Consider the following 87,158-nt stretch of genomic DNA (forward strand, 5'->3'; position numbering starts at 1 on the left):
CTTGCTTATCAAATTGCCTATATATCTCCTCATACAATTCTACATCAGTAAGCGATTGATTAAATAAACTTGTTGGCAGAATAAACAGATCTAGCATATTATCTCCTAACTTTGTGTAGTACTTTAAAATTAATTCACGATAGAATGTTGCTACTCGATTCTAGTTCTAGTGACCTTTTTGTTGCTGTACGTTTCATTTCTAATCTTTTTCGCCTTCTCAACCTCAGATTGAATCACTTTAATTGTGCTATCCTTTGCATTTTCACACTCTTCAAGAGTTGCACCAATATCGTTAGCCCAAAAACCGTGAGAACCTAATAACAGTTGAATTTCATTAAATAATTCAGTCGTTAATTCTTTATGTGCTTCCTCCATCTCAAAGGCCTTTATATTTTCTTCAACAACAGTGGCTAAATTAATTACTATTTTTCCTGAATAGATTTTCATTGTGTTAGTAGTCCCCCTAAGTTATTTAAGAATTATTTCTTTATTGGGTGATCAATCATAAACGTCATTGAGTCAATAAATCCTTGTCGGTATGCTTGTTTTGTTTGAAAAAAGACCTGCTCGAATATATTTGATCTAATATCTTCAATTAGCGAGAATCTCTCCTCTTCATTAAGCACTTTTGTTGCTTCATATAATTTCTCTTCTGTATCTCTATAGATTAAATCAATTCGCAATTGGTTTTCTTCACTTACTAATAAAGCTTCTATTCTTTGTTCAATAAAATGTTCAGTTGCTCCTTTCAAACCATCAATCATAGTATCCCTCCTCAGCTTGATTTTTCCGTTTAAACCAAATTTCCGTTTAACGAAAATTATACGACATAATTATTTGATTGTAAAACTGAAAAAATGTACGATAGTTGAAAAGATATATTTATAAATATAAATATAAATAGGCATATAAGAGGGAATAAAATGGATAACATAGCTGCTGGGAAGTTAATTAAGGAGTTACGATTGAGTAAAAAAATAACCTTGAACAAATTTGCAAGTAAGGTGAAGATATCGACCTCGTCCTTGTCTCGTATTGAAAATGGCAACCAAGAAATGTCTTTTACTCAATTAATAATCATATGTGAGGAACTAGGAATTTCAGTGAGTGAGTTTATTAAAAAACTTGAAAAGACTAATCACTTATTTTATGACTTGCTATCAATGGATAATATATCTAACGAATCCGTTTTAGATATAGATAGTAGATTACAAAAAATGATTGATGAACTACAAGCTGAACAAAAAAAAGCGTTATTTCTCTTCTTACTTTCTATAAAGAAATAACGATTATTAAATAATATTCAGTTACAGATCTAACAAATATATTTTGATACTTAAAAATAAAAATGCTGTAAAAACAAAATTTACTATCTTGTTTTACAGCATTCCAATCATTTACTTTTTGTTAATTCTCTTCGCAATTCTTCCGGCAAACAATCGTTAAGAAAGTTAAATAATACTCTGCCATCCACTTTGTCAGCTAAATAGTTGAAATAAACCTTTTCTTCATTTTCAATTTCAATTCCTTCAAAGTGTTCTTTATACAAATCCCATAAGCACGGATGCTGCTCTTTTATATACTTAAAATTGAAACAAACCCCTGTTTTTAGATAATTCATCCAAACACAACCTTTCTCTGGATATTAAAAAAGAATAGCTTTCGATAAGAAGTAAATACAAAATAATGTAAGTGTTACCGTAATAAAAATCCCAAAAACTCTAGTCTTCTTTTTAAACTGCATTATAAAGCTAATTATCTAAATTGCAAATAGAGACATGAAGTACCACCTATTTGTTGCTGCATCCGTTTCAGCTATACCCGGACTCGCCATCCACAAAGAAACCAGTAATACAAAGAGGTATGAGAGCAAATTCCAACTATACCAAACTATTTTTCTTGGCATTTTCTTGGTCCCCCATTTCATTTAACTGAACATTCATCGTTTTCCATTTTACTGTAATTCAAAAGGTGTTATGTTGTTATTGGGAAATTCAATGTGGTCAATATTTATAAGGATACCACTTTACAAATATATGGTAAATATTGTGAAATTTATATTCGCAATAGGAATATAATAAATTCCTTATTTGATATTAATTTAGTTTTTACTATTGCAGTCAATTGTTAAAGATTATCTCCCTTATTATTTTTTAGATTAAAGCTCTTCAATCCTGTCTCTAGTAATACATGAATGAACCCATTAATTTTAAAGGAGTTTTTCTTACATATACTTTTTATTAACTCATAGTTTTCTTCCGTTAGAAATAGAGATTTCTTCTCTGTTAACTCTGAATGGTCAACATCCCGATAAGAAAGAAATAATTCATATTCTTTATCCTCTGTTTTTATTTCAGAATGAACCTCTGCAGATTGATTTTGGTTTATTTCTTTATCTACTTTCAGCACTTTTATTGTTTTAGTTATGTCCCGATTCAATGCTGTGTACTTGTCGTTGCTACTGCAGAGCCACTCGTTGGTTTCATTATCAAATTCTACACAAGAGTTTTTAAGCTTTTTCAACAATGATCCTACGGGTTTATTTAGTTTCTTCGCTAAATCGGATATAGAATTACCTTCATTTAAGAAATCTAATACCTCAGATATTAACAACCGTGTTGCCCTCCCTCCATTTATTTTTATTCATTGTATCTTCAATTTTTTATATTTTAATAACAATAAATAAAAAATTGATTCTGAATTTATTCAGAATCTGAAAATAGTTACATTTTTTTTTTCATATTTTCCTTGAATACTCAGACCTCATCACTAATCCAAATATTGTTTAACTCTTTGTTTGTTACTCTTAATAGAAACTATGAATGGTAACTACAAAAAGTATCGACGAAAAAAAGATAACACTAGACGCTAAAGCAACTAAAAAGTACAGCAACATATAGATTTTGAGATTATTAAACTTTACAATTGGGTAGGTCTTAATATGCCCCAATTGTATCTATGGGTAGACCCATATGTTTTAATAAGTAAAACCTATTGTCACCAACGGTTTATCGACCCTCAAAACCCCGTAAAAGACCGACTATTATATGTTTTCAGAGTAGTTTTAACACCATTAATTATGCGCAAGAATCATAGATAAACACATCAAACCCTTCCTACTAAACACTTTACCCAAAGTACCCTTATCTAGTAACTATTATCAGTTACCAACAACAACTTTTATAATTTTTTAACCCCATATTTTAAATAAAAAACCTTAATAGATACTATTAATAGTTACTATATATAGTACCCATTCGTCTAAAATAATCACCTAATCAATATGTTGTATTCGGCATTTAATTAATGCTATAGCATTATCGAGACCACTACCAATAAACACATTTGTTGTCCCCTTTATTCTCGCTAGATTTCATAGAAGGGGGTAAAAGACATTTATAAGAGTTTTCAGTTGTTGCTTTAAAGGCCTTATCAACTGCACCTTTATATGTTTTATCTACAAAAAGTTGTGGTGCGAGTTGAAGTAACGGTTCCACGTGCTTAACCTCGTCTATGGACATTTTTCTATATCCTTGATTTTCTAAATCTGCAGGCAATAACTCATTAACGCAAAACTCAATACCAAAGGCATCTTTCAATCGCTCTTGAGGCTCGCCATTATTTACATTCTGACTTTGCTCTGTATTTTTTCATTATCCGTTAAGATTCCTCCTGAAATTTTGTCAACAAAACAGCCCACCCTAATCTTTAGACATTACACAAGAGTTAATGATTATAAAAATTTAAATTAACTCTTTTCCTTTTCATCTCATTGGAACTACATCTAGCAGTAACCCCTTATGCTAATCTGAAACTGCTTCCTAAACTTCATCAGGTATAGGAAAGGACACCTCAGTTGAGATGCCCTCTTGAACCCTATCTATAAAGATTAATCATTATCAATTTCATTATTTGTTAAGTAGTAAACATCATTAACTAGCCTCTCACCTCGAACTTTTCGATTGAATGTTATTTTATCCTTCATCATAATAAAAATTACATCTTTTCTGAGAGAACTGTCATTAGATTCTTGTTCTTTTTCCCCTAAAGAAATAACTCCTTTAAAAACACTTCTTCCAGAAAAAAAGAGTAGAGGACAAACACTTATTGCATCTGTTTTCACATAGATTGCGATAACAAAGAATATTATTATTAATGATACGGCCAAGTTAATCACTGATGAGTGGTCAAGAGACACCAAGGGAATAAGTAACGTTAGCAAAAAGAAAGAATAATCATTTGCACTTAACCTCTCTGCCTTTCTTATATACATGTCCTGACCATCTTCCCCTGTCCTTATTCTCTCTTCAAACCCAGACATAAACCATTTAATGGTGTACTTATAACTAAAATAAGTATAAATTATTGTGGCAATAACAAAATAAACTTCTGCACTCAAATTACTCACAAAGATACTATCCTTATTTACCCAAGTTTGATTTACCAACCACTCGTCAAGCCCGAAATATTTATTACCTGCAATAAATCTAAAGACCATCACAATGACTAGTGGAGAATAAGTTATAATCCATAATATGGCTTGCTGAAATTTACTCCACATAGTCTAAATACCCCTTTTTTTAATAAATTTGAGATTTGAATTTTTTTGTAAGAAACGACTCTACGATCTTATCAGAGAAAAAATGAAGTAATGGTGTTACTTCATGATCTGGATTAAATCTTACCTTCTGATTTTCGACATCAATGTGTTCATAAAGTGGCCATAGTGAACTGTACCTCTCAAGATATTCTTCTCTATCTGGCTCATTTTCAGGTATATCACTTTTAATCATATTTAATTCTTCACACCTTTCTTCAAAACTTTCCTCTAAGGCGTCTAACGTTTCTTTTTTAATTGAAGCTAACCCTCTGGAGAGAATATACTGGCTAGAAGTTTCTTTAAACTTGGTTGTATTTGACTCTTCATCAAAAAAGCTCATATTAGTAATAGTTTCTAAGTTATTATCCCGCTGTCTTTTGATATGATCATCATAATTAAAAGTATATTCTAATGTTCTTGGATTCAGAATGTACATTATTTCTTCGTGAATAAAGAGTTCAATCTTACCTCCAAACTCGATGACATTTTTGTCTTGAATAACCAACTGCTCTCTGTCTCTTACGGTCGGGAGTTTACTGACATTTCTTCGTTCCATTGCAGAAATTTTCACACCTCTATAAAAAATAAAATAGGCGTGTTCGGTATCTTTTGAGATTTTCACCACTTGAAACTTTGCATCTTTATCTAAAAATGTGCTGTTATTATGATTTAAGGCTTGAAATAATTTTGCAAGTTTATCCTTTAAATCTTCATCATCCTCTATAACTAATTTAGCTATATAATCGGCCTTTGTTAATTCATGATTATATTCTGCGGTATAAAATTTTTTGCCTTCTGCGCTGTCAATCTTTATGTTATTCAATTCTTTCTTTATTCTCTTTTTTAACCATATTCTCAAGTCAGGATCTAATATCTCTTTTTTTGCAAAATATAGAGCATCACTTTGGTTTGCCTTAGAAACTAGATATACTTGCAAATCTAAAGTATCAAGCTCGTCATCTGTCATCATACTTATTCTATGAATAAAATTCCCGTTGCTATTCAAACCCAAAAAAACTCACTGCCCTTCAATAGTATATAAAAGACTCATTTCGACAAAAATATCCGATTTCCTTTTTTGGGCGTATATTTGTTCAATTGTTGCTAATTCGGTAATTAACATTTAAATAACTACAACTTCTTTTGCGATATGAACTATTTGCCGAGCTTATAAAACACTATTTCTTATTTCTTCCTAATTAGTGTGCTACTCAACGCAGCGGGAGACTTTCGAAGCGTTACCTACTCATTCAACTCTTTGATGTAACCCTTTTGAGGACTGAAACTCCCTTATTTTTACCGAAGTTGGGTAATCACAATTCACTTAAACCAAGAACATTACGCACCAGTATAAATGTATAGTTTCTTGAAAATTATTCATATAACACTGCTTTCTTCAGTACACATTCTTCCATATTAGAAGTTATTTATTGCGCCGTATCAGTCTACTCCGTAATAAAAGAACTCTCCCAATTCAAAAAGAGGGCTATATTTTTTATTTTGCACTCTACATTATTAATTCTATTGTTCCCATAATCTTTTAAACTCTACTAAGTTGAAATGATCATCTAGTGTTAATTTATATACATCTGGTTTTGTAGTATTGCTCCAAAAATGATAATCAAATTCCTTATCATAATAATTCAATGTACATGTCATGATACTCCCATGTATGCCTACTGCTACCCTTTTTCCACGATATTTAGAAACAATATGTTTCAAACCGCTTATTCCACGTTCTTGAACTTCTCGACTAGATTCACCACCCGGATACTTATAGATGGGGTTATCAAACACATATTTAATGGCTTCAAGTGGTTTATCAAAATGATAATCTCTTGATGCTAAGTCTCTCTCCTTGAAGCGGGAATCCAATTCAATTTCCTTATCTAAATACCTTGCTAGTCCTTCAACTGTTTGTATTGCTCTTACATATGGACTAGATATTATATGTTGAATATCCTCTTTTATCATTCTGTCGGTAATCTTTTGTGCGTCAGCCCAACCTTGTGCAGATAACTCTCTAGTTTCTTCGTTTTCTAAAGAAAAATCAGAATGAGCGTGTCTAATTAAATATATTTCTGTTTTCATTAACTCCCCATCCTTCACCTTTTACTACATAGCAATCAATCCATTTTACTCTATGACTTTATTGTGACGAATCTCTAACAACTAGTCTCCTAGTTCTTTCAATAAATCATCTGCTTCTTTTTCAATCTGTTTAATTTTATCTTCCCTTTTCTTCTTTCTTTCTTCTGTTAATTGAAGCATTGAGCGTTTTTGATTAATAGTCCTTGCCCATTTATTAATCTCCACAACTTTATTTTGTTTTTTCAATTTAATCACTATCCTTTGGTATAATTATATTTTCTTCAATTTCTATTTTTCTATTTATTTGCATACTTTCTGACTTTAGCGCCGTTGTCATTTATATAAACGATATAAGTGCCTTATACCTCTATGTGCCCTATCACTCATCAACTTAATGCTTTAATTGCCCTATCACGCTCTATCTTCGTACCTTTCGCTCCTTTCCTATTGTATCTAATATATAATCCCTAAACAGGCAAAACACAAAATTCTGCGTAGATTTTCACCTTCGTTGATTACTTTATAAATAAGGTTAAATTAACTCAAATCAATCCTCACATAGGGTCCCCTTTTTATTTGATACAAATTACTGTAAGATATAAACTATAAAATAAGAAGTACTCAATTATGTTTTTCATTCATAACCTTTGTTGGAAACGGTGGTATTAAGATGATTTGTACTTGTGGTGGTGTATTATCAGTTACCCATATAGAGGAACCTCCCAGTAACTTAAAAAAACATGAGAAACTCTTATATGATAGAGTTTGTGATGTTGAGTGCCTGAAATGTGGAAAAGTACTTTATTCACAACCATATGACTTTGGTAGAAAACTGAATACTGTAAAATCAACAAAGCCATAGAAATAGAATAGAGGTTATTTATGGAGTTAGAATTAAAGAAGAGCCTAGAGCAATTATATTTAGATTACTACGACGGATTATACACAGAACACCAATTAAAATTCATGTTATTAAAGGTATATAAACAATCTAATCTTTCTGATACGAGATGGTCTGAATTGATTCTTGATGCACAGTGGAAGCACGCGACTGAAGAGGATTATGAAAATAAACGGAGACAATTACGTGAAGAAAATAAAGAAGATGGCGAAAAACTATAGCCATCTTCTTTATTATTATTTTTTATTCTTAATGAATTGGGTTACCTTATAGATTTCGTTACTTGATATAAAAGGTACTTGTGCATAAATCAAATTAGGTTCTCCTGACAATCTAGCTGCTAAATGGCCTTTCCCTAATAAATTCTCAGCACCTTTTTCCCCTAATGCAATCTCAGATGTACCTGAACTTCCAACTTTCAATATAAGTCTATTACCTAAATTATCTCTTAGTTGCATTGGTAACGCATCTTTATCTGGTCTTTGTGCAGCGAATATTAGATGAATTCCTGCTGCCCTTGCTTTTACCCCTAACCTTTGAACTGTGGAAGATACAGTACTCTTATATTCATCTATTAACATCCAATCTGCAAACTCATCATGAATAAGAAAAATAAAAGGTAATTTTAATTCTTCAGGGACTTTTTCGTTGTATTCTTTCAGATTTGGTACTTTATATTCTCTAAACCTTAAATACCTATTTTCCATCTCATTTACAAGCTCTTCTAAAATCTCTGATGCTCGCTGTTGATCTATAACTATTCCTTCACTTAAATGAGGTAGTTCTTCAAGATTCTGATAATCAACTCCGTATTTCGGGTCAATCAAGTATATCTTAGCTGTTTCAACTGAGTTAGTGGCGCATATATCAAGTATCAACGTTTGGATTAATACGGATTTACCACTACCTGTTTCACCTGCAATTAGCGTGTGAGGGGCGTGTTGTTCGAGTCCACCAAAAGGTCCACCTAGATTTAAATAGAGCAACTCTCCATCAACTTCTTTTACACCCATAACAAAATTTAAATTGGTATCGTGTACGTCATTTTTCAAGCTTCTTTTATTCCAAACATTCGCTAATGATATAGTTTCTCTTTCTGGTCTCTCTACAAAAACAACTATTTCACCGGGCTGAGGTAGTACATTAATAATATTTAAAGCGTGTGTGGTTAAAAGTTGTGATTTCTTTTTTTCAATATCCTCTACTCTTAAACGATCAGAGCCTTTTAACTTAATTATAGCAGCATTTGGTGTTAATCTAGATTCTAAAACCTTCCCTTGAAGGTTATAGGTTGCCAATGCTGATTTTAAAGAATTAACTACGCTAGTTAACCATTCTTGATCCGATAAACTATGACTTTCTTCATTGATATTATTAATTATCCATCCCTGAAGGCTGTTGCTACTTTCTTCAGTAAGCTTAGTCTTTGTGACAATAGGTTGTTGTTCTTCTTCTGTGTTACTAGAATTACGTTCTTCTATATCTTCATTCGTATCATTATTCTTACTGCTGTTAATATGGTCTCTTACTTCTTGTGTTCCACTAAACTGACTTTGTTCAGAATTCTGATTGTCCGTAGGTAATGAAGGACTGAATTTCTTCCATGTTACTTCAGTTGAAAATTGAGATCTTACTGTAAATAACGGTTTCTTTTCTAGGAGCGATAAAATTAATCCCCTTACAGACTCCCTTGAGTATACTTCTTGGTAACAGTTTTCTATATCAGTTATTTTTACTTGCTCACTCTCTATAGTGTCTGTTCCATCACTTGTTGGCACAAAAACATGTGAATACCCTTTTATTTCTATTTCTACCTTACCTGTTCTAATTAATTCTCTCCATTTTTCAATTGAAATTGTAGAGTTTTGCATAAAAATTGTGCCTTCTACAAGTAAGTCACTAATTTTGGACAACCATAAGTCTCTATCAAGACGACTAGGTACACCGAATAATGCCTCATTTATTCTTAAAACAGTATCTATAAGTTGTTTTTTTGAGGTTTTTTTGGAATTCGAAAGATTTTTAATATCTACAAACTTAGCCTCCGTAACCAACAGTTTTAAGTAGTATTTTCCATCCTTCTCAAATGGACTAAGAGCAAGTATGTCTGCAATCTGCTCTTCTTTTTTGCCTAACCAGCTTGCATAGTCATCAAGGAAATACCAGCCGATGCTTCCCTCTTCTTCAACCTCTTCTTTGGTAATTAACTTACTAAGGACCACTCCCATTAACTCACTGGCATATCGTCCTATTTTTGCCGCTCTTAAAACAATATCTCCTGATAACTCATTAGCTTCATTTATAAAATAGTCTGTTAACCAATCGATATCTTCATCATTGATACCTAAGTTTAGTGCCTTAAATTTTCTTTTTAATATTATTTTTAAGAGTTTAAGAGATGTTGTTGTAGAAACAACTAGGTTTGGACCATTAGTTTTATTATGTTGGTATTTTATCACATTGACACCTTGGCTTTTTAAAAGTCTTCTATCTAGTAGCTCATCATAATTTGCTACCCACTCGCCAAGCTTATGAGACTCTTCAAACACATTTTTAGTTTCACTGTTTTGAAAGGTAATTTGCCTTGCTGGTAAAAAGTACCCCTCTGTTTCTTCATCCACACTTTCAGATATGCTTCTAATAAAGCTTAAATACTGCCATCCCTCGGCTAGCTGACTAGGGCATACTAGATAAGTAGTAGATTTTAATTCATCTTTTGCTGATGGACGACGTCGTGACCATCTAGCTGGAAATAACTCTAAATTACTCGGATTATAAGTTGTCTCTACTTTGGTCCACTCAAAATTAGATTGTCTGGATATTACATCCTGTAAAAACACTATATCGTAAGGTTTACCTTCCTCTTTTTCTGAAACAGAAGATTGATGTGCCATTACTCCTATACGAAGCTTTGCCATAAAGTCGTTTGTTACTTCACTTGCAACAAACATATCAGGATCAGAATCAGATCCTTCTACCATCTTTGAATATATCTGATTTAATTTATTTGTATCTCTATGTCTTAATACCACTTGACACCTTATATTGTCATTTTTACTATTTAATTTCGAGATAGAGTCCACAATTGACAGTGGTAATCTTGTAGAATCGGAATTGTATAATACGACGCCTAAGTTTGCACCTTCATGGGGTTGCAACTCAAGATATCGCTCTAATAATCCAGTTAACTTTTCACTTGCATCTCTTGGATCTTCATTTGTTTCTTGATCAGTTACCTTAACAATTGGCATTTCCATTAGACTGTAATCATAAAGAGAATCTGTAATTGATAATAATTCAGGGATGTCTTCCCCATTAAATCCTAAGCAAATCTCTGGATAATATGAATGCTCAATATCATTTATAAGTTCATTGAAGAATAGCTTTGAATCTCCAAAGTCTATTTCTTTTGATGATAATAAGTAAATTATTATATTATTAATTTGTTGCATTTTCGTCGCAAGAGCAGACATCCTGAAAGGGTTCCAAGGAGGTATAATTGCTAAAGGTTTTGTGTCTCTTACCTCTACCACTCCTAATTTAATAATTGGATACCAAAGATTAATCCGGTTAATGTCACCTTTTGCATATTTGGCAATTTTACTTAATAATTCTCCATATAGTATTGACTGTTGAGTGTGTGACTCATTTATTAAGCCTTCTTCTACCCAGTGATTGAGAGCATTAGTGTACTCTTTAGAAAACCTCTCCCAAGAGTTAAGTATTTCTTGATAACCCGCTTCATTAACTCTCCCCTCAACTCTAGAACTTTCTAATTCCTGAAGGAATTGCTTTGATATATCTTTATCTAACTCATATACTCCTACAAGAGAACCTCTATCTTGCCTATATACCGCCTGCAAGGTATAGATATCGTTTAGCGATATTCCTTGTAATTTTCCTTTTTTACTTATTGGGTTTTTCGCTACACTTGTGTGTTGAAAAGGATTTTCCTTTAATCTTCTCAAATCATTAAATAGCTCCATCCCAATTGCATTTGTTGCACCTTCCCAAACCAATTGAACTTTACAGTCTTGTTCTATGCCGTGTTCATCTTGATAGAATAGTTCAAAGTAAAATTTAATTTGTCTTGAACCTTTTGATATGGAGTTATTTGGCTTAAAAGGGTTTCCCTTCGCTTTTGCCCTTTTCTTTTCCTCTTCTATAAAGCTATCGTATTCGAAAAGATAACAAGTATCCCATTCTATTAAAGGTTTTGTTAATTTCTCTAACCCCTTATATCTAGTACAAAAATACAAGCCTAAATCGGTATTTAAATTTAGCCAAGCACTTCTTGAATCTCTCTTTTGAGTTTTAATTTTAATTACCTTTTTCCCACTTGAAGCTTCTGATTGTGCAAAAAGCCTTTCTATTGCTTGCATAAATCCAACTAAGAAGTCATTACACTCAATAGGCTTCCCATAAATAAACTTATCCCACTTGGCCTTTAATTTTTTATTGTTTTCAATTTGATATCTCTGCTTTTCATAGAATGCTATATCTTCCTCATTTGGTTCCCTTGCTTTTCTCTTATCCAATAGCTCTAGGTAGCTCTCATCTTCTTCCGTAATTAAATCTGAATACTCATCCTCTAGGAATTCCTTAGTTTCCTCAGCTAGTGTTGTTTTTTTGGAGATTTTTATACCTGAGAAAAAAGTACCAATATGGTCTTGTTCCCATTCATAGTTTGCTAACACCTCAGATTCTTCATTCCATCCGGGCTTAGATTCTATGAACTTTAATATAGCAGGATGTATATCTTCAGGAATGTATTCTTTAGCATCTTCAAACGAATTTTTAAGTTGATCATTTTCTATTACATCTCTAGAAGGGGTTAACTTATGAAGAAAATAACTTCTCTTTTCTTTTAATTCTTTAAATGCTGCTGCCCACTTATTTTTATAGGTTAACCGATTGTCAGGGATACTATAGAAACAACCAGAATCTCTAGGAATTTTTAGGGCGGGTAATGCCCAGCCTAACCCCTCGATAAGAGAAGTTCCATCTTCATCTATACTTTTTCTAGTACTTACAATAAACTTACTAAACATTTCTAAGCTACAATCGTTAATACTAAGTAATCCTGTTAAGGCTTTTCCCCATATATTTAGTAGTCTATCACTTCCATTTATAGAGGGTAAATCGTTCGATACCACTTTTATCCAAAGATTAGTATTTACTTTTAGATCATTAGCTCCTATAGTATAAATATTCCTTAACGATTGGCCTTGGTCGTCGTTATTATTTGCCAACAGTAGTACTGGTTTATCAGTATGGGTATGTCGTAACCTAGTCGTTCTTTCTCTAGTAATAATACTATCAGGTAAATCGTTACCAACAGCTAGTTCTAGCGGTATTTTTATATCAATTATGTCTTTAAGGTAATTATCATTTAAGATTTCTTTACATATCACGGATACCTGCGGACCGGACAATCTATCCAATAAAAATCTAGCAGTTCCATCCGAAGATTCATTCTCTATATTAGACTTTAAATATTCAACCGCTACTTTTCCAATTAACTCTAAATGATTCATCATACACCATCCTTTGCAAAAGGATTCTCTACATATGCACAAGCATCAGACAACCTTCTTAGTAATCCCATACTAGAAAGCCTTTGTTCTAGCCTTTGTGAATTATCCGAGAAAGCTTCTTGATCAGCTTGACCTGAATTAATAACCTCTGTTGCCTCTTTATCGCCAATGATAAAACCATACTTTTCAAAAAGCTTCTTCAGAAAGTCTTGGAACTCCATTCTTTCAGGTACATTTGCTAATACTAACGTCTTTAAGAGACTGTCTGTTGGTGCATATCTAATTCGTTGACTATTTCTACTTGAGGAGAATCCTATTTCTCTTCCCCATACCCTATGGAAGTTGTTAACGTGCTGTTTATGTCTTGCAATTGCTTTGTCCACTAACTCTTCTACCAATGAGTCAATATTTTCTGATAATAAATCATCGTTATTTGATGGCCATAAGAATTGTCTATTTAATAACTTTTGCGCTTCAAAAAATGGATCAGGAAAGCTTTGTAAGCTTTTCCACTCCTCTGTTTCTTTGATGCTTCTTATATAATGCTCTAAAGCTTGTCTAGAAAGGTTATTATTGTTAATATATGAATCTGATGCGAGATCCCTGATAATTGTTTTTTTAGGCGCCAATATTTCTAAAATAAACTGGGTTTTATTACTCTGTTTAAGAACATCTTTTGACCTATTAAGAAAATAGATAATCATGTGTAGGCCCGTAATATTTACTATATGTGGTATAGTATCGTATGCCGGTATCTTATTATTAAATATATTTATCCAATCTTCAGCCATATTAGTGTACTCTGGTAAATATTCATAAGGCAGGTAGGATCCTGTTGAATCTCTTGCCACTTCTGCCTTTCCATAATTCGGCTGCAATAATTGGGCTAATCTGTTATATATTGACTTTGAATTGATGATATTTGGTTCAAGAAAGCTCAAAAGCTCTTCCCCTTTTGTTGAACGGGAAAGCATTAAGTATAACAGCTCACCAGTTCTTCCAAAGAACCTTCTATCATTTTGAACTTTATTCCCATTCACCCTCAAATCTTCATATAAGCACTCTTTGCCATAGGGAAAGATAAATTGGGAACTCCATCTTTTATTATTTTCTCCTTCAATAGTATTACTTTGAAGAAATTTAACTGTTTCGTAGAACTTGTCGAAGGTGTCAAAGTTTTCCTTTAAATAGGACAGATTCGGGTAATCACTTCCTCCGAAATTCTGCTCAGCTAATTTTATCCAATCGCTCCAAGCTTTTTGTTCATCATTGGTTGCTTGATAGTCCCGATATACAATTTCCATAAAAGGATTATTAAAAAGTATATTCCTTAAATAAATTCTAGTATATGGACTATATGCCAACGTATTATACTCTTGTTCCATAAATGCTCTTGCTCTTTCGCACTCTGAGTTTAATACTCCCATGAATTCCATTAAACAAAGCCACGGTGTTTGTTCATCGTATAATCTATGACCCCAAATTGCCTCATCTACCCAAAAATCCGACTTTATATTGTTAGATGTTCGTGGAAGAGTATTTAGCATTAGAACACCTCCAAAGTCTTATGCTCGACTATTCCTTTATCATTTACTTTTAATAGTTTAAGGGAAATTTGCGCCTCTTCAAGTTCACCATCCGCTAGTCTTCTATCATCTAGTTTTTTTAACAATCTACTCTTAAATGCTAGAATATCCTCGTAGCATTCTCTTGAAAAACTACCGGGTAATGCACCTTCTGCCACTCTAGAAATAAACTCATACCTTACTAATTGTAAGTTAAGTCTCACTGGTTCTAGGTCACTTGCAAAACTCACAGTTAAATTTAATCTTTGCTTGTCTTCTCCCATATCAAACTTGATATATTCACCTCTTTTTGGAGAAACAGAAACCATTTCCTCCAAAACCCTACTAATTTTGGCTTGAGAGTAATTGCCGGAAGTAGATAAGATTAATTGATCATTATTTTGCACTAATAAACCAGTGGTAATTCTGTTTAAACCTCTTACTAATCGGGTAAGGTATTGAGGCTTCACCCTTTGATTTTCTTTTAAGACTCTATAAACTTGGTCTAGGAATTCTCCTGCATATTGAAATGTTGTTAAATTCCACAAGTTTAATCTATCTACTAGTTTCTCAGGAATTACAAAAAATAATCTTTGCCGTTGAGATTTTAACATTTCTAGAAAATTATCTTTGTCTTCAACATCGCCTTCTAAGTAGGCTTTTTTCTCAGAAATAAAGACCTTATCAGCTCCGTATTGTTGATCTAATAGAACAAGTTGTTCATAAAGTTCATAATACTCCTGATCATCTTCTCCAAATATCAGTATATTATCTACGAGCGTATTCGTTTCTGATCCTATACCGAATTTATTTAGTGTTACAAATATATCTGTCGAGTTTCTCTTTCTCTCAGACAGGTTTTCTCCGAATATATTACGGTAAATACTTGCTAAGTAAGTTGTATTGTTTTCATTTATTTTTGAGATATCGCTACACTTTAATAATTTATCCCTAACATCCGGATGACCTAGTAACATATTTGAAACTAAGAGTAGTAATTGCCTTAGTGGCATATGTATCTCATTTATTTCACATAAAGTTAATAAGTCTACTAACCTCTTCGTTATTAAGCTATTTTCTTCTTCTAATCTCTTCTTATTTTCAATTATTGGGCAAAGGGTTTCATTTGAATTATTAAGTGGACAATTGTTACACTCTTCCCAGCCGGGATTATTTAATACTTCTTTAATTATCTTTGGAAGAAGGTTTGCTGAATTAGTTTTACTTAGATTGTATAATTTTATTAAATAGCCTATTTGCTCCTTTTTCCCCTCTACTAAAAGGTCCTCAATACACTTTTTTGTATCTATAACATTATATGTTTGATTAACCATCTTCCACGTTTCAAGCAACTGTCCATCGTTAGCAGCTACTAAAAATACTGTTCTATTTTCCACACCCATAATCGAGTCAGCCATTGTAGAAAGGATTTCTCTTTCATCTTCCAATAACTCACTTAAATCTTTAATAAATATTACTTTGTAATCATTAACCACTAACTCTTCTATCTTATTATTTTCCGCCCACTTAACTTCAGATCCACCAAGTCTTTTCCAAATTTCACGACAGTAATAGGTTTTGCCATCTCCCGCTGTACCAGTCAATATCACTGAATAAGGATTTACACTTTTAAAGTTTTCAACTAGTTCATCAAGATATTCCATATCAATTCTGATTGGTGTAACTTTCTTTTTCCTCAAAATTGACTGTATAGTTTCATCATACATATTGTCATTTTGAGGAATAGGACCATATTGTCTTAAAAAGTTAACCCAACTCGACTTTATTGCGCTCATCTTTTTAATCCCCTCCTTTTTACGTTACAAATTTTCCCTAATTTAATTATACTTTAATAATTGGGTCTATTACACCATGAATTAAATACTAATAGCACAATTAAATATTTTTAAGGAGTAAATACTTTCAAATATTTTTTTAACTAAAATTAATTTATAAAAAAAGGTATGAGTTTCTAATTAAAAGAAAGAATTTAGAAGCTAATCATATAGTATTTATAGGAAGTACTTATAAAAAACGGCCAATTTTGAGGTTTTACAATCTTTACATACCGAATTATGATTGCCTTAACTTTAAAATAGAGGGTGATAATATGTTATATGAACCACTTTATCAAGAATGGGGTTTTAAGCTAATTCCATCAAGTTATGGTGAATTAAAAGGTCAAAAAAGATATTATCGTGTATTTTATTGTACTGTGCATTGGCACTCAGCTGATCCGGATAATATCCATAAAGCTAGTATTATTTTTGTTCAATATGGTACTAATCCTAGTTTTGATATTGCAAGAAAAAAAGGAGAAATCAGAGAAAATTATCCCTGCCACATCCTAGACGATGATTTACCTTCTGTATTTGAAGCAATTAAGGAACTTAAAGAGCAATTCAACTAATTTAAAAGCCAAATATAAGAGAGCTTGGAATTTTACATCCAAGCTCTCTAGATTAATGTTAGGCATAGTGACAAACGCAGGGTACATCATTTTCTTCAACTAACTTTTTTGCAATTTCAGAGTCTTTATCCAACTCTTTGCGATATTCCTCTAAGGTAAATGGCTTTCCATTTCTTTTAAGGATGGTAACATCGCCTAGTTGCTCTCTTAGTCTATTTTCCATTTCTTCTTGTTCAATATAAACACTTGGCCAAGTTTCATATAAATGCTTATAATGATTGAATCCACCTCTAACACATCTACCACCACAGTTAGCATGAGAAAATCCTAAATGATACATTTCCGGAAGTTGAATATCCCAGTCTTTTGTAATAATATTTTTTATTTCATCATCTGATATATTACTTTCATAAAGTGGAAATACCGTTTTTACTGGTTGCTCCTCTCCATTACGAGGAAGTAGGAAATGATTATATAATGCCTCAATCCCTTCACGTCTCCGTTTCTCATGTTTACCGATTCCAAAGTAAAGTATTGGTTCAAATCCATTATCTCGCAGTTCTTCAAGGTAGATCATTGTTTGGTGCACTTTTAAATCAGATGAGCATTTTGCAAGTCTTGAGTTTCCAAGAAAACGTGTTTCCTCAAATACCTCCTCTGGTGTTCTCCCATCTCTAACAGTCTTTATATCTATCCCAATTTTTTCTGCTACTTCCACCATGAAACGTTTATTATCTTTATGTTCCCATAGAGTATCAGTAAAAAATAACTGTGATTTTTCCTCACCGTGTTTTTGTACCATTAAATACGCAACATAAGCACTTGCAGCACCACCGCTAAACATGGCAATATATATCGGTTCTCTACCATACATCCTAATCATCCTTTTTATTTGTTTTCTTCATAGTAATCTACCAATAACTTATATAGCAGTGCAGTAATTTCTTCTTTTGGTAGTTTTCTTGCCATTAACTCAAGATCTGTTTTTACATTAGAATAAATAATATTCCCCTTTGGAGATAGTTCTCGTTTAGGAATTGCTAAAGTCTTTGAATCAACTTTTACTTCATGATATTCATCTTTAAGGCTTTCAATATTTATTTCTAAGAGTGATTTGACTGTTTTGAAGAATACTTCACTAGTTGCATCAGACCAGTCTTCTCTGCTTACACCTACTAATTCGCTTGACAATTCATTTATCCAATTATTTTTATCAGTTGATAAAATCAAGTTAAATAACTTATTATCAACTTTTAATATCTCATTTTGGTTTTGGATGTAATCAAATAATTCTTCAAAGGAATTGGTATTGGTTAATTCAAAAACAGTTTTTTCAATTTGTTTTTTATGCTTTTGCGAGTACTCTTCACACTCTTGCTTAATTTTATTTACCATTTCTACATCAAGTTTTAAATTTAATAGTTCCTTTAATGCAGTATCTGGTTCAAACTCGCCCTTTGTAATGAGCTTTTTAAAAATAATTGCATTTGTTGATACACTGTTTGTCTTTTGAGCTATCTTTGGGAGGCTATTTAGCCACCTTAATAGCATTCTGTTTAATCGTACACTAGGATGGTAAGAGGAATCTAACTCCGTTCTATATGACTCAAAACATTCATCTATTACATCTATTATATTTTTATACTTATTATCTAATTTTTGATGACTAAAAGTATAATTTTCTGGTTTATCTAACATTCTGTCATATAAAATGTCACCATTTACATCATTAATATATGAACCGTCTTTATGGTAAAACATTATATATTTCCATTCATTTTTTAAAATAGCTGTCAGTAATACAGGAATATTTGGTTCTCTAATACCAAAATCTTTGCCTTTAAAGATCTTTATTAAGGTTGAGAAATTCCCGCTTTCTGATTTTATCTCATTCATTATTTTTTGACGTAATAATGTTATTTCTTCACTTTCATTCTGACCATTAATATTATTATTTTTTACAACAGAGGCATATATTAACTTGGCAGGACCCTTAAATTTGTAATTACTCTCACCACTAATAATAGCGTCTATGACTTCTTTAGCGGCATTTAACTGTTGCTTTGAAATATTCCTTCTATTAAAGGACTCATTATTTATTATTGGAGTACTCCCATAATACTTAAATGCAATCTGTGATAACTGTTCACTTAGAGCTATTCTACTTCTGACGCTTATGTTGATTCCTTCGTGAATCCAGAAAGACCCTTTATAATGTGATATTGGCTCAAGAAGCTGCCTTAATCTATGAATTTTATTTTCTCTAATCTTTAGCAACTCTTCTTCAACAATTGGATCCTCATTCAATAAATATTTATCCTCTAATAGTTTCTCCACTGAAGATAATTCTAAAATTTCCTCATCAAAATTATTGAGAGGCTTCTTGGGTAAAGCAAATATTATCCGAGAATGTTCATTGCTTAATTTAACTATGAGACTTCTTATTTCTTCAATATCTGAATCCTTTTCAGGTATAACATACAAAATTTTAAGATCTGAATTAGAATCTTGATTGATAGATTGTAATTCTGTATCAGATAGTTCATTTGCATATATAGGCTTTATAGCTGCAAACCTAATCATATTTTTTTTATCATTATACCTTTTGGGATAAGCATATTTTGTATCTAAGACCTTACTAATAATGTTTATGCTATCAAGTTTATTTATACCTAAGAGTTTTTTTTCATTGATTTTCGCATTTAAATCAATAGAACTGCCTTCAAATACTTCCCAATTCTCATCAAATAGTCTGTACCTTAGAAGTTTTTTATTCTCAAGTATTTTAATTATTTTATTAACTTTATTTAACTCCCAATTAAGCGCAAACGATATAAAATCATTTGTTAATTTTCTTTTGCTACTTAGGTTTGCAATATCCCACAGTGTGAATAGCTTTAGTAGCTGTAACTCACTGTGTGCAGTAACTGTATTCTCTACTCTTTTTTTCACTCTCAAATATTTAAGGTATGCATTTCCGATTAAGGAATCACTCATAAATTCTTGAAATGCTGGTTCAAAGTAATCGAATAAACTACTAACAAGATACCATGCTTTTTCTGTGTGAAAGTAATTTGCTAGTCCACCTTTTTCGTTACTTTCTAAGAACGTAAATAATGTTCTCTCATTTTGAGCTACAGCATTTGCTAGACGCGGAAGGGTATAAAGTGTAACTGGATGTAAAGGAAAGGAATTCTCGACTACTATTGTCTTCTTTTCTCGTCCATTTAATTCTGGAAATAAATCATATTTTATTATTTCATTTTCAAAACTATATTCTTGATTCCAATTATTCCTATAACCCGACGTAACCTGACTAGCAAGTCTAATAAATGTTGCTGGATCACTATGAGTATGATAGATCTTAAAACGTCCCTGAATTCTTTTAAATTCATTTTGTAAATCTTCCCCATAACTAAGGAAATACTGATTTAAGTTTCTATGAGTTATTAACAGAATATTAAAGTTTGCACTTTGATGATGGTCAGCTACTTCGGCTATATCTTGAATGTCTTGCATGGCTTCAACTGTTTCATATTTATCTAAACTTTGAAGAAACCTTCCGAATTCATCATATACTAAATATATTCCTAAGTTCTCTTTATCAAGCTCATCTAAGATATTTGTTAAATGCTCAGTTAAGTCAAGATTATAAGAGAGGCTTAACTCGGCACCTGCTGTTAATATAGGATAAAGCTTTTTAAACCAATCCACTGTCTCAGGTTCATGTTCATTAATATCTCGAATAAAGCTTTCTATAGTCCAATTGTTTGTATTTAAATAATCCTTAAACTGAACATAAGTGTCGTGATAATGTTCTTCCCATAAGGAGATTTTATTTTTAATTTCATCAACATAAGAAGGTATAGAGAAATCAAATCCATATTTAATAATTGTCTTGTGTATTGATGAAATTATTGCTTCACGGAAGTTTCCTTGATTTCCATTTATCACTACAGGTATATATCTTTTTTCTAAATTCCTTACTTGATTAAGTAAATGGCCAACAGCTGCCTCTTTAGTAGTTACTTTATCAAATTTACTAACTAATTCATTAAAGGTATCCTGTTCAATATTTTTAGATACTACATTTGCTATTAAAGTTCCAACCATAGACTTTCCTGAACCATATGAACCTATTAATATATGAGACTTGTTTCCTTTATCTAAAAAGCCTTCTAGAACTCCGGAGAGACTCTCTGAATGAGTAGGAGTTGGAATATACCTTTCCGCTATCCATTCACTACCTAAATCGAGCTTTATATTAACACTTGATTTGAATTTACTCTGTGTAATTATCATCTTAATGCCCTTTCTTTCCTAACATACTCTTCTTTTAAAAATTCAATAGGATCAACTAGAGTAACTCTAACTAAATCCAATCTATTCGTCCTATCAAATACAAGTGGATACTTACTAGCATTTACAAGTTGTTCAATTGCCCTTACAATTTCACTTCTTTGTAAATTAAATACCTTCCCCCATAGATTTTTACTCGCTTCAATCTCATCTATCGATATTTCTGATTGACCATATTTCAACAACACGTACATTAATGCTGTTAAACCGATATCTTCAAATTTAGGATTTTTTTTGTAAATCCTACCGTCTACTTCTTCTATTAGATTTAATGCTGCAAGAGGACTTTGAATCACTTCCTCCGGATCATCGGATTTGTTTTTGGAATAATACTGTTTAATTAGACAATCAATATCACGTTCTAATGTATCCGTTGAATTCTTCGAATCGTAATTCTTATTTATCCATGTAATAAGATCCTTGATAGCCTCTTCCTTTACAAAAGAATTTTTTTCATATTCATTAAAGAACCAATACCAAGTAGTTGATGGCTCTTTACTGTCCACAATGTGATAGTGAATGATACTAATAGTATCATTCATCTCTATATAAGGATCATACTCATTAAAGATTTGCCCAAATGGTGAGATGGTGTGAATTACTTTATTATCACTATCCCTTTTATCAGTTTCACAAATATCAGTTGCCTCAATCCAATGTTTCAACGATTTAACCATATTTGTCCCTAACCCAATCAATTCTGATGCATCTTTCTCATAAAAAAATCTATTATTATCTAATTGCTGTATAGCTTTTCTTAACCAATATGTTCTGAGATAAAAGCTTTGATGTTGTCCAAAACCCAATTTAGTTCGCTCCTTTGTTTCTGGAGAATTGTCTCCAGAATAACTACTAATTCATTCTATCATACTTCTTCTTGCATTTCAGTTATGAAATTAGAAGAAATAACCATATACATTGTGTCAGGAAGTATAATCAGAATATTCTTGCTTTAATATTTATAAAAAAATTTTATTAAACTCTTAAAATATTAAGATTCTCAAAGTACTATGTCTTACAACCAAATGTAGCCGGCAACTTTTTGGATTAAGTACTTAGAGGATGATTAATATGAAAAAAGAAAAATTCACTGACTATAACACTCATTACGCTTCAATATTAGCTATCGAGAAAGATCACGGGAAGATTAATGCTTCTGACTTTTTAAGTTATATTTCCGAACTAATCGTCAAACATTCAGAAACCATTGAAATGAAAGTTATAAGTGGGAGAGTGATTATTAATGAGTAGAAATAAAAAAAAGAAGAGAAATAAGATTCGCAATAAAAGAAAAAGAGCTTATGGTTATGTAAGAAAAAGTCCTAACAAATACATTGATAACACATCAATTGAAAAACAAATTGAAGAAATAGAGAAATACTGTGAATTAAATGATATTGAGTTAGTTGAAATATATACTGATGACCTAAAATCAGCAAAATCATTTGAAGGTAGAGATGGATTTAAGGAAATGTATAATAATGTACTTAGATCAAAAGATGATGTAGACTACATTATTGTTTTTAAACAAGACAGAATTTCTCGTGATACCCTAGATACTTTGTATATAATGAAACGACTAAACTCATTGGACAAACACCTTATATCTATCGCTGACAATGTTAATACAGAAGACCCTTCTGCAAAAATTCTTGTACATGTGTTAGCTTTAGTCGCAGAACTCGAACGGGAATTTATCAATATGAGAACAGCTTCTGGTATGGAGAAAAAAGCAAATGAAGGTCACTTTTTAGGTGGAATAGTCTTTGGTTATAAGACACATAATAAAGAATTAATTATTGTTCCTGAAGAAGCCAAGGTCGTAAAATATATCTTTGAAAAGTATGCAGTTGAACAGTGGGGTTATAAAAAAATAGCTTCTAATCTAAATCTTCAAGGTGTTAGAACTAAAAATAATAAATATTGGTCAATTAATGCAGTTAAAACTGTCCTAGAAAACCAGTTATATATTGGGAATACAAAATGGAAAGGGAAATATCAGAAAGGTATTCATACACCGATTATTGACTTACCCCTTTGGGAAAAAGCCCAAGATGTAATGAAAACAAGGAGCTATATACAAGAAAAAATTCATCCGGGATCTTTCCCTTTATCTGGACTGTTGAAATGCCCAGAATGTGGCTCTTCAATGGTACAAGGCAATAGCAGTGTAAAGTATAAGTATTATCAATGTAGTAAAAATAAAAATAGTGGTAAAGTAGCCTGTTCATCCAATCTTGTAAAAAAAGAATATGCAGAAGAGTTCGTTTTAAATGAACTCATTAGCTTTTTACAAGGCTTCAACCTTTCGCCTTATATTGAATCTGCAACTAAATCATTATTATCTTTTGAACTTGAACCAGTTTATAATGAGATAGAAAGAATAGAAAATCAAATAAAACTTGTCAAAAAAAGGATGAATACAGTTATTGATTTAATGGATGATCCAACAGCCTGTTTAGACAAGGAATTATTAAAAAGTAAACTTTTGTCTCATCAAGAAGAATTAAATAAAAATAATATAGTCTTAGAAGAACTTACAAAACAGATAAATTTTAAAGAAAGTCATACATCCAAGGATGTTATTACTTTTTGTGTCAAAAGATTTAGTGATTTTTATGAAATACTTACTAACGAAGAGAGAAAATTACTGTTAAATTATATCATTAAGGAAGTTCATGTTCTTAAAGGTGATAGCACCAAGGATCGTAAAATAAAAGACATAATTTATAACTTCAACCAAAATGACTTATCATTAGATTAGGAGAAAGGCAAACTGTCCTTTCTCCTTTTTTATTTTCCATTGTATGATTAATTCAAAGGAGGTAATTAGATGGAGATAAAGAAAGTTGCTATTTATGCACGTGTAAGTACTGAAGAACAAGCATCAGAAGGTTACAGTATATCAGCTCAACTCCAAACCCTTCGTCAATACGCAAATCTTTATGGTTGGGAGATTTCAAATGAATATGTAGATGAGGGGATAAGTGGAAAATCTATTAAAGGTCGCCCTGCAATGCAAAGACTTGTAGCTGATATAGATAAGGGAAAATTCCAAGCAGTATTAGTTTGGAAGATATCACGCCTTTCCCGTAATATGTTAGACACCCTCGTTTTACTAGATCAATTTGAAGAAAACGACGTGAAGTTTATTTCTTACTCAGAGAACTTTGACACTGGTAGTCCTATAGGCCGTTTAGTCGTTCAACTTATGGCTTCTATCGCCGAAATGGAACGTAACACCCTATCAGAAAACGTAAAGCTTGGAATGACACAAAGAGCAAAAGAAGGTTCATGGAATGGAGGTCTTGTATTTGGCTATGATTCAGTAGAGAAAGAACTAATGATAAACCAGAAAGAAGCAGCAATTGTAACTTTAATCTTCGAAAAGTATTCAGAAGGTAAAGGCTTAAAGGCAATAGCTAATTTTCTTAACAAAGCCGGTTATAAGACAAAGCACGATAGACACTTTTCAATCAACGGTATAGCAACAATATTAGACAATCCAGTTTATATAGGTAAGATAAGATGGTTACAAGTAGAAAATTGGGATAAACGACGTAGGAAAGGAAAAAATCCTAACCCAATAATTGTAGACGGAAAACACGATCCCATTATTACGACTGAGCTTTGGAGTATTGTCCAAGCACGTAGACAAAGTAAATCCTTTAAGCAACGTCAATCAAACGAACCTTTTCTATTAAGTAGTATTCTTCGATGTCCTGATTGTGGCCAAGGAATGGTACCTTCAATTACTACTTCTGTTCGCAAAAATGGGTCAAAACATAAACATCGTTACTATGTCTGTGGTAATTTTCACAATAAAGGCTCTTCTGCCTGTAAGGCTAATTCAATTAGAGCTTATGAAGCAGAAGAATCTGTAATTAACCGCTTAGAGAATTTCTTAGCCGATTCCAAACTCTATATCGATACAATAGAGTCTCTAAATAAACAAACAGTTCAATCGACTATACAAAACCAACACGAATTAGAAAAAATTGAAGAGCAGCTAAACAAAGTTAATACCATGCAAGAAAAGTACATGGAAGCATTTGAACAGAATCTATTCCCAATTGCAATTTTACAAGAACGCTTACAAAAGCTTACCATAGAAAAAAAAGGTTTAGAGCAAAAGAAAAATGAACTTAGCGTTCAACTAAGTTCATCAGACTCAAAGATAATTCCTCCAGATATTATTAGTCATCTATTAAAAAAGTACTTAGGAATTTTCAAACAGTCTTCGCGAGAAAAAAAGAAGCAACTCTATCAGCTCTTACTAAATAACATAACGATTAAGCATTCTAATGGTCGTTTTAGAACTGTGGATAAAATTGAACTAGATTTTGACTTTTCCGAGGTCAATCTGTCCAAGACCTTTACACTCATCCACATACTGTCTCTTGATTCAGAGAAAAATTCGACTTTAAATCCTGATCTTAACGACAAAATGCCACCTTATTTACAACTTTTTTTGCCTCTATTTATGGTACGGTTCACCGCACCTAATATTAAACTCTTTGCTTTTATTTATCTATATTGTCATAAAAAAATCGTTCGTAAAAGTTAAAATAATCAAAGAACATATAATATTAATTTTATAAACTTAACGAACGTTAATTACAAATGTCATTTTAAAAATATAGCACGTTCAAAAAAGTATACTATTGTGGAAAAATTTCAAAACACACTAATTAATTAGCGTGCTTAAAAAATGCATTTATTTTTTTGAGGAAAAAATTATTACCTTTTCTAAAGTTGAACTAGTTTGTTCCTCATTTGTTTCAAAACTTGCTCTTCAGCAAGTAAACAATTATCACAAATCGGTAACATTGCCATTTCTTTTAAAATAATCCAATCTGTATAATGGATTTGGACACCACATTTTAAACATTTTTTGTTTTTGATAAAATCACCTACTTATTATTTGTTTCCTTTCAAAATGTACATGTAACCTATAGTCAATAATTTCAGCTGTCCATTTAAATATATGTTCATTAACATTGCTAGCAAAAACTTTATGAATTAGAAATGAATTATTTTCAAAAGTCACCATAGCATTGGAACTTCCACCCCATTTAGTCATAGGCATCTTCGCAATTAATCTGGCAACCTTCTTTTCATCATACTCCCACATTTGTTTAGCTGCTTTATCTGAAAAATCTATCCGTCTTCTATACTCTTTTTCAGTTAAATATTTGTGGAAGAACGGAGCTACTTCTTCCCGCGTCACTGGATCTAACCAGTCATCTACACCTCTTGAGAGCATGTATTTTAGAACCACCATTTTATAACTTTTAGCCATTCCTGTTTTCTCTACTTCTATGAGCCAGTCTTCCGCTTCTTTAAAAGCTTCTTTTTCAGGATCAGAGAGTTCATCTGCCCAATAAAGAAAACCTACAAGGGACTTAAACTCCTGTCTATATTCCTGACTTGGAGCATTTCCTTTTAAATGTAATTCTAAGTAGGTCGGTCTTCTCCCCAGTTCTTTCTTTAGTTCAAGGTAAGCATTTAATAACTTTTCTTTACGTGGCTGTTTCTTGGTTTGCAGTTCTTTTAATAAGTCTATTACTTGTATATCTAAGTCTATTGCACATCCAGTCGGGACAGATGGAACCACATCCGTTCTGCTTTTTTCTTTTGTTGATTCTGTATTAAACAACTGCATTTTGACATCTGCATTTCTATAGTTACCAATCAAATCAATAATAACACAATGTGATTTTCCATTATGAAGACGCAACCCACGTCCAACTTGCTGAGTGAATACAGTTAATGATTCAGTAGGTCTTACAAATAAAAGAGTATCAACAGAAGGAATATCTACTCCTTCGTTAAACAGATCTACGGTGAAGATAATATCTAATTGACCATCATTTACCTGCTGTATGGCATCTTCTCTAGAAATATCAATTGTTTTAGAATTAAGACTAACCGCTCTTACACCTTTTGTTATAAAATATTTAGCTAATGTGTTAGCTTGCCTTATTGATGAACAAAATGAAATTGTTCTCGTTTGTTTATGCTCGATCCATGCTGCGTACACTTTCTCCAGCATTTCTTCTGTTAATTGAACAGCTAACAATTCTTCTTCATCATATTTGGTACCAAGCCAAGTTATCTGCCGGTAATCAGTATCATCATATACACCATAATAATGGAAAGGAGCTAACCACTGCTTCTGTATAGCTTCAATAAAATGAATCTGATAAGCTACGTTTCCATCACATATCGCATAAACATCTTTTCCGTCCATTCGGTCTGGAGTTGCAGTAATTCCCAGTAAACACTTTGGTTTAAAGTAATCTATAACACGTTGATATGACTGTGCTGCAGCATGATGAAATTCATCCACTACAATCAGATCAAAGTCATCGGGAGAAAAGACCTCTAAATGTCTATTCATTCCGAGTGTATATATAGAAGCAAATATCACATCCGCTTCTGGTTGCTTTTTTGGTCCATAGTAAAGGCCATAAGTTTTATTAGGCGTGATATGCCGGAATGATTGCATAGCCTGTTTTAATATTTCTTCCCTATGAGCAATAAATAAGATTCTACTAAAATTTTGTGCAAAAAATCCAGTTAAATAGGTTTTACCAAGTCCCGTAGCCATAACAACCATTGCTTTGTCATAGCCTTCTTCAAAGGTATTTTGAAGCATCTCTAAAGCTTCTTGTTGTGAAGGTCTTGGAGTTATTATGTATGGTGCTGTAGGATCAACTAACATCTCGGGTTCTTGAACAGGTTCAACTGTTAGCAATGTCATTTCTTGCTCTTCTATTTCTGTCCAAGTTCTAACTAAGTCAGGATGTTTTTGGTGGTATCTTTTATATTGCAATTGATATTCTTCCAATGTTTCTTTATTAACGGGTATTGTTTGGTCATGAAGGAATGTTTTTTGAAATTGATCTAATGCATCTAAATATGTTTCTGGACTAACACTTTCAGCTAAAGAAAGATTCCATTCTGTTCCCATTTTAAGTGCGGATCTAGATAAATTTGATGAGCCTACTATGAAATATCCATTTTCATCTGGAATATCAAAAAGATACGCTTTCGGATGAAACGACTTCCCATTACTCTTGAACAGTCGGACAGAAATATTAGGATGGATTGCAATTAGCCTTTCAAGTGCTTCTGGTTGTGTGACAAATAGATAATCACCAGTGCAGACTTGTATTTCAGCACCCCGTTCTACAGCTCCTTTTAGATGTGGTGCAAGAACATCAACACCTGACTTCATTATGAAGGATGTCAGTATGTGAATGGATCTTGCATTCTGTAATCCTTTAAGAAGTTCTTCATAGAGGTTGTTTGTTACGAGTTTAATAGACTTCATTCTGTATCAATCAAGAAGATACGTTCCTGAAATCCTCCGCGCTTTTCTGCTTTTTTCCTGCCTTACTTTTTCAATTTCATAGAATCTACTCCATGAACCTTCGCAAGTGCATTACATTAATTCTAGCAAATCAGCCAGTTCTTCAACAGCATCCCTGTCATTTTTTGCTGCTACATATTCATGTTCTTCATAACATTTCTTTTTAACTCTTTTATATAGTCGGTTTCAGATAGAATAGTAGTGTTAAAGGAAGCTCCAGTTCGTTCAATAATTTCTGGAATACGGTCACGAACAAGTTTATTGTATGTAGGCATGGTTATTACCCCTTTATATTTTTGTGTATGATAATAGTACCAATAATCCAATACCAGAAAAAGGATTTAAATGATTTATTAAGTTGACTAAAAAATTAAAATAAAAGCCCGAGTTATCTAACCTCGGACTCTAATCTTCATAATTATAAATTATTGCTCTTCCTTCTATTACAATATCTATGTGTTAGTTGCGCGTTATTTAATTCCGTTCTACCACCTTCAGAATAAGCAATAACATGATCAACTTCCGCATCGTCAATAGCTAAAATTTGTTGGTGACAAATCTGACATGTTGGATTAATTTGAAAGAGTTGCTTTTTGATCGAATAATCAAAAATCCTTGCATTTACTACAGTTTCTCCGACAATCTCATCTAAAACATCCAGCCAAATTCTAAATCTTTTTGTAAGAACATTTTTGTCACTTGTCTTAATTTCAATAGAATTTATAAATTCTTCGTTTTGACTCATTAACTTAATTAGTCTTTCTCTTATTTGATCAGCTTTAGAAATAATTTGGTGCTTATCATAATTAACAAAACCACACATTTGAATATCAAATAATGCCATATTAATTTTACTTGTTGACCATTTTCCATTAACATTTTCTGAATCACCTGGTATAAATCTTCTAAAGGCTTTATCTCCAAATACTAATTTTACCAAATCATTTACCTTAAAGAATCTCTTTTTATATTCTTCATACTTTTCTTTACTCATATATCTGTTATCCCGAAGTTCTTTATTACTAAATTGTTTCATACTAGGTTTATAATTTAAGTAAGTCTTTTCTGATAGTGCGAAAAACCTTAATATCATTCCCCTATAGATCATTCTATTTTTAAAATTATCCTTTCTTACAAGCATGTGGAATGTTTCATTACTTTCTAATTCTGATAATAATTTTATGTAAGGTCCCCGATAAATAGTGTTTCTAATCTCATCTTCATTTAATTTAATAGAACCTGTATTTAGCCTCTCAAAAATTTCAAATTTAATATTTTCGTGAGATTCATTTTTAATAATAATAGTGTGTATAGTAGTTTTTTTAATTTTCATTTGCATTTCTTTAGGCAGGTCAATATATTGTTTTCTATTATATTCTTTTAAAACTTTTAACCCAGTTAAATTAAAATCCTTGCCATCAGGTAATTTACCTTCTAAAAATGAGATAAAAGTAGTAAGTCTCTGTTGACCATCAATTACACTATACACACTATCGTTTTCCTCGGCTAAATAAATAACTGGAATTGGTACATCTAATAATACTGATTCAATTAATTTACTAGCACGGGCAGAGTCCATTACAAAATTTCTTTGGTACTCTGGCTGTAATTCAAGTTCACCATCTTGTTTCATTGCCTGAAATTCTCTAATACTAAAATCCTTGGCTTGCCAAATTAATTTTCTTTCATCAGAATTATTGGAGCTATTTGCCTCTGTTTCATTGCCTTCTTCATTTTCATAGAATTCTTCAACTGATTGATTTTCTTCTTCAACTATAGTTTCTGTTGACATTTTTATACACCTCTGTAATTAAGAATAAATTTTCTTATATATTTTACTTTTTTTCCTGTTCTTCCCCTTCTAAAACTTTTAGGAATTTCAATAGAATTAAATATTCCTAAATCTAAAACCCTGTATTTATTTATCATCAAATCTATTTACATTTACCCCATCAAGCCACTCATTTATATGAACTTTTAATAGATTCCTCTGCTCAATATGCAAATTATGCCCAGCAGCATCCAACACAGAAAAAGTAGCTCTCGGATATTTATCAAGTATGTCAAACGTGTCCTTAAAACCTGTAATGTGGTCTTGTCTTCCTGTCAGAAACAAACAGGGCTTCGGAAACTCTTCTTGGTCAATCTTAAACGTGAAACCATAAGATCCTGAGATTTTTTCTAAGAACACTGGATCTGCTATCTGCATTCCTGCTACGACTTCTTCGTTATACCTCTTCCACGTGTATTCATCTAACTTCACATGAATCCCTTTGAAGTCTTCTCTTTCTTCTTCTGTTAACGTAGCGAGGAAATCGTGATCAACCTGTAAGTTAGCATGCTCCGGTAGTGTTCTTGCATTCCTATCCGGAATGATCATCGGACAGATAAACGCCGCACCCATTACTCGCTCAGGCATTTTCGCGATGATTCCTCTTATAATGTAACCTCCATAGGATTGCCCAGCGAGCAAGAATGACTCATTTGGCAACTTTGTTTCGATGAACTGAATAACCGCCTCCAGCATCTCTTCAGAGTTCTGAATAGATTCATAGTCTTTCGTCTGTCCCATTCCAGGCAGGTCGATATAGATGCGTCTGTATCCATTCCTCTCTTGAAAGACCGGTTCCATGCAGCCTTTCATCAAACGATGATCTGGTCCGAATCCGTGAATCATGAGTATCGGTGTTCCAGAACCGATTTCTTCATAATAGATCGTTGCTTTCTCTACTTCCCAATATGACATGTCTACCACTCCTTTTTCTCAGCTACTCTTTCTGTAAAACAAATGTCGAATCCTGCTCTTTTGTGAATTATGGTACGATAAAACAAATAGAGTTATAAGGAGCGTTAACAGTGAAAGACTATTTTATCCGACTCACATTCAGCATGATGACGATGATCATCATTTACGGGATTTTCTACATGCTTGGTTTGCACGCCAAATCATGGGCACCTTTTATTATCCTGCCATTAGGTCTCGCCGGAGGTTATGGTTCTCTTTATTTTTATAAAATCATTCTGGAACAAAGAAAACAATACATTAAATAACACTTAGCATAATTAAGGAGTAGATTCCTTTGAAGACTTATTTAATCCGATTATTCTTTGGCATGATGACGTAGTTTATTGGTTATGGAGTACTCTATCTCCTAAGATTGCACAAACATCCTAATGCGTTTTTATGTCTTTTCCCTATAGTCGTTGCTGGAGGATGGAGTGGATGGTATCTATACAAGAAAACTGTGGAAACAAGGTACAAACAAAAAGCTTCTTAGTACCACGAAAGACCTCTCCTATTTTCAAGAGAGGTCTTTTTTGTTATGATCATTCGATCTCTTTCTAAGAAGTAGATAAAATTGATAGACTCCAAATAAAAGAGATAAACCAATTAAGGGATATAACATGTATTCATGTTGAACTGTAAAATACATAACTATAAGAGCTATTAGAAAAACTAGGTATCAATATAAAATTGTTTTTTAGTCATTTTAGTGACCTCCCCTTTATAAACGAGTGTACAACTTAAAAGAATTAAGATCTTTTTAAAGTTTGTAATACTACATTACGCTGCCATATAGGAGAGGATCTTTTCTCTCATACCACCAATGCTTGTGAAAAGAATATAAGTCCTTTTCTTGCTTTTGATAACGACTCGATCGGTATGTCCATACGGTGAACCAATTCGAAAAGCAGCCTTTTCTTCTCCGCCATATGTATCATCATCTAAAACATCCGTAATATCTGATAATGGGATTTCAATAGCAGAAAGTTGGTATTTGATAAGAAGGTTGTCACCCTTTTTTGATACTTTTACCTCGAAAATTGCCATTTCATTCTCCACTCCACTCTTTATAAAATTATTCGTTTCTCGCCAATTCCCATGGCGAGCAATAAGAAGAATGCAAAGGTTAAAACAAGTCCATTTAGGAGTACACCTAATATCCCTGACAGCCATTTCTTCGAAAGTAATGCGGGCACATACCAATTAATGAAAATGAGCCTAAAACAATAATTATTGTCTTTAAATTGGCATCAGGTCCTCTTCATAAGAAAAGCGCCATAAAGCTAGCGACCACCATGAGGAATGAAAAGATACCGAATTTATTCACTTTAGCTCCCCTTTCACCTGAAGCTTTTTTATGTATTACCATTTAACCATATCCCTAATTACCATAACATAACAATTCATGTAATAGTAACCATACATATTTACTCATACAGGAGTGTGGAAAATTTTTCTATAATAAGAAAAGAGCCAGATCAAATTGATCTAGGCTCTTCTTTGTATGACTTCTATTTCGGATTCAATGATGTTAGTTCGAATTCTGGCTTTTGCTTTTCTTGCTCGGATATTGGCTTTTCGCTGAGTACGTATCTTGGGACTGGCAAATCTAAAGGCTTGGTAGTTAGCTGTTCATGGTTAGTGATTGTAAGCATAACTCATCCCTCCTTACCAGGTTTTATTCCTATTTTACCCTAAATTATTATATTATGAAACTTTTTCTGACAAAAACAGTCAATTCGACCCAATGGTTTGTACATAACGTGACGAAAGGAGTAGAATACATTATATGTTGAAGGCAAAACTTTTGCCCACCTATTTTTGAAAGGAATGAATGTCTTTGAAATTTGGTGTAATCGGAACAAACTGGATTACGGAACGATTTATACAGGCAGCGCGTGAAGCTGAAGGGTTTACGTTATCCGCAGTCTACTCCCGCACAGAAGAAAAAGCGAAAGAGTTTGCCGAGAAAAATGGTGCTGCATACACATTTACTGATCTTGAGGAAATGGCTCAAAGTGATGTGATTGACGCCGTCTATATCGCGAGCCCAAATTCGTTGCATGCTGAATATGCTATTACATTGATGAATCACGGAAAGCATGTGATCTGTGAGAAGCCGATTGCTTCCAACGTGAAGGAACTCGAAAGTATGATTGCTGCTGCAAAAGAGAATAACGTGCTATTAATGGAAGCGATGCGTTCGACTGTGATGCCGAACTTTAAGAGCATCCAGGAACACATACATAAGATCGGCCCTGTCCGCCGTTATTTTGCGAGCTCGTGTCAGTACTCTTCCCGCTATGATAAGTACAAAGAAGGAACGGTGCTGAACGCGTTCAACCCTAAGTTCTCAAACGGATCGTTGATGGACATCGGCATCTACTGCTTGTACCCGATGGTTGTTCTTTTCGGAAAGCCGGATTCGGTAAAAGCGAACGGACTTCTCTTGGAGTCCGGTGTAGACGGTGAAGGCAGCATCCTCTTGAACTATGAAGATAAAGACGCGGTTGTGATGTACTCGAAGATCTCGAACTCCTACGTTCCCTCTGAGATCCAAGGGGAGAACGGAAGTATCCTGATCGACCACATCCAGGACATGAGTAAGATCGAGATCCGCTATAAAGACGGTTCCACTGAGGATATCACGGTAGAGCAAGACAAGCCGAAGATGTACTATGAAGCGAAAGAGTTTATGGATCTTGTGAAGAATGGTGAATTAGAGTCGAAAGTGAACTCACATGCGAACTCACTTGCGGTGATGGAGATCATGGATGAAGCTCGTAAGCAGATTGGACTCGTGTTTCCAGCTGATGAAAAGTAAAACTTAAGACGAGATATTAAACACTCTTTAAACAAATTAGCAACGACCCCGATTTTTTGTGGTCGTTGCTTTTTACTATTATTAATTAACTTCAACTAGTTGCTACCCATTCATACAGAATATCCGGAAGATTCTCCTCATTCTCGTGTCCTCTGCCTATAATCTTAAAGCCATTTTTCTCATAAAAACGTTGAGCTTTTTTGTTTCTCTCGAATGTATATAGGGTTAATCGTCCTGATGATTGATCTTTCGCTTTTTGAAGTAAGCTTTTCCCGATCCCCTTACCTTGATGATCGTTATGAATATAGAGCTGGTTGATTTCTGATTCGTTATAGGCGATGATCCCGACTACTTCTTCACCCCAAAGGGCTAGTTCGACTTGATAGTCTTTAGGTAAGATATGATTTAAAAAGTAGACATGGCTTTCAAAACTGTGAATTTCTTCTTGCCTAATCGCCTGGTACTTACTATCTCTCCACATCTTCACAGCTTGATCGGCATACTTTTCTTCATAGGGAATAATTATTAACTCATGTTCCAACTGGTTACATCCTTTCGTCAGGCTGCATTACAGAGTGTTTATTTTTTGTGTACAAGCGTTTTCTTATCAACTAAACGGCAAGTCTGAATATCGAGTGACCATAACCCGGCGTTCAAAATGACTTCCGATTGTTTAATCTCTAATTTCTTTTGGAATAGTGGACCGTCTAACACAAAGGTATGATATTCTCCGAGTTCTCCCATCGCACAGCATTCCGTCTTAAGGATGTCTTCATAAAAACGTTCATCCAACATTCGTCCGGCCCATGTTTGGTCGAAGTGTTCGGAAGAGGCTCGGCAAACAACTGCCTCATATCCGGATGAAATGAACTCATGTAATAACTCTGAAGCTTGATCCTGCTTAATCCATACTGGAAACAATGGTTCCAACCCTGCCTGCACGGCCACTTGCTCATTCCATTCGCGGTCCGATTCCATATATAAACTGCCAAAACCGATGGCTTCCACTCCATAATTTTCTTTCAACTCAACGAGTGACTTTTTTAATGATGTTTCATAGTCTCCTGCAGAATTTACTAAAACCAATGGCAAGCCTAATGCTTCAGCTTGTAATCTTAAAATCTCTAATTGAATGCCATGCGCATGATTGCGGGCATGTTCCTTGGATACCATCGATAACAAACAGACCATTTCATGCTTTTCTTTTAGTAACTGATCAAGAGCTAGGCAGCAATCTTTTCCGCCACTCCAGCAAACCGCTGTTTTTTTCATCTCATTCTCCTAAACTTGTTATTTAAGACTATTATACAGTCCAGCTTCCTACTTCCATAAAAAAGCGCACTTCTCAAAAGAGAAATGCACTTAAGGATGAACTCTATTTATTTGCCAATCGCTTCATTAGCCTCTTTATATTTCTGGTTCGCTAGTTTATTCATCTCAGAAATATAGTCTTCGATCTTGATTTCCCCTTTTACAGAGGCTTCGAGTAATTGATGCATGTTTGCATTTGGATGGTCTTTGATCTTCACGCCTGTTGGCGCTTCCCATCTGGATTGGACATACCCGGGAACGGGTTTTACAGGTTCAATGATCGCATTATCTAAATTCTCATAGGCCTTTCTGATCCCTGGAAGATCTTGAATCTCAAAATAGGCATCTAGGACTTCTTTATCGGTCGTAAGCGGTACACCGTTTAAGGCTTTGCCTTCCTTTGCAACAAGGTCAATCTGCTTTAAATATCCTTCTTTGCCGAAGGTCATCCATTTCGTAAATAGAAACGCTTCTTTTGCATGCTTGGTCGTTTTGGAGATTCCGATATAGTCATTTGCCACGACTGTTCTCCCGCCAGGAATCCCGATGAAATCATAATCAAAATCGAGATTTTCAGCGTACGCAGGAATTGCCCATGTGCCATCCCATACTAATCCCAAGCCCCCTGAAGCCCAAACTTCACCAGGATGACTTCCGTTAAAGTTGCCTTTTTGTTCATCGGTTAACGATTCATACGCATGGTTATTCGTCGTGATGCTTTTTGCTAGATTCAGGCCACTGATGAACTCTTTGCTATCTAAGTGATAGCCTTCCTCTGTATAGGTATACCAGCCGAGAGAATCACTCACTGCAGCCGGATACCAGTCAAGAATCGCTAACGGATTATTGGTTCCGATCTGTCCCTTACTAATGTTCGTCATGTTTTTAACCGAATCCACAAACTGATTGATACTTACACCATGTTCAGGTGCGTCTAAGTTCGCTTCGTTGAATAGATCTTTGTTTACAAAATACCCCAAGAACTGCTGTCCTGCTGGTAAGGCATAGATCGCGTCTCCATAGGCGGCCGCGTCTCGGACCACTTCAGGTACTTTCGCATAATCTTCATCATCCTTCGCAAGATCGGCCACATCTAACACCCAATCGTTTGCTACAGCAGTCGGAATATCTGAAAGGTTAAATACATCAGGCATCGCTTTGGCACTTGCCGCAGCAGCTAGCCCGTCGTTCCATTTATCATTTGGGATCGACTCTACGATTTTCACTTTAATGTTAGGGTACTTTTTTTCGAATTCTTTAATCATTTTCCTCTGAATGTTTTGCTCTTTTTCCGTACCTACACCCCAGCTCGCATATGAAATGGTCACTTTATTGGCATTATCTTCATTTGCTTTTCCACCTTCTTTGGATGCGTTGCACCCTAGAAGCATCACGATTGTTAACAGTGATGCCAAAAACTTTAACCGTTTCATGATCTGCCCCTCTTTTCGAAATCGACTTTTATTAGTTAGCCAAACCTTCACGTTCTACGTTGTAATCGTTTACAATTTCTTTTTCAGTAGATTTACTCTTAGGGAGGACAACCTGAGATTTGGAATGCTCAATGACTTCTTCAGCTGTCACTTCTCTTTCTAAGCGGTCTGATAAGTAGATCCCTTCACTGATCAGCATCGTTTGAAGCGCGATTTCAGCAGTCGGCAACAAAGGTACCCTGCCCTGAAGTGCTGCGACCCAATGACTTTGGGAAGAATCGTAAGCACCTGTATTCTCTCGGAGCTGGTGCCATCTGTAGTCCGCTCCTCCGAGGTCAAAGGTTGCGTCCATATCCATATCACCGACGATCGTATGGTAGCTTAACGGCGCGTTCGCCCCATTCACCTTTCCGTTAAAAGTGATTCCCCCTTTGTTTCCAACGATACTGCTTCCTCCCAAGCCGTTCTGATGGATCGCCCATGATTCGATGATATCGAGTGTGAGACCACCTTCAAACCTTACAAAACCAAGACCAAGCTCTTCCACGTTAAAGCCACTGATCTCTCTTCGTTTTTCATCCATCTCCATCTCTTGATACGTTTTACCCGTGATGGTCTTCACTTTTGGCAGGTTCATGAGATACAGAAGCTGAGAGATTCGATAGACACCCATGTCAAAGAGAGCTCCACCTGCAGCGATCTCCTTCTGGTTGAATTCCTTCGTTCCATATCCGTCCACGTACGGTCTTCCGCGCCGTCTGAACCCCGTAGAACGAGCATGATACAACTTCCCGAGCTTCCCTTCATCGATCAAGACTTTTGCCGCTTTCGTCTCCAAACCGTAAAGGAAGCTCAATTGAACATGCAGCATCTTCCCGTATTCTTTTGCCGCATCGATCATCCGTTTTCCGTCCACATAAGATCCCGCGATCGGTTTTTCACAGTATACGTGTTTACCTGCTTTTAAAGCGGCGATTGTGACCGGTGCATGGAGGTTATTGTGCAGACATACATCGACCGCATCAATATCGTCACGCTTCAGCATTTCCCGGAAATCTGTGTACGTATCAGGAATCTTGTAGTTCTCTGCGACCGTCTTCAGTTCTGTTTCATTAAGATCGCATGCCGCTACTACTTCTGCCCCGTCTAATTTTGCATACTCATCCAGATGGTTTTTCCCTATGATTCCAACACCAATGATTCCGATCCGAACTTTTTTCATAGGATTAAACCCCCACTTCTTTCTTCTTGTTCGCCTGCATGTTCAACCACGTGTTACGAGCTGTCGCCAGTTGCCACGCTACCTGGCTGTATTCATTTACACTGGAGTGATGTTCAATTCCGAGGTACCCGTCATACCCGACGTCCTCTAAAATCTGCAGTTTCTCCTCGCAATTCGGAATCACCCATGCTGCGAGATGCGTATGGAACGCATATTTCGCACAAAGGCGGTCCCCGTTTTCTTTGTCAACGTCCCAGTTATCAAAATGCAGGAGGATTCCGAATGATGGATGGTCGACAGCTTCGAACACTTTTCGGATGTTCTCAGGGTCTCTTGAAGCTCCCCAATGGTTTTCAGGACCTACTTTAAATCCGCAATCATGCGCGATCTTCGCATACTCTTGGTAACGTTTCACCGTATATTCAAACTGCTCTTCCGTCATGGTAAGGTCTCTTCCGCCCATATCGATCCTAACGGTACGCGCTCCCAAGATCTCAGCGGCACGTAAATTCTTTAAGGCATTTTGATACCATTTCTCCTTGGCTTCCGGGTTTGGATCCCATACTTCCGCGCAATCCACGCACAGGTTAGCGAGTTCCATCTCCTTCTCGTCCATCGCTTCTCTTACTTTTTTCAAATAATCCTCATCATAGCTCTGCAACATCATGTTCCAAATATCTGCTGTGTTCAGATGATACCGGTATTTTGCGCTTTCAAGATAGCCGAAAACATCCATTTTCCCTTGGTTCATCAATCCGTGAAATGAATACGAAGCAACTGTGTATTTCATCTAACCCCTCCAAATTTTTTGATGGTTATCGCATACATGGTTTGGATAATTCTTTACTTCCTTCGACATATTTCGAGATGAACAATTCAAAGCTATTCGATTAATTTTGGAGAATTCACTACTAAACTCCTAAATCATTTCGCCTCTTTTCTCTAAAATAGTATCTTTCTGATAATTTTGATAATATCAAGAGAAAGGAAATCATGGAATAAACAAAACTGTGTAGATTTGTATAATTTACCACTAAAATTTTAATGGGGATGAATTGGATGAATATTGAAGGCGTTTATCATGATGTCAATCCGAAGTGGCATATAAAAAAAGACCGGGGGTGTGCAACACTCGTTTATGTTACCCAGGGGAAAGTCGTGTACTGGATTCAGGGAAATTACGTGGAATTGGAAAAAGGAGAAATCCTCTATATCCCTCCTAACATCGACCGGGCATGGGAAAATCATGCGGATGAATCGCACCAAAAATATACTGTTGTTTTCACATGGGAGGAACATGTACTAAAGAACACGCTGCATTTTACAAAACAAAACGGTGTCTATCGATATAAGACCTCCAATACGCCCTACTATGAACAACGTTTTTCAACACTCTATACACAAACATTATGGAAGAAACCTTATTTCGAACTGATGTCCGAGTACGTCTTATCTGAACTGTTCACCCAAATCGCGCAAGAATCCTCTGAACAAAGAGCGACTCCTGCCAAAGAACGGATCGCCCGCGAGATCGAGGACTATCTGTTGCGTCATTTCCGAAGAAACGTCACGATCGAAGAACTAGCTGACTTAGCAGGGGTAACACCAAACTACGTATCCGTCTTATTTAAAGAGGTCATGGGCAACACCCCCATCCAGCATCTGCATCAGATCCGGATCAACACGGCACTCAATCTACTAAAGAACACACAGATGACGATCAACGAGATCGCCGAATACCTCGGTTACTGTGACCAATCGTATTTTAATAGAATGTTTAAGAAGTGGATGGGAGTCGCACCGAGTCATATTGTTTAATTGGTATTGTTTACTGGTGAATGGATAGAGCAAATAAATATTGCGCAAGAAAATAGGTGGACATGACAAAATAGTGCCGATATCGTAAGGGTTGGATAAACCGATCCCAAGCGAGCGTTGCATCTGAAAAATAAAAGAGGAGAGCGGCTGTGATGAGAAGCGGATTTCCGGTTAAAAGGGACACCCAAACCATACCGGTAATCAGCATGATGTACAGGAATACCGCTGCACTCAGTGAACCCCTGCCTTTAAACCTTTTTCTTTTTAGAATTAGAATGAAAAATAGAAGTGCAATTACTTGTAAACCAACTGTAAAAAACGAACTGACTGTTTGCTGAAGGTTTATTTGAAGGAAAGCAATGATGTAGCAGACATGTGCGATAAGGAATGAAAACAGACCATATAGAAAGCGATCTTTAGGCAACATCAAGAAGATGTCACCCATTAACGAAAATACCAACCCAACAATCACCCACCAGGCATAAGGAGAAGACGTACCGGTTAAGGCAAAAAGGATGATCAGCAACATGGTTCCTGGTTTTAATAGATAAATAAGCGATTGATTTTTGTGCTTGATTGCCCAAAGGTATGTTAGAGAGGAAAGCAGAATGATTGCGGTAAAGAGGCTAAAGATCATCGTTATACTAACTCCTTCACTACCTATAATCTAGTACTATATTGTTCCTATTTTAAGAGAAATGATTACTTATTTTACCATTAAACGGAATTTCTGTCTTATTCACTTATAAGGTATTTCATGAAATAATCATAAAAATAGGTGCACTTCTTCTTAAAAGAAATGCACCATTTTCATCTCATCCATATAATTTTACAAGATCACTGAAAGTATCAATCGATTCATCGTATTCCTTTACCTGTCCAAATCCATATTTGGCATAAACAAATGGAATTCCTGCGTATCTTGCTGCTTTTAAATCTCCCTCTGTATCGCCTACATAGATGGGATCCGTTAAGTTATTCCTTTCGATTATCAGTTTGATGTTCTCTCCTTTTGAAAGTCCGGTCCTACCTGGATTCTCAAAATCTACGAAATACCTTTCGAGCTTATGAAATTCGTAAAAGGATTCGATGTATCCATCCTGACAGTTGCTCACGATAAAAAGCTTGTATTTTTCTGAAAGCTTCTTCAGTACTTCCTCTACCTGCGGATACAGTTGACCACCTTGCCTCTTAATATATTCCTCTTCGGCATCACAGCACTCTCGACTGACTTGATCCCGAGTCTCCTCATTTACATTAGGGAATAACTTTGCACTGATCTCAGGCATTTGCAATCCCATCACACTTTCAAAGTCAGCACGTGTAAGTTCCCGGTTAATTTGTCCGTGTTTCTTGATACGGTTATTCCACGCCTCTATAACGGTATCGATCGGATCCCAAATGGTCCCATCCAGATCGAAGATGATACTATCCATTGATTCCTTCACCTCTTTGTTTTTTACAGCTTAAGGTCCTGTACCCGATGAAACAACCTCGTAACCTTTATCCTTTTTCTTTTAAACCGTTCTTTCCAGTTTTAACTTAAACTCCGGCTTTGTCACATAATCCTTGTAGTGAACGCTTTCATTTTTTTTTAAGAAATCTTGACACCGAGCTCGGATTGCTTCGTTTTTCACAAAATCTAATACGTGTTCGATCGGCACCCAGCGGCTATCCGTTGTTTCCCCTTCTTGTATGGCCAGTTCTCCACCGACTGGCTTACAGACGAAATCAAACATCACTTTTGTCGGGATATGTGTTACCCCATCATTCCCTATGTACTCACATGTGTTGGAATAAACGCCTGAGAGGTGTGAGACCTCGACCTCGATCCCGCTTTCTTCCTTCGTTTCTCTTACCACCGCATCCATCAGGCTTTCCCCGTTTTCCACCTGCCCGCCTGGAAACTCCCAACTTCCACGTTGTGTTTTTACCAATAGAATATTCCCTTGATCATCTTCTACCCATGCACCTACAGCTACGATATGTGTCGGCATCGCCATGCTTGTTCCCTCCTATCAATCTTGCTTTCTCTTACTAGCATAGTATCAATTTCAATATTTTTACATAACGGGGAGATGACAAATGCATGATAAAAGATAGATGACGACTCACTGATGAAGCATCTTCTTTAATAGATTCGTGATTTCATCTAGAGCTTGTTTAGCCCCCTCTGTTGTTCCGATCATGTTGATGAAGCTATGGACGAGGTCGTTATAGTGCATATGCTCGACTAAAACATTTTCATTTCTTAAACGGTCGCCGTAAGTGAAAGCTTCGTCTCGTAACGGATCAAACTCAGCTGTAACGATCAGCGTTTTTGGTAGACCTTTTACTTGATCTGCTTTTAATGGTGAAGCAAAAATCTCTTCACCTTCTGATGGTTCGTTTAAATAGTGGCCCCAAAACCATTTCATTTTTTCCGTTGTAAGGTTGAACTTGTAATTGGCTTTATAGGACATCGTGTTGAAATTATAGTCCAGTACAGGCGTGATCAAGAACTGATGAGACAGTTTGAACTCACGATGATCTTTTAGATATAGTGCAGCGGCAGCAGCCAAATTTCCGCCTGAGCTCTCCCCGCCAACCGCGATCCGGCTGAGGTCTCCATTTAAATCGTCCACATGGCGAAATGCCCATTTAACAGATTCAACAGCGTCTAAAAACGCTGCCGGATATTTATGTTCAGGAGCGAGGCGATAACCGACAGACACGATTACAGTCTCTGCATGTTTAGCGAAATAACGGCATACGTTATCACAGCTGTCGAGGTCACCAAAGACCCAGCCCCCGCCATGAAAATAGACGAGAACAGGGAACGGTCCCTCTCCACTCGGTGTATAGATGCGAACAGGGAGATCATGTCCGAATGAAGTCGGTATATTTGTATTGGTTACTCGCACCCCATCCACATGAACAGGTGCAAAATATTCTCTCGCGATTTTGTAAAACACTCGTGACTGCTCTGGCGTCAGGATATCAAGAGGCGGGTGTTTGAGTTCGCTCATTTTTTTGTTGATGGTGTTGAGAAGGATCGTGATTTGCAGGTTAACCGCTGATTTTACCGCCATCCGATCAGATCCCTTCTCTTTTCGACCGTTGTGATGGATCGGATCATCTCGACTTCTACATTTCTTTCTTTTAATCGGTTCATAATGGCATCGCGCTCACCTATGATTAATGATGCTTTTTTATGCGGAAGGTCAAATTGGCCGAGTACTTCACCGCCGAGTTCTTTTAGGATCGGAATGATGATCCTGTTCCGAACATCTGGCTCCCCGATGATTCGTTTTGCTCCAAAATATTGGTAGAGAAAGATGATCATTGCTTGGATGATGGAAAGTCCGTCTTCTTTATTGAGAAAAGGACGTGGACCGATCAATAAGTGCATGCCAAGATCGCCTTCTTTATATTCGTAGTGGTTCTGGATTGGATCTGCTTTTATGTCATAGGCGATGAGGTAACACGCTGGGATACCATTAAACGTTCCTAGAAATACTTCTTTATGGTCAGCTTCGATCGAGTTACGCAGCCATTGTTTGAATTCCGGCATCGGAAGGTTCAGTTTCCAAAACGGTGCGATATGGCTCTTATGCATCCATTCATAAAGCGTTTTCAAATCTCGGTCAAAGTCAACAGGTCGAAAATTGAAACGATTAACTTGATCTCCTTGTTTCACTTTAAATTCAGTTTCATTCTGTGTTTTTAGCATAGCTTTTGGCCCCTATCTATAAGTGATAATGATTCTCAATATCATCTATAATGATTATAAGAATAGAGGACAATTACTGTCAACCAACCTTTTGACCTATGTATCTATAAAATTAACTCTCCTAGATTTTATTGGTGATAAAAGTAAAGAAGAAATACCATCATTAGTATCTCCTCTCATTATTTGAATTGAATTTTTTCAATTGCTTTGAATTCCTCAATGTGGATCAGTGGTGGTTCTTCATCGTTCTTTTTTAATTTCCAATTCATGTAACCTATAAGCATTGAAAATATAATAGCACCTTGCCACTCTATCTTCATATTCACCATCAAGGTATCTAATAAAATAATGATGGCTAACGTCAATCCTGCATCCAATAAAAATGAAAACAATCCTTTACTGGATGGAATAATATCAACAGATTTTAATGCTTTTGGTATCGCATTTGCTAGTAACGAGAGTGGTATTTCAAGTAACAAATATAAAACAAAAAAAGACACTAAAGATCCAATCGAATCAAAGTGTAATCCAAGTAATCTCAAAACGATAAACTCAAAAAAGATGATACCTAGTAAAATCATTAATACATAAACGAACAGATAACTATTGTTTTTACTCTGTTTATATGAGGCACTCCCTTTGTTTTAAATTGTGGACTACTATATTTGATGTTAGTACGATTATTGATCTAACGTCCATTCTATAATTAGTTGTTATTAAGTTTTTGATATATTGTAAGGGCCTCGGTTAAAAATTTCTTGTTATAGTTTGATTTTTCATGAATAACTTCGACCCAGTGTTTTATAGAATCTGTCCGATCTCCTTTGCATAAACCTTCATTCGTACTGAGAAAGCTCTCCCAGTTATAAAACTCCCAATGTGCCACTTCCGATTGATAAGCGATTCTGCATTCAAATAGTGGATAAGGATATATGTAGTTCTGTGAAAACTCCGCTGCCTGCATGAAGTCCTTCATCTCGATAGGTTCCAGATTGAACGTTTGTGCAGATTTTTTTCCGTTCGGTCGGTGGTAAAAAATTTCAACATTGACGTTGTTCTTGGGTTGGACTTGGATCTTTGCTCCTGGAAAAAAGCCATTCAGTTTCTCATTGGTGTAATTTGCAGCATCTGTATCCACTAAAATTGGGGTCAACCATTGGTCCCCAAGGTCACACAAGTACCGAGATCCGTTTTCGTCCAGTGCAAGAACGGCCGCATGAGCTTCTTCGGTATGAAATTTCGAACCGATCGGATAAGCTTCAATGCCATCCTTTTTATATTCATCCAGCAGCCAAAGTGCCAAATCAAAACAGTTCCCCGTCATTCCATACTGTTCCCGATGTTCTTTCATCAAGGATACATCCCTTTGTTTCTTCTTAGTCCCTTGATCTAAATGCCAAGCTTTCGTCAGAGTTTCCATCGGAAAACGGTCGAACTTCTTCCACGTATCTAAGAGGCTTTTTGCAGGTTTCACTTAGACACCTCCATCAGCACTAATTAAGCGATATTGTCCGCCTGATGCGGACAATATCGCCTAAAATGTATTTGTCTGGGGTCTGTCCCCCCTAGCGTTCACACGCATAGTTATCTTTATCACGGTCGTGCTTCGGAGCGTACGCTGGATGAGTGGACGGTACTCCGTTCGGGTACACCTTTCGAAGCTCTGTACAGTTTTGAAAGAATTCTGCTTTTGGTGCTGGTGTTGCTGAAGCCGCTGGTTTTGGCGCTGGCTTCGTTGCTGGTTTAACACTTGAAGTAGATGAACTCGGTTTTGAAGGTGTGGTTGAAGCAGTCGTCGTACTCTTCTTTGGATCGAGATCACCTTTCGTCGTGCCGTTGCTACCGTATGCCCATAATCCTGTCTTTTTTGCTCTTGCTTCACGAGCAAACTTCACAAAATAATCGCTATACTTCACATCTGGTGAATACGTTGATGGTTCTGCGTAGCCATTTAACACTAACTTCGCGTTAAACATCTTTTCTCTTATCTCTTTTTCACTCATCACATCGGTTGGAAGACTGAGCCAGATCAGTCTTAGATAACGATTGTAACGATCAGTATCAGATACATCTTTTTGCATCCAAACTTTCTTTCCTGTCAACTGAGCAGATGTATAATTGCTGGCTTCTTTCCCGTATTGTTCGTGTCTTGTTGTTGTCTCTGGTGTATTGACACCTACAAGACGTATTCTTCTGCCGTCTGATAATTCTAATGTGTCTCCATCTACGGCACGGTAAACCGTAACCGCTTCTAGATTGAACTTGTTCGCGATTTCTTTTTGTTGTTTTTCTTTTGCTTCGGCCTTGGCTTTCGCTTCCGCTGCTTCTTTCACTTTCGCCTCTTCTTCAACCTTCGCTTTGGCTGCTGCTTCTTCTTTAGCTTTCGCTTCAGCCGCTTTCTTTTCTTCTGCTTCTTTTTTCACTGCGGCTGCCTTTTTTTCTTCCGCTTCTTCCTGCGCTTTTTCTTTTTCTTCGTTCTTCTCTTCCTTACTTGCTAACTGTGTCTTTGTTGCAGTTTCTTTAGCCGTCTCTTCAACTGGTTCTGCAAAGATTACGGTTAGAATAACAGCTACTATCAATCCGGATGCTGTAATCCACCCTGGTTTTGAAAAGGTCACGTAACCCTTTTGTTTTTGATCACTCAAATAGATTCCCAATCCTGCGATTAACGTTCCGATCAATGCCCATGGCGTCAGAATAGCAAAAAATAATGTAAACAGGATCGCGATAGTAGCGATTATTAATCTTACAATTTTCATTTATCTACCTCTTTTAGTTTATTAGTTTTTTCTTTTCTGTTTGAAACTCTTCTTCTGTTAAAATGCCTTTTTCTTTTAAAGAAGCAATCTGATCAAGTAATTTGTATTTGGAGTTACTTTTAGATTTCTTCCGGAACTCTACGATCTTTTCCTTTACTGCTTTATAAAACTCTCTAAACGGTTCATCATCGATAATGTCATCAAACTTTCTTCTACTGCGTCCGTAGTCTATATATAGTTTCTTAGATTTAAATCCGTCTTTTGCTAATGATATGCCCTTCATTTTGGCATAATCATATTCCTCAATGTACGTATGATTACCTTTGACGACAGCAAAGATCAACTTTTCTTCAGAAGCGATCAATACCCCCTTAATTTCGCGCTTCTGTGTCCTTTTATATTCAGCCTGGATGACGCCTAGTACTCTTTCTTCCTGCTTTAAGAGATGTGCATTCACATACTCGAAGGTGTCACTATACGATGAGTAGGTTAATATTTTTGCCATACTTGGATCTGGTCCAAAAAAACGCTCTATCTTCTGAAGTTTATTAACTTTTTTTCTTTCCTTCTCCAAACGCTTCTCTTCTCGTTTCTTTTCTTTCTCTTCTCTCCAACGTTTTGCTTCTTCCACACGTCTCTTTGCTTTTTCCTGTTGCATTCTTTCTCTTTCCGCTTTTTCTTCAGGTGGTAGTTCTAATAGACCGAGGATTTTTTTCAAAAAGCTCATCATAACCCCTCCTTGTCATATATATGAAAAACTTCTGTAATATTAAAGTAATAAAACAAGAAAATAATAACATAAATCCTCTACCATGAACATAGTTATATTGATATAATTTTAAAATTCTTTTATATAAGACACCAAAATAAAAGCTCGGGCCTTGTGAGCCCGAGCTTACCGTTGACTTGCATTTAAATTGGATTCGTATAAATCGATAATTTCTAAGAAACGTTCTGCTTCTCTGAAGGTATGATCGGCTAACAGAGGATGGATATTACTTTTAATTTTGCACGCTTCTATAAGCTCTGTTGCTGTTTTCTTAAAATCTCTCAATGACGTAACAGATACTTTATTCTGGTCTAAGAATTGGCTCAGAATTGGTTTTGTTTCCGATTGTGGGCGCATCGAATCTAAATCGATCGCTTGAAAGAGCAGTTGGTCAAAATCATGACTAAACTCTCTCGCTAGATCGACTAGCTTTCTCTCAGACGGATCTAAGAGATGTCCGATAAACTTCGCATGATCTGCCATGATTCTTAAAAAGAATACATTCTCTTGAATCACTTCATTGGCTTTAGGAACCAACACGCCTTGATTTAGTTCTTTTAACCGGTTGGCAAAATAAGCCGCTTCCCTGCTAATATGGTCAACCAGTAATGGAAAGTTGTTTGTGCGTATTACACAGCGCAAGGTTAGATCTAATATCTTCCGTTTATAGCTCCAGATCTGAACCGCAGCTTGATAGACCTCTGTGTTAAAAGCTTTAACCTGATTCAGATCGGAGTTTTGATTAAACCTGGCTAACTTCTCTTCAATTCTTTCGAACACCGTGATAAACTGTTTGGCCTCGTTGATCAATTGCTGCTGTTCATAGGTAAATCCTAAGCTTAGAAATAAGGCATGTTCTTTCATAATCCTGGACCAGAATCGAATTTCGTCTAACGATCTAACCACAATCGGATCCGCCATTTTATCCCCTCACTCTTCTCATATCCCTATCCATGTATATTATTCTTTTGGATAACTATTCCCAAAAAGTAAAAAAGCCCGTTCTCTGGCTATAGAGAACAAGCTTTTTTAGGATTAGGTTCCGCAATACGTTCTATATGGTTCTCCTGTTTTAGGAGGTAGTTGGCAATATTCCTTTTGTTCCGGTGAATACGCAAAAGGATTTGATAGTACTTTTACTAGATCCTCCATCACACTGAAATCTCCATCTTCCACCGCTGCTTCTATTGCTTCTTCGACCCGATGGTTTCGTGGAATAATAGCCGGATTGCTTTTTCGCATTAACTCTTCGGAAGACTCTTTGGATTCTTCCTGTCGTTCCAGTCGTTCTTGCCACTTTTTATACCACTTTTCAAATTCAGGGGCAGAAAAAAGTGCTGTGTTTTCCTTTTTCCCTATCGTTAGAAGACGGAAAGTGTTCGTGTAGTCCGCAGAATGTTCATGCATGAGGTTAAGAAGTTCTTTTATTAAGGTTTCATCTTCTTTTTCTTCATTAAATAGACCCAGCTTTGCTCTCATTCCCGCCATCCAGTTGCTGTTGAATTGTTCGCCATAACCGGATAATGCCTCCTGAGCCATTGCCACCGCTTTATCCTTATCTTTATCATAGAACAGTTGGATGAGGGTCTCTGCAAAACGTGCAAGGTTCCATGCTCCGATACCCGGCTGGTTTCCGTAAGCATACCGGCCCTGGACATCGATCGAACTGAACACAGTTTCTGGATCATACGTATCCATGAACGCACATGGGCCATAATCGATGGTTTCCCCGCTGATCGTCATGTTGTCCGTGTTCATTACCCCATGAATGAACCCGTTGAGCTGCCATTTCGCGATCAAGGAGGCCTGACGTTTTATTACTTCTTTATAAAAAGTAAGGTATTTAAATTCATCGTCTTTGATTTTTGGATAATGTCGCTCAATGGCATAGTCAGCAAGAGCTTGAAGTTCTTCAATACTTCCCCATTGACTTGCGAACTCAAATGTACCTACACGCAGGTGACTGGAAGCGACGCGTGTCATAATCGCACCAGGCAGATCTTCTTCACGGATGACGGGTTCACCTGTTGTAACGACAGCAAGGCTGCGTGTAGTCGGTATACCAAGTCCATGCATAGCTTCACTGATGATGTATTCGCGCAGCATCGGTCCAAGAGCAGCACGACCGTCTCCGCCACGGGAGTAAGGCGTCCGTCCGGATCCTTTTAGCTGGATGTCAAATCGCTCTCCCCCCGGTGTGATCTGCTCACCAACCAAGAGTGCACGTCCGTCTCCTAGCATCGTAAAGTTGCCGAACTGATGTCCCGCGTAGGCTTGGGCAAGTGAAGCTCCGCCTTCCGGAACTTTATTGCCCGCGAACACGTTAACCGCTTCTTTTTCTTTAAGAAGATCGGGGTTTAATCCAAGCTCTTTTGCCAGAGATTCATTCAACACCACTAGTTTTGGTGCTTCAACAGGGTTTGGATTGATGATCGAATAAAATTTATCAGGCAGACTTTCATAACTGTTATTAAAATTCCATCCTATTCTCTGTGTCATGATGTCTCCTTTCTTCTACCTATATTTTTAAAACCTATTAAATGTGGATTCGATTTCTATTTTCACAATAACACAACAGGGTTTGAATTGAAGCGCATTCTGCCTCACCATTATTCCCTTATCCTCAAAAAAAATAAACGCCTCAATGAGATGAGGGCGTTTTGATTGATGCTTAAAGATGGGATGTTTTTTTCCCTTTAAACATTCTTTTGGTTTTAGGTAATGACACTTTTTTAAATGAATATACATAAGATTGGAGCTTATTGTTTATATAGAGGGGAGGGCTAAAGATGGCGAATAAACCACGGCAGCTGCAAGAAGGGGACACGATTGGGATTGTTACGTTAGGAAGTCCGCTGGATGCCCAAACGATTAATCAGGGAATCAATATGCTAAAAGATATGGGCTTTCAAGTAATCGTTGGTGATCACGCCTATTCCGTTAGTGGTTTTCTCGCGGGAACCCCCGAACAGCAGTCCGCGGACCTGATGGCCATGTTTCGAAATCCCCAAGTTAAAATGATCCTGCCAACAAGGGGCGGTGTGGGAGTGGCCAGCATCCTTCCTTATCTCGACTATCCCCTGATCAGCAAAAACCCTAAACTCATCTCGGGTTACAGCGACATCACGATCCTGTTGAATGTTCTTTATCAATATGCGAATCTCGTTACCTTCCATAGTTTGATGCTTCTCGATTTTAAACCAGGTACCCCTCCCTATAACTATAACCAGTTCTTTAACGCCATTACTCGACTGACTGCACCTTGGCCGATTACCAACCCTCCCGAAATGCAGCTTGTGAGTAAAGTGCCTGGAAATGTAACGGGACCGATCGTTGGCGGTAACCTCACATCGTTTGTAGGCACGTTAGGAACTCCTTATGAGATTGACACGAAGGGTAAAATTTTATTCCTTGAAGATACACATGAACCGGCCAACACGATATTCCGATACATCAACCACCTGAAGCTAGCGGGTAAATTTGATGATTGCATCGGAATCCTCATCGGGCAATGTTCGAACTGCGAGCCTGCGTACGGGAAAACGTTCGAAGATGTAATCGATGAATTTATCGTTCCGTTGGGCAAACCATTAATGACGAATATCGCGAGCGGACACGGATTATATAAAGCAGCGATTCCTTTCGGAGTAAACGTGAACATGAATGCGACCAATCGTACCCTTACAGTGATGGAACCTACTGTGATTGCTTAGTTTTTTGATGAGGACTAAAAAATGCACTTCTCCTTTTAAAAGGGAAAAGTGCATTTGTTATTAAACGGCTATTTTTGAGGGATATCACAGCCATCGTCATCACAGCTTGCTCCGTCTTGATCGTTGAGTGAAGTAACTTCATCCTCCGCGATAATTTTTTTCAGCGCGTTCACAAACACATCCGTCGGTTGCGCACCAGTAAGGGCGTATTTTTTATTGATCAAAAAGAAAGGGACGCCTGTGATGCCATACTGTTGTCCGGTTTTCTGGTCAGCACGAACCTCGTCAGTCAACTCATCACTTGCTAGCATTCTCTCGACTTCTTCCCGGTCCAATCCCACTTCAGCTGCAAGCTCCACTAAGGTTTCATGATCTCCAATATGTTTGGACTCGGTAAAGTATGCACGCAGGATGCGATCTGTCATCTCATGCATCATGCCGTGTTTCTTGGCAAGCATCGTCACACGGTGGGCATCAAACGTGTTGGTTAAGACCAAGGTATCAAAGTTAAATTCTACCCCTGCTTCTTTTCCCATCTGTACCATGTTCGCTGTGTTCGCTTTGGCTGTTTCAATACTCATGCCGTATTTTTTAGCGAGTTTTTCGTACATGTTGTCTTTGACATCGCGTGCCATCGTTGGATCCAATTCAAAGCATCGATACGTCACTTCGATCGGATGGTCAATCTGCTTAATAGCGTCCTCCAGACGCTTTTTGCCAATATAGCAGAATGGTCAAGCGAAGTCTGTCCACATTTCAATATACATAAACGATTCCTCCAATCGCTGTTCTCATCTTCAACCTTTAGTATAAGAGGAATTGAAGGATATTACACGTGATGTGATTTTTGTATGTTCCCCTAGCTTCTTTTCGAATCAGTAACTAAGGACAGGAAGACTCCATATTTTAATATGAGGAAATCAGGTAAAGATTTTCACGTCATTTTGCAATCGATCTTAACTCTTAATAAAAAAATAGAAACAGTCGAGGAGGTGTTCTCTTTGGATAATAATAAAAATAATAAGCAACCATTGAATCTGGACGGCTTAAGTACGGATGATTTTCATGTCAGTGGCGGAACTCCGCATCATCCGCAAGGTTCGCGTGAACAAGATCCCCGTCTCATCATCGGAACTTGTGTAGGCGTTTGTGTCATCGGGATCTGTTTTAACTTCTGCGGAGGTTGTGGCGGATGTTTCGGTTGCGGCGGATGTGCTCGTTGCGGTGGCTGTGCCCGTTGTGGCGGATGTGGCGGCCGCTGTGGTGGATGCGGCGGACGTTGTGGAGGACACTAAGCCGATCGCGAGACAAAAGATAGCTATTTTCATTAAAAAGGATAGAAGCTGGCTCAAAAAGGTTCCTAAAGTGGCCTTTTGTGACAGCTTTTTTTATTTGTGAGAGGATTTTTGAAGGGTAACCTTGCATTCTAGGGTCCGAATGTAGCAAGTTGAGCGAAAAACGGCATTTTTGAGCGAAACGGGCACTAGTTTGAGCGTAGCAAGGGCATTTTGAGCGCAGCTGGACATGTTTGAGCGAAACGCCAATGATTCTGCGCGAACGTGTAATAAATAAAAGAACACGTACCGTAAAACCACTCCCTCAAGTCTTATCCCAACAGCCATCACTACTCCCCCCAACAAAAAATACATAATGGACAACAGCTCCCCCATATGAATAGATGATGAGCTTTTTTTTGGAGGAGTGGTTCTATGGATAACGTAAATCCTTCTATGTGTTTAAAGGTAAAAAAAGATCTTTTCATTTATCCAGAAAAAAATAGGGGAGTGTACCTCAGAAACAATGTCACCTCTGTTCGCATGGAAGGAAGCACGATCGAAAAGTGGCTGGAACGGTTAATTCCTATGCTCGATGGCAGTCTGACACTTGCCGAAATCACGAATGGTTTGCCGGAGCCCTACCAAGAGCAGGTGTATAAGATTACGGATGTTTTATTCAAAAATGGATTTGTGCGGGATGTCAGTCAGGACCTTCCCCACGAACTTCCCGATCTCATTCTAAAAAAATACGCTTCGCAGATCGAATACATCAATCATGTAAAAGACTCTGGTGCGCATCGATTTCAAGCCTATCGGAAGACAAAAGCAGCGGTTATCGGTTCTGGTCCCCTACTTTACTCATTTGTTCGTGCGTTGATCGATTCCGGCCTTCCTGCGTTCCATATCTTTCCCACTCAAAAAACCGATGAAAAACGGCTGAAAAAACTGATCGAAGAAGCGAAATCCACTGATCCCGCTACTAACATTTCTATTACACCATTAAAAAATGAGGAAAACATGCAGCCGTTTGAATGTATCATCTATGGATCAAATGGTGATGATTTAGATCAGCTTCGCGCGACACACGATTTCTGCAAGAAGCAAGGCAAGCTCTTTTTACCCGTTACGATTGATAAAAGGGCTGCTTTTGCGGGACCGATGGTTTCAATAGAATCCAAAGCATGTTGGGAATCCGCTTATCGCCGGCTGCAACATAAGGAAAATCACTCCCCTTCGTCTACCGCAATTTCCATGCTCGCGAATGTTGCGGTTTTTGAACTTTTTAAGACGATTACCGGTGTGCAAGACAAGAATGAAGACAGCTTGATCTACAGATTGAACGTAGACACACTCGAGGGCAGCTGGCATCCTGTTCTTCCACATCCTCATGTGGCTAAAACGATCCATGCAGCGCCTCTACCGGATCCGCTTCTGCACATGATGGACACTACTAAACCACAAAAGGATTTCCAGTCGCTGTTTTATCAGATCACGTCAAGAGAGACCGGTATTTTTCATACGTGGGAAGAAGAAGATTTGCGGCAGCTTCCGTTGTCCCAATGCAAAGTGACGGTCGCCGATCCGCACATAGAGATCGTCTGTTCAGGTATTACGCATGATGAAGCGAGAACAGAAGCCGGTCTTTCAGGGCTCGAAACCTATGTAAAAGGATTATACCGGGAGATCATGCCTTCCTTGGGCGTTGGTGCTGGTCAAACGGCTGTTGAAGGGATGTGTAGAGCTCTTCAGAACCATCTTCACGAGACATTTGTAAAGATAAAGAAATATGCTGCTCTATCTAAGTTGGATGTAAATGCTGTACAAGATGAGAGATGTCACTTCTTACTCCAATCGTTGTCTGCCTGTTGTCCAGGAACCAAACTTTATCGTGGTGCTGATGAGCTCGGCTTTCCTGTAATCTGGGTGCAGACCGATCATTACTGGTATGGAAGCGTGGGTCTGAATACGAAAACTGCTGTAGAGCGCGCACTAAAAACCGCTTTAATCGATATACAAAATATAGATAACCCATTTAACCCTTATGGCATCAAAGTACATTCCGTTCCCATACAGGCGAAAACTGATAATCTAACATTCACTGATCAGTCCCCACAAAAAACCTTCACTTTAGCTCTTGAAACCCTAAAAAAGAATAATGTTCGGGCAGAATTTTTCCTGCTGCAAGCTGAAACGATCCTCGCTGAACATACTGCCGGGATTTTCGGTGTCACACTATGCGAGGAGGGACAGACATGAAGCACTCCATCGCGATCATTGGAGACGGGAAGTTGGCTGACTATGTATCTATGAATTTAGGTGGAACCTATTCGATTACGCGTTGTCCATCTGTGAAGGAAGCTCATCCGAATCACGAAAGTCTAGCATTGTTTCTTCACGATTCTTGGGATCCTATCGAACATGTAAAAGCGGAAGAAATGTTGCGATCGAGCGACATCCCCTGGCTCCGGGCATTCTTTTCGTTTGGTGAAGCGATCATCGGTCCCCTTGTCCTGCCTGATGAACCCGGCTGTTCCCAATGTGCGGATTCTCGGCTTTTTATGACCGCCACAGACCGAAGAGAACTTTTTCAGATAAAAGAACACACGATGAATGAAACTAACCCTTCTCCAGATCCTTGGGGAACAAATTTTGCAATCTCTCAAACTTCCTTACTCATTGAGGATGAGGTCCATCGCTTTTTTAATGAAGAAAAACCGCAGACTGCTAGGCACATCCAGCTCATGCACTTACAATCCTTCAGGCTGTCTCGTCATTTCTTTTTGCCTGACCCGTATTGTTCAGTTTGCTCTGAACTTCCAGAGGATACTGCGGATTCTGCAAAAATTACGTTAAAATCAAGCCCGAAAACTTCTCCGGAAAGTTACCGGTGCCGTTCGATCGACGAACTTCAGAAGGTGCTAAGCAAAGACTATCTGGACGGCCGGACAGGTATATTGAATTTCAAGCGCTACGACTACTTGTCCCCTTTTGCTGATACGGTCGTCAACCTTCCGTTGCTCTCAGGCAATGAGTTGAACGCGGGACGAACACAATCTTATGCACATAGTGAAATCTCAGGTATTTTGGAGGGACTTGAGAGGTATTGCGGCTATGCGCCGAGAGGTAAACAGACCACTGTGTATGAACCGTATTCAAAGGTTGAAAAGTATGCGCTGAACCCTGAGTCGATCGGTCTTCACACGAAGGAACAGTACGAGCGGCCGCATTTTCCATTTAAACCGTTAGACCCTGACCGTCCTGTTCATTGGGTTTGGGGGTATTCGTTAACAGAAGAGCGGCCGATTCTCGTACCTGAAACGTTCGCGTATTACAGCTTAGGTGGCGGAGAAGGATTTGTATACGAAACTTCTAACGGGTGTGCGGTCGGCGGCAGTTTGGAGGAAGCAATCCTGTACGGAATCTTCGAGGTCGTTGAGCGAGACGCATTCCTTATGGCGTGGTACGGACAGCTCCCTATTCCTCGTCTCGACGCGAAGACGATTGATGATGCAGAGCTTCAGCTCATGCTTTACCGCCTTCAACATACAACAGGCTATATAATCGAGCTTTTTAACGCAACGACGGAAAACGGCATCCCAAGCATTTGGGCATTGGCCAAGAACACGAAAGATGACGGATTGAATCTGCTGTGTGCAGCAGGCGCCCACCTCGATCCGAGCCGAGCGATCAAAGGAGCGGTTCAAGAACTCTCCGGCATGCTCTTGAACATGGATGATGTGTTCAAAAAAGAGCAAAAAAAATTCGAAGAGATGCTTCATGACTCGTACCGTGTCCGCCATATGGAGGATCATTCGATGCTGTACGGTTTGAAAGAAGCGGAAAAACGAATGTTCTTCCTGCTCGATAAACGGATGAAAAGAAGTTTTACAGATGAATTCCAACCCGTCCGGCAAACGGTTGATCTGATGGACGATTTACAAGAAGTGCTGGATAGGTTTAAGAGTCTAAACATGGATGTCATTGTGGTGGATCAGACTGGACCCGAACTAAAACGAAACGGACTTCATTGTGTAAAAGTGGTGATTCCCGGCATGCTACCGATGACATTCGGTCACCACCTAACTCGGCTAAAAGGACTGGATCGCGTTCTGACTGTTCCGGCCAAACTGGGGTATGTGAAACAGCCTCTCACATTTGATGAGCTTAATCCGTATCCTCATCCTTTTCCATAAGCCGTTGAAAACCAGCAGACACAAAGGGGGAATGTTATGAATCTCGATGAATTTTTGTATAAGCTTCATTATGAGACAGATCAGATAACACCCCCTGATTGGGAGGTAAACTGGGAGGACGCGCCTCTTCCCTACAAATTGTACCAGGGACTTCCTTTTATTGAACTAGATTCAGAGATTTCCCCTGAACTTGGTCGAACAGAAAAACCAACGTTAAAAAGTTTGAGTGATTTTCTTTCGTATAGTTTTGGTCTTACCCAAGTGAGCGAATCGTTCCCTTTTCCAGGGGATACAGGTCCGTGGCTGACTTACCGTCGTTTTATTCCATCAGGCGGAGGTCTGTATCCGAATGAACTTTATCTTTATTTAAAAATGGATGGTGTGGCTGACGGCATCTATCATTATGACGCAGCCCACCACCGATTAGTTTGTTTGCGGGAAGGAAACTTTGATCATTATTTAGATCAGGCACTCGGAAGCCGCTGTGACCTTTCATCTGTCATTGGCGCCATTTTTATCTCGACTTTCTTTTGGAAGAACTTTTTCAAATATCATAATTTCTCTTACCGCCTCCAAGGTCTGGATGCTGGATTCGTGATCGGTCAGCTGCTTGAAGTTGGAAAGCGTCTTGGTTTTGAAACAGGCGTTTATTATCAGTTTTTGGATCGTGCCCTTCATCATTTGATCGGAATCAACGAGAAAGAAGAAAGTGTCTATGCGGTGATTCCTCTTTCGATGGATAAAAAAATGACCTGGTTTGATGATAGAGAGCACAAACGAATATCGGCAGAAAAATTATGTAAGGAGCTCCCCCCTCTCCATCCTCAGCATTACGTCCGATCGAAGGAAATCATCGATTACCCGATGCTGCTTAAAATGAACGAAGCATGCATGATGGACACTTTTTCAGCGGATCCAAACAAAAATTCGTTTAAAAAAGAAGAATGGAGTAAATCATCTATTTCACTAAGTAAGGCTAAGCGGTTGTCTCCTGACTTTTATTCAGCTTGCCGTAAACGTTATTCACCCGGTTTGGATTTTGTGTTAAAGCCTATAAATGAGAATACCTTATCCTCGCTTTTGAACGAAACGAGCGCTGTGCGTTCTTATCGAAATGACGTAGATAAAGAAAGCAAACAGCTTCCTAGCAGGTTATCCATCTACGTAACTACTTATCAAATAGAGGGATTGCCACATGGGGTGTATGTTTATGATGATGGGAAGCACAGCCTCGTCCCTTTAGCTGAAGGTGATTATCGAACTGCCTTGCAGGATGGACTTCTGTCCGCTTTTGTGAATACCACCCAGATTCCTCTCTCTTTTACAATCGCTGGCGATACCGGTCACCTAAAGGATAGATTCGGTTATAGGGGCCATCGGATTCAACACATGGAAGCTGGAATTCTATCTCATTCACTGAATTTAGCCGCCTCTGCCTTAAATCTAGGCGCACATCCGATCCTTGGGTTTCATGTCCCTTGGTACGATGAGCTCTTTCAATTAAAGAAAGTCGGAAGAACAAGTCTCCTTCACCTTTCAGTGGGGTATTATCGTTCGAATGGGAGGCTGCAAGGAAGTTTGCGTTTTTAAATGTTCCTATGCGTTAACAATAAAATAAAAGCCTGAGAGTAAATCATCTCTCAGGCTACCTTTATTTCCTATTTTTTTATGCTATATCTATTATCGATGCTGATCTACTAAAATAGGATTTCCATCCGGATCTTCTATCATGAAACTACCAGGTCCTTCGCCGTTTTCATCGGCTTCTGTTAGGAACTTTATGCCTTTTGCTTTAAGCTCTTTTTGAAGTTCCCGAACGTCTGTAAACGAATCAAGATTTTCAGCATTTTGATTCCACCCTGGATTAAAGGTGAGGATGTTCTTTTCAAACATGCCTTGGAAAAGACCGATTACACAGCTTTCGTTCTTCATAATCAGCCAATTTTGCGTTATGTCGCCACCTAAGGTTGTGAACCCTAACTTTTCGTAAAATTCCTTAGAAGCATGAATGTCCTTTACCGTTAAACTTGCAGAAAATGCACCTAGTTTCATAGTTCCTCCTCTTAAAACTTGTTAATTTCTTACATCAAGTATAAATGAGGTTGCTGCTCTTTTCCTAAGAATATTTAACTGTTTTTTTGACGTTTCCTTATATATAACCCTATGAATACGATGAATAATACGATCAGCACCACATAGATCACTTTGGAATAAACATCCATGTAATGAGCGATCATGTCCCAAGATTCTCCGAAATAAGCTCCAAGGTTTACGAGTACCACGTTCCATATTAGTGTCCCTATCGTTGTGAGCAGAAGGAATACACCCATGTTCATGTTAGACATGCCAGCAGGGATCGATATCAAACTGCGGACGAGTGGTACAAATCGGCAGAAGAATACCGTCCATGGTCCATATTTATCAAACCAAGCATCAGCTTTATGGATATCCTTTTTAGATAGACGCAGAATATGCCCCCACCGATCTATAATTTTCTCCATCCTCTCAACATCCAGTTGAAGGCCGATCCAGTACAACACTAAAGCACCAAGGACAGAACCCGCTGTGGCTGAAAGGACAACACCCCATATACTCAAGTCAGCCGTTTGTGTCAAAAACCCGCCAAACGTTAAGATGATCTCCGACGGGATAGGCGGAAATATATTCTCAAGGGCAATCAGCAAAAAGATGCCCACATAGCCGAATTCGTTCATGATGTTCGTTAACCAATTTTCCATCATTTGCTCCTTTATGCAAACTAAAATATCCTTTATGAATAGACTCTGTACAAGTACGTCTGTTTTCTAAAAAAGTTTCTATTAATATAAAGTTCCTTTAAAAAGCTTGGACGAAAAATGGAGACCTTAACCAATATCTATACCTTCAAAATAGAGTTGCGTTATAAAAAACCTTTGGCATATTCCTACACCAAGGGTTTTCGTTTTATCTGATCGAACCTTTAATTAGGCGAGAAACTCCAGAACTCGCTTGATTACAAGCCTCGTCGCGTCAGCATCGTAAGACGGTATACTGCTGTCGGTAAATAGATGTTCCTTGCCTTCGTACAGAAAAAGTTCAGCTCGATCGGCTGAAGCAACAAGTTCACGGGCAGCATCGATATCTCCGTCTTCAACGAAAAAAGGATCTTCACTCATGGCGTGAATTTGCACAGGCAAGTCGGCCGGCCACGGAGATTCAAACGCAGAGGTTGGGAGGCAAGCATGAAAAAACAATGCACCTTTGGCACCATCACGAGTTTGAGCAAGCTGCTGTGCTGCCGGGACACCAAGTGAAAAACCAGCATAGACAACATCGCGTGAAAGCTCGCTCGCTACCCGAACGCCACGCGCCGTCACTTCATTAAATCCAATTTCCTTAACAAATGCCAGGCCTTCCTCCAGCGTGGAAAAAATTCGACCGTCGAATAAATCTGGTACGTGCACTGTATGTCCCGCACCTCTCAGTTGTTCGGAGATTTCTTCAATCCCCTTCGTTTTGCCTAAAACATGGTGAAACAACAAAACTTCTGCCATCGTGTCTTCCTCCAATTTATAAATTTTATACCTGAATAACTAACAAGATTCTTGCACTACTTATTCAGTAATCCTGCTATGTTTGTTGATTACGTTTCATTCTTTATTACCTGTTCATAATGATCATTAAGGATGGCAAGCATTTGATGATCTTCCCACTTCCCGTTGATCATGACATTTTTCTTTGCGATTCCTTCTTTGTGGAATCCATTTTTCTCTAATATTCTAACGGACCCGATATTACGAGGCATGACTTGAGCTTCGATTCGATGAAGCTTTATTTGATTGAACGCAAAGCGAACAATTAATTTTAACGCTTCTGTCATATAGCCCTTTCCGTTATGCTCTTTATCGAGGGAGTACCCTACCATCGCCTTCTGACCAGGCCCACGCTCCAGCTTAAACAGACCAATCTGACCAATCAAGATATCAGAATCATTAAGGTAGATACCAAAGGAGTATCCGAGATCGTTCTCTCTGTTCTCCTCCATCCTTTCCAGTCTTTTTGCTTGTCCTTCCAAAGTACAAAAATCATCATCACGCGTAGGAGCGAATTGATTAAAGAAATCCTTGTTCCTTGTTTCAAGTTCAAGTAAAGGTTCTATTTCATTTCGATCCACCGGTTTTAAGTACACATGCTTCCCTTTTAACATCAACTAGCCCTCCGTAAAGATTTAACTTCACTATTATTTGGCTTCTATCATTTCTACTTTCCAGCTGTTTTGCAGCTTCCGAATAAAAATGATCTGCCCGATATGGTAAGCGTTATGCGTTGTAACGTTTCCCATGACTTCCCACCATTTCGCAGGCAGAGGAAACCCTGTAACTTCCCTTTCAAGCTTTTCTTCGGTTAATAACTCCTGCCATTTGAGTAAGATCTCTAGAAGTCGTTCTTTAAGTTGATTAAAAGTTGCATCTTCTGGAATGACAAAGCTTTTGTCATTGTCACCAATAGCGGCCACGGCATCAACATGAGATTTTATGTATCTGGTTTGCCACGTTTCATTCCAATAAAGCAAGTGCTGCGTAATTTCAGCGATACTATGGCAGTTTTCGCTAGGCTTCCAAAAAGCTTGTTTCTCTGATAAACCTTTAACCGAGTCGGAAAATGGAAGATACCAGCTCGGATCATTTGCGTTTGCTAATAATTGATCAGACAAAACGCCTTTTGCATGAACCACTTGATTCAACTCCTTATAACGAGATCTCATTAAATCAAATAGATATTCTATTTTCGAAAGGTATTTTCCTTTTAAACCTCCGTTTAAAAACCGTCAAATCCCCTCGAGCAGCCATTCAAAAGATTTATTTATAAAAAACACATTCCCTTGTTTATTATTCTAGAATAACGGATACATTTCCTATACAGCTGACAACAAGGAACATTGTCGGCTGATATCATTTAAAGGAGGAATTTTCGATGGCTAAACAAAATCGAGGTAAAATGAGCAGAGAAGAAGCAGGTCGCAAAGGTGGAGAAGCGACTTCAAGAAACCATGACAAAGAATTTTATCAAGATATTGGTGAAAAAGGCGGAGAAGCTACCTCCAGAAATCATGATAAGGACTTTTACCAAGATATTGGTGAAAAAGGTGGAGAGTCTACCTCCAGAAACCATAATAAAGACTTTTACCGGGAGATCGGTGAAAAAGGCGGAAAAGCTAGAAAACAATAATAACAACGGATAAAAACCATAAAAAACTCGGTTCCTTTCGATGAAGGACCGAGTTTTATTTTAATCTTAAGCTGCAAATCCCTTGCCATAATAAGGTTCTAGAGAGTGGTGCATCAAGAGTTCGAACAACTCCCTGTTCTCCATCACCTTCAGTCTGTCACCTAGTAGTATCCTAGCGATTTCCCATGCGTTTGTCTCTGCACGTATTTCTATTCTTCGTTTAATATGACCTGCTTTGATGGTATCAAGTTGTTCACAGATATCTAAGAGCGTATCATCTAAGGCGTGACCCAATTCATGTGCAAATACAATGGCAGCATGAATCTCAAATGGCTTCAATGATTTGTACAGCGTGAGGCATTGATTTTCTAAACCTTTTATATAAAGTGTGATCTTATTGTTTGTTGGACGATACACTCCTCCCGCCAATGGCCGGGTTTCGGAGATCGTCTTGAATTCAACGTCTACAGGAAAAGAGTATTCTTTCATCATATCTTCTACTATTTTTATAGAGAACACCTGCCTGATAAAATTTCTAACCTTATATTAGTATAACAATAGTTCCGGTCATTTAGCATATAATTTGTATACGTTTTTTATACTTTTTATAATAGATAAAGAATGGAGGTTGATGGAAATGGCAAATCAGTTTGCCGTAATCAGAAGCTGCTCATGCAAAGCCTTGTTGTTAGGGCGATACTTTGTATGGGCGGATCGTAATTAGTTAGAATTGTCGCCCGAGAGCAGTTATCGTTTCTAATAATGGGCTTTGCAGCTTGTTTTTTTATAAATAAAACGAAGGAGCTGTAAAAGCAAATGCAAACACCATTTATTAGAAACCATCAATATAACCTCATTAAAAAACTGGTCGGAAAGCTGCAGCACGCCTGCAATAACGGTGCTGACCCTAAAGTCATCGAAGCAGTAGAGTTCAGTGCTCTCACTGCGATTCTTGATTCGTTTCCCGAATTAACACATTCACAAAAAGAAATGGTAGAAAAATTCGTCGGGATGCGTAAATCTGAAGAATTTCAACAATACTTCCTTTCGTTAGAGTCTTATTTAGAAGCCTTTTCGGAAGTAACGGGAAAACAGTTGATGAAGCTGTTTCCAAAGATCAAGAAGTTAAAGACACCAAACCTCAGCGCGGTTGATCTTCACAAGATCAGTTATTTGGGCTGGGTGGACATCGCTACTCAAAAACTGTTCATCGTCTATCATCTGAACGGTAAGACAGTGGGGATTCAAGGGCGTTACACACCGGCAAGTAAAGGCGTATGCTTTTTATGTAATGGGATTGGAGACGTAGCGCTGTTTTCAGCGGTCACCAAATCTAAACCCGCGAACGCATCCTCAGATTATTATAAAGCGATCGGCAACTATATGTGTGTAGACAGTCATACGTGCAACAAGAAGATTACAGACGTTACAGTGTTAGAGAAATTTCTGCATGATGTTCTTCATTAAAAATAAATACAAACAAAAAAGCCATCTAATTCACTCATGAATTAGGTGGTTTTACTTTTCCTACCCCGATTTCCCTGATCAACAGGATCATTTTAATAATAATGACTACCTATTAGGTTCTCGTCCATACTTCTAATTAATAAGAACATATACATATACGGAAGAAAATTTATTAAAAGGATGTTTTTTTTGTTTAAAGGTAAAAGAGCGTATTTAGTACCAGGCAGTGTTATCGAACAATTTATTGGTCAATATATCACGACTTCTATTACAGGGTTCGGGCAGGTGGTGGCCCAAGTCGTTAAATACGATAAAGCAACCAAAATGGCAACCCTTAATGTATTCACACCGAGTGGAGTTAGAGCGATGCAAGTCCATGAAACCGATATGGTTGGTATTGCTCCTTATCAAGGACCGATTCCTCCTGTTTTCGGATCTGGCATGGGACAGATGGGCGGCCAGATGGGACAGCAAGGACAAATGGGTCAGATGGGCCAGATGGGCCAGATGGGCCAGATGGGCCAGATGGGGGGCCAAATGGGACAGCAAGGACAAATGGGCCAATGGGGTCAACAGTATATCCCATGGTGGGTTATACAACAATATCTTTATGGCGGCGGACGGTCTAGTAAATAATTGCGCGCCTCTAATTCGTAGTCTGAACGGAAAAAATCGTGAGAACCACTCCTCACGATTTTTTATTTTGCTTCGATTTACTTCCCTTTTTTGAACGATACTCGTTTCCTTTGTTATTGTTGCCGCTGATTAGCTCACTTGCAAATTCTTGATCGTGCTGCGCTTTTGGTGAACCTTGATTTTTGCTTCCTTCACTTCCGTTGCGGTTCGTCATTTTATTTCCTCCTTTTACATCTAGCTTCCTTTTTAGTATTGCTTTTCTGCTCCCGATTACTCATTTTTCAACCATATAAAAAAGCTGATACAAATGGGTATCCTTCCCTTTTGTATCAGCTTCCTTTTTTATTCGGTTACTGGTTTTGCTGGTTTTGCTGGTTTTGCTAGTGTTTTGCTTTGATTTTCGATTTTATTAACAGCCTCTGCACTTGTATCTACTCGTTTCACGAACAGTGCTAATAAGAGAGCAACAAGATTCATTCCTAATGCTACATAGAACGAATACTGAATTCCTGCTAATAAAGCTTGCTGAGTGATCTCAGCGGTTGACGCTTGTGTGATCGTCGCAGGATCCACTCCGCTCATTAAGCTTTCTGCTTCTGTTTTCGTTACAGAGTTCATGAGCGTAACAAGGATAGCTGTTCCAATCGAACCAGACACTTGCTGTGCTGTGTTGTTCACTGCCGTACCATGCGGATTGAGCTTTGTTGGCAGCTGGTTTAAACCGTTCGTCATGATCGGCATCATGACCATGGAAAGTCCGAACATGCGCATTGAGTAAACAAAAATGATAAAAGAATACGCTGATTTTGCATCTAAGTTCGCCAGCATATAAGTGGAAACGGCTGTGATCGACAACCCGATAACTGCTAAAGCGCGCGGTCCGAATTTATCGAACAGTTTCCCTGTGATCGGTGACATGATCGCCATCACGATCGCACCCGGCAGCATCATGAGACCAGAGTCTAACGGTGAAATACCGCGAACACTCTGTACATAAGCCGGTGTTAAAATCATCCCCGAGAACATCGCTACTGCGTTTACAATCGCGATGACTGAAGCTAATGCAAACATCGGATATTTATAAACACGTATATTTAATAGCGGTTCATCAAGTTTGAGCTGACGCCACAAGAACAGAATTAATGCGATACTACCTGTGATGAGTGTGCTAAGAACGATGGTATCCGTCCATCCATCTGAACTTGCGGTACTGCATCCGTATAGAATGCCTCCGAAACCGAGACTTGATAAGACTAGAGATGTGTAATCAAGAGTCGCCTTCTTGTTTTGAGTCATCACGTTTTCAAGTTTCCAGACGGCAAACAGTAAGCTGATGATCGCAAGCGGCAGAATCATCTCAAACAGTAAACGCCAGTCATAGTACTCTACGATATACCCGGATAAAGTAGGTCCAATTGCAGGAGCCGTAATCATTACAAGACCAAAGATCCCCATTGCCATCCCACGCTTCTCGCGTGGAAAGCTTACGAGCATGATATTCATTAACAATGGTCCCATCACAGCGGAACCAACGGCCTGGATCATGCGGCCAGTCAGTAAAAGACCAAAGTTAGGTGCAAAGGCTGAAATCGCTGTACCTAATGTAAAGATCGCCATTGAACTGATAAACAACGATCTATTTGAAAAGCGTGTGATCAGAAAGGCTGATGCAGGAATCAAAACCCCGCTGACAAGCATGTATCCTGTTACAAGCCATTGAACAGTCGAATAATCTTTTATTTCTAAATCCACCATAATCGTCGGAAGAGCTACGTTCAGCAATGAGTTGTTCAGAAATGAAACGAATGCCCCAACGAAGAGAATGGCAAGCATTAAATATGGAGGCTTTTGTGTTTCTAAAGCTGTATCCTTATTTTTCATGTATATTCCCCTCTTATTTTTAAAATGAACTACTTAACTTTATTAAGTTTATACTCGTAGTATAAAAAAGGCAATACTTTTGTACCGTCAGTTTAAAAAATATTTGTTTTTCCAGTAGAAGAAATTTATACTACTAGTAGGAGAAAACAAAAGGATGGCTTGAATACATGAATAATAAGAAAAGAAAAGTTGCAGATATCGCATTAACACTGTTTATCGAAAAAGGTATTCAGCAAACTTCGATTCAGGAGATCATCGAAAAAGCGAATATTTCAAAAGGCACATTTTACAATTATTTTTCCTCAAAGAGTGATTGCATAGCAGATATCTTAGAGTTCCTGCGCTATGATGCGAGCCAGCAGCGTATCGCCCTTCAGATCGGCAAGGATCCAAGTGACCGACAAGTTTTTATCGAACAGATTACTACGATCATGCGTCTAAATCATGAACGTAACGTAACACCTTTGTTTGAGGCGATTCTATCATCTAATGAGGCGGACCTGAAAAAATTGGTGATGCAGCATCGTGTTTATGAGATGGAATGGCTATCTAATCGGTTTATTGACATCATGGGAGAAGATATCCGCGAGCACGCTTTTGAAGCGACCGTCCTTTTTTTTGGAATGGTGCAACACATGTTGTTTACACTACGTGTCACGAACAGTACGTTTTCATTAGATGAAGTGGTGGGCACCCTTCTGTCATATATTGAACTGATCGCCCCAAAAATGATCATGAACGAAAAAGTAATGCTGAACCATTCTGCTATTGATCTGTTGCGATCTAATATGAGTAAAAATGTCGTGACCAAAGAAGATGTTATAAAGCTTGCGGAGGTCCTGCAGGATCATCACACCTTTACGGAAGAGCAACAGGATTTATTCGAAGTTATCATGAGCGAATTAGAGCGTGAACGAATGCGTAAAGTCGTTCTTCAGCCTTTGTTAAACCCGTTTCAAAAGCTGTTTGATGATACCCCTGTGCAATCACACGTTCAAAAATTCACAAATATGCTTTGGTATTTGTTAAAGACCGAGCTTAAAAGATAATGAGGCAGACCGGATTTATTTCCGGGTGCCTCTTTTTTATTGAAGGCATTTTTTACGGTGCGTGTTCTTTTAATTATTACACGTTCGCGGAGAATTCTCTCTTTTCGCGTAAACACATGGAGTTTCACGCAAGATCTTCATTCTTCACGCAAACCCGCAGCTCATCCTTTAAAAAGAGCTGAAATTCTTATGAATGGGATAAAAGAAATGACAATACAAATACTAAATTCGTCAAATTTATATTGCAGGAGGTTACATTATGCGAAATGAAACGGGTTTTGCAGCATTAATATTCTTTAGTATTCTGGGGCTAGTTACTTCATTTGTTTTTGGGATAATCCTAAATTCAAAGATCAACAAAATAACTGATTCTGTAGAAAAAGCTGAAAGCAAAGAATAACCTTTCACGTTACGGATAAAACGCTTAATTTTCCATTGTAAAAAAGTGAGATTCATTATATATTTAAATGAGAATGATAATCACTATTGTTGCTTCCTGAGGAGGAACGCATATGGAAAACAGAGATATTTTTGATGTAACCATTATAGGCGGAGGGCCAGCAGGTCTTTATTCAGCGTTTTATAGCGGATTAAGAGAAATGAAGACAAAGATTATAGAGTTTCAGCCCCATTTGGGTGGAAAGATTCACGTATATCCTGAGAAAATGATCTGGGATGTCGGCGGGCATCCCCCACTCCCTGGAGCACAGCTTATCGAAAAGCTCGTTGAACAGGGACTAACATTCAATCCCGAAGTGGTTCTTAACGAGAAAGTGGAATCCATGACGAAGGATGAAGACGGCATTTTCATCTTAAAAGGATCAAGCGGTGAACTTCACTTTTCAAAAACAGTGATCGTTGCCGTTGGCAGCGGTATCTTGAATCCTCAACGATTGGATATTGAAGGTGCAGAAAGATTCGAAGTGTCTAACCTGAACTACACCGTAAAATCTCTTCAGCAATTTAAGGATAAAGTCGTTGTAATTTCAGGCGGTGGTAATTCTGCTATCGATTGGGCAAACGAACTGGTGCCGATCGCCAAAAAAGTCTACCTTACATATCGAAAAGGTACGTTAGCTGGACACGAGGCTCAGGTTACCCAGCTGATGAACAGTTGCGCGGATTGTATTTTTAACACATCGATCTCGAAATTGTTTGCTTGTCCGAATCATGAGGTGATCGAGCAGATCGAGCTGACGAACCATGTGACTGGTGAAGTTTCTTACCTGCCGATCGATGAAGTCATCATCAATCATGGATATGAGCAGGATACATCTTTGCTTGGAAATAGCGACCTGAATATCGAACTCGCTGATAACTTTTATATTGCAGGGAACGCAAACAGTGAGACATCCGTCCCTGGACTTTATGCGGCAGGGGACATCCTGAAGCATGAAGGTAAACTGAATTTGATCGCAGGAACGTTCCAGGACGCAGCGAATGCTGTTAACAAAGCGAAGCAGTTCATTCAGCCAGACGCTCAAAACGTAGCGATGGTTTCCTCTCATAACGAAGTGTTTAAAGAGCGCAACCGTGAACTGGTGAAACAGTTGATACAATCTTAATAGAAAATAGAACAAACCGACCAGACAATGTTATCTGGTCGGTTTGTCAGTTAATTGGACTCATTAGAGCGGCTTCTGTTGCCTCCTTGTAAGGCTAGGTATTACCATAATTAAATATTGTCCATAGTTACATATTAATATACGGCCGTTAATTTAGGTGCCAGACATTTTGTTTATCCGAATGGTTTACTCGTGATGTAGATTAGGGCTGCCATTACTGTAACCTGGAATGCTGCCATGTATGCCTTACGTAAAGGACTTTTCCCTTTATAACCTTTTCTCCAATCGAAAAAGATTAGAAGAAATATAAATAATGCTGCTGCTCCAAAACTACTCAGAATAGACATAATTTCACCACTTTATATTTTAATTAACCCACCATTTCTTAATGGTAACCTTTTTGCTTTTATCAATTGTAAAGCTAACTCTTCTATGCCAAGTATAGTCATTACCAGTCTTACTTAGGTAGACGATAACTTGCTTTGTTCCACTTGAGGGTATTGGGGCGCTCACAATTCTTCCCCAAATAGGTAGCTTTTTCTCCAGTTGCCATGCGGAGGCTGCCCTTGCATAGTCTCCATAATTATGTGGTGCAGGTTGATTTAAATGATTAAAAAGTTTGGCCATATAAGGTACTTTATTTATTCCCTTAAACAACAGGTAGCTGGAGTACCTTTTGAAATGGTAGAAGTGATTTGAGCTGTAACCTCATTAAAGTAAGTAGTAGAACCGATAATCCCTACTCTTTTCATCCCAATCCCTTCTCCCTGTTTTATTTTTCTTTCATAATATAATGGTACATCATCTACATAGTCGTAATACAGGTCGTATGTTACACCTGGCAGCGAATGATTAACCACAATATAGACCTCTCCATCTTTCTCGTAAAGCGCGTATTTAGACCAATCATTATTCTTTGTGTTGTAACGTAGATCAAATACAGAAACCTTTTCTAAGAACTGACTGGATGCGTAGCAATGAGTACTTACAGAGATAGGGTCAAATCCCAAATCCAATGTACAAGGGCTGTTAATGCTCTGTACATAAACCAAAACAGTTAGGTCGTTCCACCCTTGTTTGAATTTGTAGTTCACATTAGTTTGAGAAGAAGGTATTCCTTCGTAGAGCTTTTCTCCATTAAGGAAAATTGCAATAGGCTCTGTAGATGAAGGGATCGTAGAAAGAACCTGTTCTGGTCCTTCATAGAAGTCACATAAAAAAAGCTGCCCAGCTATGGACAGCTTAGAGTACGTTTCATGTTTATTTTTTTGCTAAGAGATACATAAAATACGGTGCTCCGATAATCGTTACAATGATTCCTGCTGGAATACCGCTCGGATCGAGGACGACTCTTCCTATCGTGTCCGCTGTTAGGAGCAAGATTCCTCCTATCAATGCAGCGACAGGCAAGAATGCTTGATGTCGCGGACCTACGAGTGACCTTGCGATGTGAGGCGCCATCAGTCCCACAAAACCGATACCTCCACTCACCGCAACAGATGCAGATGCTAGGGCAACCGCGATCATGATCAGAACGATTCGCTCCCGCCCAACATTCACTCCAACACCAATTGAAACATTCTCATGCAGATTCAACGTATTGAGCGCATTGGATTTAAAAATGGTGATCGGGATCAAAATTAAGATCCATGGCAGCAATGAAAGAACGAACGTCCAATCATCGCCCCATATTCTTCCCGCTATCCAGTTTGCCATAAAGGCGTAATCTTCCATATCTAATCGTGTTGATAAGGTTAATGTTGCTCCGTATAATGCGGCGGCCAGCCCGACCCCGACGAGTACAAGCCTCGTTGGTTCGACTCCTTCGCCTTTTATGTAAGACATGATGTAGATAACAGCCGCTGTTGCCATACCGCCTGCAAGTGCAAAAAGCGGCAGCACATATAAGAAGCTAGATGACTCAACTGTGAAGAACATGATATAAACCACGACCATCAAACCAGCACCGGCATTGATTCCTAGAATACCAGGGTCAGAAAGCGGGTTTTTCGTCAAACTTTGCAGGATGGCACCAGACACAGCGAGTCCCATCCCAGCTAAGATGGCTACAAATATTCTCGGAAGTCGAAACTCAAACAAAATCAAGTTTTCTCGAGGTGTCCCCTGCCCGATTACCGTTCGAAATAGTTCAGCAGGCGAAAGTGAGGCAAAACCCGTTGCGACACTTATTACAAAAACGACTAAAAGCAATAGGATCGATATGAGCGTTGTCAGTCTAATTCTCTTTATTTGAGCAGGGTTCATCATGACAGTTTTCTTCCTCCTTTTCTAGCAAGGTAAAGGAAGAAAGGAACACCGACCATAGCTACTACAGCACCAACTGGCGTCTCATAAGGGGCGTTAACCGTACGAGCGAACGTATCAGCGAGTACCATCAGGACACTTCCAAACATAGCTGAACAAGGGATGATCCAACGATAATCGGTACCTACCAAGAATCGGACAATATGCGGAACCATCAATCCGACAAAGGCGATGGCGCCGACAAGTGATACAGCAGCGCCAGCTAAGATCAGAACAATCGTCATGAGGACGACTTTTGTGAGCAATGTGCGCTGTCCAAGTCCTCTTGCGACCTCTTCACCAAAACTTAAGATGGTGAGCTGTCTGGAAAACATCACGGCTATCAAGATTCCCGCGATGACGACCGGCACGATCAGCTTCAGCTGTGTCCAGTTTGTTCCCGAAACACCGCCCGCTGTCCAGAATGCCAAGTCTTGTGAGAGTTTAAAATAAAGCGCGATTCCCTCTCCTAATGAAGAAAGGAGTGCAGAAACAGCTGCACCGGCTAAAGTGATACGGATGGGAGTAAGTCCTCCTCTACTCATCGAGCCTAATCCGAACACCATGCCTGCACCGATCCCTGCACCAATAAAGGAAATGAGCATCACGGTAAAATAGTTTGCATCCGTATTAAAAGCAAACACACAGGCAAGAGCTAAACTCGCACCTGCGTTCAGACCAAGTAACCCAGGGTCTGCAAGCGGATTTCGCGTCATTCCCTGCATAATCGCACCACTTACCGCAAACGCCGCACCGACGACCGCAGCCCCAAGTTCCCTCGGTAATCGGAGGCTCATGATGATACGATCAGCTTCCCTGCTAGGGTCATAGTTTAAGACCGCGTTCCAGACTGACGGAAAATTGATCTTGGCAGCTCCTACTGAAATCGCCAAACCCATACTCCCCAACAAGAGAATGAATCCAAAGAGCAGGATCACTAAACCAACGGCAGGCCTTGAATATACTTTATTATCTTTTATAAGCTTCGTCTTCTTTTTGAACATGGCCTATTTTCCTTTTTCAGGCTTTTGTAATTTCTTTACGAGGATGATTGATTTCCGTTCCAGATACTCGTTTTCCGCGGGGCGTGCGGTGAGCCTCCTGCCGCTTTGCGCCATTAGGAGTCTCACCTGTCCCACTCGTCCCGCTGGAGTCTCGCATCTTCCACTCCAATCAGTATTCAAGAAGATAAAAGTAAAATCAACCCATTATTTCTTTTTTGTAAGTTCTTTTACGATGAAATCTAGTTCTTTTTCTAATGAGATCGGGTCATTGAAATAGAAGGACTCTGAATCGAACTTAACAACGTTTCCGTTCTTAACAGCCGGAAGCTCTTTCCAAACATCTGATTCCATGAATGAGTTATCTGGATTACCTGTACCTGTTCCAACAAAAATGTAGTCTCCTGCATAAGTCGGAATCGTTTCAGTTGAGATCGCTTTCCATCCTGGTCCGAATACATCTTCTTCTAGTTTCTTAGGTGCTTTTAGTCCAAGAGCTTGATAGATGACTTCTGTTCCACGGCCCCAGTTCTTCCCGTAAACATACATGTCTTTTCCGAATGCTTCTAATACCATGAACGTTTTATCTTCACCGATCGCGCCTTTTACTTTTTTGCTAGCTTCTGCTGCTTTCTTTTCCCACTCTTCGACCCATGCTTTTGCTTCTTTTTCTTTACCAACGATCTTACCGATCTCAACATGCTGTTCCATATAGTTGTACTTGTCATATGTCAGTGTAGCAGTTGGAGCGATTTCTTCATACTTCTTAATGTTTTTGTCGTCAGAATACGTAATGATTAGATCTGGGTTAAGCTCTAGAAGTTTTTCATATGAATCTGCTGTAACCACTTCTGCTTTGTCCAGTTTGTTTCCATAAAACTTGTTTTGTTTCGGATATTCGTTTACTGCAATTGGTGTGATTCCTAAGTCTAGCAAGTTACCAGCGTAAGTTGCTGCAAGCACAGCTACACGTTTTGGTTCAGCTGGCACTTTTACATCGCCTTTTTCACCTTTATAGATTCTTGTTTCTTTCTTAGCATCTTTCTCGCCTGAGCTTGCGCCTTCTTCTGATTTATTTCCACATGCAGCTAGTGCGAATACAAGCAGCATGGTCATAACGATTACGAATAATTGTTTTGTATGTTTCTTCATTTTGTTATCCCCCATATATACGATAATAAAAATCATTCTCAATTAACTGTAAAAAAGAAAGGCGATCGATTACGCCAAGTTCTCAACTAGCTTAACATTCTTGATAAGATCATACGTCAGACAAACAGGTTTTCTCGTTCTTGGATCGATCCCGATCTCTGCATCGATATTGAAAACATTTCGAAGCACTGAACGCGTCATCACTTCTTCAGCTGTTCCCTCTTTTAAAATAGAACCGTCTTTCATCGCAACCATGTGGTGAGCAAACCTTGCCGCATGGTTCAAATCATGAATCACCATGACGATCGTACGTTTCTCACTGAGGTTCAATTGATGCAACAGCTCTAGCACTTCTAATTGATGAGACAGATCCAAGTATGTGGTCGGCTCATCGAGTAAAATAATATCTGTTTCTTGTGCTAATGCCATCGCGATCCAGACACGCTGGCGCTGACCACCTGATAATGCATCAACCGGTCGGTCCTTAAACTCGGAAACACCGGTCACGTGAAGAGCCCAGTCGATCACTTCAAAATCTTTCTTCGATAGTTTTCCGAATCCTTTTTGGTAAGGAAATCTTCCGTAAGAAACAAGTTCTCCTACTGTAAGTCCTTCTGGTGAATCTGGCGATTGTGGAAGGATTGCCATCTTTTGTGCGATTTTCTTTGTTGACTCCTTGCTCACAGCTTTACCATCTAAATATACGGCGCCTGCCTTCGGAGTCAAAATGCGCGACAACGTTTTCAAAACTGTTGATTTTCCGCAGCCGTTCGGTCCAATGATCGTCGTGATCTTTCCATCCGGAATGGAAATGTTGAGATCTTTTACAATGTCCCTTTCACCATAGGCAATATGTAAGTGTTCCGCATTCAGTCTGGACATGTTGACGCCCTCCTTTTGTGCTGGTTGTTGATCTATATCAATCAATTGAAAATGATTATCAATCTCGTAGTTATTTTATTGGAATGCAGGAAGTGTGTCAATAAGAATTCTGAAGTTTTCACAAAGTTGTTTAAATTTTTCGTTTATACGGTACGTGTTTTTTTATTTATTACACGTTCGCTCAAGAATCCCGATCTTCGCTCAGAATTTCTCTTGTACGCTCAAAACAGGTCTCGTTTCGCTCAAAATCTTGTCGCTACGCTCAAAGTGCCCCTCTTTTCGCTCAAACATCTCTCTTCCACCTGAAAAAACTCTTTTAAACAGCAAAAAATCCTTCAAACAACAAAAAAAATTGACACCAAAAGCGCATGGTTTCGCTTCTGGGTCAATTTTTCACAGGAATCGGATAAAATTCAATGAATTTTTTCTATTTCTGTCTTTCTGCAGCCATCGCTTCTGCTTTTGTTCGGTGAACGGTTCCAAACGGGTGCTCAGGCGGAGCATAGATCGAGTACAGTTTGAGTGGCTTGTTACCTGTATTGATGACATTGTGCCACTTACCGGCCGGAACCATGATAGCAAAGTCGTCATACGCTTGAACGACAAAGTTCAATTGATCTTGGGAATCACCCATCTGCACCAACCCTTCACCTTCCTCGATCCTTAAAAACTGATCTGTGGTCGGATGCCGTTCTAATCCGATGTCTTCTCCCACACCGATGCTCATTAAGGTTACTTGAAGATGTTTCCCCGTCCATAAAGCCGTTCGGAATGTATTGTTTATTTTTGTTGCTTCTTCAATATTAATGACCAACGGCTTTTTACCATAATCTCGAATTTCACTAGGGGTGTCTCGGTATAACGATTCCATGCGAACGGCACTTTCATTTTTCTCAGCAGCAGCTTGCATAAAAAGCTGCTGTATAAATGGATTCTCATCGCGCTGACAATAGTTCTGATAAGTATGGGACCCTTCGAGTTCCAACTCATAAGCCCTTTTCAATCCATCTTTGTAATTGTAAAAGGCGACAGGATCTACATGAAATTCTGGTTGTAGTCCCGTAAGTGAGGTATACATTTGTTGAAAGTACTGCAAATGATTTTGCTTCGCTTCAAGTACGTTCAGAATATGCTGCCTATGCTCCTCATTAGGCGCCGTTTGTACTAGCCTCTGGTATAAATCAACCGCTGTAGCTTCTTTTTGAATACCTGCTAATAAAGAATCTGCCTGTGACTGGTCAATTCGGTTGTAAGAGTGATACACGTTGCTCATTCCCTTCAAAGACTTATCAGATTATCATATGCCTATGTCTAAAGAAGGTGCCCACTTCTCATTCAGTTTAAAACGTGATATACTTGTCGAGCGATGAGCTAATTGCATAAGACGAGATTGACGCGCCTTTATGGCAATGCACAAATGTGGAGTGCTGTCTCTCGCCGCAATACGCATAAAAGACGTCCTGTTGGACGTCTCAGCTTGTAGACAAAGTCATGTCTACAAGCTTTTTTTATTGTACAATTAAAGTAGATAATGTTTGAGGGGAGAAATATACATGTTATCTAAGCATTCTACTGAAGGACGTCATCAAGTTACTCTAGCAGCTCTCGACGAGCTTGTTCCACAGGATCATTTAGTACGAAAAATCGATCAAGTCATGGATTTTGACTTTATTTATGATGCGGTAAAACATACATATTCTTTGGATAATGGCAGACCAAGCGTGGATCCTGTTGTTCTCATAAAGCTGGTTCTGATTCAATACTTATTCGGGATTCGATCCATGCGTCAAACCATTAAAGAGATTGAAACGAACATCGCTTATCGTTGGTTTTTAGGCTATGACTTGAATGAAAAGATTCCACACTTCTCCACCTTCGGGAAGAACTACGCACGCCGTTTTCATGATAGTGATCTTTTTGAACAAATCTTTTACCGTATTCTTCGAGAAGCTACAAACCATGGTCTCGTTGATCCTTCTGTTGCGTTCATCGATTCTACACATGTGAAAGCCAACGCGAATAAGAAGAAATTTAACAAGAAGATCGTACGCGTCGAGACTCGTAGCTATCAAAATCAACTAGAAGAAGAAATCAATATCGACCGTGAGGTACACGGAAAAAAGCACTGACCCCTCAAACAAAAACGGAAACGAAAGAAATAAAAATCAGTACGACTGATCCTGAAAGTGGTTACTATGTAAAGGATGAACGAGAGAAATTGTTTGCCTACTCGTTTCATACTGCCAGTGATTCAAGAGGTTTCATTCTTGGTAGTCTCGTTACTGGAGCCAATGTACATGACAGTAGAATGCTTGAGCCATTAGTGAATCAGTTGGTTGAAAACATCGGAAAACCGAACGCCTTAGCCGTTGATGCAGGATATAAAACACCACCGATCGCCAAGTTTTTAATGGAAAATGAAATCCGTACAGTCATGCCTTACACCCGACCGAAAACCAAAGATGGATACATGAAAAAGTATGAGTATGTTTACGATGAATATTACGATCAGTACATATGCCCACAAGGTGAAACGTTATCATATAGAACGACGACCCGCGAGGGTTATCGGCAATACGCTTCTAATCCTTTAAAGTGTAAACAGTGTCCGTTGCTCTCTAAGTGTACACAGAATAAACAGCACATTAAAATGATTCACCGGCACATCTGGCAGGATTATATAGAGGAAGCCGATCACCTTCGGCATACGGAAAAAAATAAAAAAATATATGCACAGCGAAAAGAAACCATTGAACGGGTTTTCGCTGATGCAAAAGAAAAGCATGGTATGCGATGGACGAGGCTCAGAGGGCTTAAAAAAGTTTCCGCGCACGCGATGCTTACTTTCGCTGCCATGAATCTTAAAAAACTGGCAAACTGGACATGGCGAGGGCCATGTCTAGTGTAATAAAAGTCTAAAAAACCTTGAAAAACAAAAAAATAAAGACAAACCCCATCTCAAAAAAATGTGAGGTGGGGTTTGTCTACGGTCTGAGACGTCCTGTTGGACGTCTTTTTTCATTTATTTCAGTATCGTTGATTCTCCTTAATTTCCTCTAATCATTTTGTAATTCTTTCATTTTATTTATTACTTTTCCTAAGCTGCCCTTCGAATCCTATAAGTGTAATTAAAATAAATAGTGATGCGGAAAAAATAATAATGACCACTGGAGTCCTCCTATATGTATATCTTTTAGTCATAAAACCCTCTCCACTCTATATTCCACTGTTGAAAATATATTCCTTGTAAGTGTGGGAAAGTCCAGCGCACATGCATGTTTGTAGGTGTAAAAGGCAATAACTTGGGATAATAAATAAGCGTGTGATAGGATGATACTTATTCATAATCAGGAGAAACGGGGTGAAAATTAATGAAAGGCATTCATCGAAAACAGGACTGGCTTGGCAGGCTGCTGGCTTCTGATCCTGGACAGATCCGCTTTTATAAAGCAAGCCGCGCGACCATCAGTTTGATCACCTCTGTTTTCACAACGTTATTGATTCTGCGTGCAGCTGGTAACTCCGTGATCACCCCTGCCATTGTTGCCGGTATGGCCGGAATGCTCGGAATCATGGCAGTCATGGATGACACGAAGGAAAAGATGAAGGTCACGACGCTATTGATGGCCCCTTCTGCAATGCTTGGGATCACGATCGGCTCTTTATCAGGTAATGCGGTTTACATCGATGTGATGATGATCATCATCATCTTCTGCAGTTTTTATCTCACTCGATTTGGTGTGCGCTTTTTCTCTTTATCGATGATCATGTTTATGACCGTTTATATATCGTCTGTTTTGAAACTGCACAGCAACCAGCTTCCATGGTTTTTTGGCGGTATTACGATTGGTATCCTCTCTGCTTTTTTGGTGAACTTTTTTCTTTTTCAAAGCACAGCAAAAAGTTTAAGAAACAGTCTTGAGTCGTTTCATTTTCAGAGCAACCTGACCTTTAATCTTTTGCTGGATGCTATGAAGGACCCGGAAGTAAGCCTCAAACGAAAAAAAGAGATCCAGAAGAACGTACATAAACTAAAAGAGTACGCCGTGATCGTGTCGGGATACATAAAAGTAGAAGATGTTCAGGAGATGTGGCCTGGCCTTACCACTTCACAGCTGAGGTTATATGTCTTTGACACGGGAATGCTCGCTGAGACGTTATCTGATTCCATCCAGAGTTTAAAAAATACAGATGCTCAAGAACTAAAAGAAATCAGACCTCTTCTTATCGAGGTTACGCAAACGTTGCGGGCTTCGAAGGTGCTGGCGCCGAATGTCGAAGAACAGCAGTTAGAAGATGCTGAACGAGCGGTGCAAAAGCTTCGTCTGATGATCCTCGACCTTTTGAATCGTGACCATGATCCAAAAGGATGGGTCTTTTTAATAAGACGTATTGAATCGATCGCGAACCATGTGATCGAAGGCGCGACAACGATTCAGCAGTCACTGCAAGGAAAAAAAGCTGACACCTTGGGACTAGAAGAAACGGAAGAAGTCTTAGAAAAAGAAACGTCAAAAGAAGAAACAGGTTTAAAGCCATCTACACGTAAAGCATTCCAAGCGCTAGTCGCTGGTGTTTTATCCATCCTAGTTGGAGGGATCTTCTCTCCCACCCAGCCTTATTGGGTGCTGCTCACAGCGTTCATCGTCCTGCTCGGAACAGAATCGATCGGCCGTATCTACACAAAAGGTTATCAGCGTTCCCTTGGGACGATTATCGGAGCTGTAATCGGTTTTTTGATGGCCAAACTTTTGTCTGGCCATCCTGTTATTGAAGTCATTCTGCTCTTTGCTGTTATCTTTTTGGCTTTTTATCTTCTCACCGTATCTTATATGATGATGAGTTTATTCATCACGATGTTGATCGCGTTTATGTACGATATCTTGCTAGGCGGAATTACGTTTGAGCTCATCGGCTCCCGTGTTCTTGATACTATCGCAGGGGCTTCCATCGCACTCGTTGTGTCCACCGTTGTTTTTCCGAAGAAAACGAAACAAAAAGTGGCCGAAACGATTCAGGACTTTTTTGAAGAGCTTAAACCTTATGTTACGGAATATGTGAAAAGTTTTCGGGAGGATGTTAACGTTAAAGAACTTTCTGAAAAAGGGTTCCTACTGGATCAAAAACTCCAGGCCATAAGAGATGAGGCTCACACATTATTGCAACGGCCTGGCTCTCCTGCACATACGGAAATGAGCCGGTGGTTCACCATACTGTCCGCCATTAACTATTACGCGAAACACCTCGTTGCTTCTTCCTATCGAAAAGGATTCGATTATCCAGAGGAACTGATCGACGTATTTAAAAATACCGAAGAAAAGCTTGGACAGAATCTTGACGCTTTGAAGGAGCTGCTTAAGCGTGGTACGGATAAGGAAAAAATCCTGATGTACAGTCTTGAGATAGAACGTGAACAGATCGAACGCCTCGCACCGAGTAGAAAACAAACGCAGCGTGACTTAATCCATCACCTTTTTTACGTATGGCGGATCAATCGTTCGTTGATCGAACTAGGAAAAGAGTTAGGTGCGGTTGAAAAATAATGGTCTCATAAAAAGGAGCTCAACTCCACAATCTAATAGGGTATTAAATTTTTTGAGGAGTTGACATTTAATGAGACACCAACGTCATAAAGGAAACAAGGATAAGAACCTTACTTCAATGCCTCAAGTACCGAAGAATCAGATCGCAGATTCAAACAGTGAGGAATATGAATTTGCAAAAGAATTAAACGCTGAGTACGAATTCGAACAGAAGCCTGGGTTTGATACAACAGGGGTAAGACGTAAAGACGAAGACGAAGAATAAGTGATAGAAAGAAACAGCCTTGACCATCTGGTTATTGGCTGTTTTGTTTTTAAGCATACAAAAAAGGCACTATAGAAAGTGCCTTTCGCGTTAGAACATGATGGATTTAACTTGATTTACTTTTACAGCCACTTGAACTTGATTGTTTATTACTTCTAAGTCTTCTTTTGGTTCTTCGTTTAAGTTCGTCACTGAAGCTTTTCCTGTTTCATGCGGAAGATCATAACAGGCCTGTATTTCTTCTTGTGTTGGATTATAGAAACGCAGCACCAGCTTATCCTCTTTTTCAGCCTTTTTCAACGTGCTCAATACGACGTTCGGGCTGACCTCTTTCAATAAACTATAAGATAGAGGTGTCTGTATTCCAGATGCGTTAAGTTTCATGGCGTCATGTGGAATTTTGTTATACGTTTGAATCGGTGTTAAATACTCTTTAGCTAATCGCACTGCGTTTTCTTCCTGACCATGTGTTGCGATCGCAAAATCTATGGTTAGATTTCCGATCATTTGTGAATCAGGAGTCGGCAGTTTGATCCCGGAAGGTCTTCCTGGTCTACGAAGCATCTCTTCCTTTCCAAGATATCCAACACTTCTGAACAAGGTAATGGCGATCGTATCGAAGTTTTCCCCGATGATCTCATATTCTCTCGTGCTGTTGGTAAGAACACTCACACCATAATCCTCGTTTGAAAGACCAACATAACTTAACATCGGATAAATCGGATCTGGACGCTCGTCCCAATCCTCCTTCTCCCATACTTCAATCGCAGAATCGATAACAGGACGCTTGATCAAGCCGAACTGATTATCGGAAAGCGAGAAGGAGGACGCGATGTTTGTCGGGATCAATGCTCGTAGTCGGTGATCCTTAGCCTGATTGTTGATCTCCATTTTACAATGGATAACAGGTTTGTGATTTGGCACTGAAAGCGTCATATGAACCTCAACGAATTGATCGATCTCCTTCAATTTTCTTTTCTCTAGATTAGAAGGGACCTCCAATTTATAATCGATTTCAATGGTCGCTTCATATTTGTTTTGGTTCATTTTAACCGAAGCATTTACGTTGTCACTATAGATCACATCTTTATCTGGCAGTGGAGAGAAATCATATTCATCCCCGTCATCTCCTTCATTTTCAAGAAGAAGAACATTCTCAAACGCCTGCTTTTGTTTTTTATCATAGATGTTTAACGTTCCGTTTGGATTAACCGTGATTTTGTAAAAGTCTGTATCTACTTTATCCACTTCTGATCCTGTAGATGGAGCGTTCTCTTCGCTTTCAGAAACGAAATACGTTTTATAACCCATCGCCGGAACGGTGTCTTTCAATTGAATCTTATAGTTATAAAACGGATCATAGTTTCCGTAATGAACGATCTGTCTATCAATAAGGCCCGGATCCATGATTTCACGATCAAGGATCTCGAAATCTAATTCATTGTTATCCTTATCGACGAGTTTAAACGATTCTAACTTCGTGATCACATTCGTGGTCGTTACTTCGTTTCGTTCATAAGGCAATAGATTGAAAACCGTTAAGCGATCTTCTTGTTTTTGCGTCTCTAAGCTATCCACGATCTTACGCTTATAAAAGTTAATCAATTGATCGACTTTCTCTTCAGCAAGGAAGAAACGGTTGCAGATCTCTCTGTGGACCTTATCCGAACAGCAGCAACCGATACTGTCATGGGCATGGTTCTTCATGATCTCTTTCCAGATCAGTTCGATAAGACCGTGATGATATTCAAATCCTAAGCTGTGTGCGAGTGAAGCTAATGGTTCTAAGATATTCGTGATCTTGTTTTCGATTCTCGTGTTCGCCGCTTTAATATCCATGCGAGTTGAGTAGATACTGCGGTGTACACGCATGTACTTCCCATCGAGGAACTCACCTTTTAAGGTTGGAAGGTCCTCCTGCTTCTCGATCTCCGCGAACACATCTTCATATTTACTTAAGAAAAATTCCCGGTCTGGATAAAGTTTCTTCAGCTTCTCCATGACTTCAAAGATATTCTTTTGAATAGGCATCTGATCATGACCATTCGGTAAGATGATGTTCTCTGTTGTTGCCCCGCGGTCTAAAACCGTAAAGTACTTCTCCATGCGTTTTTGAAGAGCTTCTTCGTCCTCTGGCAGATACTTGCCGATCGCATAACCTAGCGGGAACAGTTGAACAAGTACCTTCGAACCATCTTCTGTCTGCCAGTAGAATTCCGTCTTGTCTGTACCATGGCGTTCTGACGTACCGCGCCAGAAGATGGAATAGCTGATATCAAATCCGTTATAGATCATCGGCATCTGTGCGGATTGTCCGAATGAATCTGGGAGATAGCCGATTCGCATAAAGTCCCCATATTCTTCGCTGTCTTTTATTCCATATAAAAGGTTTCGAACGATCGATTCCGCTCCAACAACCATCTCGTCCGTCTGTGTATACCATGGGCCGATAATTAACCGACCCTCTTGTACAAGCTTCTTAACGCGTTCTTTATTTTCTGGTTTGACCGCAAAGTAGTCTTCTAAGATAGAAGTTTGTCCATCCAAGACATAGTACGGATAATCTGGATTGTTCTCTAGCATCTCCATGATTTCTTCCATGTTGTTAACTAATAAAATTCTTGATTCTTCTGTTGAGAAATACCATTCTCTGTCCCAATGCATATGTGGAACGATGTGAACTTTTTTCATCCTATTCTCCTCCATCTATGCTGCTTTTTTTTCTGTGATATCGTTCTTTTTATATTTACGAGTAAGGATTAAGAGTACCATTGAGATGAATGCGCCGATTAGTGCTGCCCCAAGCCAAACGGAAGCTGCTAATAAGAGTGAGTTCCCTTGTAACAAGGCAAGTGAGAAAATACCTGCACCCGGTACGTTAAGACCGATGTCAAAATAAGCAACGATCGCACCGGCAACGGCTGATCCGGCAATCAATGACGGGATCACTCGTAGCGGATCATTGATCATGAACGGGATGGCACCTTCTGTTATTCCCGCTAAACCTAACAGCCAGGTTTGCTTCCCGACTTCTTGTTCTTGTTTTGTAAAGTATTTTTTTCCGATAATCGTTGCGCCGGTAACGGAGAAGGCTGAAACCATCTTAACGGATGCAAATACCGCGTAAGGCACGATATTTCCGCTCGCCATCGCACCGATACAGAACGTGTATGCTGCTTTGTTTACAGGACCTCCAAGATCGAATGAAACCATTGCTCCGATAACCGCTCCTAAAATGATGGCATTAGCACCACTCATACCTTGTAGCCATTCAATCAATCCTTCATTCACGAATGCCAATGGTTTTCCGACTACAAACAACATGATCGAACCAACGACAAGTGTTCCAATGACCGGATAGAACCAGAAGCTGACAAAGCCTGCAAATGTTCCTTTTGGTTTTACTGTCTGTTTCAAATATTTTAAGAAGTAACCGGCTAATAGACCGCCAAGCATTCCACCTAAGAATCCGCTTCCGATTAAGTTTGCCGCTACCCCTGCTGCAAAACCTGGTCCTAGAGCTGGTTTATCCGCAATGGAATACGCCATGTAAGCAGCTAGGATCGGTATCATCAGCTGACCTAAAAGTGTGCCGCCAAGCTGTCTCAATAGCCATAACCACGAACCTTCTGTATCATAAATTTCTTGAAGTCCGAACGCTTGAGAGATGAAGACAGCTGCCGCTAGGGTCATTCCACCTGCAACAATGATCGGAATGATATAAGAGATACCGGTTAATAGTGAATCCTTGATCTCTGTCTTAACGGATTTTTGTTCTTCGTGATCGTCATCCTCAACAGTTTGAGTAGCAGGTGCATGCTTTGGTTGATTTTCAGCTTTTATTAAAGCTTTTTGGAGAATGCTTTTCGCATTCCGAAGCGGGTCTGCAACTGACGTTTTGACCTTCGGAAGATGTTTAAAACGCTCTTCGTCCTTAACCGCAACATCTACCGCAAAGACCACGGCATCTGCTTCTTGCAGTTGGCCCTTTGTAAAGCGGTCCTCTATTCCGTTTGCGCCTTGTTTTTCTACTAAAACGCGAATGCCCAGTTCTTTACCTGCTTTAACGAGTGACTCTGCCGCCATATACGTATGGGCAATACCTGCTGGACAAGCTGTGATTGCGAGTACTGTTTTATTCGGTTGCTGGACAGGCTCGGCAGGTTGTGTTTCTTCGGCTTCATTCGTTTGATCGAGTCGATCATAGAGCTCTTGGTTGGTTTGTGCATGCAGCAAATTCTTTTTATACTCTTCATTTGATAATCGTGTCACGAGTTCTGATAAAAGAGAAAGATGTGTGGATCCTTCCTCCTCTTTTGGAATCGCTAACAAAATAACCAATTCTACTTGGTTGTTAGGATCGATACTCTCCCAATCACCAATCGGTTTTTCTAATGTAGCTACAGCGAATACGGCTTCTTTTACCGCTGACGATTTTCCATGAGGAATCGCTAAACCGCCTTCAAACCCAGTCGGTGAAAGTGACTCTCTATCCATAACTGCTTGGTAAAACTCTTCTTCTGAATGCAGCTTACCTTCTGCCATCAATTGCTTAATGAGATATGTGATAACTTCGTCTTTGGAACGAAACGATTTTTTCGTATTAAGCAAGGATACTGATGTTAAGTTTTTTAACAACATTTCTGTAACCCCTTTCAATTTTCCGTGTTCCGCTTGTGGTTACATACTAGCAAAAAAAAAATAAGAAGTTGGATTCTTCTTATTTGTACACACATAATTTAGTTTCTGCTTTCTTTTTGTGTATTTATACACATCAATTACTTTGCGGCATTCCAATAGTATTCAGAAAGTGCCCGAACCATTAACATGACCGGTGTTTTGTCTGTTATGTTGTAGTCTTTATAACTTTGTGCTGGAGAAAAGCAGAATAGGTTAATATCTGCTAAAGATTGAAGCGTATTCTTATTAAAGTGTGTAAGCGAAATGATACGGCTTCCCTTTTTCTTAGCGATCTTTGCGACATCTAATACCTGCTTGGTCTCTCCTGACAATGAAATAAGAAACAATACATCGGATGTTTCCAACTGATTTACTTCATGGAGCATATCGTGTCGATGGCTGTGGTATTCCCCATGCTTTCCTATCACTTTCAGGTTCTTTACCATCATTTCGCAAAATGGTGCTGTGTCCCCAACCGCAAAGAAAAGAACCCGTCGAGCCTCTTGGATAGCCTTTGTGGCGGACGCAAATTTGTTTTTATCGATCAAGTCGATCGTCTTGTACATATTGATGAGAAGCTGGTCTTTTGTTTCTGCAGCCTTCGAGGTTTTAATCTCTTCCTTCAGGCTGATCTTCATCTCGGAAAATCCTTCATAGCCTAACTTTTTCGTTAATCGCGTAATCGTGTTCGGCACTGTGTAGAGTTTAGACGCTAAGTTCTGAATGGACAGAGTGGTTGCTTCTTCTTTGTTATTGAGTATGTATTCGATGATTTGATCTTCCGTATCATTAAGCTTGTATTCATACTGATGGACGCGCTCTTCAAATAACATGATTAATTGGTACACCTTCTAACCTGATTAATAAGTAAGGTTATTATATCCGAAACACGGGTTTTTTTCGAAATGATATATTCTTTTTAAAAGAAAAGGTGAAAGGGGCAAAATGAAATATATAGGCTACCCATGGTCGTTGGGGGATCGACTTCCTCATGGAGTTGTGGAATATGGGAAGATGCAGAATGTAAATTACGTAACCTACTCATAAAATTAATTCACGATAAACAACAGGTGATCATTGATTTCAGTTTTTGGGATCGTGCCCTTAAGTTACGTAATAAACGTTTTGATGCAAATTTCTTCCCAATTTCAGAAGAACTTTAACTTCTTACCTTAAGGGTTTCGAAATTCCAGAATTGTAATTAACATTAGTTCACTTTTATAACAACAAAAAAGCAAAAAAATGCAAGATAAAAGTTATCCTGCATGTAAAATAAGATTAATTTTTGCTTTTTACGGCTTCCTTTTTAGTACAAATAATTTTCTATTTATTTTTAACTTTGAGGACCTTCAATGCTTCTTTTGTTGCTTCAGCAATAAGCTTGTCGTTATAATCAGCATCTTTTTGATCACGACTTGAAAGTACAGCAAGAACAATTGGATCACCTTTTGGTGGAAAAATAATCGCAATGTCATTTCGTGTACCATATGATCCTGCTCCACTCTTATCAGCTACTTCCCACCCATTCGGCACTCCAGCACGAATTAAGGAATCTCCAGTAGTATTTCTCTTCATCCAATCAATTAAAAGTTCACGTTTTTTAGTTGGTAGTTTATCTTCCAGAGTAAAAACCCGAAGACTAGTAGCTAGTGCTCTTGGTGTACTGGTATCATGAGTTTCACCTGGATTAACATCATTTAAATATGGCTCAAATCGTTCTGGGCTGGTAACATTATCACCAATTCCCTCCAGTGCTTTTTTAAATCCAGTCGGTCCCCCAAGTTGTTGGAGAATAAGGTTTCCAGCAGTATTGTCACTGTATCGAAGAGAAGCATCCGAAAGCTCCTTAAGAGTCATCCCCGTATCAACATGCTTTTCTGTAATCGGACTATAAGTGACAAGATCCTCACGTGAATAGGTAATTGTTTTATTTAAGTCTTCCATTGATCTCTGTTGTAAAAGTGTTCCTACAGCTAGAGCCTTATGAGTGGATGTAAAAGCAAAACGCTCATCTGGATGATAGTTTACCGTTTGGTTTGTACCAGTATCTAACGCAAAGACTCCGAGTTTAGCATCAAATTTTTCTTCAAGCTTGGCAAAAGCATGATTATGATTTGCAGTTTCTTGTATTAGGGGTTTCGTTAATTTAGCATCAACGTTATTGTTTAATAAACATATAAACGTTACACATGAAAGAAATAATATAGGCACAATTTTTCGAAAAATATATGAACTAAAAATGTTGCTCAATGTTTTCATTAAAACTCAACCTCTTTCTATTAAAATTTTAACGCTATCTTATCAAATATACATATCTATGGGTATGAAATGTTAATCATACTTTTATAATAAAAAACTAAATATTTTGAATGTTCGGCTTTTTTAGTAAGTGTTTTTACTTATTACACGTTCGCTCAAGATTCCCTGTTTTCGCTCAAAATCAATGAATTACGCTCAGAATTGACTCCGTACGCGCAAATGGCTCATCTACGCTCAGAAAGACCTTCCTTTCGCTCAAACTCGGCTTTTCCTTCATTATTAAACGACGTTTTCCCTTCAAATTTGCCTCTTCCCTCACATACTGCACTTCAAAGTTTTACTTAATAGCTTAAAACAGCTAAGAGTGGTAATATATTTCTTTGTTAATGATGAAAAAATTGGACTTCTGTCAATAAAGTGGAGATAAATTTTGTGAGAAATATTCAATTGAGTCCCATTCTTAAGGGATTTTCATATGAACATCAATGAGCCTCTTCACAGAGGCTTTTTATTATGGGCGCTTTATGAGATTTTTGACATGCTTAATAAACGATGCGCCCGTTCCACTTTATTCGGCGTTGAATAGCCAAGCGTAGAGTGTTTTCGTCT

At 38.1% G+C, this 87,158-nt stretch carries 79 protein-coding genes and 3 pseudogenes (1 of these 82 cut by a window edge); 23 read left to right on the forward strand and 59 right to left on the reverse strand.

Annotated features, from left to right (window positions below):
• The 3 genes in view from M3206_RS06815 to M3206_RS06825 are tightly spaced (at most 53 nt apart) and all read right to left on the reverse strand, a layout consistent with a single transcriptional unit that may run on beyond the window.
• Nucleotides 1-97, reverse strand: the start of a protein-coding gene (locus M3206_RS06815; RefSeq protein ID WP_251311767.1) for a hypothetical protein. It extends 326 nt beyond the left edge of the window; only the first 97 of its 423 coding nucleotides appear in the window; it begins with the start codon at nucleotides 95-97; the stop codon falls past the left edge of the window.
• Nucleotides 98-150: 53 nt separating this feature from the next.
• Nucleotides 151-447 carry a hypothetical protein gene (locus M3206_RS06820; protein WP_251311768.1) on the reverse strand — a complete coding sequence of 99 codons (297 nt, stop codon included), beginning with the start codon at nucleotides 445-447 and terminating at the stop codon, nucleotides 151-153.
• A 32-nt stretch (nucleotides 448-479) separates the two neighbouring features.
• The gene (locus M3206_RS06825) at nucleotides 480-764 is read right to left on the reverse strand and encodes a hypothetical protein (protein WP_251311769.1); all 285 of its coding nucleotides are present in this window, start codon (nucleotides 762-764) and stop codon (nucleotides 480-482) included.
• A 159-nt stretch (nucleotides 765-923) separates the two neighbouring features.
• On the opposite strand from M3206_RS06825, the gene M3206_RS06830 reads away from it, so the two are divergent.
• Complete coding sequence (locus M3206_RS06830; RefSeq protein ID WP_251311770.1) at nucleotides 924-1,286, forward strand: helix-turn-helix domain-containing protein; 363 nt, start codon at nucleotides 924-926, stop codon at nucleotides 1,284-1,286.
• 107 nt (nucleotides 1,287-1,393) lie between these two features.
• Here M3206_RS06830 and M3206_RS06835 read toward each other — a convergent pair whose 3' ends face one another.
• The 7 genes from M3206_RS06835 to M3206_RS06865 all read right to left on the reverse strand — a co-directional run bounded on the left by M3206_RS06835 (nucleotide 1,394) and on the right by M3206_RS06865 (nucleotide 6,937).
• Nucleotides 1,394-1,621, reverse strand: a complete 228-nt coding sequence (locus tag M3206_RS06835; RefSeq protein WP_251311771.1) for a hypothetical protein — start codon at nucleotides 1,619-1,621, stop codon at nucleotides 1,394-1,396.
• A gap of 506 nt (nucleotides 1,622-2,127) precedes the next feature.
• Nucleotides 2,128-2,613 carry a hypothetical protein gene (locus M3206_RS06840; RefSeq protein WP_251311772.1) on the reverse strand — a complete coding sequence of 162 codons (486 nt, stop codon included), beginning with the start codon at nucleotides 2,611-2,613 and terminating at the stop codon, nucleotides 2,128-2,130.
• A gap of 716 nt (nucleotides 2,614-3,329) precedes the next feature.
• The gene (locus tag M3206_RS06845; RefSeq protein ID WP_251311773.1) at nucleotides 3,330-3,599 is read right to left on the reverse strand and encodes a hypothetical protein; all 270 of its coding nucleotides are present in this window, start codon (nucleotides 3,597-3,599) and stop codon (nucleotides 3,330-3,332) included.
• Between the two features lie 290 nt (nucleotides 3,600-3,889).
• Nucleotides 3,890-4,561 carry a hypothetical protein gene (locus M3206_RS06850; RefSeq protein WP_251311774.1) on the reverse strand — a complete coding sequence of 224 codons (672 nt, stop codon included), beginning with the start codon at nucleotides 4,559-4,561 and terminating at the stop codon, nucleotides 3,890-3,892.
• A 19-nt stretch (nucleotides 4,562-4,580) separates the two neighbouring features.
• A complete protein-coding gene (locus tag M3206_RS06855) occupies nucleotides 4,581-5,567 on the reverse strand; it encodes a Kiwa anti-phage protein KwaB-like domain-containing protein (RefSeq protein WP_251311775.1) in 987 nt (328 codons plus the stop codon).
• A 554-nt stretch (nucleotides 5,568-6,121) separates the two neighbouring features.
• Entirely contained in the window at nucleotides 6,122-6,691 is a 570-nt protein-coding gene (locus tag M3206_RS06860) for a histidine phosphatase family protein (RefSeq protein ID WP_251311776.1), read from the reverse strand.
• 81 nt (nucleotides 6,692-6,772) lie between these two features.
• A complete protein-coding gene (locus M3206_RS06865; RefSeq protein WP_251311777.1) occupies nucleotides 6,773-6,937 on the reverse strand; it encodes a hypothetical protein in 165 nt (54 codons plus the stop codon).
• 636 nt (nucleotides 6,938-7,573) lie between these two features.
• Here M3206_RS06865 and M3206_RS06870 point away from each other — a divergent pair.
• Nucleotides 7,574-7,813 (forward strand): hypothetical protein, encoded by a 240-nt coding sequence (locus tag M3206_RS06870; RefSeq protein ID WP_251311778.1) that lies wholly within the window; start codon nucleotides 7,574-7,576, stop codon nucleotides 7,811-7,813.
• Nucleotides 7,814-7,828: 15 nt separating this feature from the next.
• Here the strand turns inward: M3206_RS06870 and M3206_RS06875 are convergent, their stop codons facing one another.
• From M3206_RS06875 to M3206_RS06885, 3 genes are read right to left on the reverse strand one after another with little or no spacing between them, the layout of a single operon-like run.
• A complete protein-coding gene (locus M3206_RS06875; RefSeq protein ID WP_251311779.1) occupies nucleotides 7,829-13,129 on the reverse strand; it encodes an FtsK/SpoIIIE domain-containing protein in 5,301 nt (1,766 codons plus the stop codon).
• Nucleotides 13,129-14,676 (reverse strand): hypothetical protein, encoded by a 1,548-nt coding sequence (locus M3206_RS06880; RefSeq protein WP_251311780.1) that lies wholly within the window; start codon nucleotides 14,674-14,676, stop codon nucleotides 13,129-13,131. The genes M3206_RS06875 and M3206_RS06880 overlap by 1 nt, the downstream gene beginning before the upstream one ends.
• On the reverse strand, nucleotides 14,676-16,490 hold the full coding sequence (locus tag M3206_RS06885; protein WP_251311781.1) for a hypothetical protein: 1,815 nt from the start codon (nucleotides 16,488-16,490) through the stop codon (nucleotides 14,676-14,678). The genes M3206_RS06880 and M3206_RS06885 overlap by 1 nt, the downstream gene beginning before the upstream one ends.
• A gap of 314 nt (nucleotides 16,491-16,804) precedes the next feature.
• Between M3206_RS06885 and M3206_RS06890 the strand changes: the two genes are divergently transcribed.
• The gene (locus tag M3206_RS06890) at nucleotides 16,805-17,104 is read left to right on the forward strand and encodes a hypothetical protein (RefSeq protein ID WP_251311782.1); all 300 of its coding nucleotides are present in this window, start codon (nucleotides 16,805-16,807) and stop codon (nucleotides 17,102-17,104) included.
• 58 nt (nucleotides 17,105-17,162) lie between these two features.
• Here the strand turns inward: M3206_RS06890 and M3206_RS06895 are convergent, their stop codons facing one another.
• From M3206_RS06895 to M3206_RS06905, 3 genes are read right to left on the reverse strand one after another with little or no spacing between them, the layout of a single operon-like run.
• Nucleotides 17,163-17,978, reverse strand: a complete 816-nt coding sequence (locus M3206_RS06895) for a phosphoadenosine phosphosulfate reductase family protein (protein WP_251311783.1) — start codon at nucleotides 17,976-17,978, stop codon at nucleotides 17,163-17,165.
• A 14-nt stretch (nucleotides 17,979-17,992) separates the two neighbouring features.
• Nucleotides 17,993-21,406, reverse strand: coding sequence for a hypothetical protein (locus M3206_RS06900; protein WP_251311784.1), 3,414 nt, complete (start codon nucleotides 21,404-21,406; stop codon nucleotides 17,993-17,995).
• The gene (locus M3206_RS06905; RefSeq protein WP_251311785.1) at nucleotides 21,403-22,269 is read right to left on the reverse strand and encodes a DUF4007 family protein; all 867 of its coding nucleotides are present in this window, start codon (nucleotides 22,267-22,269) and stop codon (nucleotides 21,403-21,405) included. The genes M3206_RS06900 and M3206_RS06905 overlap by 4 nt, the downstream gene beginning before the upstream one ends.
• 265 nt (nucleotides 22,270-22,534) lie before the next feature.
• On the opposite strand from M3206_RS06905, the gene M3206_RS06910 reads away from it, so the two are divergent.
• The 3 genes from M3206_RS06910 to M3206_RS06920 all read left to right on the forward strand — a co-directional run bounded on the left by M3206_RS06910 (nucleotide 22,535) and on the right by M3206_RS06920 (nucleotide 26,030).
• Nucleotides 22,535-22,714: a hypothetical protein gene (locus tag M3206_RS06910; protein ID WP_251311786.1), complete on the forward strand. Its 180-nt coding sequence runs from the start codon at nucleotides 22,535-22,537 to the stop codon at nucleotides 22,712-22,714.
• Complete coding sequence (locus M3206_RS06915; protein WP_251311787.1) at nucleotides 22,707-24,227, forward strand: recombinase family protein; 1,521 nt, start codon at nucleotides 22,707-22,709, stop codon at nucleotides 24,225-24,227. The genes M3206_RS06910 and M3206_RS06915 overlap by 8 nt, the downstream gene beginning before the upstream one ends.
• A 69-nt stretch (nucleotides 24,228-24,296) precedes the next feature.
• Nucleotides 24,297-26,030 (forward strand): recombinase family protein, encoded by a 1,734-nt coding sequence (locus M3206_RS06920; protein WP_251311788.1) that lies wholly within the window; start codon nucleotides 24,297-24,299, stop codon nucleotides 26,028-26,030.
• Nucleotides 26,031-26,372: 342 nt separating this feature from the next.
• On the opposite strand, the gene M3206_RS06925 is transcribed toward M3206_RS06920, so the two are convergent.
• The 4 genes and pseudogenes from M3206_RS06925 to M3206_RS06940 form a co-directional block, all read right to left on the reverse strand.
• Nucleotides 26,373-28,802, reverse strand: coding sequence for a DEAD/DEAH box helicase family protein (locus M3206_RS06925; protein WP_251311789.1), 2,430 nt, complete (start codon nucleotides 28,800-28,802; stop codon nucleotides 26,373-26,375).
• Between the two features lie 62 nt (nucleotides 28,803-28,864).
• Nucleotides 28,865-29,116, reverse strand: a pseudogene (locus tag M3206_RS06930) (nucleoside triphosphate pyrophosphohydrolase).
• A gap of 143 nt (nucleotides 29,117-29,259) precedes the next feature.
• Complete coding sequence (locus M3206_RS06935; RefSeq protein WP_251311790.1) at nucleotides 29,260-30,633, reverse strand: GmrSD restriction endonuclease domain-containing protein; 1,374 nt, start codon at nucleotides 30,631-30,633, stop codon at nucleotides 29,260-29,262.
• Nucleotides 30,634-30,759: 126 nt separating this feature from the next.
• Nucleotides 30,760-31,587: an alpha/beta fold hydrolase gene (locus M3206_RS06940; RefSeq protein ID WP_251311791.1), complete on the reverse strand. Its 828-nt coding sequence runs from the start codon at nucleotides 31,585-31,587 to the stop codon at nucleotides 30,760-30,762.
• A gap of 110 nt (nucleotides 31,588-31,697) precedes the next feature.
• Between M3206_RS06940 and M3206_RS06945 the strand changes: the two genes are divergently transcribed.
• Complete coding sequence (locus tag M3206_RS06945; RefSeq protein WP_251311792.1) at nucleotides 31,698-31,892, forward strand: hypothetical protein; 195 nt, start codon at nucleotides 31,698-31,700, stop codon at nucleotides 31,890-31,892.
• 514 nt (nucleotides 31,893-32,406) lie between these two features.
• On the opposite strand, the gene M3206_RS06950 is transcribed toward M3206_RS06945, so the two are convergent.
• Together M3206_RS06950 and M3206_RS06960 are read right to left on the reverse strand one after the other, a co-directional pair.
• A complete protein-coding gene (locus M3206_RS06950; protein WP_251311793.1) occupies nucleotides 32,407-32,673 on the reverse strand; it encodes a PH domain-containing protein in 267 nt (88 codons plus the stop codon).
• Nucleotides 32,674-33,137: 464 nt separating this feature from the next.
• The gene (locus M3206_RS06960) at nucleotides 33,138-33,281 is read right to left on the reverse strand and encodes a hypothetical protein (RefSeq protein ID WP_251311794.1); all 144 of its coding nucleotides are present in this window, start codon (nucleotides 33,279-33,281) and stop codon (nucleotides 33,138-33,140) included.
• A gap of 179 nt (nucleotides 33,282-33,460) precedes the next feature.
• Here M3206_RS06960 and M3206_RS06965 point away from each other — a divergent pair, with 179 nt between their 5' ends.
• Entirely contained in the window at nucleotides 33,461-34,450 is a 990-nt protein-coding gene (locus tag M3206_RS06965) for a Gfo/Idh/MocA family protein (protein ID WP_251311795.1), read from the forward strand.
• Nucleotides 34,451-34,541: 91 nt separating this feature from the next.
• Here the strand turns inward: M3206_RS06965 and M3206_RS06970 are convergent, their stop codons facing one another.
• From M3206_RS06970 to M3206_RS06990, 5 genes are all read right to left on the reverse strand, one after another.
• Nucleotides 34,542-34,931 (reverse strand): GNAT family N-acetyltransferase, encoded by a 390-nt coding sequence (locus tag M3206_RS06970; RefSeq protein WP_251311848.1) that lies wholly within the window; start codon nucleotides 34,929-34,931, stop codon nucleotides 34,542-34,544.
• Nucleotides 34,932-35,029: 98 nt separating this feature from the next.
• Nucleotides 35,030-35,722: a diphthine--ammonia ligase gene (locus tag M3206_RS06975; protein WP_251311796.1), complete on the reverse strand. Its 693-nt coding sequence runs from the start codon at nucleotides 35,720-35,722 to the stop codon at nucleotides 35,030-35,032.
• A 107-nt stretch (nucleotides 35,723-35,829) separates the two neighbouring features.
• Nucleotides 35,830-37,194, reverse strand: coding sequence for an ABC transporter substrate-binding protein (locus M3206_RS06980; protein WP_251311797.1), 1,365 nt, complete (start codon nucleotides 37,192-37,194; stop codon nucleotides 35,830-35,832).
• 31 nt (nucleotides 37,195-37,225) lie between these two features.
• On the reverse strand, nucleotides 37,226-38,416 hold the full coding sequence (locus M3206_RS06985) for a Gfo/Idh/MocA family protein (protein ID WP_251311798.1): 1,191 nt from the start codon (nucleotides 38,414-38,416) through the stop codon (nucleotides 37,226-37,228).
• Between the two features lie 4 nt (nucleotides 38,417-38,420).
• Nucleotides 38,421-39,206: a sugar phosphate isomerase/epimerase family protein gene (locus M3206_RS06990; protein ID WP_251311799.1), complete on the reverse strand. Its 786-nt coding sequence runs from the start codon at nucleotides 39,204-39,206 to the stop codon at nucleotides 38,421-38,423.
• Between the two features lie 269 nt (nucleotides 39,207-39,475).
• Between M3206_RS06990 and M3206_RS06995 the strand changes: the two genes are divergently transcribed.
• Entirely contained in the window at nucleotides 39,476-40,234 is a 759-nt protein-coding gene (locus M3206_RS06995; protein ID WP_251311800.1) for a helix-turn-helix domain-containing protein, read from the forward strand.
• A 10-nt stretch (nucleotides 40,235-40,244) separates the two neighbouring features.
• Here M3206_RS06995 and M3206_RS07000 read toward each other — a convergent pair whose 3' ends face one another.
• The 11 genes from M3206_RS07000 to M3206_RS07050 all read right to left on the reverse strand — a co-directional run bounded on the left by M3206_RS07000 (nucleotide 40,245) and on the right by M3206_RS07050 (nucleotide 49,973).
• Nucleotides 40,245-40,871 carry a lysoplasmalogenase gene (locus M3206_RS07000; protein ID WP_251311801.1) on the reverse strand — a complete coding sequence of 209 codons (627 nt, stop codon included), beginning with the start codon at nucleotides 40,869-40,871 and terminating at the stop codon, nucleotides 40,245-40,247.
• A 178-nt stretch (nucleotides 40,872-41,049) separates the two neighbouring features.
• Nucleotides 41,050-41,670: an HAD family hydrolase gene (locus M3206_RS07005; RefSeq protein ID WP_251311802.1), complete on the reverse strand. Its 621-nt coding sequence runs from the start codon at nucleotides 41,668-41,670 to the stop codon at nucleotides 41,050-41,052.
• 81 nt (nucleotides 41,671-41,751) lie between these two features.
• Complete coding sequence (locus tag M3206_RS07010; protein WP_251311803.1) at nucleotides 41,752-42,237, reverse strand: NUDIX hydrolase; 486 nt, start codon at nucleotides 42,235-42,237, stop codon at nucleotides 41,752-41,754.
• 108 nt (nucleotides 42,238-42,345) lie between these two features.
• Nucleotides 42,346-43,305 (reverse strand): alpha/beta hydrolase, encoded by a 960-nt coding sequence (locus M3206_RS07015; RefSeq protein ID WP_251311804.1) that lies wholly within the window; start codon nucleotides 43,303-43,305, stop codon nucleotides 42,346-42,348.
• A complete protein-coding gene (locus tag M3206_RS07020; RefSeq protein WP_251311805.1) occupies nucleotides 43,296-43,946 on the reverse strand; it encodes a GNAT family N-acetyltransferase in 651 nt (216 codons plus the stop codon). Before M3206_RS07020 ends, M3206_RS07015 begins: the two co-directional genes overlap by 10 nt.
• A 179-nt stretch (nucleotides 43,947-44,125) precedes the next feature.
• The gene (locus M3206_RS07025; RefSeq protein WP_251311806.1) at nucleotides 44,126-44,488 is read right to left on the reverse strand and encodes a YrvL family regulatory protein; all 363 of its coding nucleotides are present in this window, start codon (nucleotides 44,486-44,488) and stop codon (nucleotides 44,126-44,128) included.
• Between the two features lie 164 nt (nucleotides 44,489-44,652).
• Complete coding sequence (locus M3206_RS07030) at nucleotides 44,653-45,420, reverse strand: hypothetical protein (protein WP_251311807.1); 768 nt, start codon at nucleotides 45,418-45,420, stop codon at nucleotides 44,653-44,655.
• Between the two features lie 91 nt (nucleotides 45,421-45,511).
• Nucleotides 45,512-46,705 carry a thermonuclease family protein gene (locus tag M3206_RS07035; protein ID WP_251311808.1) on the reverse strand — a complete coding sequence of 398 codons (1,194 nt, stop codon included), beginning with the start codon at nucleotides 46,703-46,705 and terminating at the stop codon, nucleotides 45,512-45,514.
• A 13-nt stretch (nucleotides 46,706-46,718) separates the two neighbouring features.
• Nucleotides 46,719-47,432 carry a hypothetical protein gene (locus M3206_RS07040; protein ID WP_251311809.1) on the reverse strand — a complete coding sequence of 238 codons (714 nt, stop codon included), beginning with the start codon at nucleotides 47,430-47,432 and terminating at the stop codon, nucleotides 46,719-46,721.
• A gap of 168 nt (nucleotides 47,433-47,600) precedes the next feature.
• Complete coding sequence (locus M3206_RS07045) at nucleotides 47,601-48,395, reverse strand: DUF2935 domain-containing protein (RefSeq protein ID WP_251311810.1); 795 nt, start codon at nucleotides 48,393-48,395, stop codon at nucleotides 47,601-47,603.
• Between the two features lie 114 nt (nucleotides 48,396-48,509).
• Nucleotides 48,510-49,973, reverse strand: coding sequence for a protein adenylyltransferase SelO (locus tag M3206_RS07050; RefSeq protein WP_251311811.1), 1,464 nt, complete (start codon nucleotides 49,971-49,973; stop codon nucleotides 48,510-48,512).
• A gap of 290 nt (nucleotides 49,974-50,263) precedes the next feature.
• Between M3206_RS07050 and M3206_RS07055 the strand changes: the two genes are divergently transcribed.
• On the forward strand, nucleotides 50,264-51,187 hold the full coding sequence (locus M3206_RS07055; protein ID WP_251311812.1) for a S66 peptidase family protein: 924 nt from the start codon (nucleotides 50,264-50,266) through the stop codon (nucleotides 51,185-51,187).
• Nucleotides 51,188-51,255: 68 nt separating this feature from the next.
• Here the strand turns inward: M3206_RS07055 and M3206_RS07060 are convergent, their stop codons facing one another.
• Nucleotides 51,256-51,909: a DsbA family oxidoreductase gene (locus M3206_RS07060; protein WP_349774002.1), complete on the reverse strand. Its 654-nt coding sequence runs from the start codon at nucleotides 51,907-51,909 to the stop codon at nucleotides 51,256-51,258.
• Between the two features lie 279 nt (nucleotides 51,910-52,188).
• Between M3206_RS07060 and M3206_RS07065 the strand changes: the two genes are divergently transcribed.
• The 4 genes from M3206_RS07065 to M3206_RS07080 all read left to right on the forward strand — a co-directional run bounded on the left by M3206_RS07065 (nucleotide 52,189) and on the right by M3206_RS07080 (nucleotide 58,247).
• On the forward strand, nucleotides 52,189-52,482 hold the full coding sequence (locus M3206_RS07065) for a hypothetical protein (protein ID WP_251311813.1): 294 nt from the start codon (nucleotides 52,189-52,191) through the stop codon (nucleotides 52,480-52,482).
• 414 nt (nucleotides 52,483-52,896) lie between these two features.
• On the forward strand, nucleotides 52,897-54,720 hold the full coding sequence (locus tag M3206_RS07070) for a bacteriocin maturation protein (RefSeq protein ID WP_251311814.1): 1,824 nt from the start codon (nucleotides 52,897-52,899) through the stop codon (nucleotides 54,718-54,720).
• Entirely contained in the window at nucleotides 54,717-56,657 is a 1,941-nt protein-coding gene (locus tag M3206_RS07075; protein ID WP_251311815.1) for a TOMM precursor leader peptide-binding protein, read from the forward strand. The genes M3206_RS07070 and M3206_RS07075 overlap by 4 nt, the downstream gene beginning before the upstream one ends.
• Nucleotides 56,658-56,693: 36 nt before the next feature.
• Complete coding sequence (locus M3206_RS07080) at nucleotides 56,694-58,247, forward strand: SagB family peptide dehydrogenase (protein ID WP_251311816.1); 1,554 nt, start codon at nucleotides 56,694-56,696, stop codon at nucleotides 58,245-58,247.
• A gap of 90 nt (nucleotides 58,248-58,337) precedes the next feature.
• Here the strand turns inward: M3206_RS07080 and M3206_RS07085 are convergent, their stop codons facing one another.
• The 5 genes from M3206_RS07085 to M3206_RS07105 form a co-directional block, all read right to left on the reverse strand.
• On the reverse strand, nucleotides 58,338-58,709 hold the full coding sequence (locus M3206_RS07085; protein ID WP_251311817.1) for a VOC family protein: 372 nt from the start codon (nucleotides 58,707-58,709) through the stop codon (nucleotides 58,338-58,340).
• Between the two features lie 74 nt (nucleotides 58,710-58,783).
• Nucleotides 58,784-59,395: a DedA family protein gene (locus tag M3206_RS07090; RefSeq protein ID WP_251311818.1), complete on the reverse strand. Its 612-nt coding sequence runs from the start codon at nucleotides 59,393-59,395 to the stop codon at nucleotides 58,784-58,786.
• A 225-nt stretch (nucleotides 59,396-59,620) separates the two neighbouring features.
• Nucleotides 59,621-60,190: a dienelactone hydrolase family protein gene (locus tag M3206_RS07095; protein WP_251311819.1), complete on the reverse strand. Its 570-nt coding sequence runs from the start codon at nucleotides 60,188-60,190 to the stop codon at nucleotides 59,621-59,623.
• Between the two features lie 89 nt (nucleotides 60,191-60,279).
• Nucleotides 60,280-60,843 carry a GNAT family N-acetyltransferase gene (locus M3206_RS07100; protein WP_251311820.1) on the reverse strand — a complete coding sequence of 188 codons (564 nt, stop codon included), beginning with the start codon at nucleotides 60,841-60,843 and terminating at the stop codon, nucleotides 60,280-60,282.
• Between the two features lie 33 nt (nucleotides 60,844-60,876).
• Nucleotides 60,877-61,371 (reverse strand): DinB family protein, encoded by a 495-nt coding sequence (locus tag M3206_RS07105; RefSeq protein WP_251311821.1) that lies wholly within the window; start codon nucleotides 61,369-61,371, stop codon nucleotides 60,877-60,879.
• Between the two features lie 239 nt (nucleotides 61,372-61,610).
• Between M3206_RS07105 and M3206_RS07110 the strand changes: the two are divergent.
• A pseudogene (locus M3206_RS07110) lies at nucleotides 61,611-61,862 on the forward strand (KGG domain-containing protein); the annotation flags it as partial.
• A 69-nt stretch (nucleotides 61,863-61,931) separates the two neighbouring features.
• On the opposite strand, the gene M3206_RS07115 reads toward M3206_RS07110, so the two are convergent.
• Nucleotides 61,932-62,354, reverse strand: coding sequence for a hypothetical protein (locus M3206_RS07115; RefSeq protein WP_251311822.1), 423 nt, complete (start codon nucleotides 62,352-62,354; stop codon nucleotides 61,932-61,934).
• Nucleotides 62,355-62,681: 327 nt separating this feature from the next.
• On the opposite strand from M3206_RS07115, the gene M3206_RS07120 reads away from it, so the two are divergent.
• Both M3206_RS07120 and M3206_RS07125 read left to right on the forward strand, forming a co-directional pair.
• The gene (locus tag M3206_RS07120; protein WP_251311823.1) at nucleotides 62,682-63,332 is read left to right on the forward strand and encodes a FusB/FusC family EF-G-binding protein; all 651 of its coding nucleotides are present in this window, start codon (nucleotides 62,682-62,684) and stop codon (nucleotides 63,330-63,332) included.
• A 189-nt stretch (nucleotides 63,333-63,521) separates the two neighbouring features.
• The gene (locus M3206_RS07125; RefSeq protein ID WP_251311824.1) at nucleotides 63,522-63,968 is read left to right on the forward strand and encodes a hypothetical protein; all 447 of its coding nucleotides are present in this window, start codon (nucleotides 63,522-63,524) and stop codon (nucleotides 63,966-63,968) included.
• A 52-nt stretch (nucleotides 63,969-64,020) separates the two neighbouring features.
• Here M3206_RS07125 and M3206_RS07130 read toward each other — a convergent pair whose 3' ends face one another.
• Complete coding sequence (locus M3206_RS07130; RefSeq protein WP_251311825.1) at nucleotides 64,021-64,182, reverse strand: imidazoleglycerol-phosphate dehydratase; 162 nt, start codon at nucleotides 64,180-64,182, stop codon at nucleotides 64,021-64,023.
• A gap of 128 nt (nucleotides 64,183-64,310) precedes the next feature.
• Nucleotides 64,311-65,849, reverse strand: coding sequence for a DHA2 family efflux MFS transporter permease subunit (locus M3206_RS07135; protein ID WP_251311826.1), 1,539 nt, complete (start codon nucleotides 65,847-65,849; stop codon nucleotides 64,311-64,313).
• A 167-nt stretch (nucleotides 65,850-66,016) separates the two neighbouring features.
• Between M3206_RS07135 and M3206_RS07140 the strand changes: the two genes are divergently transcribed.
• The 3 genes from M3206_RS07140 (at nucleotide 66,017) to M3206_RS07150 (ending at nucleotide 68,463) form a co-directional block, all read left to right on the forward strand.
• Complete coding sequence (locus tag M3206_RS07140; RefSeq protein ID WP_251311827.1) at nucleotides 66,017-66,898, forward strand: TetR/AcrR family transcriptional regulator; 882 nt, start codon at nucleotides 66,017-66,019, stop codon at nucleotides 66,896-66,898.
• A gap of 259 nt (nucleotides 66,899-67,157) precedes the next feature.
• Nucleotides 67,158-67,298, forward strand: coding sequence for a hypothetical protein (locus tag M3206_RS07145; RefSeq protein WP_251311828.1), 141 nt, complete (start codon nucleotides 67,158-67,160; stop codon nucleotides 67,296-67,298).
• A 112-nt stretch (nucleotides 67,299-67,410) separates the two neighbouring features.
• Nucleotides 67,411-68,463: an NAD(P)/FAD-dependent oxidoreductase gene (locus tag M3206_RS07150; RefSeq protein ID WP_251311829.1), complete on the forward strand. Its 1,053-nt coding sequence runs from the start codon at nucleotides 67,411-67,413 to the stop codon at nucleotides 68,461-68,463.
• 173 nt (nucleotides 68,464-68,636) lie between these two features.
• Here M3206_RS07150 and M3206_RS07155 read toward each other — a convergent pair whose 3' ends face one another.
• The 8 genes from M3206_RS07155 to M3206_RS07190 form a co-directional block, all read right to left on the reverse strand.
• Nucleotides 68,637-68,810 (reverse strand): hypothetical protein, encoded by a 174-nt coding sequence (locus M3206_RS07155; RefSeq protein WP_251311830.1) that lies wholly within the window; start codon nucleotides 68,808-68,810, stop codon nucleotides 68,637-68,639.
• A 294-nt stretch (nucleotides 68,811-69,104) separates the two neighbouring features.
• Nucleotides 69,105-69,479, reverse strand: coding sequence for a hypothetical protein (locus M3206_RS07160; protein WP_251311831.1), 375 nt, complete (start codon nucleotides 69,477-69,479; stop codon nucleotides 69,105-69,107).
• Nucleotides 69,480-69,723: 244 nt separating this feature from the next.
• Complete coding sequence (locus tag M3206_RS07165) at nucleotides 69,724-70,731, reverse strand: FecCD family ABC transporter permease (protein WP_251311832.1); 1,008 nt, start codon at nucleotides 70,729-70,731, stop codon at nucleotides 69,724-69,726.
• The gene (locus M3206_RS07170) at nucleotides 70,728-71,771 is read right to left on the reverse strand and encodes a FecCD family ABC transporter permease (RefSeq protein WP_251311833.1); all 1,044 of its coding nucleotides are present in this window, start codon (nucleotides 71,769-71,771) and stop codon (nucleotides 70,728-70,730) included. The genes M3206_RS07165 and M3206_RS07170 overlap by 4 nt, the downstream gene beginning before the upstream one ends.
• A 16-nt stretch (nucleotides 71,772-71,787) precedes the next feature.
• Nucleotides 71,788-71,928 carry a hypothetical protein gene (locus tag M3206_RS07175; RefSeq protein WP_251311834.1) on the reverse strand — a complete coding sequence of 47 codons (141 nt, stop codon included), beginning with the start codon at nucleotides 71,926-71,928 and terminating at the stop codon, nucleotides 71,788-71,790.
• 47 nt (nucleotides 71,929-71,975) lie between these two features.
• The gene (locus M3206_RS07180) at nucleotides 71,976-72,920 is read right to left on the reverse strand and encodes an iron-hydroxamate ABC transporter substrate-binding protein (RefSeq protein WP_251311835.1); all 945 of its coding nucleotides are present in this window, start codon (nucleotides 72,918-72,920) and stop codon (nucleotides 71,976-71,978) included.
• A gap of 69 nt (nucleotides 72,921-72,989) precedes the next feature.
• The gene (locus M3206_RS07185) at nucleotides 72,990-73,802 is read right to left on the reverse strand and encodes an ABC transporter ATP-binding protein (protein ID WP_251311836.1); all 813 of its coding nucleotides are present in this window, start codon (nucleotides 73,800-73,802) and stop codon (nucleotides 72,990-72,992) included.
• Between the two features lie 427 nt (nucleotides 73,803-74,229).
• Nucleotides 74,230-75,075, reverse strand: a complete 846-nt coding sequence (locus tag M3206_RS07190) for a cupin domain-containing protein (RefSeq protein WP_251311837.1) — start codon at nucleotides 75,073-75,075, stop codon at nucleotides 74,230-74,232.
• A gap of 280 nt (nucleotides 75,076-75,355) precedes the next feature.
• Between M3206_RS07190 and M3206_RS07195 the strand changes: the two are divergent.
• The 3 genes and pseudogenes from M3206_RS07195 to M3206_RS07205 all read left to right on the forward strand — a co-directional run bounded on the left by M3206_RS07195 (nucleotide 75,356) and on the right by M3206_RS07205 (nucleotide 79,610).
• Nucleotides 75,356-76,710, forward strand: a pseudogene (locus tag M3206_RS07195) (IS1182 family transposase).
• 463 nt (nucleotides 76,711-77,173) lie between these two features.
• The gene (locus tag M3206_RS07200) at nucleotides 77,174-79,345 is read left to right on the forward strand and encodes an FUSC family protein (RefSeq protein WP_251311838.1); all 2,172 of its coding nucleotides are present in this window, start codon (nucleotides 77,174-77,176) and stop codon (nucleotides 79,343-79,345) included.
• Nucleotides 79,346-79,415: 70 nt separating this feature from the next.
• Nucleotides 79,416-79,610, forward strand: a complete 195-nt coding sequence (locus M3206_RS07205; protein ID WP_251311839.1) for a YfhD family protein — start codon at nucleotides 79,416-79,418, stop codon at nucleotides 79,608-79,610.
• A 90-nt stretch (nucleotides 79,611-79,700) separates the two neighbouring features.
• On the opposite strand, the gene mngB is transcribed toward M3206_RS07205, so the two are convergent.
• The 4 genes from mngB to bla all read right to left on the reverse strand — a co-directional run bounded on the left by mngB (nucleotide 79,701) and on the right by bla (nucleotide 86,549).
• Entirely contained in the window at nucleotides 79,701-82,301 is a 2,601-nt protein-coding gene (gene mngB, locus M3206_RS07210) for a mannosylglycerate hydrolase (RefSeq protein ID WP_251311840.1), read from the reverse strand.
• 15 nt (nucleotides 82,302-82,316) lie between these two features.
• Nucleotides 82,317-84,251 carry a PTS 2-O-a-mannosyl-D-glycerate transporter subunit IIABC gene (mngA, locus tag M3206_RS07215; protein WP_251311841.1) on the reverse strand — a complete coding sequence of 645 codons (1,935 nt, stop codon included), beginning with the start codon at nucleotides 84,249-84,251 and terminating at the stop codon, nucleotides 82,317-82,319.
• A gap of 137 nt (nucleotides 84,252-84,388) precedes the next feature.
• Nucleotides 84,389-85,123, reverse strand: coding sequence for a MurR/RpiR family transcriptional regulator (locus M3206_RS07220; RefSeq protein WP_251311842.1), 735 nt, complete (start codon nucleotides 85,121-85,123; stop codon nucleotides 84,389-84,391).
• Nucleotides 85,124-85,613: 490 nt separating this feature from the next.
• Nucleotides 85,614-86,549: a class A beta-lactamase gene (gene bla, locus M3206_RS07225; RefSeq protein ID WP_251311843.1), complete on the reverse strand. Its 936-nt coding sequence runs from the start codon at nucleotides 86,547-86,549 to the stop codon at nucleotides 85,614-85,616.
• Nucleotides 86,550-87,158 lie beyond the last annotated feature (609 nt).

The sequence above is a fragment of the Fictibacillus phosphorivorans genome, assembly GCF_023715845.1.
GTDB classification, from domain to species: domain Bacteria; phylum Bacillota; class Bacilli; order Bacillales; family Fictibacillaceae; genus Fictibacillus; species Fictibacillus phosphorivorans_D.

Coding starts and splice junctions, on each gene's coding strand:
- M3206_RS06820 (WP_251311768.1), bottom strand. CDS start 447: ATGAAAATCTATTCAGGAAAAATAGTAATTAATTTAGCCACTGTTGTT.
- M3206_RS06825 (WP_251311769.1), bottom strand. CDS start 764: ATGATTGATGGTTTGAAAGGAGCAACTGAACATTTTATTGAACAAAGA.
- M3206_RS06830 (WP_251311770.1), top strand. CDS start 924: ATGGATAACATAGCTGCTGGGAAGTTAATTAAGGAGTTACGATTGAGT.
- M3206_RS06835 (WP_251311771.1), bottom strand. CDS start 1,621: ATGAATTATCTAAAAACAGGGGTTTGTTTCAATTTTAAGTATATAAAA.
- M3206_RS06850 (WP_251311774.1), bottom strand. CDS start 4,561: ATGTGGAGTAAATTTCAGCAAGCCATATTATGGATTATAACTTATTCT.
- M3206_RS06855 (WP_251311775.1), bottom strand. CDS start 5,567: ATGACAGATGACGAGCTTGATACTTTAGATTTGCAAGTATATCTAGTT.
- M3206_RS06860 (WP_251311776.1), bottom strand. CDS start 6,691: ATGAAAACAGAAATATATTTAATTAGACACGCTCATTCTGATTTTTCT.
- M3206_RS06870 (WP_251311778.1), top strand. CDS start 7,574: ATGGAGTTAGAATTAAAGAAGAGCCTAGAGCAATTATATTTAGATTAC.
- M3206_RS06875 (WP_251311779.1), bottom strand. CDS start 13,129: ATGAATCATTTAGAGTTAATTGGAAAAGTAGCGGTTGAATATTTAAAG.
- M3206_RS06880 (WP_251311780.1), bottom strand. CDS start 14,676: ATGCTAAATACTCTTCCACGAACATCTAACAATATAAAGTCGGATTTT.
- M3206_RS06885 (WP_251311781.1), bottom strand. CDS start 16,490: ATGAGCGCAATAAAGTCGAGTTGGGTTAACTTTTTAAGACAATATGGT.
- M3206_RS06890 (WP_251311782.1), top strand. CDS start 16,805: ATGTTATATGAACCACTTTATCAAGAATGGGGTTTTAAGCTAATTCCA.
- M3206_RS06895 (WP_251311783.1), bottom strand. CDS start 17,978: ATGTATGGTAGAGAACCGATATATATTGCCATGTTTAGCGGTGGTGCT.
- M3206_RS06900 (WP_251311784.1), bottom strand. CDS start 21,406: ATGATAATTACACAGAGTAAATTCAAATCAAGTGTTAATATAAAGCTC.
- M3206_RS06910 (WP_251311786.1), top strand. CDS start 22,535: ATGAAAAAAGAAAAATTCACTGACTATAACACTCATTACGCTTCAATA.
- M3206_RS06915 (WP_251311787.1), top strand. CDS start 22,707: ATGAGTAGAAATAAAAAAAAGAAGAGAAATAAGATTCGCAATAAAAGA.
- M3206_RS06920 (WP_251311788.1), top strand. CDS start 24,297: ATGGAGATAAAGAAAGTTGCTATTTATGCACGTGTAAGTACTGAAGAA.
- M3206_RS06925 (WP_251311789.1), bottom strand. CDS start 28,802: ATGAAGTCTATTAAACTCGTAACAAACAACCTCTATGAAGAACTTCTT.
- M3206_RS06935 (WP_251311790.1), bottom strand. CDS start 30,633: ATGTCAACAGAAACTATAGTTGAAGAAGAAAATCAATCAGTTGAAGAA.
- M3206_RS06940 (WP_251311791.1), bottom strand. CDS start 31,587: ATGTCATATTGGGAAGTAGAGAAAGCAACGATCTATTATGAAGAAATC.
- M3206_RS06950 (WP_251311793.1), bottom strand. CDS start 32,673: ATGGCAATTTTCGAGGTAAAAGTATCAAAAAAGGGTGACAACCTTCTT.
- M3206_RS06960 (WP_251311794.1), bottom strand. CDS start 33,281: ATGCTTACAATCACTAACCATGAACAGCTAACTACCAAGCCTTTAGAT.
- M3206_RS06965 (WP_251311795.1), top strand. CDS start 33,461: ATGTCTTTGAAATTTGGTGTAATCGGAACAAACTGGATTACGGAACGA.
- M3206_RS06970 (WP_251311848.1), bottom strand. CDS start 34,931: ATGTGGAGAGATAGTAAGTACCAGGCGATTAGGCAAGAAGAAATTCAC.
- M3206_RS06975 (WP_251311796.1), bottom strand. CDS start 35,722: ATGAAAAAAACAGCGGTTTGCTGGAGTGGCGGAAAAGATTGCTGCCTA.
- M3206_RS06980 (WP_251311797.1), bottom strand. CDS start 37,194: ATGAAACGGTTAAAGTTTTTGGCATCACTGTTAACAATCGTGATGCTT.
- M3206_RS06985 (WP_251311798.1), bottom strand. CDS start 38,416: ATGAAAAAAGTTCGGATCGGAATCATTGGTGTTGGAATCATAGGGAAA.
- M3206_RS06990 (WP_251311799.1), bottom strand. CDS start 39,206: ATGAAATACACAGTTGCTTCGTATTCATTTCACGGATTGATGAACCAA.
- M3206_RS06995 (WP_251311800.1), top strand. CDS start 39,476: ATGAATATTGAAGGCGTTTATCATGATGTCAATCCGAAGTGGCATATA.
- M3206_RS07000 (WP_251311801.1), bottom strand. CDS start 40,871: ATGATCTTTAGCCTCTTTACCGCAATCATTCTGCTTTCCTCTCTAACA.
- M3206_RS07005 (WP_251311802.1), bottom strand. CDS start 41,670: ATGGATAGTATCATCTTCGATCTGGATGGGACCATTTGGGATCCGATC.
- M3206_RS07010 (WP_251311803.1), bottom strand. CDS start 42,237: ATGGCGATGCCGACACATATCGTAGCTGTAGGTGCATGGGTAGAAGAT.
- M3206_RS07015 (WP_251311804.1), bottom strand. CDS start 43,305: ATGGCGGTAAAATCAGCGGTTAACCTGCAAATCACGATCCTTCTCAAC.
- M3206_RS07020 (WP_251311805.1), bottom strand. CDS start 43,946: ATGCTAAAAACACAGAATGAAACTGAATTTAAAGTGAAACAAGGAGAT.
- M3206_RS07035 (WP_251311808.1), bottom strand. CDS start 46,705: ATGAAAATTGTAAGATTAATAATCGCTACTATCGCGATCCTGTTTACA.
- M3206_RS07040 (WP_251311809.1), bottom strand. CDS start 47,432: ATGAGCTTTTTGAAAAAAATCCTCGGTCTATTAGAACTACCACCTGAA.
- M3206_RS07045 (WP_251311810.1), bottom strand. CDS start 48,395: ATGGCGGATCCGATTGTGGTTAGATCGTTAGACGAAATTCGATTCTGG.
- M3206_RS07050 (WP_251311811.1), bottom strand. CDS start 49,973: ATGACACAGAGAATAGGATGGAATTTTAATAACAGTTATGAAAGTCTG.
- M3206_RS07055 (WP_251311812.1), top strand. CDS start 50,264: ATGGCGAATAAACCACGGCAGCTGCAAGAAGGGGACACGATTGGGATT.
- M3206_RS07070 (WP_251311814.1), top strand. CDS start 52,897: ATGGATAACGTAAATCCTTCTATGTGTTTAAAGGTAAAAAAAGATCTT.
- M3206_RS07075 (WP_251311815.1), top strand. CDS start 54,717: ATGAAGCACTCCATCGCGATCATTGGAGACGGGAAGTTGGCTGACTAT.
- M3206_RS07080 (WP_251311816.1), top strand. CDS start 56,694: ATGAATCTCGATGAATTTTTGTATAAGCTTCATTATGAGACAGATCAG.
- M3206_RS07085 (WP_251311817.1), bottom strand. CDS start 58,709: ATGAAACTAGGTGCATTTTCTGCAAGTTTAACGGTAAAGGACATTCAT.
- M3206_RS07090 (WP_251311818.1), bottom strand. CDS start 59,395: ATGGAAAATTGGTTAACGAACATCATGAACGAATTCGGCTATGTGGGC.
- M3206_RS07095 (WP_251311819.1), bottom strand. CDS start 60,190: ATGGCAGAAGTTTTGTTGTTTCACCATGTTTTAGGCAAAACGAAGGGG.
- M3206_RS07100 (WP_251311820.1), bottom strand. CDS start 60,843: ATGTTAAAAGGGAAGCATGTGTACTTAAAACCGGTGGATCGAAATGAA.
- M3206_RS07115 (WP_251311822.1), bottom strand. CDS start 62,354: ATGAAAGAATACTCTTTTCCTGTAGACGTTGAATTCAAGACGATCTCC.
- M3206_RS07120 (WP_251311823.1), top strand. CDS start 62,682: ATGCAAACACCATTTATTAGAAACCATCAATATAACCTCATTAAAAAA.
- M3206_RS07130 (WP_251311825.1), bottom strand. CDS start 64,182: ATGACGAACCGCAACGGAAGTGAAGGAAGCAAAAATCAAGGTTCACCA.
- M3206_RS07135 (WP_251311826.1), bottom strand. CDS start 65,849: ATGAAAAATAAGGATACAGCTTTAGAAACACAAAAGCCTCCATATTTA.
- M3206_RS07140 (WP_251311827.1), top strand. CDS start 66,017: ATGAATAATAAGAAAAGAAAAGTTGCAGATATCGCATTAACACTGTTT.
- M3206_RS07145 (WP_251311828.1), top strand. CDS start 67,158: ATGCGAAATGAAACGGGTTTTGCAGCATTAATATTCTTTAGTATTCTG.
- M3206_RS07150 (WP_251311829.1), top strand. CDS start 67,411: ATGGAAAACAGAGATATTTTTGATGTAACCATTATAGGCGGAGGGCCA.
- M3206_RS07155 (WP_251311830.1), bottom strand. CDS start 68,810: ATGTCTATTCTGAGTAGTTTTGGAGCAGCAGCATTATTTATATTTCTT.
- M3206_RS07165 (WP_251311832.1), bottom strand. CDS start 70,731: ATGATGAACCCTGCTCAAATAAAGAGAATTAGACTGACAACGCTCATA.
- M3206_RS07170 (WP_251311833.1), bottom strand. CDS start 71,771: ATGTTCAAAAAGAAGACGAAGCTTATAAAAGATAATAAAGTATATTCA.
- M3206_RS07175 (WP_251311834.1), bottom strand. CDS start 71,928: ATGCGAGACTCCAGCGGGACGAGTGGGACAGGTGAGACTCCTAATGGC.
- M3206_RS07180 (WP_251311835.1), bottom strand. CDS start 72,920: ATGAAGAAACATACAAAACAATTATTCGTAATCGTTATGACCATGCTG.
- M3206_RS07185 (WP_251311836.1), bottom strand. CDS start 73,802: ATGTCCAGACTGAATGCGGAACACTTACATATTGCCTATGGTGAAAGG.
- M3206_RS07190 (WP_251311837.1), bottom strand. CDS start 75,075: ATGAGCAACGTGTATCACTCTTACAACCGAATTGACCAGTCACAGGCA.
- M3206_RS07200 (WP_251311838.1), top strand. CDS start 77,174: ATGAAAGGCATTCATCGAAAACAGGACTGGCTTGGCAGGCTGCTGGCT.
- M3206_RS07205 (WP_251311839.1), top strand. CDS start 79,416: ATGAGACACCAACGTCATAAAGGAAACAAGGATAAGAACCTTACTTCA.
- mngB (WP_251311840.1), bottom strand. CDS start 82,301: ATGAAAAAAGTTCACATCGTTCCACATATGCATTGGGACAGAGAATGG.
- mngA (WP_251311841.1), bottom strand. CDS start 84,251: ATGTTGTTAAAAAACTTAACATCAGTATCCTTGCTTAATACGAAAAAA.
- M3206_RS07220 (WP_251311842.1), bottom strand. CDS start 85,123: ATGTTATTTGAAGAGCGCGTCCATCAGTATGAATACAAGCTTAATGAT.
- bla (WP_251311843.1), bottom strand. CDS start 86,549: ATGAAAACATTGAGCAACATTTTTAGTTCATATATTTTTCGAAAAATT.